At 49.8% G+C, this 115,343-nt stretch carries 97 protein-coding genes and 2 tRNA genes (2 of these 99 running past the window's edge); 61 read left to right on the top strand and 38 right to left on the bottom strand.

The window, feature by feature from the left end:
* From rlmE to groL, 23 genes are all read left to right on the top strand, one after another.
* Positions 1 to 467, top strand: partial view of a 23S rRNA (uridine(2552)-2'-O)-methyltransferase RlmE gene (gene rlmE / locus K7B67_RS16555; RefSeq protein ID WP_252176984.1) — the 3' portion only. 154 nt of this gene lie to the left of the window's left edge; only the last 467 of its 621 coding nucleotides appear in the window; its start codon lies beyond the left edge, outside the window; its stop codon occupies positions 465 to 467.
* Between the two features lie 297 nt (positions 468 to 764).
* Positions 765 to 2,732, top strand: coding sequence for an ATP-dependent zinc metalloprotease FtsH (gene ftsH, locus K7B67_RS16550; RefSeq protein ID WP_252180600.1), 1,968 nt, complete (start codon positions 765 to 767; stop codon positions 2,730 to 2,732).
* A gap of 445 nt (positions 2,733 to 3,177) precedes the next feature.
* Positions 3,178 to 4,131 carry a reverse transcriptase domain-containing protein gene (locus K7B67_RS16545; protein ID WP_252176983.1) on the top strand — a complete coding sequence of 318 codons (954 nt, stop codon included), beginning with the start codon at positions 3,178 to 3,180 and terminating at the stop codon, positions 4,129 to 4,131.
* Positions 4,124 to 5,479 carry an AAA family ATPase gene (locus K7B67_RS16540; protein WP_252176982.1) on the top strand — a complete coding sequence of 452 codons (1,356 nt, stop codon included), beginning with the start codon at positions 4,124 to 4,126 and terminating at the stop codon, positions 5,477 to 5,479. Before K7B67_RS16545 ends, K7B67_RS16540 begins: the two co-directional genes overlap by 8 nt.
* A 222-nt stretch (positions 5,480 to 5,701) precedes the next feature.
* The gene (locus K7B67_RS16535) at positions 5,702 to 6,166 is read left to right on the top strand and encodes a hypothetical protein (protein ID WP_252176981.1); all 465 of its coding nucleotides are present in this window, start codon (positions 5,702 to 5,704) and stop codon (positions 6,164 to 6,166) included.
* 909 nt (positions 6,167 to 7,075) lie between these two features.
* On the top strand, positions 7,076 to 7,918 hold the full coding sequence (folP, locus tag K7B67_RS16530) for a dihydropteroate synthase (protein WP_252176980.1): 843 nt from the start codon (positions 7,076 to 7,078) through the stop codon (positions 7,916 to 7,918).
* 296 nt (positions 7,919 to 8,214) lie between these two features.
* Positions 8,215 to 9,552, top strand: coding sequence for a phosphoglucosamine mutase (gene glmM, locus K7B67_RS16525; protein ID WP_252176979.1), 1,338 nt, complete (start codon positions 8,215 to 8,217; stop codon positions 9,550 to 9,552).
* 179 nt (positions 9,553 to 9,731) lie between these two features.
* Complete coding sequence (locus tag K7B67_RS16520) at positions 9,732 to 10,649, top strand: TAXI family TRAP transporter solute-binding subunit (protein ID WP_252176978.1); 918 nt, start codon at positions 9,732 to 9,734, stop codon at positions 10,647 to 10,649.
* A gap of 16 nt (positions 10,650 to 10,665) precedes the next feature.
* Entirely contained in the window at positions 10,666 to 12,546 is a 1,881-nt protein-coding gene (locus K7B67_RS16515; protein ID WP_252176977.1) for a TRAP transporter fused permease subunit, read from the top strand.
* Between the two features lie 109 nt (positions 12,547 to 12,655).
* On the top strand, positions 12,656 to 13,402 hold the full coding sequence (gene tpiA, locus K7B67_RS16510; RefSeq protein ID WP_252176976.1) for a triose-phosphate isomerase: 747 nt from the start codon (positions 12,656 to 12,658) through the stop codon (positions 13,400 to 13,402).
* Positions 13,403 to 13,404: 2 nt separating this feature from the next.
* The gene (gene secG, locus K7B67_RS16505) at positions 13,405 to 13,842 is read left to right on the top strand and encodes a preprotein translocase subunit SecG (protein WP_252176975.1); all 438 of its coding nucleotides are present in this window, start codon (positions 13,405 to 13,407) and stop codon (positions 13,840 to 13,842) included.
* 35 nt (positions 13,843 to 13,877) lie between these two features.
* Positions 13,878 to 13,964 (top strand) — tRNA-Leu (locus K7B67_RS16500).
* A 130-nt stretch (positions 13,965 to 14,094) separates the two neighbouring features.
* Positions 14,095 to 14,171 (top strand) — tRNA-Met (locus K7B67_RS16495).
* Between the two features lie 218 nt (positions 14,172 to 14,389).
* Positions 14,390 to 14,857 (top strand): ribosome maturation factor RimP, encoded by a 468-nt coding sequence (gene rimP / locus K7B67_RS16490; RefSeq protein ID WP_252176974.1) that lies wholly within the window; start codon positions 14,390 to 14,392, stop codon positions 14,855 to 14,857.
* Positions 14,858 to 15,028: 171 nt separating this feature from the next.
* Positions 15,029 to 16,522 carry a transcription termination factor NusA gene (nusA, locus tag K7B67_RS16485; RefSeq protein WP_252176973.1) on the top strand — a complete coding sequence of 498 codons (1,494 nt, stop codon included), beginning with the start codon at positions 15,029 to 15,031 and terminating at the stop codon, positions 16,520 to 16,522.
* Between the two features lie 26 nt (positions 16,523 to 16,548).
* Positions 16,549 to 19,128 (top strand): translation initiation factor IF-2, encoded by a 2,580-nt coding sequence (infB, locus tag K7B67_RS16480; RefSeq protein WP_252176972.1) that lies wholly within the window; start codon positions 16,549 to 16,551, stop codon positions 19,126 to 19,128.
* A gap of 90 nt (positions 19,129 to 19,218) precedes the next feature.
* Positions 19,219 to 19,605 (top strand): 30S ribosome-binding factor RbfA, encoded by a 387-nt coding sequence (gene rbfA, locus K7B67_RS16475; protein WP_252176971.1) that lies wholly within the window; start codon positions 19,219 to 19,221, stop codon positions 19,603 to 19,605.
* Positions 19,606 to 19,608: 3 nt separating this feature from the next.
* The gene (gene truB / locus K7B67_RS16470) at positions 19,609 to 20,553 is read left to right on the top strand and encodes a tRNA pseudouridine(55) synthase TruB (protein WP_252176970.1); all 945 of its coding nucleotides are present in this window, start codon (positions 19,609 to 19,611) and stop codon (positions 20,551 to 20,553) included.
* Positions 20,554 to 20,725: 172 nt separating this feature from the next.
* The gene (gene rpsO / locus K7B67_RS16465; protein ID WP_252176969.1) at positions 20,726 to 20,995 is read left to right on the top strand and encodes a 30S ribosomal protein S15; all 270 of its coding nucleotides are present in this window, start codon (positions 20,726 to 20,728) and stop codon (positions 20,993 to 20,995) included.
* Positions 20,996 to 21,496: 501 nt separating this feature from the next.
* Positions 21,497 to 23,596, top strand: a complete 2,100-nt coding sequence (pnp, locus tag K7B67_RS16460) for a polyribonucleotide nucleotidyltransferase (protein ID WP_252176968.1) — start codon at positions 21,497 to 21,499, stop codon at positions 23,594 to 23,596.
* Between the two features lie 167 nt (positions 23,597 to 23,763).
* Positions 23,764 to 24,231 (top strand): FxsA family protein, encoded by a 468-nt coding sequence (locus K7B67_RS16455; RefSeq protein WP_252176967.1) that lies wholly within the window; start codon positions 23,764 to 23,766, stop codon positions 24,229 to 24,231.
* Positions 24,232 to 24,365: 134 nt separating this feature from the next.
* Positions 24,366 to 24,659 carry a co-chaperone GroES gene (locus K7B67_RS16450; protein ID WP_252176966.1) on the top strand — a complete coding sequence of 98 codons (294 nt, stop codon included), beginning with the start codon at positions 24,366 to 24,368 and terminating at the stop codon, positions 24,657 to 24,659.
* Between the two features lie 55 nt (positions 24,660 to 24,714).
* Positions 24,715 to 26,361: a chaperonin GroEL gene (gene groL / locus K7B67_RS16445; RefSeq protein ID WP_252176965.1), complete on the top strand. Its 1,647-nt coding sequence runs from the start codon at positions 24,715 to 24,717 to the stop codon at positions 26,359 to 26,361.
* Positions 26,362 to 26,507: 146 nt separating this feature from the next.
* Here groL and rpoD read toward each other — a convergent pair whose 3' ends face one another.
* Together rpoD and dnaG are read right to left on the bottom strand one after the other, a co-directional pair.
* Positions 26,508 to 28,331 (bottom strand): RNA polymerase sigma factor RpoD, encoded by a 1,824-nt coding sequence (gene rpoD, locus K7B67_RS16440; RefSeq protein WP_252176964.1) that lies wholly within the window; start codon positions 28,329 to 28,331, stop codon positions 26,508 to 26,510.
* A 461-nt stretch (positions 28,332 to 28,792) separates the two neighbouring features.
* Positions 28,793 to 30,733, bottom strand: coding sequence for a DNA primase (gene dnaG, locus K7B67_RS16435; RefSeq protein WP_252176963.1), 1,941 nt, complete (start codon positions 30,731 to 30,733; stop codon positions 28,793 to 28,795).
* 135 nt (positions 30,734 to 30,868) lie between these two features.
* Here dnaG and K7B67_RS16430 point away from each other — a divergent pair, with 135 nt between their 5' ends.
* Positions 30,869 to 31,222 (top strand): helix-turn-helix domain-containing protein, encoded by a 354-nt coding sequence (locus K7B67_RS16430; protein ID WP_252176962.1) that lies wholly within the window; start codon positions 30,869 to 30,871, stop codon positions 31,220 to 31,222.
* Positions 31,223 to 31,443: 221 nt separating this feature from the next.
* Here the strand turns inward: K7B67_RS16430 and rpsU are convergent, their stop codons facing one another.
* The gene (gene rpsU, locus K7B67_RS16425) at positions 31,444 to 31,659 is read right to left on the bottom strand and encodes a 30S ribosomal protein S21 (RefSeq protein ID WP_034839300.1); all 216 of its coding nucleotides are present in this window, start codon (positions 31,657 to 31,659) and stop codon (positions 31,444 to 31,446) included.
* Positions 31,660 to 32,136: 477 nt separating this feature from the next.
* Between rpsU and tsaD the strand changes: the two genes are divergently transcribed.
* Genes tsaD through K7B67_RS16410 form a run of 3 tightly spaced genes read left to right on the top strand, consistent with a single transcriptional unit; the run spans position 32,137 to position 34,047 of the window.
* The gene (gene tsaD / locus K7B67_RS16420; protein WP_252176961.1) at positions 32,137 to 33,174 is read left to right on the top strand and encodes a tRNA (adenosine(37)-N6)-threonylcarbamoyltransferase complex transferase subunit TsaD; all 1,038 of its coding nucleotides are present in this window, start codon (positions 32,137 to 32,139) and stop codon (positions 33,172 to 33,174) included.
* A 13-nt stretch (positions 33,175 to 33,187) separates the two neighbouring features.
* Positions 33,188 to 33,553: a dihydroneopterin aldolase gene (gene folB / locus K7B67_RS16415; RefSeq protein WP_252176960.1), complete on the top strand. Its 366-nt coding sequence runs from the start codon at positions 33,188 to 33,190 to the stop codon at positions 33,551 to 33,553.
* Positions 33,550 to 34,047, top strand: a complete 498-nt coding sequence (locus K7B67_RS16410) for a 2-amino-4-hydroxy-6-hydroxymethyldihydropteridine diphosphokinase (RefSeq protein ID WP_252176959.1) — start codon at positions 33,550 to 33,552, stop codon at positions 34,045 to 34,047. The genes folB and K7B67_RS16410 overlap by 4 nt, the downstream gene beginning before the upstream one ends.
* A gap of 35 nt (positions 34,048 to 34,082) precedes the next feature.
* Here the strand turns inward: K7B67_RS16410 and K7B67_RS16405 are convergent, their stop codons facing one another.
* Positions 34,083 to 35,222 carry a hypothetical protein gene (locus tag K7B67_RS16405; protein WP_252176958.1) on the bottom strand — a complete coding sequence of 380 codons (1,140 nt, stop codon included), beginning with the start codon at positions 35,220 to 35,222 and terminating at the stop codon, positions 34,083 to 34,085.
* Between the two features lie 297 nt (positions 35,223 to 35,519).
* Between K7B67_RS16405 and putA the strand changes: the two genes are divergently transcribed.
* The 4 genes from putA to K7B67_RS16385 all read left to right on the top strand — a co-directional run bounded on the left by putA (position 35,520) and on the right by K7B67_RS16385 (position 42,275).
* Complete coding sequence (gene putA / locus K7B67_RS16400) at positions 35,520 to 38,690, top strand: bifunctional proline dehydrogenase/L-glutamate gamma-semialdehyde dehydrogenase PutA (RefSeq protein WP_252176957.1); 3,171 nt, start codon at positions 35,520 to 35,522, stop codon at positions 38,688 to 38,690.
* A 146-nt stretch (positions 38,691 to 38,836) separates the two neighbouring features.
* Entirely contained in the window at positions 38,837 to 40,339 is a 1,503-nt protein-coding gene (gene putP, locus K7B67_RS16395; protein ID WP_252176956.1) for a sodium/proline symporter PutP, read from the top strand.
* 679 nt (positions 40,340 to 41,018) lie between these two features.
* A complete protein-coding gene (gene ltrA, locus K7B67_RS16390) occupies positions 41,019 to 41,822 on the top strand; it encodes a group II intron reverse transcriptase/maturase (RefSeq protein WP_252176955.1) in 804 nt (267 codons plus the stop codon).
* A 51-nt stretch (positions 41,823 to 41,873) separates the two neighbouring features.
* On the top strand, positions 41,874 to 42,275 hold the full coding sequence (locus tag K7B67_RS16385) for a group II intron maturase-specific domain-containing protein (RefSeq protein WP_346658276.1): 402 nt from the start codon (positions 41,874 to 41,876) through the stop codon (positions 42,273 to 42,275).
* 190 nt (positions 42,276 to 42,465) lie between these two features.
* On the opposite strand, the gene K7B67_RS16380 is transcribed toward K7B67_RS16385, so the two are convergent.
* Together K7B67_RS16380 and K7B67_RS16375 are read right to left on the bottom strand one after the other, a co-directional pair.
* On the bottom strand, positions 42,466 to 43,893 hold the full coding sequence (locus K7B67_RS16380) for a hypothetical protein (protein WP_252176954.1): 1,428 nt from the start codon (positions 43,891 to 43,893) through the stop codon (positions 42,466 to 42,468).
* Positions 43,894 to 44,101: 208 nt separating this feature from the next.
* Positions 44,102 to 46,564 carry a glycogen/starch/alpha-glucan phosphorylase gene (locus K7B67_RS16375; protein ID WP_252176953.1) on the bottom strand — a complete coding sequence of 821 codons (2,463 nt, stop codon included), beginning with the start codon at positions 46,562 to 46,564 and terminating at the stop codon, positions 44,102 to 44,104.
* A gap of 299 nt (positions 46,565 to 46,863) precedes the next feature.
* Here K7B67_RS16375 and K7B67_RS16370 point away from each other — a divergent pair, with 299 nt between their 5' ends.
* From K7B67_RS16370 to K7B67_RS16355, 4 genes are all read left to right on the top strand, one after another.
* Positions 46,864 to 47,385 (top strand): hypothetical protein, encoded by a 522-nt coding sequence (locus K7B67_RS16370; protein WP_252176952.1) that lies wholly within the window; start codon positions 46,864 to 46,866, stop codon positions 47,383 to 47,385.
* Positions 47,386 to 47,479: 94 nt separating this feature from the next.
* Complete coding sequence (locus K7B67_RS16365; RefSeq protein ID WP_252176951.1) at positions 47,480 to 48,682, top strand: DEAD/DEAH box helicase; 1,203 nt, start codon at positions 47,480 to 47,482, stop codon at positions 48,680 to 48,682.
* Between the two features lie 91 nt (positions 48,683 to 48,773).
* Entirely contained in the window at positions 48,774 to 49,175 is a 402-nt protein-coding gene (locus K7B67_RS16360) for an SMI1/KNR4 family protein (RefSeq protein WP_252176950.1), read from the top strand.
* 91 nt (positions 49,176 to 49,266) lie between these two features.
* Entirely contained in the window at positions 49,267 to 50,256 is a 990-nt protein-coding gene (locus tag K7B67_RS16355) for a rhodanese-related sulfurtransferase (protein WP_252176949.1), read from the top strand.
* A gap of 45 nt (positions 50,257 to 50,301) precedes the next feature.
* Here K7B67_RS16355 and K7B67_RS16350 read toward each other — a convergent pair whose 3' ends face one another.
* The gene (locus K7B67_RS16350) at positions 50,302 to 50,760 is read right to left on the bottom strand and encodes an Lrp/AsnC family transcriptional regulator (protein ID WP_252176948.1); all 459 of its coding nucleotides are present in this window, start codon (positions 50,758 to 50,760) and stop codon (positions 50,302 to 50,304) included.
* A 147-nt stretch (positions 50,761 to 50,907) separates the two neighbouring features.
* On the opposite strand from K7B67_RS16350, the gene K7B67_RS16345 reads away from it, so the two are divergent.
* Positions 50,908 to 51,816 (top strand): DMT family transporter, encoded by a 909-nt coding sequence (locus tag K7B67_RS16345; RefSeq protein WP_252176947.1) that lies wholly within the window; start codon positions 50,908 to 50,910, stop codon positions 51,814 to 51,816.
* An 80-nt stretch (positions 51,817 to 51,896) separates the two neighbouring features.
* Here K7B67_RS16345 and slyD read toward each other — a convergent pair whose 3' ends face one another.
* Together slyD and K7B67_RS16335 are read right to left on the bottom strand one after the other, a co-directional pair.
* Positions 51,897 to 52,376, bottom strand: a complete 480-nt coding sequence (gene slyD, locus K7B67_RS16340; protein WP_252176946.1) for a peptidylprolyl isomerase — start codon at positions 52,374 to 52,376, stop codon at positions 51,897 to 51,899.
* Positions 52,377 to 52,449: 73 nt separating this feature from the next.
* Entirely contained in the window at positions 52,450 to 56,067 is a 3,618-nt protein-coding gene (locus K7B67_RS16335) for a hypothetical protein (protein WP_252176945.1), read from the bottom strand.
* 110 nt (positions 56,068 to 56,177) lie between these two features.
* Between K7B67_RS16335 and K7B67_RS16330 the strand changes: the two genes are divergently transcribed.
* The 3 genes from K7B67_RS16330 to K7B67_RS16320 all read left to right on the top strand — a co-directional run bounded on the left by K7B67_RS16330 (position 56,178) and on the right by K7B67_RS16320 (position 58,532).
* Positions 56,178 to 56,747 carry a DNA-3-methyladenine glycosylase I gene (locus tag K7B67_RS16330; RefSeq protein WP_252180598.1) on the top strand — a complete coding sequence of 190 codons (570 nt, stop codon included), beginning with the start codon at positions 56,178 to 56,180 and terminating at the stop codon, positions 56,745 to 56,747.
* 239 nt (positions 56,748 to 56,986) lie between these two features.
* Positions 56,987 to 57,406: a recombinase family protein gene (locus K7B67_RS16325; protein WP_252176944.1), complete on the top strand. Its 420-nt coding sequence runs from the start codon at positions 56,987 to 56,989 to the stop codon at positions 57,404 to 57,406.
* Positions 57,407 to 57,428: 22 nt separating this feature from the next.
* Positions 57,429 to 58,532, top strand: a complete 1,104-nt coding sequence (locus tag K7B67_RS16320) for an RNA-guided endonuclease TnpB family protein (RefSeq protein WP_252176943.1) — start codon at positions 57,429 to 57,431, stop codon at positions 58,530 to 58,532.
* Between the two features lie 99 nt (positions 58,533 to 58,631).
* Here K7B67_RS16320 and K7B67_RS16315 read toward each other — a convergent pair whose 3' ends face one another.
* The 3 genes from K7B67_RS16315 to K7B67_RS16305 form a co-directional block, all read right to left on the bottom strand.
* Positions 58,632 to 59,954: a hypothetical protein gene (locus K7B67_RS16315; RefSeq protein WP_252176942.1), complete on the bottom strand. Its 1,323-nt coding sequence runs from the start codon at positions 59,952 to 59,954 to the stop codon at positions 58,632 to 58,634.
* Positions 59,955 to 60,053: 99 nt separating this feature from the next.
* The gene (locus tag K7B67_RS16310; protein WP_252176941.1) at positions 60,054 to 61,325 is read right to left on the bottom strand and encodes a hypothetical protein; all 1,272 of its coding nucleotides are present in this window, start codon (positions 61,323 to 61,325) and stop codon (positions 60,054 to 60,056) included.
* 54 nt (positions 61,326 to 61,379) lie between these two features.
* A complete protein-coding gene (locus K7B67_RS16305; protein WP_252176940.1) occupies positions 61,380 to 62,171 on the bottom strand; it encodes an IS4 family transposase in 792 nt (263 codons plus the stop codon).
* 419 nt (positions 62,172 to 62,590) lie between these two features.
* Here K7B67_RS16305 and K7B67_RS16300 point away from each other — a divergent pair, with 419 nt between their 5' ends.
* Positions 62,591 to 64,006 (top strand): transposase, encoded by a 1,416-nt coding sequence (locus tag K7B67_RS16300; protein ID WP_252176939.1) that lies wholly within the window; start codon positions 62,591 to 62,593, stop codon positions 64,004 to 64,006.
* Positions 64,007 to 64,090: 84 nt separating this feature from the next.
* Here the strand turns inward: K7B67_RS16300 and K7B67_RS16295 are convergent, their stop codons facing one another.
* From K7B67_RS16295 to K7B67_RS16275, 5 genes are all read right to left on the bottom strand, one after another.
* A complete protein-coding gene (locus tag K7B67_RS16295) occupies positions 64,091 to 64,363 on the bottom strand; it encodes a BrnA antitoxin family protein (RefSeq protein WP_252176938.1) in 273 nt (90 codons plus the stop codon).
* The gene (locus K7B67_RS16290; RefSeq protein WP_252176937.1) at positions 64,350 to 64,652 is read right to left on the bottom strand and encodes a BrnT family toxin; all 303 of its coding nucleotides are present in this window, start codon (positions 64,650 to 64,652) and stop codon (positions 64,350 to 64,352) included. The genes K7B67_RS16295 and K7B67_RS16290 overlap by 14 nt, the downstream gene beginning before the upstream one ends.
* A gap of 160 nt (positions 64,653 to 64,812) precedes the next feature.
* Complete coding sequence (locus K7B67_RS16285) at positions 64,813 to 65,727, bottom strand: TIM44-like domain-containing protein (RefSeq protein WP_252176936.1); 915 nt, start codon at positions 65,725 to 65,727, stop codon at positions 64,813 to 64,815.
* Positions 65,728 to 66,007: 280 nt separating this feature from the next.
* Positions 66,008 to 66,424, bottom strand: coding sequence for an alternative ribosome rescue aminoacyl-tRNA hydrolase ArfB (gene arfB, locus K7B67_RS16280; RefSeq protein WP_252176935.1), 417 nt, complete (start codon positions 66,422 to 66,424; stop codon positions 66,008 to 66,010).
* Positions 66,425 to 66,429: 5 nt separating this feature from the next.
* A complete protein-coding gene (locus K7B67_RS16275) occupies positions 66,430 to 66,822 on the bottom strand; it encodes a DUF2288 domain-containing protein (RefSeq protein ID WP_252176934.1) in 393 nt (130 codons plus the stop codon).
* A 74-nt stretch (positions 66,823 to 66,896) separates the two neighbouring features.
* Here K7B67_RS16275 and K7B67_RS16270 point away from each other — a divergent pair, with 74 nt between their 5' ends.
* Positions 66,897 to 70,166 (top strand): DUF1388 domain-containing protein, encoded by a 3,270-nt coding sequence (locus tag K7B67_RS16270; RefSeq protein ID WP_252176933.1) that lies wholly within the window; start codon positions 66,897 to 66,899, stop codon positions 70,164 to 70,166.
* Here the strand turns inward: K7B67_RS16270 and K7B67_RS16265 are convergent, their stop codons facing one another.
* Together K7B67_RS16265 and K7B67_RS16260 are read right to left on the bottom strand one after the other, a co-directional pair.
* Positions 70,167 to 70,376 carry a hypothetical protein gene (locus tag K7B67_RS16265; protein WP_252176932.1) on the bottom strand — a complete coding sequence of 70 codons (210 nt, stop codon included), beginning with the start codon at positions 70,374 to 70,376 and terminating at the stop codon, positions 70,167 to 70,169.
* A 92-nt stretch (positions 70,377 to 70,468) separates the two neighbouring features.
* On the bottom strand, positions 70,469 to 71,638 hold the full coding sequence (locus tag K7B67_RS16260) for an alanine--glyoxylate aminotransferase family protein (protein WP_252176931.1): 1,170 nt from the start codon (positions 71,636 to 71,638) through the stop codon (positions 70,469 to 70,471).
* A gap of 197 nt (positions 71,639 to 71,835) precedes the next feature.
* Here K7B67_RS16260 and K7B67_RS16255 point away from each other — a divergent pair, with 197 nt between their 5' ends.
* Positions 71,836 to 72,375 (top strand): hypothetical protein, encoded by a 540-nt coding sequence (locus K7B67_RS16255; RefSeq protein ID WP_252176930.1) that lies wholly within the window; start codon positions 71,836 to 71,838, stop codon positions 72,373 to 72,375.
* A 201-nt stretch (positions 72,376 to 72,576) separates the two neighbouring features.
* Here the strand turns inward: K7B67_RS16255 and K7B67_RS16250 are convergent, their stop codons facing one another.
* Positions 72,577 to 73,008, bottom strand: a complete 432-nt coding sequence (locus tag K7B67_RS16250; protein ID WP_252176929.1) for a MarR family transcriptional regulator — start codon at positions 73,006 to 73,008, stop codon at positions 72,577 to 72,579.
* A 131-nt stretch (positions 73,009 to 73,139) separates the two neighbouring features.
* Between K7B67_RS16250 and K7B67_RS16245 the strand changes: the two genes are divergently transcribed.
* Complete coding sequence (locus tag K7B67_RS16245) at positions 73,140 to 73,562, top strand: organic hydroperoxide resistance protein (protein ID WP_252176928.1); 423 nt, start codon at positions 73,140 to 73,142, stop codon at positions 73,560 to 73,562.
* 22 nt (positions 73,563 to 73,584) lie between these two features.
* Here K7B67_RS16245 and K7B67_RS16240 read toward each other — a convergent pair whose 3' ends face one another.
* Positions 73,585 to 74,451 carry a hypothetical protein gene (locus tag K7B67_RS16240; RefSeq protein ID WP_252176927.1) on the bottom strand — a complete coding sequence of 289 codons (867 nt, stop codon included), beginning with the start codon at positions 74,449 to 74,451 and terminating at the stop codon, positions 73,585 to 73,587.
* Positions 74,452 to 75,040: 589 nt separating this feature from the next.
* Between K7B67_RS16240 and K7B67_RS16235 the strand changes: the two genes are divergently transcribed.
* Both K7B67_RS16235 and K7B67_RS16230 read left to right on the top strand, forming a co-directional pair.
* Complete coding sequence (locus K7B67_RS16235) at positions 75,041 to 77,005, top strand: F-box-like domain-containing protein (RefSeq protein ID WP_252176926.1); 1,965 nt, start codon at positions 75,041 to 75,043, stop codon at positions 77,003 to 77,005.
* A 110-nt stretch (positions 77,006 to 77,115) separates the two neighbouring features.
* A complete protein-coding gene (locus tag K7B67_RS16230; protein ID WP_252176925.1) occupies positions 77,116 to 77,685 on the top strand; it encodes a YceI family protein in 570 nt (189 codons plus the stop codon).
* A 34-nt stretch (positions 77,686 to 77,719) separates the two neighbouring features.
* Here the strand turns inward: K7B67_RS16230 and K7B67_RS16225 are convergent, their stop codons facing one another.
* Positions 77,720 to 79,465 carry a hypothetical protein gene (locus K7B67_RS16225; protein WP_252176924.1) on the bottom strand — a complete coding sequence of 582 codons (1,746 nt, stop codon included), beginning with the start codon at positions 79,463 to 79,465 and terminating at the stop codon, positions 77,720 to 77,722.
* A 355-nt stretch (positions 79,466 to 79,820) separates the two neighbouring features.
* Between K7B67_RS16225 and K7B67_RS16220 the strand changes: the two genes are divergently transcribed.
* Entirely contained in the window at positions 79,821 to 80,237 is a 417-nt protein-coding gene (locus K7B67_RS16220) for a response regulator (RefSeq protein ID WP_252176923.1), read from the top strand.
* 68 nt (positions 80,238 to 80,305) lie between these two features.
* Here the strand turns inward: K7B67_RS16220 and leuS are convergent, their stop codons facing one another.
* Positions 80,306 to 82,903 (bottom strand): leucine--tRNA ligase, encoded by a 2,598-nt coding sequence (gene leuS / locus K7B67_RS16215; RefSeq protein ID WP_252180597.1) that lies wholly within the window; start codon positions 82,901 to 82,903, stop codon positions 80,306 to 80,308.
* 230 nt (positions 82,904 to 83,133) lie between these two features.
* Here leuS and K7B67_RS16210 point away from each other — a divergent pair, with 230 nt between their 5' ends.
* From K7B67_RS16210 to hslU, 5 genes are all read left to right on the top strand, one after another.
* Positions 83,134 to 83,733 (top strand): SPOR domain-containing protein, encoded by a 600-nt coding sequence (locus K7B67_RS16210; protein ID WP_252176922.1) that lies wholly within the window; start codon positions 83,134 to 83,136, stop codon positions 83,731 to 83,733.
* A gap of 49 nt (positions 83,734 to 83,782) precedes the next feature.
* Positions 83,783 to 85,930, top strand: a complete 2,148-nt coding sequence (locus K7B67_RS16205; protein ID WP_252176921.1) for a S9 family peptidase — start codon at positions 83,783 to 83,785, stop codon at positions 85,928 to 85,930.
* 45 nt (positions 85,931 to 85,975) lie between these two features.
* Positions 85,976 to 86,629: an ankyrin repeat domain-containing protein gene (locus K7B67_RS16200; protein ID WP_252176920.1), complete on the top strand. Its 654-nt coding sequence runs from the start codon at positions 85,976 to 85,978 to the stop codon at positions 86,627 to 86,629.
* Positions 86,630 to 86,852: 223 nt separating this feature from the next.
* Positions 86,853 to 87,401: an ATP-dependent protease subunit HslV gene (gene hslV / locus K7B67_RS16195; RefSeq protein ID WP_252176919.1), complete on the top strand. Its 549-nt coding sequence runs from the start codon at positions 86,853 to 86,855 to the stop codon at positions 87,399 to 87,401.
* A gap of 97 nt (positions 87,402 to 87,498) precedes the next feature.
* On the top strand, positions 87,499 to 88,839 hold the full coding sequence (hslU, locus tag K7B67_RS16190) for an HslU--HslV peptidase ATPase subunit (RefSeq protein WP_252176918.1): 1,341 nt from the start codon (positions 87,499 to 87,501) through the stop codon (positions 88,837 to 88,839).
* Position 88,840: 1 nt separating this feature from the next.
* Here the strand turns inward: hslU and K7B67_RS16185 are convergent, their stop codons facing one another.
* Positions 88,841 to 89,992 (bottom strand): Wzz/FepE/Etk N-terminal domain-containing protein, encoded by a 1,152-nt coding sequence (locus K7B67_RS16185; RefSeq protein ID WP_252176917.1) that lies wholly within the window; start codon positions 89,990 to 89,992, stop codon positions 88,841 to 88,843.
* 183 nt (positions 89,993 to 90,175) lie between these two features.
* Here K7B67_RS16185 and K7B67_RS16180 point away from each other — a divergent pair, with 183 nt between their 5' ends.
* Positions 90,176 to 90,559: a DUF971 domain-containing protein gene (locus tag K7B67_RS16180; protein WP_252176916.1), complete on the top strand. Its 384-nt coding sequence runs from the start codon at positions 90,176 to 90,178 to the stop codon at positions 90,557 to 90,559.
* Here K7B67_RS16180 and K7B67_RS16175 read toward each other — a convergent pair.
* Complete coding sequence (locus K7B67_RS16175) at positions 90,552 to 91,052, bottom strand: hypothetical protein (protein ID WP_252176915.1); 501 nt, start codon at positions 91,050 to 91,052, stop codon at positions 90,552 to 90,554. The two genes, K7B67_RS16180 and K7B67_RS16175, sit on opposite strands and share 8 nt — an antisense overlap.
* 214 nt (positions 91,053 to 91,266) lie before the next feature.
* On the opposite strand from K7B67_RS16175, the gene adk reads away from it, so the two are divergent.
* The 4 genes from adk (at position 91,267) to K7B67_RS16155 (ending at position 94,321) form a co-directional block, all read left to right on the top strand.
* The gene (adk, locus tag K7B67_RS16170; RefSeq protein ID WP_252176914.1) at positions 91,267 to 91,911 is read left to right on the top strand and encodes an adenylate kinase; all 645 of its coding nucleotides are present in this window, start codon (positions 91,267 to 91,269) and stop codon (positions 91,909 to 91,911) included.
* A gap of 67 nt (positions 91,912 to 91,978) precedes the next feature.
* Positions 91,979 to 92,665: a tRNA (adenosine(37)-N6)-threonylcarbamoyltransferase complex dimerization subunit type 1 TsaB gene (gene tsaB, locus K7B67_RS16165; RefSeq protein ID WP_252176913.1), complete on the top strand. Its 687-nt coding sequence runs from the start codon at positions 91,979 to 91,981 to the stop codon at positions 92,663 to 92,665.
* Positions 92,666 to 92,691: 26 nt separating this feature from the next.
* A complete protein-coding gene (locus K7B67_RS16160) occupies positions 92,692 to 93,495 on the top strand; it encodes an undecaprenyl-diphosphate phosphatase (protein WP_252176912.1) in 804 nt (267 codons plus the stop codon).
* 34 nt (positions 93,496 to 93,529) lie between these two features.
* Positions 93,530 to 94,321, top strand: coding sequence for a class I SAM-dependent methyltransferase (locus K7B67_RS16155; RefSeq protein WP_252176911.1), 792 nt, complete (start codon positions 93,530 to 93,532; stop codon positions 94,319 to 94,321).
* A 72-nt stretch (positions 94,322 to 94,393) separates the two neighbouring features.
* On the opposite strand, the gene plsB is transcribed toward K7B67_RS16155, so the two are convergent.
* The 3 genes from plsB to dapE all read right to left on the bottom strand — a co-directional run bounded on the left by plsB (position 94,394) and on the right by dapE (position 98,569).
* Positions 94,394 to 96,874, bottom strand: coding sequence for a glycerol-3-phosphate 1-O-acyltransferase PlsB (gene plsB, locus K7B67_RS16150; protein ID WP_252176910.1), 2,481 nt, complete (start codon positions 96,872 to 96,874; stop codon positions 94,394 to 94,396).
* Between the two features lie 143 nt (positions 96,875 to 97,017).
* The gene (locus K7B67_RS16145; RefSeq protein WP_252176909.1) at positions 97,018 to 97,404 is read right to left on the bottom strand and encodes a hypothetical protein; all 387 of its coding nucleotides are present in this window, start codon (positions 97,402 to 97,404) and stop codon (positions 97,018 to 97,020) included.
* Between the two features lie 34 nt (positions 97,405 to 97,438).
* The gene (gene dapE, locus K7B67_RS16140; RefSeq protein WP_252176908.1) at positions 97,439 to 98,569 is read right to left on the bottom strand and encodes a succinyl-diaminopimelate desuccinylase; all 1,131 of its coding nucleotides are present in this window, start codon (positions 98,567 to 98,569) and stop codon (positions 97,439 to 97,441) included.
* 161 nt (positions 98,570 to 98,730) lie between these two features.
* Between dapE and K7B67_RS16135 the strand changes: the two genes are divergently transcribed.
* The gene (locus K7B67_RS16135) at positions 98,731 to 99,789 is read left to right on the top strand and encodes an extracellular solute-binding protein (protein WP_252176907.1); all 1,059 of its coding nucleotides are present in this window, start codon (positions 98,731 to 98,733) and stop codon (positions 99,787 to 99,789) included.
* Between the two features lie 305 nt (positions 99,790 to 100,094).
* Here the strand turns inward: K7B67_RS16135 and K7B67_RS16130 are convergent, their stop codons facing one another.
* Positions 100,095 to 101,321: a C2H2-type zinc finger protein gene (locus tag K7B67_RS16130; RefSeq protein WP_252176906.1), complete on the bottom strand. Its 1,227-nt coding sequence runs from the start codon at positions 101,319 to 101,321 to the stop codon at positions 100,095 to 100,097.
* 230 nt (positions 101,322 to 101,551) lie between these two features.
* On the opposite strand from K7B67_RS16130, the gene K7B67_RS16125 reads away from it, so the two are divergent.
* Positions 101,552 to 101,752: a type II toxin-antitoxin system RelE/ParE family toxin gene (locus tag K7B67_RS16125; protein ID WP_252176905.1), complete on the top strand. Its 201-nt coding sequence runs from the start codon at positions 101,552 to 101,554 to the stop codon at positions 101,750 to 101,752.
* Positions 101,745 to 102,047, top strand: a complete 303-nt coding sequence (locus K7B67_RS16120) for a DNA-binding transcriptional regulator (protein ID WP_252176904.1) — start codon at positions 101,745 to 101,747, stop codon at positions 102,045 to 102,047. Before K7B67_RS16125 ends, K7B67_RS16120 begins: the two co-directional genes overlap by 8 nt.
* 280 nt (positions 102,048 to 102,327) lie before the next feature.
* Here the strand turns inward: K7B67_RS16120 and nth are convergent, their stop codons facing one another.
* From nth to rsxA, 7 genes are all read right to left on the bottom strand, one after another.
* A complete protein-coding gene (gene nth, locus K7B67_RS16115) occupies positions 102,328 to 102,960 on the bottom strand; it encodes an endonuclease III (RefSeq protein ID WP_252176903.1) in 633 nt (210 codons plus the stop codon).
* The gene (locus K7B67_RS16110) at positions 102,957 to 103,718 is read right to left on the bottom strand and encodes an electron transport complex subunit E (protein ID WP_252176902.1); all 762 of its coding nucleotides are present in this window, start codon (positions 103,716 to 103,718) and stop codon (positions 102,957 to 102,959) included. The genes nth and K7B67_RS16110 overlap by 4 nt, the downstream gene beginning before the upstream one ends.
* On the bottom strand, positions 103,715 to 104,446 hold the full coding sequence (rsxG, locus tag K7B67_RS16105; RefSeq protein WP_252176901.1) for an electron transport complex subunit RsxG: 732 nt from the start codon (positions 104,444 to 104,446) through the stop codon (positions 103,715 to 103,717). Before rsxG ends, K7B67_RS16110 begins: the two co-directional genes overlap by 4 nt.
* A 71-nt stretch (positions 104,447 to 104,517) precedes the next feature.
* Positions 104,518 to 105,597, bottom strand: coding sequence for an electron transport complex subunit RsxD (gene rsxD, locus K7B67_RS16100; protein ID WP_252176900.1), 1,080 nt, complete (start codon positions 105,595 to 105,597; stop codon positions 104,518 to 104,520).
* Positions 105,594 to 107,678 (bottom strand): electron transport complex subunit RsxC, encoded by a 2,085-nt coding sequence (gene rsxC, locus K7B67_RS16095; RefSeq protein ID WP_252176899.1) that lies wholly within the window; start codon positions 107,676 to 107,678, stop codon positions 105,594 to 105,596. The genes rsxD and rsxC overlap by 4 nt, the downstream gene beginning before the upstream one ends.
* Positions 107,675 to 108,262 carry an electron transport complex subunit RsxB gene (rsxB, locus tag K7B67_RS16090; protein ID WP_252176898.1) on the bottom strand — a complete coding sequence of 196 codons (588 nt, stop codon included), beginning with the start codon at positions 108,260 to 108,262 and terminating at the stop codon, positions 107,675 to 107,677. The genes rsxC and rsxB overlap by 4 nt, the downstream gene beginning before the upstream one ends.
* Before the next feature lie 19 nt (positions 108,263 to 108,281).
* Positions 108,282 to 108,866, bottom strand: a complete 585-nt coding sequence (gene rsxA / locus K7B67_RS16085; RefSeq protein WP_252180596.1) for an electron transport complex subunit RsxA — start codon at positions 108,864 to 108,866, stop codon at positions 108,282 to 108,284.
* Between the two features lie 230 nt (positions 108,867 to 109,096).
* Here rsxA and dnaK point away from each other — a divergent pair, with 230 nt between their 5' ends.
* Both dnaK and ltrA (K7B67_RS16075) read left to right on the top strand, forming a co-directional pair.
* On the top strand, positions 109,097 to 111,157 hold the full coding sequence (dnaK, locus tag K7B67_RS16080) for a molecular chaperone DnaK (protein ID WP_252176897.1): 2,061 nt from the start codon (positions 109,097 to 109,099) through the stop codon (positions 111,155 to 111,157).
* A 519-nt stretch (positions 111,158 to 111,676) separates the two neighbouring features.
* On the top strand, positions 111,677 to 113,002 hold the full coding sequence (gene ltrA, locus K7B67_RS16075) for a group II intron reverse transcriptase/maturase (RefSeq protein WP_252176896.1): 1,326 nt from the start codon (positions 111,677 to 111,679) through the stop codon (positions 113,000 to 113,002).
* A gap of 142 nt (positions 113,003 to 113,144) precedes the next feature.
* On the opposite strand, the gene pgm is transcribed toward ltrA (K7B67_RS16075), so the two are convergent.
* Both pgm and tyrS read right to left on the bottom strand, forming a co-directional pair.
* Positions 113,145 to 114,782 (bottom strand): phosphoglucomutase (alpha-D-glucose-1,6-bisphosphate-dependent), encoded by a 1,638-nt coding sequence (pgm, locus tag K7B67_RS16070; RefSeq protein WP_252176895.1) that lies wholly within the window; start codon positions 114,780 to 114,782, stop codon positions 113,145 to 113,147.
* Positions 114,783 to 114,883: 101 nt separating this feature from the next.
* A protein-coding gene (gene tyrS / locus K7B67_RS16065) for a tyrosine--tRNA ligase (protein ID WP_252176894.1) crosses the window boundary here: on the bottom strand, positions 114,884 to 115,343 show its 3' portion. 848 nt of this gene lie beyond the right edge of the window; only the last 460 of its 1,308 coding nucleotides appear in the window; its start codon lies beyond the right edge, outside the window — the gene reads right to left on this strand; it ends in the stop codon at positions 114,884 to 114,886.

Raw genomic sequence — 115,343 nt, 5'->3', positions numbered from 1 at the left:
TGGTTGACCTGGGGGCGGCCCCTGGCGGCTGGTCTCAGGTAGCGATCGAAATGGTAGGGGATAGTGGTCGTGTAGTGGCCTCAGACATTCTTTCTATGAACCCCATTGCCGGGGTTGACTTCGTTCAGGGAGATTTTACTGAGGACGCTGTGCTGGAAAAAATCCTCAAAACCATCGGAAGTGACAAAGTTGACCTTGTAATTTCAGATATGGCCCCCAATATGAGTGGAACACTGGCCGTTGATCAGCCCAGGGCTATGTATCTGGCTGAACTGGCTCTGGATCTGGCCAGGCAAGTGCTGAAGAAAAACGGCTCTTTCCTGACCAAAACGTTTCAGGGCGAAGGGTATCAGGCGTTTCACAAGGACATGAAAACTTCATTCCAGAAAGTGATTACCCGCAAACCGGGCTCTTCAAGGGCACGGTCCAGGGAAGTTTTTCTGTTGGCCAGAAATTTTGTGTCCTGAGAACATTTTTAAAAACCGGGACGTTAAAATGTTTTGATCGTTCTTGACAAAGATTTGACAAAAAGTCAGATAACCCCGTAAAACCTTGTCGCAGTGCAGTTGCAGGCAAACCTGTCGGGATCATAGATGATTTCTATCTACCCAATAGCCCGCCGACGACTGTCACCCACTCTACCATTCGTGTATGGTAGAAGGTGCGAATTAACCATAAGAGAGAGCAGAGCCGGTAATTATGCCCTTTAACACCGTTCGCCACAGGCTTCAGTACGCTCAAGTGAGGGTAGCCCTTTGAATGATATGGCAAAAAACTTGATTTTGTGGGTCATCATTGCCCTGGTGCTGTTGACCGTATTCAAAAACTTCGATGGCATGCAGTCGTCTACCCAGAAGCTCAGTTATTCTGACTTCATCAGTGCGGTAGAAAATCGTCAGGTCAGCAAGGTCGTCATTGACGGGTTCACCATCACTGGACTCATGAGCAGCAGTGAGCGTTTTGAGACCAACCTGCCCCCGGCAGTGCCCGACAACCAGCTGATGGACGAGCTGTTGCGCGCTAACGTCCAAATTGAATCCAAACCGATTGAAAAACAAAGCATCTGGACACAGTTGCTGGTTGCCAGTTTCCCGATTCTGGTCATTCTTGCTGTCTTTATGTTCTTTATGCGACAGATGCAGGGCGGCGGCGGTGGCCGTGGTGGCCCGATGAGCTTTGGCAAGAGTAAAGCCAGGCTGCTGTCGGAAGATCAGATCAAGACCACTTTTGCTGATGTAGCGGGTGTTGAAGAAGCCAAGGAAGATGTACAGGAACTGGTGGACTTCCTGAAAGACCCCGGCAAGTTCCAGCGTCTGGGTGGTCGCATTCCCCGAGGCGTGCTGATGGTCGGTCCTCCGGGTACCGGTAAAACCCTGCTGGCCAAGGCTATTGCAGGTGAAGCCAAGGTGCCTTTCTTCACCATTTCTGGCTCCGACTTTGTTGAAATGTTTGTGGGTGTGGGTGCTTCCCGTGTCCGTGACATGTTCGAGCAAGCTAAAAAGCAGGCACCCTGCATTATCTTCATCGACGAGATTGATGCAGTAGGTCGTCACCGTGGTGCTGGCATGGGCGGTGGTCACGACGAGCGTGAGCAAACGCTTAACCAGCTGCTGGTAGAAATGGATGGCTTTGAAGCAAACGACGGCATTATTGTAATTGCAGCAACCAACCGTCCAGACGTACTGGACCCGGCGCTGCTCCGTCCTGGTCGTTTTGACCGTCAGGTAGTCGTTGGTCTGCCAGACATCCGTGGTCGTGAACAGATCCTGAAAGTTCACATGCGCAAGGTGCCCATTGCCGATGATGTTGAGCCAGCAGTGATCGCCCGTGGTACTCCGGGGTTCTCTGGTGCTGATCTTTCCAACCTGGTCAACGAAGCGGCATTATTCTCTGCCCGTGCCAACAAGCGCACAGTCGGTATGCACGAGTTTGACCTCGCCAAAGATAAAATCATGATGGGTGCTGAGCGCAAGTCCATGGTGATGAGCGAGAAAGAGAAGCGTAATACGGCTTATCACGAAGCTGGTCATGCCATTGTCGGTCGTCTGGTACCCGACCATGATCCGGTGTACAAGGTCAGTATTATTCCTCGTGGTCGTGCCCTGGGTGTCACCATGTTCTTACCTGAGGAAGATCGTTACAGTCAGAGCAAAGAAGCTCTGATGAGCCAGATTTGTTCACTCTTTGGTGGCCGCATCGCTGAAGAAATGACACTGGGTAAAGCGGGTGTTACCACCGGTGCTTCCAACGACATTCAGCGTGCCACCCAGATTGCCAGAAATATGGTGACCAAGTGGGGGTTGTCCGAGAAGCTGGGTCCTCTTCAGTACGATGACGAAGAAGGCGAAGTGTTCCTGGGCAAAAACTACGGCAGTGGTGGCGGACGCATGAATGTGTCTGGCGAAACCGCCAGAATGATCGACGAAGAAGTACGCGGTATTATTGACGAATGTTATGAAACCGCTGAGCGACTTCTCAGGGAAAACCGCGATAAGCTGGATCTGATGTCCGACGCCCTGATGCAGTACGAAACCATCGATACTGATCAGATTGATGACATCATGGAAGGCAAAAAGCCTCGTCCACCCAAGGAATCTTCCGGTTCCTCATCCAACGGTGATGGCGGTGCAGGTATCAAGGCGGAAGAGGCTCCTGAAGCGTCTGAGTCGAAAGGTACCGACAGCGATGATGAGAAGAAAGGACCTATCGGTGGGCCAGCTGGCGAACATTGATCCTTTCTTATGAAGTAAAAAAGGCAGGGTTTTTATCCTGCCTTTTTTGTATGGTTTGGAAAGAGGTTAAGTTTGTTGGGCTGGTTTGTGCTGAGTTAGGCTTTTTTTGAGGCAAAAAAATGACAGTAATGCATGGTGCTGCTGAAGATTGACCTCAAACAAGCGTTGAAGCTATACTTCACCCTACCAGTGACTAGGAGTAGCTCCAGTCGTAAAGCTGGTCCCTAGTGGCCTTCATGTTATTTCTTCCTACGACCCTCTTTTAGAGGGTTGATGGTTGAAAGTACTTTATATATTCTCCCTAGCTGGCCTGTTTTCTTATCTATTCTAACTGTTATCCCTATTATCTATCGCTTCTTTTTTCATTTTGTATATATCAATACTGATATGTTGTAGTTTATTGTTATTAGAGAGAGTACATTTTTGCATATTGTTGGGAGGTTGCGTGAGCAAAAGAACGCTAGAGCAGGCATTTAATGCGGTGTTTCACGAGAAAGAATCTTTCAATGACTTTTGTGTAATGAGTCAGAGTCAAGAGGTGCTGGCCTTTTCTGTAAATTCTCGGGACCTTGTTCGTCCGTCGGTAAGGCTCAAAAAGTATCTCAGATTTATTGATAAAGTTGTCCTGAGGTATCTCAAGAGAGCTGATGATGTTGTCCATTCATATATCAAAGGTAAAAGTGCCCTTACCGCTGTTCAGGCTCATGCAGGCAACTCTCATTTTTTTATAACGGATATTCAGGCTTTTTTCCCGAATATTACAAACGTCGATGTCAGAGAAATATTAACTAGAAATGAAGCTAATGTACCGATATCAGATATAAAAGAGTATATACCTCTGTTAGTTGGCATGATGACATGGCAGGGGGTTTTACCAGTAGGGTTTCCTACGTCGCCTCAATTAAGTAATGCTTTCTTATTAAATTTTGATCAGAAGTTGAGTCGTTATTGTGCTAGTAGGGGTTATATTTATACTCGATACTCTGACGATATTGTTATCTCAGCACAGGCTTTCGATGGTTTTGAACACTTATCTGAAACTATTCAGCTTCTACTGGATTCTGCTGCCTCACCGTTATTGATGTTGAATGATGATAAAACTCGTTTCACACATACAGGGAATAAAGTTAAAGTTTTAGGGCTTGTTGTGACTCAAGGAGGGAAAGTCACAATAGATTCTAAGTATAAAAGGCAGCTTGAAATATTATTGCACTTTTATGTGACTGATAGGAAACGTTTTAATCGAGTTTTAGGCGAGACGTTGACCGGAAAGGAACATTCTTTATTTGGTCTGTTACACTATGCCAGATCCATTGATCCGGAGTATCTGGAAAAATTACAAAGAAAATATGGTGCTTATGCCTTACGTTCTTTGATGGAGGATAAGTGGCATGGTTGATGTTGTTGTAATTCGAAAGATTAAAAGAGTCTCGGAGTTGCGAGTTAGTTTTGAGTTTCCTGACTCGAATATAATAGTTGTTACTGGAAAGAATGGCATAGGTAAAACAACTTTGGTTAAAGCATTTAAAGCTATCGTAAATCCAAAGGTTTTTGAAAATTCTACCGTGCATAAAGCAATATGTGAAGGAAGTGAAATTAAATTTGATTTAGATGGCTTTTCTCCCTTTTCTTATACCTATCAAAGTAAATTGGGTGTAATTGACACTAAAGATTTGCTCCCTGAAGAGGGGGCGATTTTAGCGGAGTTGCCTATTCCTGATGGACAAAGGTTTCAGCATTTTTCAGCAGTAGCAGCTCAGAACTCTGAAATATCTGTTCGTAATGCAGCTCAAGATTATGAGAGGGCGGAAGAGTTAATCAAGTTTCTTCATGAGGTATATGGAAAGGATAAGTTTGATGACCTTAAAATGATTAATATAGGGAAAAAGAATTATTATTTCATTCCTAAAGATGATGGTACGTATATACGTGAAGACCACTTAAGCTCTGGAGAGTATTTTCTTATCCAGATATTCAGACTTGTGACATCAAAGGCAAAGCTTATTATTGTTGATGAGTTGGATGTAGCTCTGGATGCTGCAGCACAGGTGAAATTATTCCGTGCTTTAAAGTCTTTGTTGCAACAACATGATTCACGTTTGATTGTTATTTCTCATTCGTTAGCTTTTATGAATACTGTTGATGATGGAGGGTTGTATTACCTTGAGAGTAACAATGATCAAGTGAGTTTGGAGCAGCGTTCATTTGGCTATATCAAAGCTGACCTATACGGATTTAGAGGGTTTGATCGTTACATCTTAACAGAAGATCCTATATTGGAAGGTTTTATAGAGTTTATTATCAGGCATTTCTCAATAATTCCTTATTATCAGCATAAAACGATTGGTGTGGGTGGTGCAAACCAGTTGAGAATGATTGTTGAAAAAAATGATAGTGATAAAATTTTTTCGGATTCTAAAAATGTTTTAGCTGTTGTGGATAGAGATGTGTTTTCTGAAGTGTGTAAAGGTTATAGTGGTGAGTCAAAAATACTTTATTCTCCTGTTCAGGATCTAGAGCTATTTATCTATGAGAATCGAGATAAGTTGTTTCCGGAAGTTGAGCTCCCTTCCTATAAGGAGTCGAGTCAGGCCAAGAAAGCTTCAAAATCGTATTGGAAATATTTGACGGTGGATAAAGGAGTAAATATCAATAAGTTATATCTGTTGATTGTTGAGCATAATGAAATAGAGACTCAACAGTTAGTCAACGAAATTGAGCTGTTTTTGAGTTTGGATGGTGCTTAGTATTTTTAAAAAGAAAATATAAACACCATACCATTTAGCAGGCCCTCGAAAATGCCTCACCGACCCGACCCGATGGATAGGTATTTCTCTGGTGAAGAGACCGGTGCCGCGGAAGGTGTTGTGGCACGAGACAAGTGGTTCATATAGCGATTCATAAATTCTCGGCTATTCTCTGTTATTACTTCGAATAATGATATTGAAAAAGTATGCAGAGAGACCTTAGTGCATTTTTATCGCTCATTAACAGCCTCCGTAGCGTTTGTCCTTTTACTATTGGCCACGCTGGCTACGCAGTTATGCTATTCCTCAACCATCATTGGCCAGCACAACCCTGATGGGCACAAGGTTCGGATTGAGGTTGATTTTCTCGATACCGGACAACTGACTGATGTTGATTTCTGGAATACTCTCCTCCAGCGTACCGCCATATTTTGCCCAGCCAGTGAAAGCCTTCAGTGGCAGCTGAGCTGTTTTAAGCAGTTTCTTGAGAGCACTGCTTTGAAGACAACACATGGTGGTGGCCTGAAGGCGGGTAATGGGGATGGAGAACCCTCCGGCAGGACACCAGACAAAGAATCAAAGAACGAAAATAACAACCCTCGAAAAGGGCAAAGGCCTGATCCTGAAGGTCAGGAGAGCAAAACACCGGGAGATCAGCAAGAAAGCTTGACATCCTCCCCGCCGTGAACGACGGGGATTCCTACAGCTAGACGGTCATGCCCGACCGCAGTGTATGCCTTACCCAATAGCGGCATACACCTTATTCGACAATCTGCTCTACCTTTCGGATTGTTAAGAAACACGGGCAGAAAGCGGAAGGTTTTTTACTTTTCCTGTCAGGTAGCGTAATCGCTAAAAACGCCTGACGGATAGTAAAATAGCACAAGGGGCTTGCTCTGCAAGCCGAGCTTTCATCCCCGACCTCAAAGTACGGGGTTTTACGCTCATTCGATAAAGTCATTGTGTGGACATTATCATAGGCGCTGCCTTGTGAAATTTGAGTGCTGCGATCTTTATTTCTCCTGCCATAGATGTCATAACGAGAGCGACAGGTGCGAAACTACAGACTCCATGGGTGCTGATGCAACGCACCTTAAATGTACTGTCTGTGAGTATGAAGGAGAGATTACGGAAGGCTCCCAGATATGCCCGGAATGCAATGAGCGAATGTCAGACTATTTCTGTGCAAAGTGTAAACTCTTCACCGGTACCGTGATGAACCCATTCCACTGTGATAAATGCGGTATTTGTCGGATACATGAGGATAAAAGCTATCATTGTGATGTTTGCAATATCTGCATGGATAAAGGATTAAAAGGTCATCACAAGTGCCGACCTGATTCAGGGCATGACGAGTGCGCCATCTGTCTGGAAGACGTCTTCAGCGGTTGCCAGATACTGCCCTGCTCCCACAAAGTTCATAATCAATGCGTTGATGCAATGATTGAAAACGGGGTAACAAGCTGCCCGGTGTGCAGGTATTCCTTCGAGTGAAAAGGTGAGTAGCACATCTCTGTGGCAGCCTTGACCTGAGATTGAACGTTGACTCAAATCAAAGAGAGTCTAAATAATTGGCCTCATTAGGTGTATGAAAAAATGAAGACATTAAATTGTGCCGGAAAAACTCTGACCTTTGACCGAACGCTGGTCATGGGCGTGTTGAACATAACTCCAGACTCCTTTTATGAAAGCAGTCGTTACCAGAATCTGGATCAGGTGCTGAGTACCGCTGAGCAAATGGTGCAGGATGGTGTCGATATTCTGGATGTGGGTGGTGAGTCCACAAGGCCGGGGGCAAACGGGGTCGTTACCTGTGAGCAGGAGCTGGAAAGGGTTGTGCCGGTTGTGGAGGTTTTGAAAAAGAACTTTGATCAGGTGATCTCTGTGGACACCAGTTCAGCTCTGGTTATTACTGAAGCCAGCAAAACCGGTGCCGGGATGATTAATGATGTGCGTGCCCTGATGAGACCGGGAGCTTTGGAGGCGGCAGCTGCCACTGATCTTCCTGTGGTGTTGATGCACTCACTGGTTGAACAGCCTGAACCGGATTTTGTGCCTCATTATGACGATGTAGCTAGTGAAGTGAATCAATACCTGCTTGAGCGTGTCAGGGCTTGCGAAGCGGCAGGTATTGCCAGAGATCGACTGATTCTTGATCCGGGATTCGGGGGCGGTATGTTCGGTAAAACGCCTGCTTATGATTTGCAGTTACTCAAGCACCTGGATCGTGTGCTTGGTCTGAACTTCCCGGTGCTGGCAGGCATGTCCAGAAAGTCATTTATTGGTGCCGTATTGAATAAGCCTGCTGAGCAGAGGTTGAGTGCCAGCCTTGCTGTCGCCACTCTGGCGGCTCAGGCTGGGGCTCACATTATTCGAGTTCATGATGTTGCTGAAACGGTGGATGCCGTTCGTATGGTGGATGCTGTCAGGAGTGCCTGAGAGGGTTGAGTCGCCTGCCCCGGTGCAGGAAGCCAGATAGAGGTCGCGAATGGGAATTATTGTTGTAGGCACAGGTGTGAAGGTTTTTGTCATTTGTAAGACAATCATTGCTATTAAGTCTGTATGACAGTCATGTCATAATTCAAAACATATCTTCAGTATTTTACGTTCTGCCGCATTGTTTCGATGAGGCGGAACATCGTCTGTTTTCACCTGTCACTCCTTTTTGTCTATCTATCTGAGAGTGCGGTCTGAGTGCCGGTTCAGGCACCGGACTATTGAATAAGGGTTAGTTTATGGGGCGCAAATTTTTCGGCACCGATGGTATTCGTGGCAAGGTGGGTGAGTTTCCTATTACTCCGGATTTTGTTCTCAAGCTGGGCTGGGCCGCTGGTAAGGTGCTGGCAGCAGAGGGTGAGGGTAAAGTCGTTATTGGTAAGGATACCCGTATCTCTGGCTATATGTTTGAGTCTGCCCTGGAGGCTGGGCTGTCCGCAGCGGGTATTGATGTGTGTTTGACCGGCCCTATGCCAACACCGGCTATTGCTTACCTGACCCGTACGTTTAATGGTCAGGCAGGCATTGTTATCAGTGCCTCGCATAATCCTTTTTACGACAATGGTATCAAGTTCTTTTCCGGCAATGGCAGCAAATTGCCAGATGATATTGAAGCCAAAATTGAAGCTCTGATGGAAGGTGAGATTGAGGTTGTTGATTCCGGTGAACTGGGCAAGGTGACCCGGTTGGATGATGCTTCCGGTCGTTATATCGAATATTGCAAAGCCAGTACGGCCTACCCCCTCGACCTGCGCGGTATGAATATTGTGATTGATGCTGGTCATGGCGCTACCTACCAGGTGGGGCCTGCTGTTTTCAGAGAGTTGGGTGCTAATGTTCACGCCATCGGAATCAACCCGAACGGTCTGAATATCAATGAAGGCTGTGGTTCTACCCAGCCTGACAAGCTGGCTGAAATCGTCAAAGAGCGTGGTGCTGACCTGGGCATCGCCTTTGATGGTGATGGTGATCGCGTCATCATGGTGGACGACAATGGTGAGATTGTTGACGGTGATGAGTTGCTGTTTGCGATCGCTTTAGATCGTCGTCAACATAATGAGCTCAAGGGTGGCGTAGTTGGCACCCTGATGACAAATCTGGGAATGGAGAAAGCGCTTGAAGCCTGCGATATTCCTTTTGCCCGTGCCAGGGTGGGTGACCGTTATGTCAATGAATTGCTGCTGAAGCATGATTGGCAGCTTGGTGGTGAGTCCTCCGGCCATATTATCTGTAGAGATGTGTCTACTACTGGTGACGGTATTGTCTCTGCATTGCAAGTTTTGAAGGCTGTAGTTCGTTCCGGAAAGAAACTGTCTGAGCTGCGTGGAGGAATGAGCAAGTACCCCCAGACTATGATTAATGTCCGAGTGAAAGAGAAAAAGGATACTGACAATGTGCCTGGCATTGTTGCTGCCGTGCAACAGTCTGAAACGGAATTGGCCGGTCGTGGTCGTGTGCTTTTAAGACCTTCCGGTACTGAGCCGGTTATTCGTGTTATGGTAGAAGGTGAGAACGCAGAGGAAGTGCGCGCTCATACTGAAAGACTGGCTAAGGTGGTTGAGCAGGAAATGTCCTGATTCTTATTTCTGAAAGCTGGCTGGATGGTTTCTGGTCAGCTTTCTACTTTTCTGAATGCCCTCTCTTAGATAAAATCTGAAACTTACGTATCAAATTTGTATGGAGCACTTTTTATCGCTCTCAGCGATAGAGGGCTTTTTGCAGAAAAAATATAAAAATAGTTTACAGGGGAAACATCATGCGTCTTGTTGCAGCCTTCTTTTTGCTGATCCTGCCTGCGCTCTCTTTTGCACAGAACTACTCCATTGGTACCGGTGGTCAAAGTGGTATTTATTATCCATTGGGTGGAGCGCTGGCAAAAGTTTGGTCTGATAAAGTTGATGGGGTCAATGTCAAAGCAGAAGTCACCGCGGCTTCTGTTGAAAATACCATCAAGGTTGTTCGTGGCGATATGCTGGCTGGCATAGCCATGGGGAATGTTGTTCTTGATGCTTATAAAGGTGAAGGTCAATTTCCCGCCAAGATGCCGGTGAAGGTTTTGTTTGCCCTGTATCCAAACCTGGTTCACGCTCTGACCCTTCAAAACTCAGACATTACTCGTCTGTCTGATCTTAAAGGCAAGCGGGTTTCCCTGGGGGCTCCGGGTTCCGGTACCGCCGTGACTTCTGCGGCACTGCTGAAAAGCGTCGGCATTGATCCTGAGGAGGATATCCGCGCCGTTTACCTGAATTACTCTGAAACCACCAATGCCCTGGCCAATGGTCAGGTTGATGCTGGCTTTATTGTCGGTGGTCAGGGAGTGGGTGCGGTGACTCAGGTGGCTTTGACTCACAAAATTCGTATCCTGCCGGTGTCTGAAAAAGAGCGTGAGAAGTTTATTGCTGAAAACCCTGCTTACAGCAGCTACACCATTCCGGGTGATGTCTACAACGGCGTAGACCCGGTTGATACCCTGAGTATCTGGAACGTATTGGTCGTTCATGCTGATATGTCTGAGGATATGGCCTTCAGTCTGACCAGGGCGGCTTTTGAAAATATGGATGATATTCGCAAGGTGGTCAAAGTGGCAGAAGCCACTACTAAAGCCAATGCCACTCGCCTTTCCGGTGTGCCTCTGCATCCGGGCGCCGAAAAATACCTGAATTCCATCCACTGAGTTTTCAGGCAGCCGAATGAATAAAGTCGTGATCAAAGTGCTGGGCTACCTGGTTCTGGTCTGTGCAGTACTTCTATCCGTATTTCAGATCTGGCAGGGGATTACCTCGACCATTTCTGCCACCTACTTCAGGCCGGTTCATCTGGCCTGGGTTATGGTGTTGATATTCCTTCATTATCCTCTATTAAAAAACGAAGAGAGTCGTTTTTTTGTGCCGCTCAGGTTGTTTGATCTGGTGCTGGCAGTAGCCACTGTGATGGCCGGTTTTCGAATCATTAACTTTGACTACAACGATATTAATTATCTCCTGTATGGCCTTTCTGATTATGACCTTTATGCCGGTGTCGTTTATGTAGTGCTGATGATGGAAGCCTGTCGTCGGGCGGTAGGCTGGGTAATGGTGTTTATTGCATTGTTATTCCTGGCTTATAGCGGTTTTGGCGATATGCTGCCAGGTGCTCTGGCCACCAAGAGTTACAGCATTCAGGAATGGGTGCAGTTTCAGATTTTTTCCAGTAATGGCGTGTTTGGTTCTGCGCTGGGAATTGCTGCAACCACTGTCTTTATCTTTGTTCTGTTTGGCGCCTTTCTTGAGGTAACGGGCGCAGGCAAGTTCTTTATTGACCTGGCTTTTGCTATTGCCGGTAAATACCGAGGAGGGCCAGCCAAGGCTGCGGTTATTGCTTCCGCTGGTCTGGGTTCTATTTCCGGATCAGCCATTGCCAATACGGTGACCACCGGCTCCATCACCATACCGATGATGAAAAAGCTGGGTTATAAGCCCGAGCAGGCTGCCGGAATCGAAGCCGCTGCCTCCACCGGTGGGCAAATCATGCCTCCTATTATGGGGGCGGGTGCTTTTGTTATGGCGCAGTTTACCGGTGTGCCCTACAGCGACATCATGATTGCCTCCATAGCACCGGCGCTGCTCTATTTCTTCTGTACACTGTTGTACGTTCATATCATGGCGTGCAAGCTGGAGTTGCCAACAGTCAGTCGAGCTGAGGCGGTGTGGGCTGTCATGAAACAGGGGGCTCACTTCCTTATTCCTCTGGTCTTGATTACTGCTCTGCTGATGATGGGATATTCACCTCTGCTGGTGGGAGTGGCCGGATGTGCGGCTATTCTGGTGGCGGCAGCACTAAGAATCCATAGTCGTATAGGTGTCAGAAAAATTATTGAAGGACTTAAATCAGGTGCACTACTGGCCCTGCCCATCTCTGTTGCCTGTGCGGCGGCAGGAATCATTGTTGGTGTCGTGGGGCAGACGGGTATTGGCTTGCAGTTCACGCAGTTCGTCATGGCGCTCTCAGGCGGGTATATGTTTACTGCGCTTATTCTGATCAGTCTTGTTGCGCTGGTGCTTGGAATGGGATTGCCTGTTACTGCTGCTTATATAGTACTTGCGGTAATGGCTGTACCTTTGTTGGGGGATTTTGGCTTGCCGTTGCTGACGTCCCATCTGATAGTGTTCTGGCTGTCTCAGACCTCTAATGTCACGCCTCCTATTGCTCTGGCAGCCTTTGCGGGTGCCGGCGTTGCTAATGCCAGTCCCATCAAGTCTTCAGTGGCAGCATTTAAACTGGCGGCGGGCTTATTCCTGATTCCGATTATGATGGCCTATACCGGTTTGATTAATACCGGGGAAGATTTTTCCGGTTTGCTGATGGCGGTTGTCCAGACGGTAGCCATCATCATTGCCATGGCGGTTGCCATCGAGGGCTATCTGATTAAAAGGTTAAGTCTGCCGGAAAGAGGGTTGGCCTTTGTTAGCTTTCCTGTTCTATTGTTCAATCCTGCGGGCTTTGGCTTTTTGGGGGTCTTGCTCATACTGGTGCTGCTGTTTATACAGTGGCGAGGAAGAGCAGGCGCAGTGAGACGCTCTCAGGCAGGTTAATTGATTTTTAGCAGTTCATGGAAAATTGCCAGATAAAGATGCCAGCACAGTTGTATAATAACGGCGCCTGGGTTAGTATGCCGACCTCGCGAATGTTGAGGTAAGCAGTATGCGTCAGCCACTAGTTGCCGGTAATTGGAAAATGAACGGATCTCTCGAGGAGAATCGTAAATTGCTGGATCAGCTTGTTTCCGGTCTGGATACCAAAGCTGAAGTGTTGGTTTGTCCGCCATCGGTTTATGCTCAGGGCGTTCGCGAGCAGTTGGCTGGTAGTGCTGTCAAGGTTGGCTTGCAGAACGTATCTGACAAGACTTCTGGTGCTTATACCGGCGAGGTTTCGCCTCTGATGGTTAAAGATCTCGGTATTGAATACGTGATCATTGGTCATTCTGAGCGTCGCTCTCTGTTTGGAGAGGGTGATGAGGAAGTTGCTGCGAAATTCTGTGCTCTGACTGATCAGGGTCTGGTGCCTGTCCTTTGTGTGGGCGAAACCCTGGAAGAGCGAGAAGCTGGCGACACCATGAAGGTGGTGGCAGCTCAGGTTGAAGCTGTGCTGCGGACTGCTGGTCCGGAGCGTTTGGCAAATTTTGTGATCGCTTATGAGCCTGTATGGGCTATTGGAACCGGGCTGACTGCAACGCCTGAGCAGGCGCAGGAAGTACACGCTGCGATTCGCAGCTTGCTGGCAGAGCATGATCAGGCTATGGCCGACAGAACTCGTATTCTGTACGGTGGTAGCATGAAAGCAGCTAACGCTGCAGACCTGATTGCTTTGCCGGATGTTGATGGCGGTCTTGTGGGGGGAGCCTCATTGATTGCTGAAGAGTTCCAGGCGATCTGTCGCGCTGCAGGATAGTGATGGAAACCATAATTCTTATTGTTCATGTTCTTGCCTCTGCTGCCGTAGTCGGTCTGATTTTGTTGCAGCAGGGCAAGGGTGCAGAAGCCGGTGCTAGTTTTGGGTCCGGTGCGTCACAAACAGTGTTTGGTAGTCAGGGTACTGGCAACTTTATGAGTCGCACGACAGCGATTCTGGCAACAGTGTTTTTTGTGACCAGTTTTGCCTTGGCTATGGTAGCCAGGCAGAAGGCAGACAGCATCGGTGAAGCCGGTGTGCCAGCTGTGATTGAAGAGTCTGTTCCGGCCGGTGATGCACCGATCGCTCCGCAGGCCGCTTCAGAAGCAGATGAAGCAGATTTAGAAAAGAGTGTCGAGAGCGACGCTCCTGTGATAGAATCACAACCCGTCGGAAGTGACGAGCAGAATAAAGAACCGTCTCTGCCTCCAGCCCAGTAAGGGTAAGCTTTAAGCAGGATGTAGTTGTGGTGTTTGCCCAGGTGGTGGAATTGGTAGACACGCCGTCTTGAGGGGGCGGTGGCCTAACGGTCGTGCGGGTTCAAGTCCCGCCCTGGGCACCAGATTGCCATTAGCTTTTTTGGTCAATGGAAGAAGGGTATTTGGTTGGGTTTTGTAGTGATTAAATGACGTGTCTGTAGTTACTGCTTGTGATGCAGGTTTTTAGCTGGCAGTATACAGAAACAGGTTTGATGCGGGGTGGAGCAGCCTGGTAGCTCGTCGGGCTCATAACCCGAAGGTCGTCAGTTCGAATCTGGCCCCCGCTACCAAATAATTAAACCCCATCATGGGGTTTTTTATTAGGTGCGTCAGAGTCTTTTTCGGGTTTGAGATGTCAGCCCGACTGGGTTCTGGGAGTTTGCTGAATTCATGCTTGAGAGCGTGTCTTTGGTCGGCTCGATAGTTGCGTCCAGCTGGAAAACTGGGTGCATGGAAGAGACAGGGCTTTTAAGCCCTTTTTTTGTTTTTGCAGACAGGTGTTTCCAACGTGGCAGGTAAGCAGTCGCAACTGGAAGCATTGATTGGACCTGTGGTTGAATCCCTTGGTTACCAGCTTTGGGGGATTGAGTTCAAACCTCAGGGCAGGCATTCAATGCTTCGCATTTATATTGATTCTCTGGATAAAGAAAAGGGAATCCAGCTGGATGACTGTGAAATCGTCAGTCGTCAGGTGAGTGGGGTTCTTGATGTAGAAGACCCCATCACAGAAGAATATACCCTTGAAGTCTCATCGCCCGGAGTGGACAGGCAGCTGTTTACACTTGAGCACTATGTTGCCTGGGCGGGTGCAGAGGTCAATGTCCGTTTGCGGGTGCCCTTTGAAGGGCGCCGCAAGTACAAGGGTATTGTAAAAGGGGTGGAAGACCAGGACGTGGTATTAGTGGTCGATGACCACGAACTGCTTCTTCCCATAGAGAGCATAGACAAGGCTCAGGTGATACCGAGATTCGACTAACTTCAGGCTCATAACTGGTAAAGGCCAGGTAAAAGATTGAGTACAAGGTTCAGGCCGGGTTATTAGCCGCTGTCTGCAACAAGCAGTTGATCGCAGACGGGGCCTTCCCGGTTAACGGCCAGGGAAGTGTTGATAAAGGCATGGACTGGTTCAGCATAGGCGAGGCAGAGCATGAGTAAAGAAATTCTGTTGGTCGTTGAGTCCGTTTCCAACGAGAAGGGCGTTCCACCCGAAGTGATCTTCGAGGCTATGGAGATTGCCCTGGCGACCGCGACTAAAAAACGTTACGAAACAGAAGTAGATATCCGGGTAGCGATTGACCGCAGCAGTGGTGAATACGATACCTTCCGTCGTTGGACCATAGTTGCGGACGAAGACTTCGAGTTTCCGGGCATGCACTTTACCCTGGATGAGGGTAAGGAAAAAGATGAGTCTCTGGAAATCGGTGGTGTCTGGGAAGAGCAGGTTGAGTCTGTCGTATTTGGCCGGATTGCGGCCCAGACTGCCAAGCAGGTCATTGTTCAGAAAGTGCGCGAAGCCGAGCGTGCCCAGATGGTTGAGCAGTATCGTGACAAGCTGGGCGACCTGATTAATGGCACCGTAAAGAAAACAACCCGTGACAGCATTATTGTTGACCTTGGTAACAATGCTGAAGCGGTCATGCGTAAGGACAGTGTGCTGCCTCGTGAGAACTTCCGTATGGGAAGTCATGTAAGGGCTCTGCTGCATGAGATTTCCATGGAAGGTCGTGGGCCGCAACTGATGCTGTCCCGAACTGCGCCCGAAATGCTGATTGAATTGTTCCGCATTGAAGTGCCGGAAATTGCTGAAGAGGTTCTGGAAATCAGGGCAGCGGCCCGTGATCCGGGCTCAAGGGCAAAGATCGCCGTTAAAACCAATGATGGCCGCATTGATCCGGTAGGTGCCTGCGTAGGTATGCGCGGTGCCCGTGTACAGGCGGTATCTGGCGAGCTGGGTAATGAGCGTATCGACATTGTTCTGTACGACGAAAACCCTGTTCAGTACGTGATTAATGCCATGCAGCCTGCGGAGGTTGCCTCCATCATCGTCGACGAAGATTCCGGCACCATGGATATCGCAGTCAGCGAAGATAATCTGGCCCAGGCCATTGGTCGTAGTGGTCAGAATGTTCGACTGGCCAGTGAACTGACTGGCTGGAAATTGAACGTTATGACAGAGTCTGAAGCCGCTGCCAAGCAGGAAAAGGAAGCGGACAAGTTTAAACAGAGTTTTATTGATCTGCTCGACATTGATGAAGAACTGGCGCAGCTGCTGGTCGACGAAGGATTCACCACGGTTGAAGAAATTGCCTATGTCCCTCTGGAAGAGATGGTGGCAATTGAAGGCATGGATGAAGAAATCGTAGAAGAGCTTCGCACTCGTGCGAAAGACAAGCTGCTGACTCAGGCCATCGCTCGAGAAGAAAAGTTAGATGGCGCACAGCCAGCTGAAGACCTTTTGACCATGGATGGCATGGATGAGGAACTGGCACTGGAGCTGGCCAGCCAGGGTGTCATTACTATGGAAGATCTGGCGGAGCAGTCCATTGACGACCTTCTCGAAATCGAAGGTATGGACGAAACGCGTGCGGGTGAATTGATTATGACGGCGCGTGCTCCCTGGTTCGACGAAGCTGGTAACTGAGCGGGCCACTGAGAGGAGAAGTGTTAATGGCAGAAGTAACCGTAGAACAACTCGCGAAGGTGGTCGGCGCTCCGGTCGAAAGGTTGTTGCAGCAGATGCAGGATGCAGGCCTGAAGCAAACCAAGGCTTCAGAAGCTGTATCGGATGCAGAAAAGAAGCAGTTGCTGGCTCACCTGAAAAGTATTCACGGTGATCACACAGGTACGGCAGAGCCTACCAGGATCACCCTCAAGCGCAAAACTGTCAGTCAGATGAAAGTCTCTGGCGGTGGTGGCGCTGGTAAGAAAAAAGTTGTCAACGTAGAAGTCCGCAAGAAGCGTACCTACGTCAAGAGCGAAAAACCTGAAGAACAGAAGCCGGAAGAAAAGCGGGGTCGTGGAGACTCGCGCCGCGATGGTGACCGTCCTCAGCGTCGTGATGGCGACCGTCCACAGCAGCGCCGCGATGGTGATCGTCCTCAGCAGCGTCGTGATGGCGATCGTCCGCCGCGTCGTGACGGTGATCGTCCGCCACGTCGCGATGGTGATCGTCCGGCTCGTCGTGACGGTGATCGTCCACCACGTCGTGATGGTGATCGTCCGGCCCGTCGTGACGCTCCGTCTGCTCCCAGCTTTGATCCGGCCGCTGCGCCAATGCCGGCTCCGGAAGGTGATAAGCGTGGTCGTAACCGCAAAGCCAAAGATCGTCGTGATGAGCCTCGTGAAGAGCGTGGTCGTCGTGGTGAGAAACGTGGCGGACGTAATGGCGGTCGTAAAGATGATCGTCGTGGTGGCCGTAAGGCAGCCCGGACTATCACGCCTGAATCTATGGCTGCACACGGCTTCACCAAGCCAACCGCTCCGGTAGTGCGTGAAGTCTCAATTCCTGAGACCATCACGGTGGCTGAACTGGCGCAGAAAATGGCAGTTAAAGCTGCTGATGTCATCAAGGCCATGTTCAAAATGGGCTCCATGGTGACCATCAATCAGGTGATCGATCAGGATACTGCGTCCATCGTGGTTGAAGAAATGGGTCACACCTTCAAGCTGGCTAAAGCGGACAGCATTGAAGACTCCCTGACTGAAGATCAGGAAGGTGCTGTAACCGAGTTTGAAGAGAAGTCACGTGCGCCGGTTGTGACGGTCATGGGTCACGTTGACCACGGTAAGACCTCTCTGCTGGACTATATCCGTAAGAGTCGTGTGCAGGCGGGTGAGGCCGGTGGTATTACCCAGCATATTGGTGCTTACCATGTGGATACACCGCGGGGTATGGTTTCCTTCCTGGATACTCCCGGACACGCGGCCTTTACCGCCATGCGTGCTCGTGGTGCCAAGGCCACTGATATCGTTATTCTGGTGGTTGCGGCTGACGACGGTGTTATGCCTCAGACCGAAGAGGCGGTTCAACATGCCAAGGCTGCCGGTGTGCCGGTGGTGGTTGCTGTGAACAAAATCGATAAGGAAGCTGCCGATCCTGATCGGGTGAAGAACGAACTGGCTGCAAGGGAAGTGATTCCTGAGGAGTGGGGTGGTGACACTCAGTTTATTCACGTATCCGCTCTGACCGGTCAGGGTATTGACGAGCTGCTGGAAGCAGTGCTGCTTCAGGCTGAAGTACTGGAACTGTCTGCCGCTGACGAAGGTCCGGCGAAAGGCGTGGTGGTTGAATCCCGTCTTGATAAAGGTCGTGGTCCTGTGGCTACGGTGCTGGTTCAGTCCGGTAACCTGCAACAGGGTGATAACATCCTGGTCGGTCAGCAGTACGGTCGTGTTCGTGCCATGCTGGATGAAGACGGTAAGGCGATCAAAGATGCCGGTCCTTCCATCCCGGTTGAAATCCTGGGTCTGGACGGTACGCCTGATGCCGGTGATGAGCTGATTGTGGTTAAGGATGAGCGCAAGGCTCGTGAAATCGCACTGTTCCGTCAGGGTAAATACCGTGAAGTCAAACTGGCTCGTCAGCAGGCGTCCAAGCTGGAAAATATCTTCTCCAGCATGGGTTCTGAAGAGAAGAAGACTCTCAATATCGTTCTGAAAGCAGACGTACGAGGTTCTCTGGAAGCGCTGACGACTTCTCTGGAAGAGCAGGGTAACGACGAAGTACAGGTTAAGGTTATTTCCGGCGGCGTAGGGGGCATCACTGAAACCGACGCTAACCTGGCTCTGGCTTCCAATGCCGTTATCGTTGGCTTCAACGTTCGTGCCGATGCCTCTGCCCGTAAGGTGATTGAGGCTGAAGAGCTGGATTTACGCTACTACAGCGTTATCTATGACATCATTGATGATGTCAAGAAGGCTCTGGGCGGTATGCTGGGCTCCGATACCCGTGAGCAGATCGTGGGTACTGCCGAAGTGCGTGATGTCTTCCGTTCACCGAAGTTCGGTGCAGTGGCTGGCTGTATGGTGATTGAAGGTACTGTTTACCGTAACGACCGTATCCGTGTACTGCGTGACAACGTGGTTATCTTCGAGGGCGAACTGGAATCCCTGCGTCGCTTCAAAGATGACGTACAGGATGTTCGCGAAGGCATGGAGTGTGGTATCGCGGTTAAGTCCTACAACGACGTTAAGCCAGGCGACAAGATCGAAGTGTACAAGACCGTTGAGGTCAAGCGTACGCTTTAATGAGTCCCGGTTGACCTGATCAGGTTCCCGGACAAGGAAGCCCGCACTGAGATTGCGGGCTTTCTCATATCAGCAGGATTGAATCCCCCAATGGCTAAAGAATACAGTCGAACCCAGCGGGTAGCGGATCAGATTCAGAAAGAACTGGCCCAGCTGATCCAGCTGGAAATGAAAGATCCCCGTTTAGGTATGGTCACCGTCAGTGCGGTAGAAGTTTCCCGCGATCTGGCTTTTGCCGATGTTTTTGTTTCCTTCCTGGGTGTAGACGACCAGGACAATGTTGATGAGAACCTCAAGGTTATGCAGAGTGCTGCCGGATTCCTGCGCAGCCAGCTGGCCCGTTCCATCAAGTTGCGTACCATTCCCCAGTTGCGTTTCCGTTATGACAACAGTCTGCGACGGGGTGCGTATATGAATGAGCTGATTGCAAAAGCTCGTTCTGGTGACAGTGATCATCAGGATGAGTCCAAGGAGTAATGGATGTCTAAGCGCAGACGTAGCCGTGGCCGCAGGGTCGACGGTATTGTGGTTGTGAATAAGCCCAAAGGCGCCAGTTCCAACGATGTTCTGCAACGTGTAAAGCGGCTTTATGGTGCTGCCAAGGCTGGTCATACCGGGAGTCTTGATCCTCTGGCCACGGGTGTTTTGCCGGTTTGTCTGGGCGAGGCTACCAAGTTTTCACAGTATCTGCTGGAGTCGGACAAGTCCTATAGAACGGAAGTCAAGCTGGGTATCCAGACGGAGACCGGTGACCGTGAAGGTGAAATAGTCGAGCAGCGTCCGGTAACCGTTACCCGTTCGGATGTCGAGGCTATCCTCGATCGTTTCCGTGGCGAGGTTGATCAGGTTCCCAGCATGTATTCAGCGTTGAAATACAACGGTGAGCCTCTCTATAAGCTGGCTCGTCAAGGCATTGTCGTAGAGCGTCCGACTCGTCGAATCACTATCTACCGTCTTGAGCTGCTGGATTTTGAAGGGGACAACCTGATTCTTGAGGTGGATTGCTCCAAGGGTACTTACATCCGTACCCTGGCTGAAGATATTGGTGCGGCTCTGGGGTGTCTGGGACACGTTGCTGAGCTCCACAGAATCAAGGCGGGCCCATATACTGAACACCAGTCTCATAGTTTGGAAGAGCTCGAAGAGATTCGTGATGGCGGTGGTCATAAGGCTCTGGATGAGCTGCTGCTGCCACTGGATACTTCCGTGAGTGACTGGCCTCAGATTCGTCTGGGGGCCGCCAGCAGCTATTACATCAGTCAAGGGCAGCCGGTTCAGGTGCCCCAGGCGCCTACCAGTGGTCATGTCCGTATCTATGGCCAGGAAGAGGTTGAAGGGCAGGAAGTGCTTCGATTCCTGGGCATTGGCGAGATTGATGAAGACGGTCGTGTTGCTCCCAGGCGACTGATCAGCTCTGGAAACTGAGGCAGACTTTCTGTTTCCAGTGCGCTGGCTCCAACAGGCTGGCTTCCGGCTGGAAGTTGGTGTTAGAATGCGCCACTTGGTTGGCAGCAGATGCTGTCACGATAGAATGGCTGGCTGTAAATATGCACGGTCGTGCCTGCTTATTAATGCATATTAACTGGAGTATCAAGCAATGGCTTTGACTGCTAAAAAGAAAGCAGAAATCATCAAGGAATTCGGTCGCACTGAAGGCGACAGCGGTAGCCCTGAAGTTCAGGTTGCTCTGCTGACTGCAAACATCGAAGGTTTGCAGGGTCACTTCAAGGCCAACCACAAGGATCACCACTCCCGTCGTGGTCTGATTCGTATGGTAAATCAGCGTCGTAACATGCTGAACTACCTGAAAGGCAAAGACGTTGAGCGTTACCGTTCCCTGATTGAGCGTCTGGGTCTGCGTCGCTGATAGCTTTAACGTTATCGACTTAGACACAGCAGCAAACTTTGAGTTGTACGGTTATGTTCAACTTGGGGTCAGGCAGAATGCATTGAACGGCTATGGTCTTGTAAATGCATTTCTGTGCAGTTAAAGCACCGCCGGCTTCCTTTGTGAGGCAGGCGGTGTTTTGCGTTGTTGGTCATGAGAAAAAGCAGCAGGGTGTTGCTGTTAAACCCTGAAATCTTTATTGCAATTGAGTGTATAATAAAGTTTGAATTTTTTCTTATGGTCAAAACAACCATAAAAACGACATTGTTTTTTCAGTTTTAAAGAGCGGGATTATTCCCCCTCTCGAGTATCTGGTTAGGTACTTACACGTCAGCACTCTGGTTGTCAGTAGAGGGTGCAATTCCAAGTCTGTCTGGGTAGGCAGGGTCTGTAGATTATCCAGAAGGTTTTGAATTGCATCTGTCACACCACTATGACCGGGTACTGTATTGGTTTATTCACACTTAATAGGAAAACGTTGTGAATCCGGTAATTAAAACATTTCAATTCGGTGACCAGACCATCACTCTGGAAACCGGTCGTGTCGCTCGTCAGGCTTCAGGTGCCGTCCTGGCCAAGATGGGTGATATTGCTATTCTGGCGACGGTTGTCGGTGCCAGACAGGCGAATGAAGGTCAGGATTTCTTCCCGCTTTCTGTTCACTATCAGGAAAAAACCTACGCTGCCGGTAAAATTCCCGGTGGTTTCCTGAAACGCGAATCCCGCCCAAGCGAGAAAGAAACCCTGACTTCCCGCTTGATTGACCGTCCTATCCGTCCTCTGTTCCCTAAAGGTTTCATGAACGAAGTACAGGTTGTCTGTACTGTTATGTCGACCGACAAGAAGAACGATCCGGACATTCTGGCCATGGTTGCTACCTCTGCCGCTTTGGCCATCTCCGGCATTCCTTTTGATGGTCCAATCGGTGCTGCTCGTGTCGGTTTCAACGAAGAGAAAGGGTATCTGCTGAACCCAAGCTATGAAGAACTGAAGACTTCTGAGCTGGACATGGTGGTAGCGGGTACCAACGACGCTGTTCTAATGGTTGAATCTGAAGCCCAGGAGCTGACAGAAGACGAGATGCTGGGAGCGGTTTTGTTTGCTCATCAGGAATACCAGTCCGTCATTCAGGCTGTTCAGGAGCTGGCGGCAGAAGCTGGTAAGGCTCGCTGGGAGTGGGAAGCGCCAGCTGAAAACATCGAGCTGAAAGAAAGGCTGGCGGCTTTTGAAGGCAGCATGCGTGAAGCTTACCAGATCACCATCAAGCAGGATCGTACTGCTGCCGTTAAAGCACTGCGTCAGGAAGTGCTGGCAGCGGTAGCTGGTGAAGACAGCCCATTCAATACTTCTGACGTTGAAAAAGCCTTCGGCAAGCTGGAGAAAAACGTTGTACGCGGCAATATTCTCAACGGTATGCCTCGTATAGACGGTCGTGACACCAAGACGGTTCGTAACATTGGTGTTGAAATCGGCGTTTTACAGAAGACTCATGGCTCTTCCCTGTTCACCCGTGGTGAAACCCAGGCTATTGTCACCACCACTCTGGGTACCACTCGCGACGCTCAGATCGTTGACAACCTGGAAGGTGAAGTCAAAGATCCATTCATGCTGCACTACAACTTCCCTTCTTACTCTGTAGGCGAGTGTGGTCGTATGGGAGCACCGGGTCGTCGTGAAATTGGTCATGGTCGTCTTGCCCGTCGTGGTGTGCAGGCGGTTCTGCCTACTCAGGAAGAATTTCCATATACCATCCGTGTGGTTTCCGAGATCACTGAATCCAACGGTTCCAGCTCCATGGCTTCGGTTTGTGGTTCTTCACTTGCCCTGATGGATGCCGGTGTGCCTCTGAAAGCACCTGTCGCCGGTATTGCCATGGGTCTGGTGAAAGAAGGTGAACAGTTCGCCGTTCTGACCGACATTCTGGGTGATGAAGATCATCTGGGTGACATGGACTTTAAAGTAGCGGGTACATCCGAAGGTATCACTGCCCTGCAGATGGATATCAAGATTGCCGGTATTACTGAAGAGATCATGGAGATTGCCCTGGAGCAGGCGATGCACGCCCGCCTGCACATCCTGGGTGAGATGAACAAAGTGATCAGTACTGCCCGCACGGAACTGAACCCGAATGCGCCCATGACCATGTCACTGAAAATTGATCCAGACAAGATTCGTGACGTGATCGGTAAAGGGGGCTCTACCATTCGCAGCATCTGCGATAAAACCGGTGCGTCTGTTGATATTGACGACAACGGTATGGTTCAGATCTTTGCTGAGAACAGTGAGAAAGCCAAGGCTGCCCACGATATGGTTTACGGTATCACCGCTGAAGCCGAGATTGGCAAAATCTACACCGGTGAAGTGACCCGGATCCTGGACTTCGGGGCGTTCGTCAGCGTACTGCCGGGTAAAGACGGCCTTGTGCACATTTCTCAAATCGTTAATGAGCGTGTTGAAAATGTGACTGACTACCTGAAAGTTGGCCAGACTGTTGATGTTGTGGTGCTGGATATAGACTCCCGTGGTCGTATCAAACTGAGCATGAAAGAAGTTGAGCGTGTGAGAGAGCAGCAGAGCTGATTTTAAGCGCTAGCTTTTTAGTAGAACAGGAGTCCAGTGGCTCCTGTTTTTTTATGGTGTGTCGAATATGGCTCTGATTTTGCGTGCAGGGTGGAGGCAGGCTCCTGGCCTTGAAGTTTCCGCAACTAACACCATATTAAGAAGTACCCTTGTCTATGGAGCCTTCTATGCGCTTCCCTTTTTGGATTTTCTTACTGCTCCCCGCCCTGGAACTGGTCGTGCTGATCAAGGTAGGGAGCTACATTGGCGCTCTTAATACACTGGCCCTGGTGATTCTGGGCATGGTGGCGGGTATGGCGATTATTCGCCGGCAGGGCTTTCGTACCATGCTTAAGGCCCGTGAGAAAATGACCCGTGGTGAAATGCCTGCGCTGGAATTGCTGGACGGTTTTATGACGGCCCTCGGTGGGCTGTTCCTGATGATTCCCGGCTTTATCACCGACTTTTTCGGGCTGGTTCTGCTTATTCCCCCGGTGCGCAAAGTGTTGTTGCGACGAATGATCAAAAGTGGTCGCTGGCAATCGTCATCCAAGACCTTTGAGGGCGAATACTACCGTGAGGACGTCGACAGCCAGCGAGGAATTCACCAGACCTTCGAAGGTGAGTTCAAGCGGGAAGATGAAAAAAAATCTTAGCCCCCCCTTGAAAAGACAAAAGCCACCCCTACTTACTTAACTACCGATAATTGGGTTCGGTTCTGACGATGCAAGTCAGGCCGTTAAGAGTTGATTGCTGATTTTTCGGCATAAACAGTTGGAGAGATACATCGATGAAAATCCGTCCGTTGCGTGATCGCGTGGTCGTTCGTCGTGAAGAAGAAACCACTACCTCTGCTGGCGGTATCGTGTTGCCAGGTTCTGCTACTGAAAAGCCAAACCAGGGCGTGGTCGTGGCTATCGGTGACGGCGTATTTTTGGACAATGGTGAAAAGCGTCCTGTCGGCGTGAGCGTCGGCGACAAAGTGATCTTTGGTAAGTACGCTGGTTCCGATACCGTGAAGATTGACGGTGAAGAGCTGATCATCGTATCCGAAAGCGAAATCTACGCTGTTCTGGAAGACTGATCCCGGAACTTCGATTTCATAACAACTGTTTTAAATTTCCAAAGGATTACCCATCATGGCAGCAAAGCAGGTTAAGTTCGGCGACGAAGCTCGCAAACAAATGCTGGAAGGCGTCAACATTCTGGCTGACGCAGTAAAGGCAACCCTGGGCCCAAAAGGCCGTAACGTTCTGTTGGAAAAGTCTTTCGGCGCTCCAACCATCACTAAAGATGGTGTTTCCGTAGCCAAGGAAATCGAGCTGTCTGACAAATTCCAGAACATGGGTGCCCAGCTGGTTAAGGAAGTCGCTTCCCAGGCTAACGACCAGGCGGGTGACGGTACCACTACAGCAACGGTTCTGGCTCAGTCCATTGTCAACGAAGGTCTGAAGTACGTTGCTGCCGGCATGAACCCAATGGACCTCAAGCGTGGCATCGACAAGGCAGTAGCGGCGGTTGTTGAACAGCTGAAAGCCATGTCCACGCCTTGCGAAGACAGCAAGTCCATCGCTCAGGTCGGTACTATCTCCGCAAACTCCGATGAGCTGGTCGGTCAGATTATCGCTGAAGCCATGGAGAAAGTAGGCAAAGAAGGCGTTATCACCGTTGAAGAAGGTTCCGGTCTGGAAAATGAACTGGACGTAGTAGAAGGTATGCAGTTCGACCGTGGCTACCTGTCTCCTTACTTCATCAACAACCAGGAAAGCATGTCTGCTGAACTGGAAACCCCGTTCGTCCTGCTGGTTGACAAAAAGATCTCCAACATCCGCGATCTGCTGCCAGTACTGGAAAACGTAGCCAAAGCTGGCAAGCCTCTGCTGATCATCGCTGAAGATGTTGAAGGCGAAGCGCTGGCCACTCTGGTGGTAAACAACATGCGTGGCATCGTTAAGGTTGCTGCGGTTAAGGCACCTGGTTTCGGTGATCGTCGCAAAGCCATGCTGCAAGACATCGCGATCCTGACCGGTGGTACTGTTATTTCTGAAGAAGTAGGTCTGTCCCTGGAAGCGGCTACCCTGGAAGACCTGGGTTCTGCCAAGCGCATCGCTATCACCAAGGAAGACACCACCATCGTCGATGGCGCTGGCAACCAGAAGGATATCGTTGCCCGTGTTGAGCAGATCCGCGCCGAGATCGAAAACTCTACTTCCGACTACGACAAGGAAAAACTGCAAGAGCGTGTAGCCAAGCTGGCTGGCGGTGTTGCTGTCGTTAAAGTGGGTGCTGCTACCGAAGTAGAAATGAAAGAGAAGAAGGCTCGTGTAGAAGACGCTCTGCACGCAACCCGCGCTGCTGTTGAAGAAGGCGTCGTTGCTGGTGGTGGTGTTGCACTGGTTCGCGCTCTGTCCAAAATCTCTGTTGAAACCGCCAACGCTGAGCAGAAAGCCGGTGTTGAGCTGATCCTGCGTGCCCTGGAAGGCCCAATCCGTCAGATCGCTTCCAACTCCGGTGACGAAGCTTCTGTTGTTGTTGACAAGGTTAAGTCTGGCGAAGGTAACTTCGGCTACAACGCTGCGACCGGTGAATACGGCGACATGATCGAAATGGGTATCCTGGATCCGGCTAAAGTAACTCGTTCTGCTCTGCAGGCGGCTGCTTCCGTTGCTGGTCTGATGATCACCACTGAAGCCATGGTTGCTGATGAGCCTGCCGAAGCTGCTGCTCCTGCTATGCCTGATATGGGCGGCATGGGTGGAATGGGTGGTATGGGCGGCATGATGTGATCACCCCCGTCTACTCCTGAGGTTTTGCCTCTCTCAAAAGGCTGCTCCTGTTTCAGGGGTGGCCTTTTTTAGTGCCAGGGGTTTTTCAGTCAAACAAAAAAAACCGTACATAAGTACGGTTTTTTTTGTTTGAGGCCTGGGGGCTACTACTCGTCCAGGAAGCTTCTCAGGTGATCTGAGCGCGTTGGGTGACGCAGTTTTCTTAGGGCCTTGGCTTCGATCTGACGGATACGTTCTCGGGTAACGTCGAACTGTTTACCCACCTCTTCCAGAGTGTGGTCGGTGTTCATGTCGATACCGAAACGCATACGCAGAACCTTCGCTTCACGGGCTGTCAGGCCTGACAGCACGTTGCGGGTAGATTCTTTCAGACCTGTGCCGGTGGCTCGATCGATAGGGGACTGAATGGTCGCATCTTCGATAAAATCACCGAGATGGGAGTCTTCGTCGTCGCCGATCGGTGTCTCCATGGAGATGGGCTCCTTGGAGATTTTCAGCACCTTGCGGATCTTGTCTTCAGGTATTTCCATACGAACGGCCAGTTCTTCAGGAGTCGGTTCACGACCCATCTCCTGAAGCATTTGCCTGGAAATACGGTTCAGCTTGTTGATGGTCTCAATCATGTGAACCGGAATACGGATGGTTCTGGCCTGGTCCGCGATGGAGCGGGTGATTGCCTGGCGAATCCACCAGGTAGCGTAGGTCGAGAACTTGTATCCGCGACGGTATTCGAACTTGTCTACCGCTTTCATCAAACCGATGTTACCTTCCTGGATCAGGTCCAGGAACTGTAGTCCACGGTTGGTGTACTTTTTGGCAATGGAAATAACCAGCCGCAGGTTGGCCTCAACCATTTCTTTCTTGGCGCGACGGGCACGGGCTTCGCCCAGGGACATTCTGCGATTAATGTCCTTGATCTGGACCAGTGTGCAGCCGAACTCATTTTCAATGGTGATCAGCTTCTTCTGGGCGCGAATAATTTCATCCCGGTATTTGTTGATGGTTTCAGCGTATCCGGCGCTGCCGGATGTGATGTCATCCATCCACTTCAGGTTGGTTTCGTTGCCCGGGAAGCTGCTCAGGAAAATCTTGCGAGGCATTTTTGCGCGGCGTACGCAAAATTGCATGATTGCGCGCTCATTGCCCCGGATGGTGTCCAGAGTATTTCTGATGCGGAAAACCAGCATGTCGAAAATACGGGGCACCAGTTTCAGGGGCATGAAGGCTTCGGTCAGCTCTTCCATTGCCGCTTTGGCTGCTTTGGAGCCAAAGTCGTGCTTTTCTAGAGTTTTCAGGACTTTTTCGTGGTTTGTGCGAAGAAGTCCGAAGCGCTCTTTGGCTTCTTCCGGGTCGAGACCCCCTGCGTCCCCCTCGTCATCGTCATCAGAGTCATCATCGTTAAAGTCTTCTTTGATGTTCTCATTAACAGGAGCGGGTGGGGCGATCGGTTCATCGGAATCAGGATCTATATAACCGCTGATCAGGTCGGTCAGGCGGCCTTCTTCTTCTACGATCCGATCGTATTCATCCAGAACAATCTGAACGGATCCGGGAAATTTGGCCAGGGCTGACATGACTTCACGCAGCCCTTCTTCAATGCGTTTGGCGATCTGGATTTCGCCTTCGCGAGTCAGCAGCTCAACCGTACCCATTTCACGCATGTACATACGTACCGGGTCAGTGGTTCGACCTGCTTCCTGTTCAACGGCTGCAAGAGCTGCTGCTGCTTCTTCGGCAGCAGCTTCATCGGTATCGGCTTCTGATAATAACAGGGTATCGGCGTCCGGCGCTGTTTCGTAGACAGTGATACCCATGTCATTGATCATGCGAATGATATCTTCAACCTGATCAGGATCGGAGATGTCTTCAGGAAGATGGTCATTTACCTCAGCGTAAGTCAGGTATCCCTGTTCCTTACCGCGAGAGATAAGCTCTTTCAGTCGGGATTGTTGTTGCGAGTTAGCTGACATATCAACCCTTTAACAGCGAAAGTGGAGTGCCGGACGAAAAAAACGTAAGCAGGCAATTATAGCTCAAAAACATGGGGGTTTCCATAAAAAAAGCGTGAAGCAGCACGCTTTCCTGGATCTGCACGATGTTTAGTGGATGAGGTGCCGGAAAAACGATCCATGAAAAACTACACATGGTGAGGGTCCCCTTCCGTGGCTTTTTACCGCGAAAGCATCTGCTCACAACAGGTGAGCCAATAAGATGCCTTCTTTGCTCATGGCTGTTTCAGGCCGGATTCGAAATCAGGTGTGTGGTTAATAACGGCTTTCCACATGGCACAGTGAAGTTCAAGTATATACCTAAAAATACGTGCGTCGCCATAAATAAAGCGATAAAAAACACTTTGTAAATAATTTTTTGGTAGCGGTAAATAAAGACTTCTGTCGTTCGCTTTGTGATTTTTTTTCAGGCGGTCAGGACGCTATTTTTTGGCAGCGGTGTTTGCGGGTTTAATGCCCAGTTTTTTCTTCTGTTTTTCCAGCAGGGCTTTCAAGACATCGCGTTGTGCCGAGTCTATCTGGTCTGGTTTTTTTTGTGAAAATGTCTGTTTCAGGGAGTGTGTTGCCTGCCTGTGCTCAAGTTCCTGGACTTTATCCCGGATTCGCTCTATCGCTTCGTGGAATTCCTGGTTGTTGGGCTGGTGTCCAAGTTGCAGTGATGCAATTTCCTGAAGTCGGCTGCCGTTGCGGGTGCCGTGCCATTGCGCAATCAGGGCGATGGTAGGGAGTTTTGGTTGTTCCTGAAGTGTTTTGATCAGGGCGATTAATAGTTGTGTATCCGGGTGTTCGTCGCCTTCCAGTTCATTGATCGCTTTGACATCGGTTGCCAGTTCAGGGTTGCAGAGCAGGTGGCGGATGGCATAAATGGAACGACCTACTTTTAATGGGGCGGGAGCGGGCTGTTCGTGGTTTTCTTTAAAAAAGGGTCTGCGCTCAAAACTGCGTGTCTGGGGTTGATGGCTTTGCACGACGTCGGGTTTGTAATGCGCATCCGGATAATAGTCGGCTTCAGCAGGTACAGAGTAATTGTCGTATGCAGGCTCGGCGACAGGTTCGGGTTCTCCCTTTTTGTTTAAGTAGCTTTCAAGAGTATCAGTATTTAGGCCAGTGATGTCTGACAGTTTCTGCATCAACATCTGTTTGAACAGGCCATCGGGGATTTTGTGCAGGTGAGGTTGTGCATCGGTGGCCAGTCGTGACCGTCCATCCATGGTATTCAGGTCGATACCGTCACTGAGCTCCTGGAACAAGAAGGTGTCGAGGCTAAGGGCGCCGGTTTTTATTCTTTCCAGAAAGGCATCCGCACCTTCCTGCCTGACCATGCTGTCCGGATCTTCTCCCTGGGGTAAAAACAGAAAGCGTGCCTGGTTGCCGTCTTTCATGTGGGCAAGGGTGGATTCAAGGGCTCGCCAGGCGGCACGTTTGCCTGCGTCATCGCCATCAAAGCAGAAGACAATTTCTGAGACGGTTTTAAACAGTCTCTGTATATGCTCCAGAGTCGTTGCTGTGCCCAGGGTGGCGACGGCGTTGTTGATGCCTTGTTGGGCCAGGGCAACCACATCCATATAGCCTTCCACGACAACAATGCGTTCAAGGTGGCGGTTGTGCTTTTTGGCTTCGTACAGTCCATACAATTCCCGTCCCTTGTGGAAAATGGGGGATTCGGGAGAGTTGAGGTATTTGGGTTTGGCGTCGCCCAGTACCCGGCCACCAAAAGCAATAATCCGTCCCCGGGTGTCATGGATAGGGAACATGATACGGTCGCGGAAACGGTCATAGCGACTTTTGGTTTCTTCTTTTTCTACCAGCATACCGGTCTTAACCAGTTGCTCTTCTTTTTCCTGATTCTCTGCCAGATGATTTTTAAGGTTGTCCCAGCCTGGTGGGGCGAAACCAATACCGAAGCGTTTGCAGGTTTGGCCGTCCAGTCCTCTCTGTTTCAGATACTGGATGGCTCTTGGTGCATCGGCAGCTTTAATGAGTTGTTCGTTGTAAAAGGCGTTGGCTTTGGTCATCAGCTCATAAAGCGGGCTGTGATCCGGGCCTCGTTTTTGGCTGTGTTGCTCCCTGGGCACTTCCAGTCCAACCAGACTGGCCAGAGAATCAACGGCTGTCGGGAAGTCCAGGTGGTCAAAGTCCATGACGAAGCCCAGAGCGTTACCACTGGCACCACAGCCAAAGCAATAGTAAAACTGCTTGTCGGGGCTGACGGTGAATGAGGGGGTTTTTTCCTGATGGAAGGGGCAGCAGGCGGAGTAGTTCCGACCCGTCTTCTTAAGCTTCACCCGGCTGTCGACAATATCCACGATATCCAGGCGGTTCAGCAGGTCGTCAATAAATGTCTGGGGGATGCGTCCGGCCATAAATGCCCATATATGCCTGTAAGTGTGAGCGCCAGTCATTGGGGTGACGAGACCGGTGCTTAGCAGTAGCCGGATTTTATCATTGTTGCTGGGCGGTTGTCAGTGGTTGTTGCTAACTTGTCTGGAGGTTACTGCATGAGGGTGTTGATTATGTACCATTATTCAGCCTGCGGGTTAGATAATATCTACCTTGCCAATGGCTTCCGTAAAACTAACTCGCCATCCGGTGAAGGTGTATCTATCCACAACATAGATGGCCTGCATGAAGCTATTGCCCGAGGGCTGATAAGTAAAGAAGCTCCACTGCGGGCTAAAGAATTTCGTTTTTTGAGAATTGAACTTGACCTCTCTCAAAAGGCACTGGGCAAGCTGCTGGATAAGTCTGACCAGGTGATTGCTAAGTGGGAGAAAGGAGCTAACGAAATTCCTGTGCAGGCAGACAGGGCATTAAGGGATTTATACATGGAATCTGTTGGAGAGGTGGCCTGACTTTTTCAGCCAGGATCTGTGATCTTTCTTCGTTACTGAGCCGGGAAGTTCTGAATAATGGCCGGTTTCAGTTTTTTCTGAACAATTAAATGTGCGCCCTGCAGACTCGAACAGATTGATGGCATCGCGGCGTTGCCAGGCCATCTTGTCGAGTGCTGCAAGGGCACGGGGGTCGTCAATCGACTTTGGCAGTCGGGGCGATTAAAACCGAAAATCCGGTCTTAATACAGACGCTCGCGACGACGCTGTTCGCGCTGCAGTTTCTTCAAATGACGCTTGACAGCGGCAGCAGCCTTACGCTTGCGAACGGAGGTAGGCTTTTCGTAGTGTTCACGACGACGTACTTCAGCCAGTACACCAGCCTTTTCGCAAGAGCGTTTGAAACGGCGCAGCGCTACATCAAACGGTTCATTTTCTTTAACTTTAACAGCAGGCATGCAGAGATCACCTTCCTATAAAAAATAGTGAGTACGTTAATAAAAGGTTTGCAGCCCGGCATTGTAACATCTGCTATTGGTAACACTTACTCCCACCGGACTCTCCATCAGAAAAGTCTGTCAGACAAGGGTGACCCGTTGAGCATTCACACTTCTCCCGGAGCTGGACTCCTGAATGGTGTGTGAAGAAGCTAATTTCCGACCCGCAAAGTCAGTCTAAACAAGAGTCAAGACTAGCCGCGTATTTTCAAGGGTGGGAATTTTATAGACTATTTTCAATAAATGCAAAAACCGACAGAATCCTTACTTTCACTTCTGAAGATTCACTCCTGAAAAAGTCTCTGGAGTGATGGTGTCTTGCATTTCCTGCCGAGACTGCTTTGCAGTATCATCCAATACCCCGCAAAAGTGGGTGAAGGTTCATGTTGTACGTTGGTTCTTATACCTTTTGATGAATACGGTAGTGGTTTCAAACAAATGATAGTGCTCGGGATTGAAACATCCTGCGATGAATCAGGCATTGCTCTTTATGACAGCCAGAAAGGTTTGCTGGCCGATGTTCTGTACAGCCAGATTGAAATGCACACCGAGTATGGTGGTGTGGTACCTGAACTGGCCTCCAGAGATCATATCCAGCGAGTTCTTCCCCTGATCAACCAGGTGCTGGAAAAAGCAGGCATGACCCGCAGACAGATTGATGCCGTAGCCTACACCAAGGGTCCGGGTCTGATTGGTGCCCTGATGGTAGGTGCCTGCATAGGGCGTTCCATGGCCTGGGCGCTGGGTGTTCCGGCAGTGGGTGTCCATCATATGGAAGGCCATTTACTGGCTCCCATGCTGGAAGAGAATCCGCCTGAATTTCCTTTTCTTGCCTTACTGGTGTCCGGTGGTCATACCCAGTTGGTACGGGTCGATGGTATTGGCCAATATCAATTGCTGGGTGAGTCCATAGACGATGCCGCCGGTGAGGCTTTCGATAAAGTGGCTGCGATGTTGGAGCTGGGTTATCCCGGTGGTCCCAAGGTCTCTAATCTCGCCCAGAAGGGAGCTGAAGGGCGCTTTCGTTTCCCGAGGCCGATGTGCGATCGCCCTGGTCTGGATTTCAGCTTCAGCGGTTTGAAAACCTTTACGCTCAATACTGTGGCTGCCTGCAAAAAAGAACGTGAGCTGACCGAGCAGGATCGAGCGGACATTGCCTGGGCTTTCGAAGATGCCGTGGTGGACACTCTGGCATTCAAATGCCGTCGGGCCCTGAGGCAGACCGGTTTGAAACAGCTGGTCATTGCCGGTGGCGTGAGTGCCAATCGCAGGCTGAGAAATCAGCTGGAAGCCATGGTGACAAAAGAGGGTGGTAGCCTTCGTTACGCCAGGGCTGAGTTTTGTACAGACAATGGCGCAATGATCGCCTACGCTGGTTGCCAGCGACTGCTTGCCGGTCAGACAGAGCCGCTCGAAGTGGCGCCCATGCCACGCTGGGACATGGAAACACTGGCCGCTGTTAACTTGAAGTCATAGGGTAGGAGGGGGAATGGATAAGGTTCGTATTGAGCGGCTGGAGACTCAGGCTGTCATTGGTGTTTACGAATTTGAGCACGATGGGCCCCAGCCTTTGATCATTGATTTAGAGCTGGAAACTGACTTTTCCCGGGCATTTCGTTCCGACGACCTGAACGACGCCCTGGATTACGATGCGATCAGTCAGGCCGTTCGTGCCTTTTGCGAAGCGTCCCGATACGCTTTGCTGGAAGCTCTGGCCGGTGGCATCATTCGATTAATTCAGGATGATTTCAAGGTTGACCGCGTCGGAGTGTTGATCCGCAAACCACAGGCATTGAAAGGTGCTGTAGCTTCCGTGTGGTGCCAGCGAACCAGAGAAGAGATGCGCCAGTCATGACGCTTTTTTACATTGGAATAGGCTCCAATGATGAGGCCGAAAAAAACTGTCGGCAAATGATTCAGGCGCTTCGCCAGCAGTTTGGTCGGGTATGGGTCAGCAGTCTGATTCAGACCTCCGCCGAAGGTGGTGCTGCGGCTAAGGAAAAAGCGGCTGATTACTATAATGCTGTCGCCTGCTTTGAGAGCGATGCGTCACCGGCGTCGATTAATGGCTGGTGCAAACGGATTGAAGATCAGTTGGGGCGAGTCAGGGGCAGCCTTAAATGCCGGGCTGACCTTGATATTCTGCAAGTGGTTGAGGATGTCCGCGCAGTGAGGATCAGCGCCATCGAGGAAGTTTACTATCGACCTCTGGTAGAACAGCTATGGAATTTTCAGAGGGGCGACCCCGTCAGTGTGTTTACAGATGCTGTAAATCTGGCGCTTGAGGCGGGTGTTAAGCTGGGTCATCAGCCTCGTCTCTTGCCTGAACTGGAGTTTGCAACGGCTTAGCTGTAGCCCCTGTTTGTTCAGGGGCTGGAAACAGCCTAACTGTGACAATCTAATTGTTCCTGCATTCGCAATACTCTCACTTTTCTCAGTTCCTGACCCACCGCTTTACCGGTAAACCCCTGGGCAACAATCCCTTTGGCGTTGATTGAAAGACAGAGTGCAAGCAGAGACTTGATCCTGCCCTGATGGCTTTCTGAGAGTGTTTTTCCTTGAGCTTTGGCAATACAACTGCTGGCTTTCAAAAAGTCTTCAAAGCGTTCTTTTCGCCTGAACGCATCGGTGTTTTCAAACAGTGTCAGCCACTGTTCCGCTGTCTTGTCTTCGGCGTGCTCAATTAAATAGCCGCTGTGCTGAAAAGTCAGGTTGGCCAGTTCTGAAAACTGGGAAGGCGCTTTCAGTCGTCTAACCAGTGCCGTGAGTAGATCTTTTGAGAAATTTTTTTCAGATGCAAAGGTGACTGCAAATCGTACGTCACAAGACGCCTTTTTAGCCGCGGCTGTTCGAAGTGCTTTTATGCCTGTGGAATCTTTCTCCAGAAAAGGAACCCATTCAGGCATAACGACGTTCATGGCGTGACAGGCCGAGAGTACTTCAAAATAGATTTCCGGGGCAGGTTCCGACAGGGCGCGCATGGTTTCCTGCCAGACCCGCTCTGGCACCAGGTAGGAAGCCTCACCCCTGTCAACCATAGAAGTCATCAATTCAAGAGTCTCCGAGGCCACCCTGAACCCCAGATGATAAAATCGGGCTGCAAACCGGGCCACACGCAGAATGCGCAAAGGGTCTTCTTGAAAGGCCGGGGAAACATGGCGCAGCAGTTTATCTTTGAGGTCGTTCTGGCCGCCATAGGGATCATAGACAGTGCCATGTTCATCCTCGGCCATGGCATTAATGGTCAGGTCTCTGCGAATTAGGTCTTCTTCCAGAGTGACATCGGGGGTTGTATGAAAAACAAAGCCACTGTAGCCGTGACCTGACTTTCTTTCAGTACGGGCCAGTGCGTACTCTTCTTTGGTGTCAGGGTGAAGGAAAACCGGGAAGTCTTGGCCAACAGGCTGAAAGCCTTGTCTGGTCATTTGCTCAGGGCTGCTGCCAACCACAACCCAGTCGTGATCTTTGACCGGAAGGTTCAGTAACTTGTCTCGAACGGCACCGCCGACCAGGAAAAACTTCATATCATCTCTGTCTATATCAATGAGTAAAATATCTTAACTGCGCAACAACGGTGTGAACAGTAAAATCGGTGCTTTGTGTCAACTCCTTATAGAAAGTACTGAAAATTTCTGTCCTGAACATCTGGGAATTCTGTTCAATTTTGTGCATGATTGCGAGCGGGTCAAAAGCCTTGGGCGGCTGATGATTCGCCTTAAGTGGAAGTGCCATCGCCATAGACATGAAAAATAAAGGCATTTCCCGATTAGATTGATCATAGGGTCAGGGACTACGTTTGCTGTAACCGGGGGAGACACCGTATGTTTGAGGCTAATGCCGTATTTAAGCCTGAATTCATCCAACAGAATCCAGCCAGACTTTGGGAGATGATCTCTCCGCAGTACAGTGTGGATGAGTCAGCCTTGTTGGCGCAGCTGGTCGATCTGGCCAGACCTGAGCCAAAGCAGCTGGCTGCTATAACCCAACGGGCTACCGACCTGGTCGAACAGGTTCGGGCCCGGGAAGATTCCATTCACATGATTGACTCCATGCTGCTGCAATACAGCCTGGATACCCGTGAAGGCATTCTGCTGATGTGTCTGGCAGAAGCCCTGATGAGAATTCCTGACTCTGAAACTGCCGACGCCCTGATTCGCGACAAGCTCAGTGTTGCTGAATGGGAAAAACACCTGAAACAAAGTGATTCACTGCTGGTCAATGCTTCCACCTGGGGTCTGATGCTGACTGGCAAAGTGGTGACATTGGACAAGTCTGAAGATCGCCGCCCGGGCAGTGTCATTGGTCGGCTGGTTAAAAAAATGGGTGAGCCCGTGATTCGTCAGGCCGTGAACCAGGCGATGAAAATTATGGGTGAGCATTTTGTCCTGGGTCGTACCATTGCCGAAGCCCTTAAGAATGGCCGCAAGCCAAGAGAGAAAGGCTACACCTATTCTTTTGATATGCTTGGTGAAGCGGCCCTGACCCACAAAGATGCAGAGAAATATCTGGCTTCCTACATGGTGGCGGTCAAGTCTGTTGGTCAGGAAACCGGTGGCAGCTATAAAGGCCCTCGTCCTACCGTTTCTATCAAACTGTCTGCCCTGCATCCCCGCTATGAAGTGGCCAATGAAGCCCGTGTTCTGAAAGAACTGCACGACAGTGTGCTGGAACTGATTCGTTCCGCCAGAAGTCTGAATGTGGGAATCACCATTGATGCCGAAGAACAGGATCGCCTTGAACTGTCCCTGAAACTGTTCGAGAAGCTCTACCGTCATCCTGACTGTCAGGGTTGGGGTGGTTTTGGACTGGTGGTTCAGTCCTACGGTAAAAGAGCGCTCCCCGTCCTTGCCTGGCTGGCGGCTCTGGCCAAAGAGCAGGGGGATGAAATTCCTGTGCGTTTGGTAAAAGGCGCCTACTGGGACAGTGAAATCAAACTGTGTCAGCAATCCGGATATTCCGGCTACCCGGTTTACACGCGCAAAGAAGCTACCGATGTCGCCTACCTGGTGTGTGCCCGTTTTCTGCTGAGTGATCCTGTTAAAGGGGCTATTTATCCCCAGTTTGCTTCCCACAATGCTCATACGGTTGCCAGCATCCTGAGCATGGCAGAACATCGCCATTATGAGTTCCAGCGTCTGCACGGAATGGGGGATGCCCTCTATAACACCGTGTTGGATCAGGAAAAATCAGACGTTCGCATTTATGCCCCCGTGGGCAGTCACAAAGATTTGCTGCCCTACCTGGTGCGCCGACTGCTGGAAAATGGCGCTAACTCATCGTTTGTTCATCGTCTGGTGGATGCCAAAACGCCTGTTGTCGATCTGGTTCATCATCCGGTCAGTGTGCTTGAGACACACCGTTCTCTGGCTAATGACCGAATTCCCCTACCGGTAGATATTTTTGGAGAGGACAGAGTTAATTCCATGGGTGTAAATATCGATATCGAGTCTCAGTGGCAGCCGTTTTCTGAATCGGTCCAAAGGTTTATGAGCCAAACATGGCACAAAGGCCCGGTGATTTCTGGTCAACAGGTGGAAACTGAAAAGGCAGTTGACGTGCAGTGTCCTTATCAGCTCAGCGAGCTGGCCGGTCGCTTGCATTATGCCGGAGAAAAAGAAGTGGACCAGGCTATTTCAGTGGCTCACAAAGCCTTTGATAGCTGGAATCAGACACCGGTAGAAACCCGTGCCCGCAGTCTGGAAAAGCTGGCAGACCTGCTGGAAGCCAACCTGGAAGAGCTGGTGGCGCTTTGCCACAAAGAAGCCGGTAAAACGATTCACGACAGTATTGATGAAGTGCGTGAGGCAGTGGACTTCTGTCGTTATTATGCCAATCAGGCGCGTGAGAAATTTGCTGCCCCTCAGCTTATGCCGGGACCCACCGGTGAATCCAATGAGCTTTACCTGACCGGTCGCGGTGTCTTCCTGTGCATTAGCCCCTGGAACTTCCCGCTGGCTATTTTCCTGGGGCAGGTGGTTGCCGCACTGGCCTGTGGCAACACGGTGGTGGCCAAGCCTGCCGAACAAACCACGCTTATTGCCGCACGCGCTGTTGAGATGATGCTGGAAGCCGGAGTGCCAGCCGATGTGATTCAGCTGGTACCGGGTGAAGGTAAAGATATTGGTCATCAGTTGACCGCAGACCCTCGTATTGCCGGTGTTGCTTTCACCGGTTCAACCCAGACAGCCAGGCTGATAAACCAGACTCTGGCGGCACGTGAGGGGGCGATTATACCTCTGATCGCCGAGACCGGTGGCCAGAATGCCATGATTGTAGACTCCACGGCTCTGCCTGAGCAGGTTGTTAATGACGTTGTTCAGTCTGCTTTCGCCAGCGCCGGGCAGCGCTGTTCTGCCCTGCGGGTGCTCTACGTTCAGGAAGACATTGCCGATCGTATTGAAGACTTGCTGGTCGGTGCGATGGCAGAACTGAAAGTGGGTCATCCAGCCCTGCACGAAACCGACCTTGGCCCTGTGATCAGTGAAGTGGCCCAGCAAGGACTACAGGCTCACGTCGATCGCATGAAGCGGGAAGCTCGCCTGATTGCAGAAGTGAAGCTGGGCGCCCAATGCAATGAAGGTTATTTTGTTGCGCCAGTGGCCTTTGAGATCGAAGGCATCAGCCAACTGGAAAAAGAACAGTTTGGCCCCATTCTTCATGTGATTCGTTACAAGGCTTCTGAACTGGATAAAGTGATCCAGGAAATCAACGGCACAGGTTACGGCCTGACGCTGGGGGTACACAGCCGTAACGAAGCGACCTCAACTTACATTGAGCAAAGCCTGAAAGTGGGTAATGCCTACATTAACCGCAATCAGATTGGTGCGGTTGTGGGGGTTCAGCCATTTGGTGGCCAGGGGCTCTCCGGTACTGGTCCAAAAGCTGGTGGACCTCATTACCTGTATCGCTTTGCCACTGAACGTACCCGCACCATCAATACGACGGCTGTCGGTGGTAATGCCACGCTGTTGTCTCTGGGTGCTGGTCACTGATCGTTTTTGCCTGTTCCTTATGGTTGTAGGGGGCAGGCTTTTGTTTTTTTAAACATTAAAAGCTTGCTTGAGTCTTTTTTGAAATGGTCAGGGTAAATTTTTGTCTGACAGCACTCAGGACAAGTTATGCACAATGGAAAAAAATAATGATTACAAATACCTTTGCGACACTCATGACGTTTGTCGTATATCTCGGCATGATGCTGACCATAGGTCTCTGGGCCTGGAAGCGGACTTCGGACTCTGAAGATTATTTTCTGGGTGGTCGTAGCTTGGGGCCCTGGCCTGCCGCCCTGAGTGCAGGTGCTTCTGATATGAGTGGCTGGCTGCTGCTGGGTTTACCGGGTTATGCCTTTGCTTCAGGGGTTGAAGCTTTCTGGTTGGCGGGTGGTCTGCTGGTGGGCACCTGGTTGAACTGGTTACTGATGGCCCGTCGTCTACGTGTCTACAGCGCCGCTTCCGGAAATGCCCTTACCCTGCCGGAGTTCTTCACTAATCGCTTTCGTGATACTTCCAGGGTGCTGCAGGTGGTTTCGGCGTTTTTTATTCTGCTGTTCTTCCTGTTCTACACAAGCTCTGGTCTGGTGGCCGGTGGCAAGCTGTTCGAAACTGTATTCGGTCTGGATTATACCTGGGCCGTCATCATCGGGGCACTCTGTGTGATTTCTTACACTTTGTTCGGGGGCTTTCTGGCTGTTTCCTGGACAGACCTGGTTCAGGGTCTCTTGATGGCTGCGGCTATGGTGATTGTACCGGTCATTGCTTTGCAAACCGGAAACTCGGATGCCTCACTGTTTGAACAGTTGAGTGCCCACAACCCTGAACTGTTGAATCCGTTTACCACGTCTGAAGGTGAAGCTTTGGGATGGATGGCGATTGTTTCTCTGGTGGCCTGGGGGCTGGGGTATTTTGGTCAACCACATATTCTGGCTCGTTTTGCCGGTATCCGTTCCGAACAGGATGTACCTAAAGCCCGTCGTATAGCGGTGAGCTGGAGTGCTATTTCCATGTTGGGTGCCATTATGGTGGGGCTGATCGGCCTGCTTTACATCAATGGCACGAATCTGTCCCTGGGCGATGGTGAAACGATCTTTATGGTACTGGTCAACGCCCTGTTCCATCCGGTCGTTGCCGGTATTCTGCTGGCGGCTATTCTGGCTGCGATCATGAGTACTGCTGACTCTCAGCTGTTGGTATCTTCTTCTGCGTTGGCAGAAGATTTCTACAAGGCGGTGATTCGCAAGCAGGCTGACCAGAAAGAGGTGTTGATGGTCGGTCGTCTGGCGGTCGTTCTTATCGCTCTGGTCGCCCTTGCTCTGGCTACGTCACCCGATAGTTCTGTTCTGGGTCTGGTTTCTTATGCCTGGGCCGGGTTTGGTGCTGCCTTTGGTCCTGCCCTGATCATGAGTCTGTACTGGAAACGGATGAACCGTAATGGTGCTCTGGCAGGGATTATTGTCGGTGGTGTCACTGTTGTACTGTGGAAGCAGGTGTCGGGGGGGATTTTTGATCTTTATGAGATTGTGCCGGGCATGTTGTTTGCCTTCGTTGCTATTGTGGTTGCCAGTCTGATGTCCGGCGAACCTGAAGCGGAGATCGTTGATGAGTTTGATGATGTAGAAAAAGCTCTGGTACATGGTTGTAGTTGATGGGTTCTCTCTATTAACGGCACCTAAGCTCCGTTCACCCTGAGCGCCTTTCGACTCCGCTCAGGATGAACGTAGATTGTTCACATCAAACTCATTGAAGTGACGTACCAGTTTGTTAGGTGAGGTATGCATTCCCACGCGAAGCGGTGTGCCACGAGAGCAGAGTCGGTCTGCTCGTAACTGCAATTGAGATGAAGGAGGGCCCTTCGGTGGCGGCTTCTGGAAGCGACCACCAAACCACTGTGAGCTGCGCTGATTAAGAGTCAGGGTGGTGAGCGTCACAGAAAAGGCGCAACTAGATTGCGTCAGGTGTGAAACCTGAAGATGAACGCAAGTGAACCAATGATGACGTGTCGTAAGTGGGTTCAGTGACATCAAAAGTGGGGTCGCGCTTTAGCTCCATGATTAGCTCAGGGGATATCCAGTTACTGCCTGAGTGATGTCCGGCGTAAAGTTGGCATGAGCAGGTTTCAGGCTCTTTTGCGGAACGTGGGAACCTGTCGTCCTGGTGTTAAGGAAGCCAGCCAAGCTGATGAACAGCAAGGCTTTGAGTACCAATACAGGGCACAGGGGCGGATCAGCTCGTAGTAGTGTTGAAGCTTCTGTAATGGAAGTGGAGCCAAGGGGCTGACTTATCCAGTGGAAGGAATGGATCAACCAAATTAGTTGGGATGAGTCTATGACTGAAGCAAAACCGTTCACAATTTCTAAAGGGCTTGTTTGGCAAGCCTGGCTGAGAGTGAAAGCCAATAAGGGAGCTGCTGGTATTGATGGTCAGTCTCTGGCTGACTTTGAAAATAATTTAGGCGGTAACCTGTACAAGCTATGGAACAGGATGTCATCGGGTAGCTACTTTCCTCCCCCCGTCATGCGTGCAGCCATCAACAAGAAAGATGGAGGTACGAGACTGCTGGGAGTGCCGACAGTAGCGGATCGCGTAGCCCAAACTGTGGTAAAGCTGATACTGGAGCCGTTAGTGGAACCTGTTTTCCATCAAGACTCCTATGGCTACAGGCCGAATCGTTCAGCGCATCAGGCGTTGGCGGTGGCTAGAAATCGCTGCTGGCAAAGAGAATGGGTGATTGATCTGGATATCAAAGGGTTCTTTGACAATCTGGATCATACGCTCATGATGCGAGCAGTGGAGCATCACATCAAGGAACCTTGGGTATTATTGTATATAAAACGTTGGCTGGAAGCTCCAATTCTAAATAGAGAAGGACAGCGGGTCGAGCGGCTGGCGGGTGTGGGCACCCCACAAGGTGGGGTTATCAGTCCACTACTGGCTAATTTGTTCATGCATTATGCGTTTGATCACTGGCTGGAAAGGCACATGCCTGAGGTCAGTTTTGAGCGTTATGCCGATGATGCACTGATTCACTGCCGCAGTGAACAGGAAGCCAGATCAGTGTTGGAAGCAGTAAGAAGTCGCTTATCCGACTGTGGTCTTACATTGCATCCAATCAAGACAAAACTGGTTTAATGCAAAGCATCAGGCAGACCAGAGAAGCATGAACATACCTCGTTTGACTTTCTGGGATATACCTTCCGGGCAAGAATAGCTCGTAGTCGACATGGTAACTACTTTGCTGGATTCCTTCCTGCGATAAGCAAAGCCTCGGCACAGCATATCCGGGATACGATAAAAGCACTGGAGATTCCAAAGAAACGATCACTGTATTCACTTCCTGAATTAGCAAAGCTGATTAACCCTTGCGTACAGGGTTGGATCAATTACTTTGGGAAGTTCTACCCTTCAGAAATGAAGAGAGTTCTTCACTATGTGGAAGAAACATTGATTCGTTGGGCAATGGGCAAATACAAGAAATTGAGGAGACGCAAATTGCGTGCGGCTCGTTGTTTGGGTCGCGTAGCGCAAAGAGCTCCTACGTTAATGGCACACTGGCGTATTGGCTGTGTGTCAGCGGTTGGATAAGAAGAGCCGGATGAAGGGAGACTTTCAAGTCCGGATCTGTGAGCGCCTGAGGGGGAAGTTCCCTCGGGCGACTCGACTGGGAACGAGGGGGGGGGGAAATACCTCCCCTCTGGATCGGATAGAGGGGAGGTTGAATGAGTTTTCTGGCCTTTAAGCCATTTTCCAGATTCTTACCTTTTGACTCAGCCTGTTAGTCCATGACCAGAATTTCAAAGGTCTTGGAATCAACTAAAGCGTGGGACTCACCGGAGGGTGTTGCAAATGAGGCTTTACAGACTTTGACTTTGACTTTGACTTCGTCTTTGACTTTGTCCTCCTCAAAATACTTGCCGAAGGTTTCGAAATCGTTATTCATAAAACGGCAAAAGTATTGCGGTACCTTACTTATTTTATTGTCAGAATCTGAAACGCTGTAACCTGCTATAACAGCTTTGTCAGGCAGGTCATCCTCAAAAGCCTGCCAACTAACATATCCGTCAATCACAGGTCTCAGGTAATCAGAAGCAATACTGCCATCCTGATTGGTAGCGACGTAGCCACTTTTTCCGCTGGTACCAATATATGCGCAATACTTATCAGGCCCCTGTCCCGCCAGTGAGCCCAGGATAAATTCTTTGTAAGGCTTTTTGGGGGAGCAAAAGTATTGCTGAACTTCAAGATTGGTTCCTCTTGCGCTTTCTTCCGTTGTTGATGCTTGCCATGCAACAGGAGACCGGGATGGCTGGGGTTTTTGTCGTACAGGGACAAAGTGGGGTGTTTCGAGATTGCCGCTTGGTAAGTCAGTCCCAGCTGTCAGGCCTGTGCATCCATACTCGCTTTTATGAGTCCCATCGCTATACCATTGGATTCCGGGGCTGGCATCGTTTTTACACAAAGTTTCATGACGCAGGCTTCCGGACAATCGTACTGTCGATGCAAAGGGTACCGGACGCTTGATCTCTTCCCGAAATTGGTAGGAGACACTGCCATAACTAACATTGATCTGATAATACTCTTTGTCAGTGACCAGAATGTCTCTGGGTAGTAGATTTTCATCCCCCAAAGATTGCAGGAACAAATCTGTATTTAGACTGGATAAAAGACATCCGCTGAAATTATCAGGTGTGTTGGCCAGCATACCAACCAAGGTACCCGGAGTACCCGTTTCGTTGTCCATCATGATCTTGACTCGACAGAATCCAGTCAGTTGCTGATCATTGCAGCGGTTCTTTTTGGTTAAAGGTGCTGGCAGTGGAGAGATACAGTCTTGGGTTGCATACCCGTAGGGGTAAGCCGGATTATAGGCCGTGTTTAATGGAAATAGTGCCGGTTGGGGGCCGTTCTCCTTCTCCTCACCATCAAGAAAAGTCGCCCTGGCCCAAAGAAGCGTCAGCTTTTTCTTGGAGTCAGTGTAGTTATCTTCACTGACCTTGAAAGGAACCAGATTGTACTGATCGTTGATTGCTTTCGTAGAATGCCCGGGAATATCTTCGCCCTCGAACGACACGCTGGAGTCGCCGCTGCTGACATCAAGGTCCGTAAGCCCTACCAAGTCTTGTTCCTCGGTAAGAGCAACTCCATTGCGGATGAAGACAATAGATAACACCAGTACGGTTAGAACCACTAAAACTCGTTTCATACTTAAGCTCCTCGACCATGGTTACGTTAAAAACCGGCCAAAAACTTGCCTGTAACACTTTTCAGAACTTGGAGTATAGTGGTTATTTTAATAGTAAATAGCGTATAAACGATCTATAAAACTGATTCTTATGACGTTTGTCGTGTATCGAAAGAGCAGCCTCCCCTCTGGACCGACCAGAAGGGAGGTTGAATGAGTTTTTTAGCTTTTAAACCATGTTCCAGATGGTCTTACCGTAGTCCTGAATGGATCGGTCAGATGAAAACTTGCCCATGGAAGCTGAGTTGATGATCGCCTTTTGCCACCAGAGTTCTGGTTTTTTCCAGGTCTCAACAATACGATCATGGGCGTCACTGTAGGCTTGGTAATCCGCCAGTGTCAGGAAGTAATCCCCCTGATCCAGCAGGGCTTCAACCAGAGGTCTGAAGGCCTCTGGTTCTTCGGGAGAAAGGTCTCCGGAATCCAGCCAGTCAATGACACTGCGCAACTCATCAGAACTGTGGTAGACGTCCCTGGGGTTATAGCCACGGTGGCGAAGCTCTGACACCTGTTCAACCGTCAGGCCGAAAATAAAGATATTATCGTCGCCTACTTCTTCGGCAATCTCGACATTAGCGCCATCAAGCGTCCCCACGGTCAGGGCGCCGTTGAGAGCAAACTTCATGTTACCGGTGCCGGATGCTTCAAATCCGGCCGTGGATATCTGCTCAGAAACATCCGCCGCAGGGATAATTTTTTCTGCCAGGCTGACGCGATAATTGGGCAGGAAAACCACCTTCAGCTTATCTTTGATGCGGCGATCATTATTCACACGTTCAGCCACCCGGTTAATGGCATGAATAATGGTTTTTGCCACTTTGTAGCCGGGTGCCGCCTTGGCAGCAAAAATAAACACCCGCTGGGGTACGTCCTGGTCCGGGTTATCCAGCAACCGACGGTACAGCGCCATGATATGAAGCAGATTCATTTGCTGACGCTTGTATTCGTGAAGGCGCTTGATCTGAACGTCAAAAATGGCATCGGGACTCACATCCACATCGCAGAGTTCCTTGATAACGGCTGCCAGCTGCTTTTTATTATCGTGTTTGATGGCCGCAAAACGCTTCTGGAACGCCGGATCATCGGCATGAGCCTTCAGAGCATCGAGCTTATACAGGTCTTTTCGCCAGTCACCTTTGACGGTTTCATCAATCAGCGCAGCCAGTTCCGGGTTGCAATAATCCAGCCACCGTCTGGGAGTGACACCGTTGGTGACATTGACGATTTTATCAGGCCAGATTTGGTGGAATTCGGGGAACAGCTTTTCCTGAACCAGTCTTGAGTGCAAAGCAGCCACGCCATTGACTTTATGGCTACCGATGACTGACAGGAATGCCATGCGCACCATCTGGTCATCCCCCGCACGGTCCGGCTCTTCGATAATGGACAGGCGACGTTTCATATGGTCATCACCCGGCCAGACCGCCTCGACTTCAGAATTCAGGAAGTGGTAGTTGATCATGTGAATGATCTGCATGTGACGGGGCAGCACTTTGGTAATCAGACTCTGAGGCCACTTTTCCAGGGCTTCTGGCAACAAGGTGTGATTGGTGTAGGCAAACACTTCACGGGTGATAGCCAGCGCCCGGTTGAAGACAAAGTCTTCTTCGTCCATAAGAATGCGCATGAACTCTGCCACCGCGATGGCAGGGTGGGTGTCATTCAGCTGAATGGCTACCTTGTCGGCAATGTGATCCAGGCTCTCACTGTTTTCACGCTTGTAGCGATGGATCAGGTCCGCCAGTGAACAGGCGACAAAGAAATACTGCTGGATCAGGCGCAGCTCTTTACCCGCAGGATGATTATCGTTGGGGTAGAGCACCTGACTGATGTTTTCGGCGCTGATTTCCTGTGAACGGGAGTCCTGATAACGACCGGCATCAAAACTGTTCAGGTCAAAACCGTGAGCGGCACGGCTTTCCCAGAGGCGCAGGGTGTTAACGGTGTCGGTGCCATAACCGGTGACAGGAACATCCCAGGGCATCCCCAACATTTCCTGGGCATCTTCCCAGACCGCTTTACCCGCATGTTCCCTGACGGTGCCATAGAGTTTGATATGCTGCTTGCGCTTGGGTCTCTCAATGCCCCAGGGGAAACTGTCTTCACGCCAGGTGTCGGGGGTTTCTACCTGTTTGCCTCCGGCAAAGCTCTGGCGAAAGAGACCAAATCGATAGTTGATGCCATAACCCATGGCAGGGATATCAAGAGTGGTCATGGAATCCATAAAGCAGGCCGCCAGTCTGCCCAGCCCGCCATTGCCCAGTGACGGGTCAGACTCATACTCAAGAATATCAACCAGAGGTACTCCCAGGTTGGCCATGGCTTCTTCTGTCTGCCTGAAGATTCCCAGGTTATGAAGATTGTTGCCCAGCAGACGACCCACCAGGAACTCCAGCGACAGGTAGTAAATACGACGGGCTTTGCCTTCACGCTCTTTCTTGCGTGTGGCCCGGATTCGTTGCAGATCCATCTCGCGGACTACCAGGCTCAGAGCTTCCCAATACTCCGCAGGCCCGGATTCATCGAACTCAACACCCAGTGATTGATGAAGATGTCGGACTACCCGCCGGGCAATCTCTTCACTGTCCACAACGGGCATTGCATCATTTTGCCCAGCCTTGTTTGCGCTCATGTTTTTTCACCTGCATTTTTAACCGTGAACAACGTTTAGCGGTGAGCAGCGATCAACTATTTTGCTGCTCGTGGCCGTCGGTTTAACCAAACGTGATGACATGACCTGTGGATAATTATACTTCTGATTTCCGGTCACTCTGGTTTAGTTGTAAATTATTCTCCGTCGGCCCCGTGGTGAAAAGGCATTGCGTCCTGTAAACGATTACATCTCTGAACTTTCCCCCACGCTCCCTGTCCAACGGTGCAAGCCATTAAAAAAAGGCTATTAAAAAAATTGGACAAGGGAGTAACAAAGGAATGAAGAATTTACTGAACGGTGCTTTATTTAGCGCATTTATTTGTCTGGCCAGCTTTGCCAGTGCTGAAAACCTCTGCGACCTGCCCGCAGGTAGCTACTCAGGTATGTCGAGCATCACTTTTGACCGCTCCAGCGGCAAGGTGGAGCAGTTTCAGATGGAGCTGAAAGTCAGCCAGAACAACAGCAGCTCTGGCATTATCAAACTGTTTGAGCTGGATATGGACTCATCAGGGGCTCTCCATCATAAACTGGTCAAAAATGAGTACTTCACACTGAATGGTTGTAGCTCTGATGCCACCTTCAAGCTGAAAGGCCCTGAGCTCGACGGTGTTGTCAAAGTGATGAATATTAATCGGAGCCTGGGAGAGATCACCCTGACGGGCGCCATTAATACCTATGAAGAAGGTCTGTACGGCATGGCTCAATGGCTTTATGACACGGCCGGGGAGATGGTCGGAGCCGAAGGTTACTACGAGATGGAGTTCCGAAAACTGCCAGTTCGGTTGCGCAAGCACTTCTGAGCTCCAATAGCATTGGGTAAACCCCAATGCACAGGGCATCAGAACTGCTGTAAAATACCCGACCCATTTTCATGTCTTAGAGGTCTACAGATCAATGACTGACTTTTCATCCCTTGGTTTGTGTGAACCTCTACTTCAGGCTGTCACTGAACAGGGTTATCAAAAAGCCTCCCCGATTCAGGCCAAAGCCATCCCTATGGTGCTGACCGGTCGCGATGTTATGGCATCAGCCCAGACCGGAACCGGTAAAACCGCGAGCTTCACCCTGCCGATGCTGCACCGTCTGTCAGAGATGCGAACGCTTAAAAATCATCCTGTCCGTGCCTTGATTCTGGTACCAACCCGAGAGCTGGCTGTGCAGGTTGGCGAGAGTGTGGTTCGCTATGGTGCACAGCTCTCTCTTCGCTCCGCGGTGGTATACGGCGGTGTTGATCTAGAGCCCCAGGTCACAGCGTTACGGGATGGTGTGGATGTCCTGACGGCAACACCAGGCCGACTGCTGGATTTGATTCGAAAACAACATTTGACCCTGAACCACCTGAAAATTCTGGTTCTGGATGAAGCCGACAGAATGCTGGATCTTGGTTTCAAGGCCGAGCTGGATCAGATTCTTGAGGCTCTGCCTGCCAAACGTCAGAACCTGCTTTTCTCTGCCACCTTCTCCAAAGAGATCAAGACCCTGGCTCATGAGTTTCAGCGTCATCCGGTCAAAATTGAAATAGAGAACCCCAACTCCGCTGCCAACACGGTCAGGCAGTCGGTCTATCCTGTGGATCAGCAGGATAAACCAGAAATTCTCAGTTACATCATTGAAGGGGGAAAGTGGGAGCAGGCGCTGGTGTTCGTTCGCACTAAAAAGGCCGCTGAAAAAGTCGCAGACCTGCTCTCTGACGAAGGTATCAGCGCCACCGCCCTGCACAGTGACAAAAGTCAGCACGCTCGCAGCAGAACGCTCATTGAGTTTCAGGCAGGTGCCTACCGGGTTCTGGTGGCCACCGATGTTGCCTCCAGGGGGCTGGACCTCGATCAGTTGCCACTGGTTGTCAACTACGACCTGCCGAAAGTGCCCCAGGATTATGTGCATCGTATTGGTCGGACTGGTCGTGCTGGCAGCCCCGGGCGAGCCATCTCCCTGATGAACCCGGAAGAGAAAAAACCGCTGGAAGCCATTCGTAAGCTTATTAAAAAGCCTCTGAAGGTTGAGCCGGTTCCCTATTTTGAGGACGGTGTTAACGTGACTCTGAGTGACCAGGCGCCCGTCAAAAAGTCTGGCAGACCGCGCAAAGGTCGCAGATAATCGGGAACTCCGGCTCGATTGAGCTTGCTAACAGCCGCTGGATTGCCCGGGGGCTTTGCTACCGTCACAGTGCCAGTAACAGGTTATCGCTATGGAAGATGTTATTGATGAACTCCGGGAAAGTGCCGTCGAGGTTCCTACGCCACTGGAGCTTCCTGACGAAGATGAGGTTATCGAAGCGCAAGAGCAGCTGCTGATTCCTATCCCCTCCGAGCTTCGGGAATTTTTATTGCAGGTCAGTGATGTTGTTTATGGCTCCATAGAGCCCGTGACCATTAAAGATCCTCATTCTCATACCTATTTGCCCGAGGTGGCCGCCATCGCCTGGGATCAGGGTATGCCCAGGGACCTACTGCCGATCTGTGAGCATAATGGCGATGTTTATTGCGTGTCTGCAGAAGGTGAGGTGGGGCTGTGGGCAGCCGGTGAGCTCTCAGAAGCCACCTGGCCTTCGGTCTGGCACTGGGCCAAAGATGTCTGGCTGAATAGTTAGCGGCTCTTTGTTATGCTCACCTGGTCTGATTTCTGACCAGAAAATAATACACTGCACCGGATTTACGCTCCGGCCAGCAACAGGATTTTATATGTCAATCGTCGTTTGTGCGCTCTATAAATTTGTCACTCTGGATAATTTTGAAGCCATTAAGCCCAGGCTTCTGAAAGTGATGGAAGATAATCAGGTTCATGGCACTCTGCTGCTTGCCCGGGAAGGCATTAATGGCACCGTTGCCGGTACCCGCGAAGCGATTGACCAGCTTCTGGCCTGGCTGAAAAGCGACCCTCGTCTCGCTGAACTTGAGTACAAAACATCCCATACTGAAGCGATGCCTTTCAAGCGCACCAAAGTCAAACTGAAGAAAGAAATCGTCACCATGGGAGTGGAAGGTATTGATCCCAATCATGTGGTCGGCACCTACGTCGATGCCCGATCATGGAACGATTTAATCAAGGATCCGGATGTCCTGGTGGTCGATACCCGGAATGACTATGAAGTGCAGGTAGGCTCCTTCAAAAATGCGGTCAATCCCAATACCAAAACGTTCAGGGAGTTTCCCCAGTACGTTAAGGATCACCTCAATCCCCAGCAGCACAAGAAAGTGGCTATGTTCTGCACCGGTGGCATCCGCTGCGAAAAGTCGACCGCTTATTTGAAAGAGCAGGGCTTTGAAGAAGTGTTCCACTTAAAAGGCGGGATTCTGAAATATCTGGAAGAAGTGCCGCAGGAAGAGTCCACCTGGGAAGGCGAATGCTTTGTTTTTGATGACCGTGTCACTGTTAATCATCAGCTTGAAAAAGGCCAGTACGATCAGTGCAACGCCTGTCGTCTACCTATTACAGAGCAGGATCGGCTCAGTGAACATTTTGAACAGGGCGTCAGTTGCCCTCACTGTTATGACAGCCACACCCCGGATCAGAAGCAACGTTTTCGCGAACGTGAACACCAGATTCAGCTGGCAAGACAACGAGGAGAAGCCCACCTGGGCGGTGAAGTCGGCAAGACGGTATTGAATCGAAGAAAAGCCAAACAGGTGGTTCGTGAACAGCAACGGCTTCAGGCAATTGCAAAGCAGTAATCGATATGTTAAAAGCCTGACTTCCGCTGGAGCGGGCTTTGACCATCAACCCAACGGCAGATACGTGGTATTTTTCAGCTTTTCCATGGCGAAGGAAGAGGTCACCTCGCTGAGCCCGGTGACGCTGTTTACCAACCGTTTGTAGAATACGTCGAAGGCGGCCATATCCCTGACCATTACTTTCATCATGTAGTCGTACTCTCCCGCCATCCGGAAGAATTCAACGACTTCGACAAAACCACTGACCTGGGAGACAAAAGCTTCATACCATTCATTGCTGTGATTACGGGTTTTGATATTAACGAAAGCCGTGAGCTGTAGCCCCAGTTTATCGCTATCCAGCAGGGCTACCCGCTGAGTGATGTAGCCTTCTTCTTCCAGCCTTTTTAAGCGCTTCCAGCAGGGTGAAACCGTCAACCCGACCTTGTCGGCAATATCGGCCACTGGCGTGGAGGCGTCGCGCTGGAGGCAGTCCAGAATCAGTTTATCTTTTTTATCGAGCATAATGGAGAATTATTTTCCTAAAAATTGCTTAAATCATGGCAACTTTGACAACATTTTTCCAGTTGCAGTATATAAACTTTTTTCATCAGAGTTAGTTAATAGTAAAAACTGCTTTTCAGGCTATGAACGTATTACGAGGATGTTAGCATGAGCACAAAAACCCGGGTCAGCCTTTTATTTATGACTGTCTGCTTCATTTGGGGTACGACGTGGCTGGCTATGGCGCTGGCGGTTGCTACCATTCCACCCATTATCGCTACAGGGATTCGTTTTGCCGTAGCAGCCCCCCTGATTATCTTACTGGCCAGAGTGAAAGGCGTTACGATCTGGTTTCCAAGGGACAAGGGGTTGGAATTTATCCTGATCAGTTTGTTTTACTTTGCCATCCCCTTCACGCTGATGATTTTTGGTGAGCAATATATTTCATCAGGGCTGGCTTCTATCATTTTTGCCAATATGCCGGTTGCGGTTCTGGTGCTTTCGGTATTACTTCATCGCCAGAGGGTAGCGATACATCAGCTGGTGGGTCTGATCATAGCCCTGGGCAGTCTGGTGACGATTATTGGTAACCAAATGTCGGTCAGCAGTAATGGCAGCCTGATCGGTGTGGTTGCACTGGTGGTCGCTGTGTGTATGCATGCCCTGGTTTACACCAATGTCCAGAGTCGTTGCGAGGGTATTCATGTCCTGACCTACAATGCCCTTCCCTGTCTGATGGCATCGGTACTGCTGATCATTACCGGTTATTTTATGGAAGCGCCGGATATCAGCAACTTCTCAGCGCTTTCACTCAGCGCCGTGATCTATCTGGGTTCGGTCGCAGGAATTGGCGGCATTATGGCTTACTTTCAGCTGAACAAACTGGCCAGCCCATTTCAGGCTTCCATTTGCTTCCTGATTTTTCCGATGATTGCACTCTTCCTGGACAGTGTGTATTACGGAAGAATGCTCAGCCATGAGTCTATGGTTCTGACGGTGTTCCTGTTGCTTGGTGTCCTGTTGACAAAGTTGCCCGAAGGTAGTTTTCGAAACATAATCTCCTTTAAAAGAAGCTGACGCTGTTTACCGGCGCTTTTTACCGGCGCTTTTTACAGGGCATAAAAAAACCGGGATTGACCCGGTTTTTTTATGATGAGTCAGTGCTCGTGATCATCAGGCCCATGCACATGACCATGTTCCAGCTCTTCTTCAGTGGCCTCGCGCACTTCAACCACTTCAACAGCAAAGTTCAGATCTTCACCGGCCAGCTGATGGTTGGCATCAATCACCACTTCATCACCTTCAATGGCAGTAATCGTGACAATGCGTGGGCCGATCGCGGTATCGGCATGAAACTGCATACCCACTTCTACCTCGTGTTCACCAAACTGGGCACGGGGAATGGGTTGTACCAGGCTTTCATCGTATTCGCCGTAGGCCTCAGCCGCTTCCACAGAGACTTCCAGTTTGTCTCCCGCCGCTTTTCCTTCCAGAGCACTTTCCAGACCAGCGACAATATTACCCTCACCATGCAGGTAGGCCAGGGGATCATGACCTTCAGAACTGTCCAGAACTTCGCCTTCGTGATTTTTCAGGGTGTAATGGATCAGTGCGACTTTTTTGTCAGTAATTTTCATCGATTGAAAATCTCTGGATTAAATGAATGGACAGGATACCTGTCTGCCTGAAAAACAGACAGTTCTTTTTCTGTTAAGAGCCCCCGAGGGCTGACTGTGCCAGTTCAAGGTGCAGCAACGCCCTGGCTTCCCCTCCCTGGCTGGCCTGTTGCAACAGTTGAACTGCTCTGGCGGGGTTGGAGACCTTGCCTTCAACACCATAAAGGTAACGTATACCCAATTGGTAGAGTTCTTCCGGCGTGGCGTCGTGTATGCCTTGATGTTTAATCCGTTTTTCCAGGGCATGAATATTTTTTTCAACTTCGGCAGTTGGGTGAATGAAGATCTTGCCACTGTTTTCAATTCTATTAAGCAGAATGGTTTTTGCTATTCGTCCTCTGACGTCTTCTCCTTGTGCAGCTATTTGTGCAGCTATTTGCTCAAGCCGGTTCAGGGCTTTATAGAAAGCAGAAGGTTGATGATCACAGGTCAACAAATCACCTGCTTCAGCCAGTAACGTGTAAGGCTCCTGCTCGTCACAGAGTTGCTTTTGCAGCTCCACAGCTGCCGGGTATTGTTTCCTGGCAGCCACCGATAACCTGTGCGCCGACTCAATGATCCAATGCTCTTTATCCTCCTCGCTCATCTCATTCGGCCCGATGGCATGGAGCCAGTCTCTTAAAACGACACTTGCATGGTAATTCAGTCTGGGGTCTTCTGGCTTTTTGTTGAGTGCCTGAGCTATAACCTCGTAAGCTTCTCCAGCCAGTCCTGCCTGCGCGGCGGAAAGTGCCAGGGCTACGGGATCAATCTGCGAACGGTAGGGCGGTTTCAGCAAGGCTTCAGCCAGAGGACGGGTGACAGGCCATTGCAGGCTCCTGAATAGCAGGATTCCCCGACCTGCTGTATCTGGATATTTAAACAGCAATCCGGCTAATGTTTTCAGATAACTGAGGGCCAGTTTATCCCCAGCCCTTGACCTTTCTATCCAGGGTTGCAGCTGTAAAGTTTTCAGCAGTCGCACAGCCCGTTCAGGTCCGGCCTCTTGACAATAGGACGCCAGCGTTGACAGAGCCTGCAGGTCACCTGCATTGACCTTATGTATAAAGTCTCTGTCGTCTGCTACAACACCTCGCCAATGGATACCGGTATGGTGATGCAGCAAAACCGGTAGAGAGAGTTTTTCGCCCTGAACTGCCTCTTGCGGTGCTTTTATAATCGGAATGGGGTAACTCAAAGGGCCAATACCCAGCGACATACAAAGCTGTCCATCGGTCACGTTCATGCCTTTGAAGGAAACCCATCCGGCGGCACCGATAAGACCGCTTCTGAACCACTGATCCCATGACGACCATTGTGTCCATGCCGATTTATCGACCTCCTTTTCGTCCAGGTCGTAGGAGATAAACTCGGCTGTTTTTGGATCCACCAGACCATTGTCAACCTTCACTTTGATCGAAGCTTTCAACTTTCTGCTTTTCAGAAAACCTGTGGGTATATTTTGGCGAGTGGCCTCGGGAAGCTGCTCGAAATCCCTGATAAGGTCATCACCACTGACAAAAACATCATTGAGATAAACATATCCGGAACCCTGCTCGTCCAGCTCTGTGGTCAGATTGCCAATCTTGATAGAACTGGCCTTAACGTTATCGATACTGAGATGTCCCGGAGTGACTTCTGTGATCGCTACAGGTTGCCTTAAATCCCCTTCTTTGAACTTGGCAGTGGCGATCTCAAACTGATCCAGAGTCACATTGCCTGCTGCCGGAACAGAGAACTTGCTGGCCCGGCTCTGGACGACCACCTGTCCCTCACCAGAGAGACGTGTTTTACCCACACCAATCTTGAGTTCAGTGTCCTCTTCACCACTGGCTTTGAGGTGGGCAGAGAGCTTCTGCACCTGCCCGCTCAGATTTCCGGGCAACTCAATTCGGGTATCACCCCAATGAATCGAAGAAGGCTGGCCATCGGTATCAACCGTTAGCCCACCGGTTTCTATATCAGTTTGCACCTGACCGTGGTGAAAGGCTCTTGAAACCTTTAAATCTTCACCTCTGACATCGGCGTGGCAATCAATGCTGTTGCTGGAACCGGCTCCAAACTTTTGATTAAGCCCCAACCTGACTGAAAACGTTTCGGCACGACCACTAAAATCGGTTTTGTCTCCGGCCAGGTTGCCCTCTATTTGCACCTTATCCAGATCCATTCGCACCTGCGCCATTCCGCTATTTCTTAACTCCAGATGGCCCGCATTGGCTTCCAGACGGGTATTTTCAGTCAGCTTTTGAACATCTTCGTCTTTTGATGCAGGCACATTCATCTTCAGATTAAAGTCGCTGACTCTGGCCCTGAGGCCGGTGGACTGTTTTTCCAGTTCAGAGATCCAGTCAAAATCCTCCTCTCTGCCAGAGGAAGAGGGTAGCAGGCTCATGGGCTTCAGCTTTTTCTTGCGGGCAGTATCATAGAGGGCAGCTGAAGCCCCTTCCGAATCCATGTCCAGAGCATTCGCTTTAACGGTCAGCGTTTTTTCCGTGCCTCCTGTTCTGCCCGCAACAGGTTTGAGTTCGTTGCTCATGTGAAGCCCTTCCACCCTGGCCAGCGGAGGCTGGCCTTTTCTGGCCACTTCAAGATCATGAACGGTCAGGTCAAATGGCTGCTCAAGCATAGCAAGCATCGTACTGAGGCTGTCTTTTAGAGTGGGATTAAAGCTCCCTGTGATCGTAGCCAGAGTGCCAGAATCCGGTTCATCCAGAGACGCTTTTATTTTTCCTATGGAGACCCCTGCGCGGTTGAGTTGGAAGAACTGACCTTTCTGCCTGCGAGTACGATGGAGTGCCTTTAAAAAGCCTGTGATGCCTTTTCCCCTGATGTAGGCATTTATTCCTGGTGCGATTCTGCCCTGAATACTGGCTTCCATATCCTTGATGTCAATATCCATCTTAAGGGGAGGCTGACCGGGTGCACTGAAATCAATAGAACCCTTAACATCCAGAGTGATTTTAGGGTAAGTCTGACCCGTACCCGAATCCAACAGCTCCACCCTGTGGACTCTTAACTCAACATTCCTCAAAGTGGCTTTGCCACCCCCCAGCATCAGTCCGTCAAGATGAACGGTGTGCTCCTGTATTGCGCCTTTATGCAATGCTTTGAGCGATCGCAACAGTTTAAAATAACTTCGAATCTCATGATCTCTGGCTGCTCTTGCCTGTTTTTTTGCTTTACGCAACTGCATCTGCTGTCTTTTCAGAACCCGGCGTTCATCGAGGGTTTTCCTGCCCGGCTTATTGCGAATTGCCTCTGTGACTCTCTTTAATTGTTTGTTCAATTGCCTGACGACAGCTGCCCTTCGAAAACTGACTTTTGACCGAACTTTTTTGAAGTCCAATACCCAGATGATGACTGAAGCCAACAGTCGCTCAAACACGCTTGATTTGATGTTGGGGCGGGCGGTTACATCCGATGTTGCGGGTGCGGTCTGCGGGTCATCAATCTGAATTAGCGGTTGGGCACTGACCATTCTGGGGTTCCGGGAATCCAGACTCCGGGGAGTCCTGTGCTGCCCTTCTTCCGGGGACGTTAATCTTTCCTGCCCATCGACAACCGAAATATCCCGAAAGCCTGATGAAACCGAGGTTTTTGATGAAGGCTCATCCGGCAGGCGAGGAGGTACAGGTGGCAAAACAGGGCCGGATGATGACGCTCTGGATGGCATGACTTCGTTCCGTGAAGTTGCTACTGTTTCAGCTTAGCCAAAATCAATGCTGGCAGGCCAATAGTGCCATTGACCTGTCCACTATTACTTTATCTTTTCCCACAATAACAATGGGAGCCACTCTTTTGACAGATCAACGATGCGGCTGGTGCACAGATGACCCGGACTACATTCGATACCATGATGAAGAGTGGGGCGTTCCCTGCCACGACGATCAGAAGCTGTTTGAATTTCTGATTCTGGAAGGGGCCCAGGCTGGCCTTAGCTGGATCACCCTGCTTAAACGCCGGGAGGGTTACCGCAATGCCTTTGCAGATTTTGATCCTGAAGCGGTTGCCCAATTTACTGAACAAGATGTAGAAAGGCTGCTTCAGGATAAGGGGATTGTCAGAAACCGGTTAAAAGTGAACAGTGCCATCAACAATGCCCGGGCTTTTCTAAAGGTGCAGGAAGAGTTTGGCAGCTTTGATCGGTACATCTGGTCCTTTGTTAATCACACTCCGATCCGGAATCAGTGGCAAACGCTGTCTGAAGTGCCTGTCACTACCCCGGAGTCCGATGCTATGAGTAAAGACCTGAAAAAAAGGGGGTTTTCATTTGTAGGCAGTATTATTTGTTATGCCTATATGCAGGCTGTGGGGATGGTGAATGATCATTTGGTGAGTTGTCTGTCGTATTAAAATATGGCTCTTGTGTCAGTCAAATAAAATTGCAACAATCGCAAAATCAATTACGCTAGACACAAGATAAATCATTATAAAGGTGAATTTATCTTGTGGGTTTCAACTACAAAGCTAGCCAAGATTGAAGGCGTAACCAGCCAAACCATAAGGCGCAAGATCGAAAGCGGTCACTACGAAAAAGTTAAACAAACCAGTGGTGGTCACTTTCGCATATTCATTAACCAGCAAAGGAAGATATGCTACGCAAGAGCAGTTCTGGAAAGCAAAAATCCAGCATTGAAATGCAAAAGCGTATCTTACTCAAAGAGCACCTTGATGCAGAATTTATCAGCGACATTGCCAGTGCTTTCAACTTTAAGAGAAAAGGACTGCAAACCATTCTGGAATCAGCGGTGTGCGGAAATCCAACCCATATTGTGGTTGCCACAAAAGATCGCCTTGCCCGATCAGGGTTTGAACTCATCAAATGGCTTGTTGAATTATCGGGAGGACACATCGAGGTTTTGGATGACCCGGATAACGCCAGTGAGTCATTCGACACCCAAGAGCTTATCGGTTTCATTACCTCATTCTGCAATAGCCACTACGGGAAGCGATCTGCTAAAAGACGCAAAGATAATAGCGTCAAAAAAGATCAGGTTTTACCCAGAGAATGAGCAAGCCTATCACGATGCCCTGATGCTCTATCGCAGGTCGTACAACCTTGCTGTTGAGCGTTTCCGTAACGATGACTATAAAGATGCCAGCGGAAAACTCATCAACATGCGACCTGCCATTAAAGCTCAAGTGAAGCAAGAGCACAAAGAAAGTGGCAGGGCTTATAACTCGATTGTTTCTGATAACGGAACACTGGAGGCAGCGACTAAATTCAAAGCGGTCTGCGAGCACAACAAGAAGCTCAAGGGAGCTAAAGAGGGCTTTGCAGAAATCCATTTCAAAAGCCGCAAAGGTAGCAGGCACTCATTCTCTATTGACCGTTTCCCAAAGGGATTAAATCCCTGCGTAGACGCTCTTGGCAAGATTCACCTGACAGAAGATGTGCCAGCAGAAGCGATGGGTAAATCTTGTGTCATAACCTACGACAAAGGTCGCTGGTTCGTTCAGGTTCAACAACATATTGAGCTAAATCCCGAAATCCAAGGGAAGGTTAGATGCGTTGGAGTTGACCCCGGAGTTCGCACCTTTGCCACTTGCTACAGCGAAAAAGAGGCGTTGATAGCGGGTGATAACGTTGCAAAAACAAAGCTGTTCCCACTGATGAAACAAGTGGACAGCTTGGTCAGTCAAAAGCAAAAAATCCTGAACACGCAGAAGGGCGTTGAGTTCCCCGATATGCCCCAGTGGGCAAGAGATCGGATTACTCATTTCAACAGGGAAATTGACCGGCTGAAATGCAAAAAGGATGACATTGTTCTTGATCTGCATAACCGGCTGGCGTTCGAGCTGGTGTCGAACTACGACGTTGTATTTTTGCCAACCTTTGAGACAAGAGGTATGGTCACACGCAAAAATAAGAAGGTTCGCACCATACGCCGTAACACCTGCCGCCAGATGCTTGACCTCAACCACTACCAATTCAAAAAGCGGCTTAAGTGGTACGCAAAAAAGTATGGAAAGCATGTGGTTGATTGCAACGAAGCCTATACATCCAAGACTCGATCATGGAACGGGACCATTGACGAAAAATTAGGTTCTTCCAAAGTTATTAAGGGAGAAGGTTTCACCGTTGATCGTGACATCAACGGTGCCAGAAATGTCTTTCTTAAGTGTTTGACAAGGTAGCTTGAGCCTTAGCCATAACAGCGAGTGTTGCGCTCGTTGCGGTTTTAATCAAGAGTTGAAGCATAAAGCGCTTCAACCGACACTGAGCTGGAAGATGGATCATTCTTTACCACCCTTCTTCCTTTTTCGGTTATATGGCGGCTGGTCATACGCTTTTCTTTTGGTTCTCTGGCCGGTAGGCAGGTGGCTCTGTTTGTGCCTTTTCAGACTGCTCGCCCGATCGGTGCTGTAGTTGCAGCCCTCATGGTCACACCGGCGCGCCTTGGTTCTCTGGTCGGTAGGCAGGTGGCTCTGTTTGTGCCTTTTCAGATTGCTCGCCCGATCGGTGCTGTAGTTGCAGCCCTCATGGTCACACCGGCGCACCTTGGCTCTCTGGTCGGCAGGCAGGTGGGTCTGTTTGTGCTTTTTCAGACTGTCCCTCAAGTCGGTTTTGTAGTTGCAGCCCTCATGGTCACACTGGTGCAGCCAGGTTCTCTGGTTGGCAGGTAGATGGGTCTTTTTGTGCGTTTTCAGATAGCCCACATGGTCGGTGCTGTAGTCACAGCCTTCATGGTCACACTGGTGCGGCCAGGTTCTCTGGTCGGCAGGCAGGTGGGTCTGTTTGTGCTTTTTCAGATCGCCCTTGTAGTCGGTTTTGTAGTTGCAGTCCTCATGGTCACACCGGTGCACTTTGGGTCTCTGGTCGGCGGGCAGGTGGGTCTGTTTGTGCTTTTTCAGACTGCCCTTGAAGTCGGTTTTGTAGTTGCAGCCCTCATGGTCACACTGGTGCACCTTGAGTCTCTGGTCAGCAGGCAGGTGGATCCATTTGTGCTTTTTCAGATCTTTCGTGTAGTCAGTGCTGTAGTTGCAGCCCTCGTGGTTACACTGATACACCTTAAGTCTTTTTGGTCTCTGGTCGGCAGGCAGATGGGTCTGTTTGTGTAACTCAGTGGCTATTTCACTGTCTGAAATGGATTCCTGATTCATCATTTTTAGTCTCAGGGTCGCACAATACTCACTGATTTCGTTTAATGCCCGAAAAGGATCACCTGTCGTGTTTACACACTGAACATCCGTTTCGGTATCAGTTTCGTCTTCTTCAGAACTGCTGTTGCTGTTTTGATCAGAGGCGCCGTTGTCTTCACTGTCACTGTCTTCGCTGTCACTGTCTTCGCTATCGGCAATATCATCAGAGATTGCCCGGCTGTAAGTCTTGGTTTCGACGCCAGAGTCTGGAGAAAAGCAATAGCGAGTGTCTGGCTTTAAGAGGATGGGATCATCGAAGCAAACCCTTGGCATGTCTAAGTGGTACCGTTCAATAAGCGCCTTGCCGTCAGTCAGAGCGAAGAGCAAAGACAATCTGTTTTCCTGAGCGTGGCCTTTAGAGCAGTGTACAGAAAAAGCAATGGCCAGAGTTAAAATCAATGGTTTTTTGGATAGCAAAGTCTGGCTTCCCAGTTGTTGAACTGTTTATTAGAAATTCAGGTTAGTAAAAATCTGGAAAGAGGCTGGAGGTTTCTTTGATATAGGTTGTGAGGTGGATCATTCTTTATCACCCTTCTTTCTTTTCTTGTTAGATGGCGGCATACCATACGCTTTCCTTTTGGGTCTCTTGAGTCTCTCGTCGGCAGGCAGGTGGGTCTGTTTGTGCCTTTGCAGATGGCTTTTGTAGCCGGTGCTGTAGTTGCAGCCCTCATGGTCACACTGGTGCACCTTAGGTTTCTTGGGTTTCTGGTTGGCAGGCAGGTGGGTCTGTTTGTGCCTTTGCAGGTGGTTTTTGTAGCCAGTGCTGTAGTTGCAGCCCTCATGGTCACACTGGTGCACCTTGAGTCTCTGGTCAGCAGGCAGGTGGATCTGTTTGTGCCTTGTCAGACTGCCCCTGTAGCTGGTTCTGTAGTTGCAGCTCTCATGGTCACACTGGTGCACCTTGGGTCTCATGGGTCTCTGGTCAGCAGGCAGGTGGGTCTGTTTGTGATGTTTCAGATTGCCTGTCCAGTGGGTGCCGTAGTTGCAGCCCTCATGGTCACACCGGTGCATCTTGAGTCTTCTGGGTCTCTGGTGGGGCGGCAGGTGGATCTTTTTGTGTCTTTTCAGACTGCTGCTGTGGTCGGTTTTGAAGTCGCAGCCCTGATGGTCACACTGGTGCACCTCGGTTTTCTTGTATCTCTGGTCGGCAGGCGGGTGAGTCGCCTCTGACCCAGTGGCTATTTCACTGTCTGAAGTGGACTCCTCATTAATCCTTTTCAGTTTCAGAGTCGCACAATACTGACTGAATTCTTTTAATGCTTGAAAAGGGTCCGGTGTCGTGTTTACACACTGGACATCCGTTTCGGTACCAGTTTCGTCTTCTTCAGGACTGCTGTCGCTGTTTTCATCAGAGGTGCTTCTGTCTTCACTGCCACTGTCTTCGCTGTCACTGTCTTCGCTGTCACTGTCTTCGCTGTCACTGTCTTCGCTGTCACTGTCTTCGCTGTCACTGTCTTCGCTGTCACTGTCTTCGCTGTCACTGTCTTCGCTGTCACTGTCTTCGCTGTCACTGTCTTCGCTGTCGGCACTATCATCAGAGGTTGCCCGGCTGTAAGTCTTGGCTTTGACGCCAGAGTCAGGAGAAAAGCAATAGCGAGTGTCTGGCTTTAAGAGGATGTCATCATCGAAGCAAAGCCGTGGCATGTCGAAGCGGTACCATTCAATAAGCGCCTTGCCAACAGCCAGAGTGAAGAGCAAAGACAACCTGTTTTCCTGAGCGTGGCCATTGGAGCAGTGCACAGAAAAAGCAATGCCCAGGGTCAAAATCAATGGTTTTTTGGATAGCAAGTCCTGAGTTCCCAGTTGATGAACTATTTATTGGAAAATCAGGTTAGTCAAAATTCAGGGAAATGTTAGAGGTTTCTTTGCCGTGAAAATGCACGCTTTATGGAGCTCTTCAATACGCCAACGCAACGCATAAAATCTCAGAACTGTACGACAGTCTTCAAGTGTTTCCACTGACTCTGAAGTCAATAAAATCCAGCGCAACCGATCCTCAGTGTCATTATTGATTTCTTCCGCAATCAGAATGTTGACAGTTATTGGAGCCAAACGCCCACCCGGTCTTTGGGGTGATTGAATCGTAACGGTTTTCTTCTTCACTTCCAGAGTTGCTTTGCGTGCTTTACGTGCACTTTGCCCTCCACGCTGAGGCACTTTAATCGTATAAGTTCCCAAGGCTGGCTCTTCCGACAGGGCATCAAAAAGAAGTTGGTCATGGTCAATCAAAATTCGGTTTTGTGTTGCCCTGACAACAAACCTCTGGTCGTGAGTCAGCTTGTACTGGATATATTCATAAACATCCGCTTCACGATCGCAGACACTAACTACCTTGGTCATTTGGGCACCCAATCTGTGCTTGATGTTTTCAGAAGACTGCTGCCATTTAAAACTTTCTTTTTCTTCGTAAGGTCGCTGTTTACGGGCGCTCCGCTTGCCAGCTTCATTTCCAATAAGTCGATAGGCACCCTCAACCACTGCAAGGTCGCCTTCACACGAGGAGGCTAAAGATGAGCCCGTGTGGGCAGCTAGTTCAATGGCTACACGGGTTAGTCTCTTTGTACGACGTTTATCACCTAATTCTGCGCACTCGAAAGTACGTTCAGCCCATTGTTGAGGAGGTAGTGGAAGCATGATCTTGACTCATCTCAGAGAGGATAAGCCAAGTATAGAATTTGTGACTAAGAGACAGCCTTCAGGGGCGGGTCTAGCCAGCGCAAGGCGTTAGCCTTGCTGTGACAGTCGCTTAGAAGTTTTAACAGACTTTTCTGAAGGCGGTGTTCTCTGGCTTTCTCCAGAAGTGTTTCCCCCATAACATCGGCTTTATGCGCTCCCAGTATTCATGCCTTAATGTATAAGACGACTTTCCCTTTGGCTTGCCTACCATTTCCCTGCTGAACTCGTTTCTACGGTATTTAGTAACAAATACTAGATGTACGTTATTCCTAAATACACATGATCTACCCGATCTCCATTCGTACATAAAAACCTCATATTTGACAGATATTTCTAGCCAGACTAGCATGAAGCCATTCAATTCAACAGGTTATGTAATGCTGCAAGGTATCCGACTCAAAGCCAATCCAACAGATCAGCAAAAGTTGGTTCTGTCTCAGTGGATGGGTTGCGCTCGGTTTATCTGGAATGCGAAATGTGATGAACATCGCTATTACAGCACTTACGCAAAAAAATACTGCCCCATAGGTACGTATGCTCCTATTGACACAAAGGCAGCCCAATTCAAAAGCGAAGAGTTATCACCCTGGTTATCCGATTGTCCCAGTCAGATAATCAGAAACTCGGCTACCAACTGGTATAAGACCTACCAAAAACACATTAATGGCCAGTGCGGTAAGCCAAAGAAAAAGCCAAAATCCGACAAGGGCAGCATTTATCTCACCAATGAAGTGTTCCGGTTCGATATCTGTGAAGATGGTGTAACCCGTCTTTTCATTGGTACAAAGACCAACAATATTGGTTATTTGTCGTTTAAAACTCATCGCCCATTCAACGAACCAAAATCCATTTACATTAGAAAAGAAGCTGGTCAGTACTCCGTTTCTTTCTGTTATGACGATGGGTCAGAAGAACCAGCAACGGAAAAAGAGCATTTGGAATACCTTAAAGGTGCTTCCAAAGAGTGGCTGGAAGAGCATGTTATTGGCGTCGATCGAGGTGTTGTCATACCTGTTCATACTGGCGTTAAGCCTTACGACTTTACAGAAAACCAGACAAAGAGCATGGATAAGCGCCAGCGATACCTAAAGAGGTTTCAGCGCCGTTTGTCTCGCCAAACCAAAGGCTCTAACCGTCGTCAGAAAACAAAGAACAGGATTAGCAGGCAGCACAAGAAAGTAGCCAGCATTCGGCAAGATTTCTGCCACCAGACCAGCCGTAAAATGGTCGATAGCAAGGCCAGAGTCATTGTTTTCGAGGATCTGAAAACCTCAAAAATGACCCGCAGGCCAAAAGCAAAAAAAGATCAAAACGGAAAGTTCATCTCCAACAAGGCGAAACAAAAAGCCGGACTGAACAAAGCCATTCTCAACGTAGGATGGCACTTCCTGGAAACCTACACCCGATATAAAGCAGCAAGAGCAGGCAAAGCAGTCTTCAAAGTGCCTGCACCCTTTACGAGTCAAGAGTGTGCTGATTGCGGTCACACTCACCCCGACAACCGCAAGACACAAGAACGGTTTCTTTGTGGTCAATGTGGACACTTTGACAACGCTGACAGAAACGCCAGCATCGTAATCAAGAAACGAGCAATTAAGTTTTTCATGGACTCTGGAACGGAGTTGGTTGGCAAAGGAATTCCTGTGCTGACTAAAGGACGTGGAGCGAAATGTAAGTCGGAAAAGGGCAAGCCCTCTTCCGCAGCTCGCAGTGAAACGTCAAAAAAGAAAAGAACGGTAACTACTCCGGTAGCTTGCTTAGTATTGGAAGCTCGCTCCTTTAGGGGCGAGTAGTTCACTGCCGCCAGTTACAGGGTCTCCTTCGTCACTCTGGTACTTGGAAAGCAGGATGCTGCCCATCGGAGCGAATCTCATTTGTCAGTTAGCTCCAAATTCCTCGACTGCCCTTGAAAGCCAAACTTTCATAAGGGATTGATAAGGCACATCCCTTTTGTTGGCTTCCACCTTAATTGACTCTAACAAACTTTGTGGCAACCTCAATGAGATTGATTTTGTTGACGGTTTCAGGTTTGGGAATGTTACAGGGACGGCTTTGCTAAGTTCGAAGTATTCGCTTGAATCATGACTGTCCCAGAATTCCCGTTCTTCCTTTTCGTTTTTAAACTTAGGAACCTTTTTAAGATTGTTCATCGTAAAATTTCCTCTCTTTTTTGTGCATATCTCTCGCAGAAATTACACGTATTTTTTGTCCAGAATCTCTTACTGTGAACGTTACATGCAACTTACGACCATCGTCAGTTTTACCGTAAGCGTGATATCTGCATTTCAAAGAGCTATGCTTTTCGTCTGACAAAAGCAAAATAGGCTTATTGAAAAAAACCTGTTCCGCTTCATATTGGCTAACATTATGTTTTTCTTGGTTTTTTTTGGAATTACCAGTGTCCCAGTCGAAGCCAACGATCCCAGCAATATTAATCATATTTGTATATTGCTTTGATATACATTCATTATCAAGTCGTTGACATCCTCCCCGTCGTTTACGGCGGGGAGGAATGTTGACTTGTCGGGGTCGCCTGGACGGGGTCGCCCAGACCGATGAGGGCTTTCGCCAGTAAAGTTCACACCCCTCCCTGCTTCGATCAGGCTTCAATACCCACAATCAGCCAGGGCGCATTGGGCTCCTTGAGACTGCGCTGCAGGTGCCAGATATCCGTAATATCTTCTTCAACCCCTTCAACGGTATCACGGTACTTACCGGTGAAACGCACGCTGATCTCGGCGACGGTGTCATTGTAATCCGCTCTGCCCAACTCGGCGTCTACAAACATCACCTCGGTATGCTGATCACCATCCAGAGCAGCTCTTTCTGCTTTTAACTGTAAGAACAGTTCAGGGTCCAGATACTCGCGTATGGTGTCCAGGTCGTTTTTGTTCCAGGCTTCCTGAAGGGTTCGGTAATGGTCCCTGGCGCCATTCATGAAAGCACTCAGGTTGAAGCCCTCGGGTATATTCATGGGGACATCACTGGTTCCAAAACCGGTTTGAGGCAGGGTTGTCTGGGCAGCCTGGCCGAAGTTATCGTCTTGCTGTTCTCTGTTCTGACCAAACAGTTGACCTAATGAAGGGGATGGCTGATTCTGCTCTGGGGTGAAATGAGCCGAGTTGCTCCCATGACCCGCTGCCATGGCTTTGGCACGATTCATACTGCGGAATACCTTGAAGAGCACAAAAGCCAGTAAAGCAAGAATCAGAATATCCATCATCTGCAGACCACTGAATGCACCACCGAACAGAGAAGCAATCAATCCACCTGCCAGCAGGCCACCTAACAGTCCACCCAACATGCCCTTGCGGGAACTTTGAGCCGCTGTCTGCTTGCTGCCCTGCTGAGGAGCCGTCGCAGGCTGCTTGGGAGCAGAAGCCGTGTTATGGGAGCGGCCAAAGCTCTTGCCACCCCCAAACTTTTTAGCGTCGGCCACCGGGACGTTAAAGACGAAGCTGAAGGCCATAATAATGGCCATAAAAGAAGCAAATCGTTTTATCATTAATCTCATGTCTCTTGTTGCCAGTACCTGTGAACCTTCATCCTATGGTGAGTCAGATTTATTGCAAGTCATTGCATAAAAAACGGGATAAATTAATTAAATAAATCAGGTCTCAATTCATTCAGCCCGAGTGACTCTTGCTCTTTCTCCACGTAGGCTGAGTGCCAATCGAGCTGTTTTACCAGATCCGTTGTTTGGCTCATTTTTTCGATCACACCGGTCAATTGCCTTGGAGCCCCCCGATGGCGATAAAGTTCCGCTTGCAATGCGCAGATGTTCTTCAGGGAACTCACCAGCCCTTGACCTGACCTCTCAGTGCTTTGGTCTTGCCCCGCTGATGCTTTCGATCCATGCGTTTTTCCTGTGAAGAACGGGTAGGTTTGGTGGCTTTTCTTTTTTTGGCAACCGCCGTCGCTTTTTGAATTAGGCCCAGTAAGCGATTCAGGGCATCCTCACGATTTTTCTCCTGAGTCCTGAACGACTGCGCCTTGATGACAATGATACCTTCGGCAGTAATCCGCTGGTCACTGAAAGCCAATAGCCGTTCTTTATAGAACTCAGGAAGGGAAGAAGCCCTGATATCAAACCTCAAATGGACAGCCGAAGAGACTTTATTAACGTTCTGTCCACCAGCCCCCTGGGCACGGATAAAATTAAACTCAATTTCATCGGAGGGAATGGTAACGGCGTTGGAAATCTTCAGCATATTACTCAGTTTCTATCCTGAACGAGCACCCATGGACGCACGACTACCGCCCATAAATCTGACTTTTGCTCATGCCAGTTTCTGGCCTGATCATCACTGACGGGCCCTAGTTTCCTGTCATTCAACCAGGCTTCTACTGTCGTTTTATCATCAATGGAGATACTGTGCGCGACAGCAACAATATCCAGATCCGGAGCCACCGCCAGCAGGTGACCGGAAGCAAAGTAGCGCTGAAGGTCTTCCCAGGCAATTTTTGCGGTTTCCAGGTTGAGTTTGGCCTTGTTCAGCTCATTGGGGTCTACGGAATCACTCATAGATAATCTGTCTGATAAACGGTAATAAAGGCAAAGACTACCACATCCCACCCAGAGTCTCTTGGGTCGGGGATGATTTTCCATTTATTGAACCAAATCAACCTTTGCAGGTCTATCAGCTTGGAGTTCTCAAAAACAAGTGATTAATGGAATAAATTATGTTGCCACGGATGCCCAGTGCTACTCCCTTGACTCCCCTGAACGTATCCAGTGGGGCTGATCCGCATACAAAACCTTCTTCCCTTGCGGCCACTGTGGGTTTGAGCAAAACAACAACTCAATCAGAAGGACCTTCTGGTCGCTCCTTACAGCGGCGACACATCGCTGCCAATCCTGACCAGCGTCGTGAATGGATATCCCGTGTTCGGGATGCATTAGGTAATATTGATATTCCGTATGACTGTAAAATGTTGCGAGAACTGGTAGAAAAGGCTCATCGTGATCTTAAAAAGATGAGTCAGAACCATTCTGGGAAGAATGAAAAATTCCAACCGCAGTTCTTACAAAAGCTCATGAATTGTCTTGTCGTGAGTCCTAAGCTTCCTGAAAATATTTCCGTTCTGCAAACTCTGGCTGATTTAGGGCTGGGATTTGAGAGTGAGTTGATGGACTTTAAAATACGGATACCACCTCAATTATTAAAACAACTTTTAGATAACACCCCCCATGAAACTGTGCTGAAAATTCTTGGCGAACTCGCCAAAACAATGATGTTTCATGCTGATCCGGGCTTTATGGAAATATTGGTACAATACCTGGACCGGGGGCAGCTACAGCAGGCTGCCCGAGAACTTTTGAGTGAGCTGGCAAGAGATTACCCTTTTCTAAGGGAGTTCAATGTATCTCTGCGACTGTCTGATGGTTCAGCACCGTATCTCATAAAAGCTATTTTCGAATCGCCAGGCATCAGGCGCGGCAACCCTCAGGCGTGTCAGCAGACAGTCACTACTGCGATAGCTTCGGATTTTTTTAGATTGCAGCTTTGTTTGCTGGAAGTGAATATGCAAAGGCATGAAAAGCTGATTCTGGAAGGACTGGAAAAACTGGATGATACCGAGCGGGAACAGCTGCTGGCATGCAGCTTTATATTAGGCCAGTGGGAACTGTTTAAGCGGTTGCCGACTGGCTCCTTGCCAACCATTCTTAATCAGACGTTTGATAATGGTGGTAATATTCTGCACCTTATGGTGACAGCCCTTCCAAACGTGGACTTTTACAGAAGTGTTTGCAGTGACACCTACCTGAATGCTCATACCCCCCGCTATGACCAGTTGTTTCAGTATCTACCCGCTGAGGCTCTTTCACCCGCTGAGGCTCTTTCACCCGCTGAGGCTCTTTCACCCGCTGAGGCTCTTTCACCCGCTGAGGCTCTTTCACCCGCTGAGGCTCTAGCCAACCAACGGGACAACAGCGGTGCCACACCACTGCTGCTGTTATACCGTCATCACCGCCCGCAATTGGCATCAGTGGCCCTATCCAAAGCGGAAGACCGTCAACTGGCCAGAGCCCGTCGCAGTGCGCTGATCAAGCTAACCACTGCCGATCATCTTATTGAGTGTATGCAGGATCATTTAGGAGGGAAATTCCCTTTGAATGTGAACTGGTTTTTTGAATTCCTGCAACTTTTTAAATCCCTGCCGCCCTCTGCTTTTAAAGCGGTCAGCTTACATCCTGCTCAGTGTCCATACGCCAGACAACTAAGACATAAACCCTTGCCCCGTGCAGCGGAGTTACTTCAGCCTGTGATCAACTACTTTGAGGATCACCCTGATGCTTTGCGGGATGAACAGCAAGCATTGGCATTAATGCGATTAATTCATCAGAACGGGCTGCCGGTTGAATATTCTGCTCAGGTGCTCCGGGTTGTCACTCCGGGTATGCAGAAAAAACTTGTTGAGTATCTGACAGCAACACCTGATGATCGCGAGTCACTGTTTATTGAGCGGTGCTACGACCTGTCATATATGGGGGCACATTACTATCCATGGCATCTGATTGGGCTTGGGGTGGGTGGTGGCTGTGCACCTGATCCAGACCGGTTTTATTGCGAACGCTTTCGCCATGAGGTGGCTGAATTTGACAGGAAACATCCAAAAGAGACGGTTCCGGAAATCTCCAGGCTTTGGGAAGCCGAGTTAATCAACAGCAAGAATGTTATTACGTACGGCCGCAGTCTGGCTTTTCCTTGCTCAGAAGTACCTCAAGGCTACCGCCGTTTCAAGTTCCTGAAACATCAACAGGGCTCCACAGAAGACTGGCATGATTTTATCCGGGAGCAGCCACAACTGGATTTTTTTCGAACCCATAAGGATGCTCTGGGCCTTCAAAGCGCACTGCTGAAACCACGGGGCATCTATCGTCTGACCCATGCTCTGGATAAGCTGAAAGCCTGTGGATTAGCTGAAAAAAAACTGACAGCCATTGCCCTGGAGCCTGATGGTTCGGCACTGCTGCAAGTATTTGATGATGAAAAAAATACCCGCCTGTATCACCGCTACCCCTACGAAACTAAAGATGATACAGGGCTCTCAATGCAGGCATCGTTTCATGGCCTCAGGCTGTTTGCAACCGATGCAGGTCTGCTCTGGCAACGCAATTTTCAGGCACCGGACACATTAAGCTCATTTCATAATGCTGCGGATGGCAGGGCCTGGGTGCCGACCCCTTTTTTTGGATTTCAGGGGGTTCCCGGCACGATGGGAGAGTGGAGCGGCCAGGATTATCCAAACATAGCACCTGCCCCGGTGGGGATGAGAGACTGGGCTGATATCCGCTCATTTACCGAACAAACGCACTCCGGTTTTGGTATGAGCAGATCCTATTTAACAAGCCATTGTGAGCGGCAGGGTGAATTGCGGATTACTGAACTTGGGAAAGCCTTTTATGGGCTGGTGATTAACTGGTTGAGGGTTCGCCATGACACCGACAATCTGGATTTTAAAAACGCCGTGCAGATGCAGGAGTTGCAGGAAGAACTGGTGACGATAGCCGCTGATTTGTTTGGTAGTGCCTATAAAATGGGTACGGAGGCGATGAAAGCAAAAATACGTCAGGAGTTCCCGGCAGAGTCCCTGAGCCGGGCTGCCCTTGAATGTGGTTATTGGTGTGACCCGACATTCCGTTACGTAGAGGATATCAAATCAGGCCGTTTTCCTGACCAGATTTATCCGGATCATCCCATTGGAAGCTTTAACCGTTACTACTTGCCCCCAAAGGTAGGAAACTTCACCGACCGGGGATTTTTGCGCTCATCCAGAGCCAAAGGGCCAAACCTGGGTGCTGACACTGGCACCCTGCCACTGGCCCATCTGGATAGCCTGTTCTGGTTTGCCCTGTGTTCAGGGTGGCTCCTGACTCACAATCCAGAAGAAGACGGGCAGCCTGCAAGCGCAGCACCCAGCATCAGCCAGCGGACGAAGGAAACCTGATTACTGCTGTATTTTTTCTTTAAAGTCGTAATAAACACCTTCCAACCCACCTCTTTTTCCTACCTCAAAGCCAAACCAGGCTTTGTTGGCAAAGCGGGGGTAGTCCGCTTTGACGTAGGCATAATCCTGACCAATAGCCATTTCAAAATTTCGGGACAGGCCGACGATCACAACCAGAGCCAGAAAGATTATTGCCAGAAGTTTGTACATGCTTTATACCCTAATGAATTTGTTTCACCGATATTAGCAGAAGGATTTTTCAGGTTTGGAATTCTCTTTGTGGATAAAGGAAATCCACGCCTTCAATTCCGTGAGCGATAAAATACCAGAGCAGCGGCCGCACCGTTTTTATCAGAACCCAGCACCGCCTGCAGAGCACCCAGACAACCCAGAACATGAGTCTGATCGGCGCTGCAGCCCATCAGGCCGATCCGCCAGACCTTGCCAGCCAGATCGCCAAGACCGGCACCGATCTCCAGATTGTACTTTGCCAGCAGTTCACTTCTTACCTGAGCGTCGTCGATGCCGTCGGGAATCCTGACTGCATTCAGCTGGCTCAGGCGTTCATCTTCAGGAACCACCAGTTCCAGCCCCATGGCTTCCAGACCGGTTGCCAGCGCCTGATGGTGAAACTTGTGGCGGCTCCAGGCGTTTTCGATACCTTCTTCCTGCAGAATAACCAGTGCCTCATGCAGGGCGTACATGGCATTAACCGGTGCAGTATGGTGATAAGCCCGTTTAGCGCCTTTGCCCCAGTAACCCATGATCAGGTTCATATCCAGGAACCAGCTCTGAACTTTGTGTTTGCGGCTGGCAATTTTCTCCACGGCTTTTTCACTGAAGCTCACCGGGGAAATACCCGGTACGCAGGAAAGACACTTCTGGGTGCCCGAATAAATGGCATCAATGCCCCAGGCATCCACTTCCAGCTCAGAGCCAGCCAATGAGGTGACGGCATCAACGATCGTCAGGCAGCCATGCTCTTTGGCTAAACGACAGAGTGCTTCTGCATCAGAGCGGGCACCGGTGGAGGTTTCGGCATGAACGAAGGCCAGGATTTTGCTGTCCGGGTGAGCTTGCAACGCTTTTTCAACGTCAGCCACATCAACAGCACGGCCCCACTCACCCTGAACAACGACGGGTTCACCGCCAGCACGCTCAACGTTTTCCTTCATACGGCCACCAAAGACACCGTTGATGCATACCAGTACTTTGTCGCCTGGTTCCACCAGATTGACAAAGCAGGCTTCCATACCCGCAGATCCGGGTGCGGAGATAGGCAGTGTCAGGGCGTTGCGGGTTCTGAAGGCGTACTGAAGCAGTTCTTTAACTTCATCCATCATGCGCACAAACGCAGGATCAAGATGGCCGATGGTGGGGCGGGACAGGGCCTCTGTAATTCGAGGATAAACATCTGAAGGACCAGGGCCCATCAGGATTCGTTTGGGTGGGTGGAATGATTGAATGGTCATGTTTTGTTCTGCTGTTATTGACCGTTTGGTCAGGTTGATGACAAAGGACTTTTATGTATTACACCTTTTAGCCGCAAGTAGCAATGTTATTTAAATGGTCGCATAAGCAGGTTTCTGGGCGTATGGCTGCCTTAGCGTTTTGCTTTCTTTAAATCAGTGACTACATTGTAGCGAGGCAGATTCAAAGGTGGTTTATTGTGAAGTCTAAATATTTGCTCTTGGCTCTAGTGCTGTCCTTTTGTGCAAATGACTCTTTTGCAGACGTTCTACAAGTGGCAAGACAGTTTCTGTCTTTATATGACGCCGTGTCTGAAAAAATACATAAGGATCGCGAAAAATATGATTGTTTTTTAGAACGTTCCGGGGACTCTGGAGTTGAAGGACGAATTGAAGTGATTCGTATGATGCACGCAACTATGTTGAGTAAACGACAGCCCCATCCCACTGAGCCATTAGCCGTTTATTTGAAGGAGATTAGTAAACATCCAATAGCCAGTGCTACTCCAAGTGATTGTCTTGCCGCAATGGACGCATCTGGAAAGACTGATTCTGTTCTGCACATGTTTAAAACTTTTAAGGAATATGAAAACCCGGAAAATGTATTAAAAGCGGTGTTGCTAGGAACTTTAGAAGCTTTAAATACAGACCCTTTTTTTGCGAATATGTGCAGTGAGCTGAACCTTTCAGAAGAGTACCAGAGTGCTTTAGGAAAGATTGCTGAACTGGCCGGAACTTGAAAACACACTGAGTAGCATACCTCCAACGGTGGCTGAGCCAGACGTGTTTGCCATCGATAAAAAATCAGAAAGCCCAGGTGGATACTGAGCTGAGTACTGGCTGTGGTGAGTGTGCTTTAGATTGTCACAGTCGTGCGATTTCGTTGGTTAAGAAAGCACCGCACAGGAACAAGCACAAACAGGAGTAGCACTCCTGTTGGACTATTCCAGCTCACCCATTAATTTTTCGCAGAGTCGTTTTAACTCCATAGCCTCATCAAACTTCAGGTTGACCTTGCACCGCAAGGAAGAAGGCACCGAAAGCGCTTTTTCCTTTAATTTTTTCCCGGACCCTGTTAGGGAAATGACTCGGACTCTCTCATCAACCTGACTTTTGGTTCGAGTCAGAACCCCTTTGCTTTCCAGTCGTTTCAGCAACGGCGTCAGAGTGCCTGTATCTAAAAACAACCTGTGGCCAAGATCCTTAACGGGTATCGAATCTCTCTCCCAAAGCACCATCATGACGAGGTATTGCGGATAGGTTAAATCGATTTTCTTCAAAATCGGACGATAGAGCCGAGTCATGGCATTCGACGCACTGTAAAGTGGAAAACACACCTGATTTTCAAGTCGAAGCATATCGTCATCATTCATGTCGTTACTCGAATTATTCATTGTTGGCACTGAACCTAAACTCCTGTAAATATATTGTGCACAATATGTTTGACACGAGCAACGCCAGTTAATATATTTATATTGCGCACAACTTAAATGCAGGTGAAAAAATGACAGCTCTATACAAAACTTCAGCAACAGCCACTGCAGGTCGTAATGGACATGTGGTTTCTGATGACAACTTATTAAGCGTGGATCTCAGTTATCCAAAAGCCATGGGTGGTTCCGGAAAGGCAACCAACCCGGAACAACTCTTCGCAGCAGGTTATGCGGCCTGCTTTTCAAACGCCATACTCCACGTAGCAAAGCAAGCAGAAAAAAACGTGGTAGAGGCTCCAGTGACTGCTTTTGTCGATCTGGTTTCAAACGACAATGGCGGCTTTGCACTGGAGGTTAAACTGGAAGCGACTCTGGATTTGCCAGAAGACAGTGCTCTTGAACTAGTACGAACAGCACATACTATTTGTCCTTACTCCAATGCCACCAGAGGCAACATTGACGTCGCCGTTTACGCCAACGGGCATAAAATATGATGCGGCACTACTTAACGACAGTCTAAAACTCCCCCATCATCCCCTTGAGATGAAAGCGCCCGATATCCAGTTCCGGTGTCCAGAAATCCACATCATGGAGGTATTCCATCTTGGCGTTGAGCTTTTCAAGATCGGCTTTGCTGGCCCGGGAATGGAACAGAGGGTCATTTACCTGTCGGACAATGCAGTCAGCATAGGCTTGGTAAGTATCAGACTTATCTTCTTCGGGAAGTCTCAGGGCCTGTTCCAGATCACGATAGGTTCCGATAAAGTCACCATCAAGCAGTTTTTCACTGGCTTGTTCACGGAAAAAGGCGGTGGTCACAGGGATGGCAAAAAGCGCCAGGTCTTTTGACCAGATATGTTTCAGCCTGAGGGCTTCAAGTTGACGCATCATGGTCTTAAGGGGAACCTGATTTTCAAGTTCATGGTTAAGCAAACCCAGCCAGGAACCTATTTCAAGCTCATCAACGGCCTCGGTAAATTCATGGGGGGCGTCCCCGAAGGCGTTGAACTGCTCTATGGCTTTAATGGCTGCAACAAAGCTTCCGTTGTTGTAATGAATGACCACTCCAATAAAAGCGGCCTTGCCAGCAATCTTCAGCTTCTTTTTACCCTTGGGTTCTTCACTCCAGCGAATAAGGGAGTCGTGAAGAGCCGGATTATTAGCGCGAATATAATCCAGCTCCTGATTAATCTGTTCGGGGGTGTATTCATTGACCATCATGAAGCAGAAAAGAGAATTCAGCAGCTCGGTCTGACCTTGGGCCACGGCACTCTTGAGTTTCTGGCTGAGTTCGGCGCGGGTCATTTTGTCTGATAAACCAGGGTAAGGGCTATTAGTGTTTTTTGACATAATGTTATCAATCGCTTCAGCTGCTTTATCCATAGTCTCATCCGGTCTGTTTCACCCTGAAACAAGGCTCTGTTTTGCTGGGGATGTGGCTTATATCGGCCACTTTTCCGGTATCTGAGTGCAGCCTGTCAGTTTATGCCTGTTGATTCAGTGAGTTATCCCATGAACTTTTTCTTTGGGAATCTGTCAAATCGGTAGTTTCAGATGTTTAAAACTCGACAACGTATAAATCATTCGCTTAAAGGAATAAGAGTATGGATCCCAAGCTAACTAAGGAAAGTATCGGTGCGGCTTTCGAATTGCGGTCTTATGGTGGTGAGTGCAGTGAGCCTACTTATTTGGTACAGGCTAGTATAGAGAGCTCTTCCCGTTGTTTTGACAGCAGGTCAGTCAAGATTGAAGATTTTAGAGAGTGTACAGTAACCTTTACCAGCCCTGAGACCTGTTACATTTTTAGAGCGCAGAAGGGTCTCGTCCGGTATAAAGTACGCCCTATCGACGTTAAGTCTCTATTCCCTCCGGAGCCAGATGCTCAGAATCAAAACACAAGCACTGACAATCCCTCTACCGTAGACAAACACCTTGAGGATCATAATGACGCACCGCTGGAGGAGTCTTAAAGATGGCTATCCCACCTCCACCTGCTGGCCAAACCGGCAATTATAGTACTCCGGCTGCCATGACCCATGATCCGTCAGAAAACTGCACCAGCAATGGTGTTGCGGTTGTTCCTGATCAGGATGTCTCTCCACTCCTGAAACTGCCAAGAGAAACTGTAAGCCATATTGTGGGTTATTTATCGCTGAGAGATATCATGGCGGTGGGAGCAACCTGCAGGTATTTAAATGGCGTAGCCGCATCGGTTCTGACTGACAAGATCAAGCAATGGTTTAAACAGTTTGAGCCATCGCAACAGCAGCAATTCATACAGATCGCCAAAAATATCGGTAAACATCAATTGAGAGCCTGGCTGATGCAGTTTACCCGGAATCAAGAACTGATCAGCCGTCTCTGTCGCCAGTCGGACAGCGAAGAGGCAGACGGCTCTGAGGCCCGGAGTCAGGAAAAGATACCCTTGTTCCCTCAAGAGCTGTTTTACCGGGTGGGTCTTCTGATGATTGACAGTCCGGCTTTGCACCCGGTTTTGGTAGCAGACATTAAGTGTCAGTCTTATGACGTCCATACAGCCACACTCAGCCACGATGCCAGCTATCTGGCGACCAACTGTTATCGCGATTGCAATGCAAGAATTCATGTTCTGGCAGGGAAGAACTTTGGTTGCCTGGAGATCCCTATTCCCCATAAAGGCTGGCTCAGGCAAGCCACCCTCAGCCCTGATAACCGTCATATACTGAGCTACTGTGCCTGGCGGATGGTAAAAATCACCAGCCTTATTAGTGATAGCTGCTGGGCAGAACAGTTCTCTAATTCCTATGAAGACGATATCAGATCAACCTCTTTCAGCCCCGACAGCTGCCATGTAGTGACGGCTTGTGGCAAAAATGCGTACATCTATTCAGCAGACCAGGCGGGTTGCTGGGCACCAACCGGCAGAATTGCCCATGACGGGTATATGTGTTCAGCAGAGTTCAGCCCCGATAGCAGCATGGTAGTGACCGCCAGTGATTACACCATCAAGATCGATGTGCGTGCAGCTAATGGCGAATGGTTGCCAATAGCCGCCCTGCAACATAGTAACGAAGTCATCTCTGCCAAGTTCAGCCCGGATAACAAGCATATCCTCACCATCAGCAGGAATCAGAATGGTGAATATGGTCAAACCGCAACGATTTTCAGTGTTAACCCCGATGGTCGCTGGACAAAAAAAGTTGAAATTGCCCACTCCGACAGAATCTGCTTAGCCGACTTCAGCCCCAACAGCCGTCATGCAGTGACGGCCAGTCGCGATCACACTGGCGCTATCTGCAGTTTTGATCCCAACAATAACCTCTGGCAGAGAAATGGGGACATTCGACACACCGACCGGGTTACTGCTGTCAGATTTAGCCCCAACAGTCTCGCGATAATAAGCGCCAGTGATGATCACTCGGCGAAAGTCTACGGGTTTGATGCAGACCAAAAGAGCTGGTCAGAGCGACTGACCATTAATCAAGATGAGCTCAGTTCTGTTCTGTTCAGTGCTGATAATCGCCATATTTTGACACTGTCCAGAAACGACATATCTGAACCCGACAAAGATTGCAAAGCTATTATTATCTCTCGTGACGCCGATGGTAAGTGGCGGGCAAACAAGATTATTAGGTCAAAAAGCGGAGTTTATTCAGGCCAGTTCAACCACGATGGCTCCCATGTAGCGATCATTGATTGTGAAGGCAAGGTCCTGGTCCTTGGTTGTGGGACGGATGGTGAATGGCACCGTAAAGCTGTCCTGAAACACTCATATTCCCTCAAATCAGCAGAATTCAGCGCCAACAGCAGCCATCTCGTCACCATTAGCCATAAAGGTAAGCGGATTAAAGTCTGGCGCCTGTGTGGGGTGGAGCCAGCTCCTGCACCCAGTACCGATGATAATCTTTCATCGTCGTCTATATTATCGCCGTCTTTACGCGAAAATGCTCGCAGGTAAATGGTTAGACTGGCTGTCTGAATGGCTGAAAAGCTCGGTACTGATTTGTATACTGGAGGAGAAAGCCTTGAGCTTTCACCCTGTACCGATTCATTTTAAGAGAAAAAAAGATGAAAAAATTTCTGCTATTCCTGCCATTACTCGTGGTTTGCGGACTCAGTAAAGCGGCGCAGTATGAATTAAACCGGGACATCTCAAGAGTGTCGTTCGCTACGGTGAAGTTACAGTACGTTATTGAGCCAGCGACAATATCCTCTCTAACGGGCAGTATTAATGAAACCGGTCAGTTAACTCTGGATATTCCCATCTCTGGCATTGACACCGGAATTGGCATAAGAAATGAACGCTTGCAGCAGCTATTTTTCCAATCGGAGCTATTTCCCAGCGTTAAGGTCTCTGCACAAATTTCTAACTCTTTATTAGCTTCTGACACAGTAGTTCAACAGCTGACGGTTCCGGCAAAAGTAACCCTGCATGGTCAGACACAAGCGTTGGAATTTTCAGTCAATGTGGTAAAAAGCGGAAAGCTGTTGTCGGTAGCCAGTGCCAAGCCGGTTATCGTTCGAGCTTCACAATTTGGTATTCCAGCTAAAAATCTGACAGAACTGGCTAAAACCGTGGGTCAGATCCCGATTTCTGACGCCGTTCCTGTTTATTTCTCATTAGTGTTCTCAAAATAATACAGATGCACTTGAAAAGCTGGGCAGACTATTTTCAATCAGGTTGCTGGATATTTTGATTGGCCAGCTCCTGATATTTAGACATGATTTTTTCCAGGCTTTTCTTTTCGGTGTCGATAGTGGCCTGAACACTTTTTGGGACCTTGTTCATATTGATCTGGCTCATTTCACTTAACAGCCCTTTTGCCATATTGTTCAAATCTACCAGTTGCTCGGCTGTTAGTGTTGGCTTGTTCTTGTTGTCAGTGTCCAGCTTGTTGCCAGTGTCCAGCTTGTTGCCAGTGTCCTGCTTTTTGGTGTCCAGAAGGCGCAGCTCGGCAAATTTGTCGGTGACGGGGTGAGCTGATTTTAGCCAGGGTGTGCAATGGTCGAGGGTGTATTTAAAGCTGTTCACCCGGGCTACCTTGAAGACACCCTGGCCATGGGTTTTTTCGGTAATGCTTTCCAGGGGCACCTTACCAAAAGGTGTGTCGTCTATACGTACCTTGTATTTAGCTTCCGTTTTGTTCTTCAGGTCATCCAGCAATGACGTGTAATTCTGGTATTCCTGCCGGGATATATCATCCAGTTGCTGATTCAGCCATTGGGAGACTTCTTTACCTGAGTTGGGCTCAAGATCCTTCAGGCTCATGGGGTCAAGATGTCCGTGCTCTGACAGAGGTAACATCATCTGGCTGACAGCTGCCATTCTCACGTTTCTGCCAAGCTGATGTTGATCAAAGAAACGATAAAAACCAGTGAGGCGTTCACCCTTCTGGAAAGCAATATCTTCCAGTCTGTTCCTGAGTTCTTTCCGGGTATTTGAGGCACTGCTTTTTTTACTGAAGAGTGACGCGCCAGGCACATCATGCTTGAACCATTTTTTATCGATGCCCTTATTTTCAGAAGCCCCCGTCAGAGCCATGGCTCTGAAATAACGGCTGAAAAACTTTGGCATTTGCTCTTTCCAGGGCGTGTCCTTGCGCTGTGCGAGACTTTTGGACATATATTTTGCCGGTGCATCCAGTGCCGCTTGCCTTTTTTTCCTGGGCCTGATTGGTCGAGAAATTTCACTGATGTGGGTAGTTGGTTCTGTCTCGATCTTTTCCGAAGGTGTGACGGGTGTTTTTGGCACATTCGCAGGCTCTGTACTTTTTGCAGTGGGGGCGGCATTGCCGGGCAGTGAACTGGTGCGCTCAGGTGGCTTTGGAGAGGATTTTTTAGCAGTTCTTTCCGAGGGGGCTTGATTCAGAAGTCTTGCGGCCTCTGTTCCCAGTTTTCGGTAAAAATGTTTCTGTAGGTCTTTTATTGCAGCGGGATCGTTTGCAATTTCCGGGCTTCCCAGTTTTCTGGCTGCGTCCCTGAGGGCTTCCTGTACTTCGGAGAAGGCATCGTCTCCTTCAACACAGGAGCTGGGTTTAAAAGTAGCTATCAGGTCCCGGTATTCTGCCTTTTGGTCCGATGCCGATGATATTTTGGCCAGATGATGATCAAGAAGATTGTTGGTCGCCTCCTTTATAGCAGCAGCCCGCGGCGATGTGTTTGTTGGCGATGTGTTTGTTAAAGGTGTTGCGGGTTTGCTGGTGGATCGATTGGTCAATGATTTTGCTTTTTGCTCGCTAATGGCTTTTTGCTCGCTAATGGCTTTTTGCTCGCTAATGGCTTTTTGCTCGCTAATGGCTTTTTGCTCGCTAACGGCTTTTTGCTGCGGCTTAGTGGGTACTTGCGGTGCAGTTCTTCGGGGCTGGGAAGGTGTCTTTGGGGGGATCACCCGAACGCCCCGTTCACGGATGGATCGCATTTTGGGATTCGTCTGATCCTCAGGAGGGAGCATTTGATTGACGACCTTACTTAACTTCCTGACCCTGCCATTCTTAGAAACCTTGTCGGCTCCCCCAGCCTGAATCCATTGTGGCCCTTGACCTGAGGTTTTGTCGATCGAGCTCATACTGTCCCTGTATGCTGTTTTTTCATTGTTCCCTAAGAATAGTAGAAGCAACCAGCAGAGCTATTGGTCACTTCAGGTTTCATTACTTTGGTTGCATCTTTAATCCATTTCTCCACTTCAGCAGTAGGTGTGTAGCAGGTGCATTCATGCAATCTTTGGGCTAACCGCTAACCTTAAGGTAGGGTGATTATTTTAAACAGGTTAAATCATGGACGTTTCTCAAATCGCTGAATCTGGTGTGCTGGATAACAAGAAAGTGCTGGTGGCTGAAGATAATCCCGCCAATCAGCTGGTGCTGAAAAAGCTGCTCAAAAAAGTCAATCTTGTGCCGGTCTTTGCAGAAAATGGTCAGGAAGCTCTTGACCAGTACAAGAGCGATCCGGGTAGCTGGGATTTGATTTTGATGGACTGTGAAATGCCCGTTATGGACGGGTACTCTGCTACCGAAGCGATCCGTCAGTTTGAACAGGAAGCCGGAGTGGAAAAGCAGGCCATTATCGGTCTTAGTGCTCATGCTATTGATGAGTTGAAAAACAAAGCTTTGTCCAAGGGAATGGATGACTACTTAACCAAGCCTATTGAACGTGACAGTCTCTTTAAAACTCTGGTCGATTACCTCAGTTGAATGAAATCCCATAGTAAAAAGGCCAGCATTTTTGCTGGCCTTTTTAATAGGAGCCCGACACCAGGCGATCAGTTGGCAACAATGTTAACCAGTTTTCCCGGTACTACAATCACCTTGCGAACGGTCTTCCCTTCAGTGAACTTGCTCACGTTTTCCTGTTCAAGGGCCAGCTTTTCAATCGCCTCTTTATCCATGCTGGCTGGAACATCCAGTTTTGCACGAACCTTGCCGTTGACCTGAACCACCAGGGTGATGGCGTCTTTTTCCAGGGCCGACTCATCCACGGACGGCCAGCCAGTCTGAACCACAGGTTCGGCATGACCCAGGGCATTCCAGACGCTGTGCATGGCGTGGGGGGCAATAGGTGCCAGCATCAGAGTGGAGGCTTCCAGGGCTTCACGAAGAACGGCGCGGCCCTGGTCACTGGTGTCCTTGAATCTGGCAATCGCGTTGTTCAATTCCATGATGGCTGCAATAGCGGTATTGAATGTCAGGCGACGTTCGCAGTCATCGGAAACCTTTTTGATGGTTTCGTGAGTTTTACGACGCAGGTCTTTTTGTTCCTTGCTCAAAGATTTGCCATCCAGAGCCGGTACATCACCGGAAGCGACGTGTTCGGAAACCTGTTTCCAGAAACGACGCAGGAAGCGGTGAGCCCCTTCAACAGCACTTTCAGACCATTCCAGGGTCTGCTCGGGAGGCGCAGCAAACATGGTGTAGAGACGAATGGTGTCGGCACCGTATTTGTCGATCAGCTCCTGTGGGTCAATACCGTTGTTTTTGGATTTGGACATTTTGCTCATGCCCGCGTGCTCAACGGCTTCCCCGGTTTCTTTCAGAGTGGCTTTGACCAGTCGACCTTTGTCGTCCAGTTCGAAGTCTACATCGTTCGGTGCAATCCAGTGCTTCAGGCCTTTTTCGTCCAGCGTGTAAAAGGTATCCGCCAGAACCATGCCTTGACACAGCAATTTTTTAAAAGGCTCGTCACTGTCGACCAGGCCCGCATCACGTAACAGCTTGTGGAAGAAACGGGAGTAGAGCAGGTGCATAACGGCATGTTCAATACCGCCAATGTACTGATCAACGGGCAGCCAGTAGTTGGCAGCTGCCGGATTTAGCATTTGCTCGTCGGTCTGAGGAGAGCAGTAGCGGGCGTAGTACCAGCTGGATTCCATGAAGGTATCGAAGGTATCGGTTTCACGGGTTGCTGCCTGACCGTTATGAGTGGTTTTAGCCCACTCAGGATCGGCTTTGATCGGTGACTGAACGCCGTCCATCTCAACCTCTTCTGGCAGCAGTACCGGCAGATCTTCAGGAGGGACAGTGACTTCAGTGCCGTCTTCCAGGTAGCGCATGGGAATCGGAGCGCCCCAGTAACGCTGACGGCTCACACCCCAGTCACGCAGACGGTAGTTAACCTGCTTTTCACCTTTGCCCTGGGCAATCAGTTGGTCAGCAATGGCATTGAAGGCTTCCTGAGAGGTCAGGCCGTCAAATTCCCCGGAATGGATCAGTCTGCCTTTTTCAGTGAACGCCGCTTTGGACAGATCACACTCTTCGCCATTTGCAGGCTCAATGACTTGTTCGACAGGCAGTTTAAAACGGGTAGCAAATTCGTAGTCGCGCTGATCGTGACCGGGCACGGCCATCACAGCGCCGGTGCCATAATCCATCAGTACGAAGTTGGCAGCCCAGACCGGTACTTCCTTACCTGTTATCGGGTGAATGGCGCGAATGCCGGTATCGACACCCAGTTTTTCCATGGTGGCCATTTCTGCTTCGGTGACACCCTGGGACTTGCATTCTTCAATGAAGGTCGCCAGCCCGGGGTTGTTTGCAGCTGCGGCTTTGGCAATGGGATGCTCGGCAGCAACGCCCACGTAAGTCACACCCATCAGCGTGTCCGGGCGAGTGGTGTAGATCTGGAATGCTTCGGGTGAGCCTTCAGCGGGGTTAGCCACTTCGAAGGTCATCTGGACACCTTCAGAGCGACCAATCCAGTTACGCTGCATGGCTTTAACCTGTTCGGGCCAGTCTTCCAGCTGATCCAGGTCTGCCAGCAGTTCATCAGCATAAGCGGTGATTTTGACAAACCACTGGGGCAGTTCTTTACGCTCCACCAGGGTGTCGCAACGCCAGCAACGGCCATCCTCTACCTGTTCGTTGGCCAGCACGGTAGCGTCGTTAGGGCACCAGTTTACAGAGGACATCTTCTTGTAGACCAGACCCTTTTCATACAGCTGGGTGAAGAACCACTGTTCCCATTTGTAGTAGTCCGGTTTGCAGGTGGCCAGCTCACGGTTCCAGTCATAACCAAAGCCAAGACGCTTCAGCTGACCCTTCATGTAGTCAATGTTCTCGTAAGTCCATGGGGCTGGAGCCGTTTTGTGTTTGATAGCGGCGTTTTCTGCCGGTAGACCGAAGGCGTCCCAACCCATAGGTTGCAGAACGTTTTTGCCCTGCATACGTTGATAGCGGGAAACCACGTCGCCAATGGTGTAGTTGCGAACGTGGCCCATGTGCAGTCGGCCGCTGGGGTAGGGGAACATAGACAGGCAGTAGTATTTTTCCTTGCCGGCCTCTTCAGTGACAGCAAAACTGTCGTTCTCTTCCCAGTACTTCTGGGCTTCTGTTTCAATCTTATGCGGCTGGTAATGCGCTTCCATCATGGGGCTTTTCGAGAATCTGGATTTAAAGGGGTTGGTGCTCAGTATAACCTGCGAAGCATACATCAGTGATGGCTATGGGGGTAGCGTTTGTCTTCCCTAATATGAAATGAGTCCACTTATTGAGATTAGCCACCATTTCCAGGCAGGGGTTGTGACGGCATGGTAACAAAGAATATCCGTGGTAATATGATTCCGTTCGTGAAAATCTTCTTTTTGAAAAGGATGTTATGAGCACCCGTACCCCACCCAAAAGAGGCGCCAGCAAGGCCGCTTCGAAAAAGAAACCCAAACAACGCTCGAAACTGCCGGGCTGGATGTGGCTGGTAACCGGTTTTGCGGCTGGCTTTTTTGTCGCTTTCCTGATCAAGCTGACACCGGCTCCTGTTGCTGTTAATGCTTCTGCGCAGAGTGCTGAAGCGGCTCCCTCCGATAAGGAAAGTCCGGAGCCAATCTTTGATTTTTATACCGTACTGCCCGAGCAGGAAGTAATTCTGCCTGAGCCCGTTGAACGTCAGTCGCCATCTAAAGAAACGGTTCGTGAAAAAACGGCCTCAACATCCGGGTCTCAAGTGCAAACAGCCACTAAGCCCGGTGTGAAGTATTTGTTACAGGCGGGTTCATTCCGAAGTGCCAAAGATGCCGACCGCCTGAAGGCTCAGTTGCTCCTGGCAGGACAGGAACCCAGAGTCGTCAAGGTAACCGTTGGGGCAGGGGAGTTGTGGCACCGGGTTCAGCTGGGGCCTTTTGAAACGTCAGAGAGTATTGATCAGGCAAAGCAGGTGCTGGCTGATTTCAAGATTGATGGTCTGTTACTAAAAATGAAATAACTGGATGCATTGTTATTCTCGAATGATAAGCAGCCATGGGTGAAGAACAATGAATCAGGAGATAAGTATGAAAGCGCCGGTAGCACCAAAGGTAGCTCATGAAATCGTTCAACATGGTGTCACGAGGATGGATGACTACCATTGGCTGAGAGATAAAAACTGGCAGAAGTTTATCGCCGGTGATCTGGATTTTGATAACCCGGCGGTTCTTGACTACATCCAGTCTGAAAATGCCTATAAAGATGAATGGATGAAAGATTACAAGGATGTTGAAGAAACCCTTTACGGTGAAGTCCTATCCCGTATCAAGGAAGATGATGAGTCCTGGCCGGTCAAGGAAGGTGGTTTTTTCTATTACTCAAGAGAAGAAAAAGGCAAGGACTACTCGATTCTCTGTCGCAGGCGGGGCTCAAGGGACGCCGTCGAAGAAGTCTACTTTGACATAAACAAGGAAGCCGAAGGCAAAGAGCTTTATATTTTCGGTGCTTCAGGCACTAACCTTCAGCAGACTCATTTTGCCTACAGCTTCAATCTGACCGGTTCAATGGAAAGGACTGTCCGGGTGCGGGATCTCGAGACGGGGCAGGATCTGGATTGGGAGTTTGCCAACAGCACCGGCTCTTTTCTCTGGCACGACAATGAGCATTTATACATTGTTGAGCGGGATGAGTCAGGCCGTGGCCGTGATGTTTATAAAGTCAACATCCATAAAGGTACGGCTGAAAAACAGTTAATCTTTTCCAAGCCGGAAGAATACGACAGCATGTTTTTATCGTTATCCCGAACCAATGATCGTGAGTATTTCATGATTCATCTGGACAGTGGTTCGACGCATGTCGTGTATGTGGCTGGGCGGGACTCTGATCAGTTTGAAAAGTTTGCCGTGGGTGAAAATGATGTCTCTTTCTCTCTGGAGCATTACAAGGGCGATTTCTACATTCTGACCAATCAGGGTGGAGCCAACGACTTCAAAGTCATGAAGTGTCCAGCAGCTCCTGAAATGACTGTAGCTCAGGATAAGTGGGGTCAGGAAAAGTGGACTCAGGAAAAGTGGGCTCAGGAAAACTGGCAGTTGTTTATCCCGGAACAGAAAGACCTGTGCCTGAGCAGTATTCATTTCTATAGCCATTTTCTGATCATTGAACGCAAAAATAACCAGAAAGTGCTGGATGAAGTGGCGGTGATGGATATGGATTCCGGAACCCTTTCAACTCTCTCAATGCCGGATGAGGCTTACTGTCTGGATTTTTATGGCGACTGGGATCATCAGGCAACCGTCGTCAGGCTCGATTATGATTCACCCATATCGCCCAACACAGTGTTTGAGCTGAATTTGGAAAATGGCGCTCTGACAGAAGTTTATCGCAAGGAGGTTCCCAACTTTAATGCCTCGCTTTATGAAGTAAAGAGAGAGTTCGCCCTGGCCCGGGACGGTGAGCAGGTGCCAATGACCATTATCCATAAAAAAGGAACGAAGCTGGATGCTGGCAACAAGGCTATGGTGTATGCCTACGGTTCTTACGGCTATGGTATGTCGGCAGGTTTTTCGTCGCCTAAATTCAGCCTGATTGATCGCGGTTTTGTCTATGCCATTGCTCATATCAGGGGTGGCGATGACAAAGGGTATAACTGGTATCTCAATGGCAAAATGCAGCACAAAATGAATACGTTTAACGATTTCATTGATTGCTGTGAGCATCTGGTTCAACGTGGCTATTCAGCTAAAGGCCAGATTGCGATTAATGGCGGCAGTGCAGGGGGATTGCTGATGGGAGCTGTCACTAACATGAGGCCCGATCTGTTTGGCTGTGTTGTGGCCGATGTGGCTTTTGTCGATGTGATCAATACCATCAGTGATGCATCTTTGCCCCTGACAGCGCCGGAATGGGAAGAGTGGGGCAACCCGATAACGAGCAAGGCGGACTTTGATTACATCTCTGGCTATTCGCCCTATGACAATGTGGAAGCCAAGGACTATCCGGCCATGCTCTACAACTCGGGGATATCCGACGAGCAGGTCACTTACTGGGAGCCGACCAAAATGGTGGCCAAACTCAGGGCGCTGAAAACCGATGATAACCCCCTGATTCTCAATATGAAAATGCATGCAGGCCACGCCGGTGCCAGCAAGCGTTACGAATGGATAGAGGATACCGCGTTTGATTATGCCTTTATTCTGAAGTGCTTTGACAAGTAGTAATAACGTGCAGGATAAACAGCGACGTATCGTAGGGGGGAAACGATGAGAATATCATTTGCGTTAGTCATGTTGCTGGCTAGCCTGCCAGCGTTAGCCACCGACTGCAGCGATTTTTTTCAAAGAGTGTCGTCTGGCAATATCGCCAGTTTAAACGCCTTTGAGAACCCACAGCAGTGCATCAATGTATTGTCCAGCAATGGCAAAACTGCCGTGTATATCGCGACAGAAAATGATGATCCAGCAATGATTTCCTGGCTCGTCAAACGCGGAGCAGATCTTAATCAGCGCTCTCGCTACGATGACATCAACTACACCCCTTTTCTAATGGCAGGAGCTAAAGGCAAAAACAAAGCCTTGGTTGAGCTGCTAAAGCACGATATCAATTTTGAACTGACCAACTACTACGGTGGGACCGCTTTGATCCCAGCTGCCGAAAAAGGTTACCTGGAGACAGTGAAAATATTGGTTGAGGATGGTCGCGTCGATATTAATCACATTAACAATCTTGGCTGGACAGCGTTAATGGAAGTGGCGGTTTTGGGTAAAGATACAGAAAGCTATCAGATGATCGTCAAAGAGCTTTTAAAGCATGGTGCTGATGCCAATATCAGGGACAGCCAAGGGGTAAGTGCATTACAACACGCTAAGAGTCGTGGTTTAACTAACGTAGCTGAAATTCTAAAAAAAGCAGGCTAAACCCCAACCAAAAAGCTGGCGTGAAGCCAGCTTTTTGGTTAAGGCATGGTCTGGGCATTGGTGGAGATTGATGTAAGCCAGTACCTGGGCAAGGCTTAAAGCCCTGTTACCATCGTGGACGCCAATGCCGTATGAAAAGTTTTTCCCTGCCGCCCCCTTGATAATTCTGTCTCCTCCCCAATATTAAGTGACGAATCAAGCAAAATGCCAAAAGGAGCCCACCTTGGAACAGTATCGTGGCACCACCATTCTGTCCGTTCGTCGAAACGATAGCGTGGTCGTAGGCGGTGATGGTCAGGTTTCACTGGGTAACGCCGTCATCAAAGGCAACGCCCATAAGGTGCGTCGCCTGTTTAAGGGTAAAGTGATCGCAGGCTTTGCCGGTGGTACAGCCGACGCCTTTACTCTTTTCGAGCGTTTTGAAGCCCAGTTGGAAAAGCATCATGGACGGTTGGAAAAGGCCGCCGTCGAACTGGCCAAAGAATGGCGTACTGACAGAACATTACAGCGTCTGGAAGCTATGTTGATTGTGGCCGATGCCAAAGCCTCTCTGGTCATTACCGGCAATGGTGACGTAATGGTCACTGACGATGGTATTCTGGCCATTGGCTCGGGCGGGTTCTTTGCCCAGTCTGCTGCCAAGGCGCTTTATCAGAATACCGACCTGGGCGCGCGAGATATCGTTGAGAAAAGTCTGGAAATAGCCGCAGATGTCTGTGTCTATACCAACCAGAACCGGGTTATCGAAGAAATCAAGATTGAGCAGTCCTGACCAGGGGTTGTATAGCAGAATTCGGTCATTATCGAGCTTCCTGCGGACAGCGTTTAAATGGTGAGTTTACTGATCTTTCGTTTACAGAGTTTGTGACATGTCAAATATGACCCCTCGTGAAATCGTTCACGAACTGAATAAACATATTATTGGCCAGGATGATGCCAAGCGTGCCGTAGCCATTGCTCTTCGCAACCGCTGGCGCCGTATGCAGCTGGATGAAGAGCTGCGAAATGAAATTACCCCCAAGAATATTCTGATGATTGGTCCTACCGGTGTCGGTAAGACCGAGGTGGCCCGTCGTCTGGCCAAGCTGGCCAATGCGCCGTTTATCAAGGTTGAGGCAACCAAGTTTACAGAAGTGGGTTATGTCGGCCGGGACGTAGAGTCTATCGTCAGGGATCTGGTGGATGCAGCGATAAAAATGCTGCGTGAGCAGGAAGTTGAGAGAGTAAAAGATCGTGCTCTTGACGCAACAGAAGAGCGGATACTGGACGCATTGCTGCCTCCACCTCGCTCTTTCTCGGAAGAGTCGGCAAAGTCTCAGGATAATACCACCCGCCAGGTGTTCCGCAAAAAACTGCGTGAAGGCCAGCTGGATGACAAAGAGATCGAGATCGATGTGCGCGAAGCCGCCATGGGTGTAGAAATTATGGCGCCTCCTGGCATGGAGGAAATGACCAGCCAGCTGCAGAGTATGTTCTCAAACCTGAATGCCGGAAAGCAGAAAAAGCGCAAGCTGAAAGTCAAGGATGCTTTAAAACTGGTTCAGGACGAAGAAGCTGCAAAACTGGTCAATGAGGACGAACTCAAAGCCAAAGCGATTGAGTCGGTTGAACAGAATGGCATTGTCTTTATCGATGAAATTGACAAGGTGGCCAAGCGTTCCACCGGCAGCAATGCTGATGTTTCCCGTGAAGGCGTGCAACGGGATTTGTTGCCACTGATCGAAGGCTGCACTGTTTCCACCAAGTACGGCATGATCAAAACAGACCACATTCTGTTTATGGCTTCCGGTGCCTTCCATCTTGCCAAGCCATCGGATCTGATTCCAGAACTGCAGGGTCGTTTACCGATTCGTGTTGAGTTGAAAGCACTGACCACGAAAGACTTTGTTCGCATTCTGACTGAGCCAAATGCTTCCCTGACAGAACAGTATCAAGCCCTGATGAAGACAGAAGAGCTCAATATCGCTTTTTCAGAGGATGGTATTGCCCGTATTGCCGAAGTGGCCTGGACGGTCAATGAGAACACCGAAAATATCGGTGCCCGTCGTCTGCACACCGTGATGGAACGTTTGCTGGAAGAAGTCTCCTACGGTGCAGCGGACCTCTCTCTGGAATACAGAGAAGCACCGCTGCTGATTGATGCTGCTTATGTTAACGAGCATCTGGGTGAACTGGTTCAGGACGAAGATCTGAGTCGCTATATTCTCTGATCTACTGGCCGGCCATCACCTGTGGGTTGTGGTCGGCAGCCTGTTGTCTCTCTTTTCTGTTTTTGAGTGCTATTCTGATCAGGGCAAGGAAGACACCGGCCATCAGGCCCAGCATAAACCCTAGAACAACGATCAGCTTTTTATTGGGTTTAGAGGGTGAGGCGGGCACGACCGCAGCTTGCTCTATTTTGGCCGGGGTGATGGTAGCAAAGTCCGGGTTCAGTTTTTCTAACTGTTCTAGCTGGTAGACACGACTGGCCACACCCCTTATGTAAGGCTTGTCTGCGCTATTGTCTGCATCGGGCCTGCTGTAAAAGCGATACTTCTCAGTTCTGTTGTCGATTGCATCGATTCTTGACTTCAGAAGTTTCTCACCCAATAAATAACTGGCGCTATCAAGCAGGGTTGCGTTTACTTCATTCGTCCGAAGCTCAGTAATCCCGGCAGCTTGAGCTTGGGCTAGTGCTTCTTTCAGTTCAGTCTGGCGCAGCCTGTTGTTGGATATGAAGTTGGACTCCAAATGGTTAATCTGACTTTTTAGTTGTATTTTCTTTATATTCACCTGTGCTTGAAAGTTTTCATACAGACTCGTTACGAACTGATTGTGAGCGTAAGGCAAAAGAATTTCATTGATGATCGATGCTGATTCTTCAGGGCTTGAAGCGCTGTATTGAATATTCGTTCGATTATCATTCTTGTCTTTTGCAATGGATAAGTTATTAGAGAACGCCTGGTATTGAGCTGCAAGCGTTTTTTGATCGGGTGTTGAGGTCTCATCAGGAGTTGCAAGGGATGAGTTCTCGAATGCATAACGTCTTGCAGCAGGGCTGGTCAAATACTTCAGATACAGCTGATAGGCTGCGCTGGTAGAAAGGTATTCAGAGCTATTACCTTCGCTGTGTGACGCAATAAAGGAAGCATTACTGTTCCAGACGGCAATATCAGCAGAAGAAGGTTCATTTAAAACGGCTTCAGTCGTATAGCTTGCAGGAAGCTTAAAGGCTGCAATCACAGCAATGACGGTGGCTATTGCAGTTATCGCTATAATCAGCCATTTCTGGGCAAACAGTTTCTCGGTAAGCTCAAAAAGATCAATTTCATCGTCAGGATAAGGGACGTGGTATAGGTGGTTCTGGGTCTGTAGGTTGTTCATACCTGAGATAAAATCCTTAGGTGTATTTATTGGTTAGGAATTACCTCTCCATTATCCTGAATAAAAGCGTTAATGTCTCCTGTGATTTTATGCGGACAAGTCAGGCAGGCACTTGGTATTTTATTGGTTTTAGGTAGACTCCCCCTGAGCCTGTCGTTTTAAGACGAAATAGAGATGTTCAGTATGCAGCAAAAAATCCCCGAAGCTTTGAACTTTCACAAGCAATCCCAGCAGCTGGAGTTGAAGTACAGCACGGGCGAGACGTATCAGCTCAGTAGTGAGATGCTTCGTGTCCACAGTCCTTCTGCCGAGGTCAGGGGGCATGGTAATCCGATACTGCAAACGGGTAAAAAGCGGGTTCAGGTCACCGGTATAGAAAGAGTGGGCCAGTATGCCATTAAAATTCAATTTAGTGATGGTCATGACAGCGGCATTTACGACTGGGGTTATCTCTACGATTTATGCGTAAACCAGGGACAGTACTGGGAAACCTATCTGGAGCAGCTCCACCAGGCGGGCGGAAGCCGGGAGCCAGATGTTGATGTGGTTAAACTGATGATTAATTGAATAACCTGGCTCTGGGTTTCCACAGAAAAACCGCTTTATCCCAGGGGCATTCATAAAGCTGCATCATGGTTTTTTCATTATGAGTCATGACGATCTGATAAGTGATTGATTCTCTCTGGGGTTTGCTGGTCAGGATAACGGTGGCCGGTCTGCTCATCAGAACAGGGGTTCCACCCAGGTTATGAGTTCTTTGGTAAAGCATATTCATGATAGTGAGGATGCTGCCATCGGCAGGGTCGTAGGAGAAATTTTCGTTAAATGAAACTCTGTAAGTGCGCTTGTCAGCGGGCAGGTCGCTGATGTTTCTGCTGAGTTGGCATTCACTCAGGTCAACATAGCCAGAAGGGGGGCGGTTGTTTTTCACCGCAGACAGTAACCAGCGATGGCCCTTGATTTTAGCGTTAGGGAGTGCCTGAGTGTTGATTGGCAGAACCATGGCCACCAGGGCCATAGTCATTATGATCAGTGTCTTTGTTCTATGTGGCCTTGTCATATCTGCTGCTCTTCACAATGGATATTCTGATGACTGTATCGGCCAATGGCTGCGGAAATTTTATTCACCCGCTTTATCCTGATGATGGGTGCATACCGGTTAGAATTTTCCTGTATCAACTTGTAACCAAGGGGCTCTCTGTATATCCTTTCTGCCTTTTAAATTCGTCATAATGAGGCTCAAGCAGTGAGCCTTGTCAGGCAGGAGTCTGTTCATGAGAGTGATTCTGTTGGGTGCCCCGGGTGCCGGCAAAGGTACGCAAGCCCAGTTCATCATGGAAGAGTTTGGTATTCCCCAGATCTCTACCGGCGACATGCTGCGAGCAGCGATCAAGGATGGCACAGAGTTGGGCCTGAAAGTAAAAGCGGTGATGGATTCCGGGTCCCTGGTCTCAGATGAAATCATCATTGAACTGGTTAAAGAACGTATTGCCAAAGACGACTGCGACAAAGGTTTCCTGTTTGATGGTTTCCCCAGAACCATCCCTCAGGCTGAAGCCCTTCGTGATGCCGGTGTCGCCATTGATCACGTGATCGAAATAGCGGTTGAAGATGAAGAAATTGTTCAGCGCATGGCAGGAAGGCGTGTTCATCCGGATAGTGGCCGTACCTATCACGTTGTCTACAACCCGCCCAAGGTTGAAGGTAAAGATGATGTAACCGGTGAAGACCTGATTCAGCGTGATGACGATGCTGAGGAAACCGTTCGTAAGCGTCTGGGGGTTTACCATGACCAGACGGCCCCTCTGGTCAGCTTCTACAAGGCAGCTGAAGGTCAGACTCGCTATACCCGGGTAGAAGGTGTTGGCAGTGTTGATGAGATCAAGGGCAAAGTGATCAGCGCCCTGAAGCCTGCCTGATAAACCTTGGCCTGATAAACCTTGCTGTCTGGCTGCATGCAATACCCCCATCTAAAGAGATACATTGATGAAAATCCTGGCTCTTGATAGCGCCACAGAAGCCTGTTCAGTGGCATTGAATCTGGAGGGTGAGATTGTTGAGCATTTTCAGCTGTTACCCAGAAGGCACAGCCGTGAGCTTTTGGGAATGGTCGACAATCTATTGCAAAAGCAGGGCATCAGCCGGTTTGATCTGGATGCTCTGGCCTTTGGCCGTGGACCCGGTGCTTTTACCGGTCTCAGGATAGCGGCTGCCATGGTGCAGGGGCTGGCCTTTGCCATCGAAAAACCGGTTGTTGAGGTGTCAACGTTAAGAGCACTGGCGCAGGAAGGTTTTAGAGAGCATCAGGCAAACGCTGTACTGGCGGCGATTGATGCCCGCATGGGAGAAGTTTACTGGGGAGCCTTCAGGGAACAAGATGGGCTGATGCAACCTGTGATGGAAGAGCAGGTTGTTGCCCCCGAGAAGGTTGTCCTGCCTGGTGGAGTGTTTGGTGGAGAGCAGAGCTGGCTGGGAATGGGAACTGGTTGGCAGTTCGAAGACCAGCTGGCAGCAAAAGTGGTGAAATGTTATCCCGAGGCTTATCCCAGGGCGGCAGATATTGCCATTCTGGCGGCGGCTGATTTTAACCAGGGGCTGGCCGTATCGGCTGAACAGGCTAGACCTGTCTATCTCAGGGATAAAGTGGCTCTTAAGAAAAGTGAACGATCATAAAACTCGTTTGTAAGGGGGATGCTATCGTGGATAGCTTTCAGGTAATCGTTCTTGCCCTGTTGCAGGGGCTGACAGAATTTCTACCGATTTCCAGTTCGGGTCATTTGATATTGCCCGCACAGTTGTTGGGCTGGACGGATCAGGGGCTGGCCTTTGATGTGGCAGTTCATATTGGCACATTGATAGCGGTTGTAGGGTATTTTCGTCATGACCTGATCAGAATTGCTGTGGACTGGCTGGGCTCTCTGGCGGGTAAAGGCTCAACGGTGAACAGCCGTCTGGGTTGGTACCTGATTTTTGCAACCTTGCCAGCGGTGTTGTTTGGTTTCGCCCTGAAGTCTATGGGTCTGGATGAGGCGATGCGCAGTATTGCAGTGATTGCAGGGACTACCCTGATTTTCGGTGCTCTCCTTGGTTGGGCTGACTATAAGGGCAAAAAAATACAGCCTATTGAAAAGTTGAACTTCCGTCAGGCCATGATCATTGGCTTTGCCCAGGCCATCGCCCTGATCCCGGGAACCTCCCGGTCAGGCATTACCATGACTGCGGGTCTTATGCTCGGTTTGACCCGTGAGGCAGCGGCTCGCTTTTCATTTCTACTGTCCATTCCGGTGATACTGGGAGCCGGGCTGCTTCTGACACTGGACCTTGTAAAATCAACCGAGCCGGTTGACTGGGGCGTACTCTTCTCTGGTGCTTTGGTAGCAGGCGTCAGTGCCTGGTTCTGTATGCATTTTTTCCTGTCATTTATCAATCGAATCGGCTTGATGCCCTTTGTGATCTACCGCTTTATTCTCGGCGCAGTATTGATTGCTGTGATGGTGTTTTGACTTACTGACTTAAACTGTTGTGAGCAAAAAGCGAATGGCCTGTTCAGTCGTAGTACAAAATGATCCGGACCCTGATAAGCAGGCTTATCTTGATACGCTTCTTTGTTCAATGGCTGGAGCTTCTGCCATTGAACATCCAGCTGACTGTCGGGAAGGTTATCTTATTCTGGGCTTTGAAAAGGATCATCTCTCCCTGAAGCGGGCGGGTGGCAAAGAAAAGCCCATCAGTGTTGACTTCGTAGGTGGAAAAGCAGGCCATAGAAGAAAGTTTGGTGGCGGTAAAGGTCAGGATATAGCCAAAGCCGTGGGTTTGAATAAAGGCGCTAAACCTCATGTGCTGGATGCCACCGGAGGGCTGGGTCGGGATGCGTTTGTGCTGGCCTCGCTGGGTTGCAGGGTGACTATCATCGAACGCTCTCCTGTCATTGCCGCTCTGCTGGAAGACGGTATCAGAAGAGCGATGGCAGATCTGGAAGTCTCAGAGATTGCCGGACGTATGCAGCTGATCAAAGAAGACAGTCGTCGTTCTATGGAATCAAGCCTGTCCGCCGGAAAACAGTTTGATGTGGTTTATCTCGACCCCATGTTTCCGCACAAGGAGAAATCGGCACAAGTCAAAAAGGAAATGAAAATCTTTCAGGAGCTATTGTCAGCTGATTCTGATGCCGATGAGCTGCTTGAGCCTGCCCTGAAACTGGCCCGATACCGGGTTGTGATCAAAAGGCCCCGGCTGGCTCCGGAGCTGGGTAATGCTTCGCCTACCTACAAACTGGAGGGGAAGGCTTGCAGGTATGATATTCATGCTTTGAAAGCGTTTGAGTGTTAACGGTGTCATCTTTTCCTCGTTCTCACGCAGGAGCGTGGGAACGAGGGGGTTGTACGAATAGGATGTGCTGAGTTAATGCTCCTCAATAGGAGCAGGCTGCGTACTGGTGGTTTGCAGTATGCTGTGGCGGACTTCGCTGGTCAGCACCTTAAAGGCTTCATCGGCGACCATTTTCACTTCATCGCCAAAGTTGAGCTTGTTGGTCTGGGTGATTTCTACCACATTATTAAGCCGTAATTGTTCGATAAAGTTTTTGAACAGAGTCTTGTCAAAAAACTCAGGGGCATTTAATCCGTGGATAATCGACAACCTCTGTGCCAGGTCCCGGCTCTGGTTTTCCAGGGTTTCCTGCTCAATGTTGCCACTGTCATTGCTGATCAGCAGACTGATGACCATAAAGAAACGCTCAAGCGTCTGTGCTATGGCGCGGGAAAGTGCTGTCAGTGTAACAAACTGTACTGAGCTGTACTCAGGTTGGCGGTAATAGCCTTCACGGTCACTGATAATCAGGCCTTCACTCTCCAATGTCTCCAGCCATTGAGCAACTACTTTCAGGAAGCCTCGCTCACTCCATTTGAGAAAGAGCTCAGATTTCAGGTAAGGGTACAGGATGGAGCAAACCCGGAAGATTTCCCTCTGGGTCATGGCGCTGTTGTTAATAAACAGGCAGCTGAGCAGGGAAGGTACGGCAAACATATGCAGCACGTTATTCCGGTAATAGGTCATCTTGACCGCTGTCTTTTCGTCAAGACTGTAAACATCCCCCAGGGAATCGCTGAATTTATTGAGCACATCCAGGTTCTCTACATGGCGGATGACGCTGTGGCCATCCATATCGGTAATGACCGTTTTGTCACTGTAGGGAGATTTTTTGAGGAGTCGCTGGTAAGTCTCTATCAGCAGTATCAGCTCCTGTTCACCCAAAGCATGACGCGGTGTTGAAAGCAGGGCCATAGACACCAGGTTAACCGGGTTGATCACGGCTGCTGAGTTGATCTCGCTGGCAATATTAAAAGCCAGCGTGTTAGTGGCTTTCTTTAGCCACTCTGGTTTAAAGCCTTCAGCGGGTTCCTGCTGCCACTGAGGTGCTTCTTTATCCAGGAATTCACCCATGCAGATGGGATTGCCAAAGTTGATCCAGGCTTTGCCAAACTGATTCTTCAGGGCTGCCAGTGTGCGAACGACGTCCAGCGGGGACTCTTTTTTCTTGCTCTTACCTCGCAGCTCACCCATGTAGGTGCTGACTTCCAGCAATTTCTCATAACCGATATAAACCGGCACAAACAGTACCGGCTTACGGTTATCTTTCAGGTAGCTTCTCAGGCTGATGGAGAGCATACCGGTTTTCGGGGTCAGGGTTCGACCGGTTCTGGAGCGACCACCCTCAACAAAATATTCAATGGGGAATCCACGACTGGACAGGGTATACATGTATTCATGGAAGACGGCGCTGTAGAGAGGATTGCCTCTAAAGGTTCTTCTCATAAAGAAAGCGCCACCCTTGCGCAGGATAGTGCCGACGACGGGCATATTCAGGTTGATACCAGCGGCAATATGGGGAGGTGTCAGTCCCTCATAGTAAAGGGCATAGGAAAGCAGCAGGTAGTCGATATGGCTGCGGTGGCAGGGTACATAAACAATACTGTGTTTCTGGGAAAGCGCCTTGATCGGTTCAATGTTATTGATCGACAGGCCATCGTAGAGTTTGTTCCAGAACCAGGTCAGCAGAATGTCCAGGAATCTGAGCACCGGATAAGAGTAGTCAGAAGCGATCTCGTTGGCGTACTGCCGGGCCTTGTTCTCGGCCTCGACCAGAGTGATCTCCCGGGCCGCGGCCTCGGCCTCTATGGCTTTGCGAATCTGTGGCGTATGGATCAGGCCATTGACCAGTATCCTTCGGTGAGAGAGGTCAGGACCAATGACAGACTCTCTGAGCTGACGAAAGTGTACCCTGAGAATCCGACCCACTTTGCGGAGGGTGCGGGGATGTTCCTGGCCTTCGTCCACCATGTCTCTGAGGGACATGGCGGGATTAAAGTGAACCAGGGTTTGCCTGCCATGCAGCAGAATGGCCATAAACTTGCTGAAGCGGCCCCCAAGGCTGAAGTTCCAGTCAAGCAGGAGTTTCAGGGCAGACTGTTCTTTATCTGGAGCCCGTCCCCAGAAAATACTGACCGGCACCAGCTGCACGTCCTGGTCAGGATGCGCCTCGGTTTCCCTGAGCAGGTTTGCCAGTGTATCGGCGGTTTCCGGGTGCTCGCGCTGAAGCAGAACCCCCCGCTGCTGAGTCAGATAAAAATAAGCCTGGTCACCGCTCTTGCGATCCTTGTGAATAAACGCATAGGGTCTTGGTAGACCGGCTTTTCGACACTCGTGCTCAACCACCATCAAATCAGACAGGGAGCGGTTACGAAGGACATAGCAGACAGGCTTGTCTGGCTGAATCTCAAGGCTTTCTGCAGTGTTGTTATGAACCGTTGTTCTAACCCAGGTGAATAACAGCTTTCTCAAGCTATGAAACAAAAAGCGACTGAGAGTATTGGGTTTGTGCATGGGGCTGGCCGCGGCCTGAAATCAAGAGGGTAAATGGCTATCGGTGGATTCTAGCTTGAATCGAGGCTGCGGCGCAAAGAGGAAAGTGTATATTTCTCAGATTAAGGTTCTCAGATTAAGAGCGTGCCCATCAGGGTTTGTTCTTAAAGAGCATTAGGCCAGGAGACTGTGCTCTCTTCGCCTGATTCCGTAAGCTGCCACCATTCATCCATATCTTCACCGTCTGACCAGGGGGCGGCATTGGCCCTTACCCGGCATTTGGCAAACTGGTTCAGGCTTCTGGCGCAGGCCATATCATCACGCCAGGGGGTCTTGTTGGTTTTGAACCAGATGCTGGTCCAGACCTTGCCAACCGCTCCCTCAACAACCATGACCGGCGCTGAAGCTTGCTGGCCATGTGCCAGAAAGTCGTGGACTTTGTTACCGCTGCCCAGGACTTCCACGGTATCAAAATGAGCCTTGAGCCATTTCCGGATCATGTCCAGGCTCAGGTCTTTGGCATAAATTTCCAGATCTTCAACGTTATTCATAAAAGGCTATTGTCTTATAAAATGGAGTATGAGTTTACGTCAGTAGTCGTGTCAGGATACCCTGGTAAATCCGGCTGAGATCGTCAAGGTCACTGGCTCTGATGCATTCATTCACTTTATGGATGGTGGCATTGACCGGTCCCAGCTCAACCACCTGGGCACCGGTTGGCGCGATAAACCGGCCATCAGAAGTACCGCCAGAGGTGGATAGCTCAGAATCGATGCCAGTTTCAGCTTTGATGGATGCTTTGGCGGCATTAACCAGTATGCCGGGGCGGGTCAGGAATGGCTGGCCGCTGACATGCCATTCAAGATCATATTGAAGGTGATGCCGATCCAGAATGGCCAGCACTCTTTCCTGAAGTACCTTATCCGTGACTTCAGGAGAGAAGCGGAAGTTAAAGTTGACTTCGCAGCGACCGGGAATCACATTGCTGGCACCTTCTCCGGCATGAATATGCCAGATCTGGAAACTGGTGGGTGGGAAGAATTCATTGCCCTGATCCCATTCTTCGCCGGTCAATTCTGATAGCGCCAGTGCCACTTCATGAACCGGGTTTCTGGCCAGGTGCGGGTAGGCAACATGCCCCTGGATGCCATGTATCACCAGCTGGCCGTGCATTGAACCACGGCGTCCGTTCTTGATGATATCGCCCACCTGATGGGTGCTGGAGGGTTCACCGACGATACACCAGTCTATCTTTTCGTGACGAGCCTCCAGGTGTTCAATGACTTTTACGGTGCCATGCCTGGCCGGGCCTTCTTCATCGCTGGTGATCAGGAAAGCAATCGAGCCTTTATGGTCAGGGTTGTCGGCAACAAAAGCCTCGCAGGCCGTGACCATGGCGGCCAGGCTGCCTTTCATATCGGCTGCCCCCCGTCCCTGCAACATACCGTTTTCATCGACAAAAGGAGAAAAGGGAGGGTTATCCCACTGTTCCACAGAACCGGTGGGAACAACGTCGGTATGACCGGCAAAGGCCAGCACCGGAGCAGAGTCTCCCCTGCGCAGCCAGATGTTTTCCACTTCACCAAACCGCAATTTCTCTACTTTGAAGCCCAAGGGTTCCAGACGGCTGATCATCAGGTCCTGACAGCCTTCATCTTCAGGGGTGATGGAGGGACGCTGAATCAGATTTATGGCGAGTTCAATGGTAGGGGTCATGTGTGGTTTGTCTGTTCTATTGTTTGCAGTTTTTACACTTTGAAAGAGGAGTGTATCACTTAAATTGCCTGAGGATGGAACGTGGAACTCGCAAATTATGAATAGTGTCTATACTGACGTTCCCAACTACCAGTAAACATACAGATTTTATGATTACTTCAATGCCTACTTTATCTGACTGCTTGAAATGGACCCGTAGAGAGTATCGGAACTTCAGGCAGCTTAATATACGACAACGTGACTTTGGAAAAGTCTGTTGCTCGACATTTTTCTCTCTGGCTCTGATACTTCTCAGTCCGGTTGCTTTGTCAGACACGCTGAAAATTGCGGTTGCATCCAACTTTTACCCGACAGCCATGGAGTTGAAAAAGGCCTTTAACAAACTCCATCCGGATATTGAGGTTACGCTTGTCAAAGGCGCAAGTGACGACTTGTTTGAGCGTATTATGGGTGGCGAGAAGTTTGATGTCTTTCTCAGCGCCGATGAAACCCACCCGGCTACGCTGGAACGGGTGGACAAAGCCAAACCGAAATCACGGCAAACCTATGCGTTTGGTCGGCTTGCGTTTTTGCACAAGATGGGTAACCAGACCGAAGATCATGGTCACAGTCATGGAAAAGAGACTATCACAGTGAAGGAGCTGGGTGACTTTATTGACAAGCATCGTCAGGAAGTTTACATCCCGGATCCCAAGGACTCTCCCTATGGCAAGAGGGCGGAGGATTTGCTTGAAGCTGCGGGGTTGTTCTATCCCCTCAATGCAACGGGGAATATCAAGATCGAAGACAGTGCCCATGATGTCTGGAGCAACAGCGTAAACAAAACAGACGTATTTGCCCTGCTCCCGGCCTCATTAGTGTTTCATGAAGAAGATGATCACTCCAGAGATTCACATGACGTAGACCACCCTTATCCCAAAGATGATGAGGTGTCACTGTTACATGACAACGATTTTCATCGCCTCAGGCAGGAGATGGTGATACTCAATGACTCTGACAGCGTCAAAGCAGCTGAAACCTTTGCAACGTTTATGCTGTCACCCGCCACTCAGGCCTATATTGGGGATCATGGTTACTACCCTGCGAGTTACTCAGAGTGCCCGCTTAACACCACGTCCGCTGGCAGTTATTTTTCAGCGATTCCTTATGCTGGTGTTCTGTCTGCTATCACTTCTGCAGCTATTGCCGCCTGGATTAACAGAGGTTATTGCCGTTTCTAAAGCGTTCTGCGCCCACAAAGTCCGTCCAGAACTTGTCAAAATGTGATGCCATCATTTTTCGGCAAGTCCAGGACGGACGGGGTAAGTAGTCGATAGCGGTTTTCTAGGAGCCTGACCGAGAATGGCGCCCGTAGCGAGGACGGCAGAAAATTGAGGATAAAAATTCGGTTTTGTGAGGAGAATAGCTAGCTATTTGACGAACAAAAGCGGATTTTTAGACCAATTTGCTGTCGCCGCAGTAGGGCAGCTATTCTCGGTCAGGCTCCTAGGGTCGGAAATTTCCTTGAGGTAGGTTGGGAGGCAGATCATTCTTTGTCACCCTTCTTTCTTTTCTGGTTAGATGGCCGCTGGTCAGACGCTTTTCTCTTGAGCCTCTGGTCGGCAGGCGGGTGGGTCTGTTTGTGCGTTTTTAGATTACTTGCCCGGTCGGTGCTGTAGTCGCAGCCCTCATAGTCACACTGGTGCGCCTTAATTCTCTGGTCGATAGGCAGGTGGATCTGTTTGTGCCTTTTCAGATTGCCCGCCTGGTTGGAACTGTAGTCACAACCCTCATGGTCACAGTGGTGCACCTTGAGTCTCTGGTCGGCAGGCAGGTGGGTCTGTTTGTGTGTTTTCAGATTGCCTTTCAGGTCGGTTCTGTAGTTGCAGTCTTTATAGTCACACTGTTGCACCTTGGGTCTCTGGTCGGCAGGCAGGTGGGTCTGTTTGTGCGTTTTCAGATTGCCCGACTGGTTGGAACTGTAGTCGCAATCCTCATGGTCACAGCGGTGCACCTCGGGTCTCTGGTCGGCAGGCAGGTGGGTCTGTTTGTGCCTTTTCAGACTGCTCCTGAAGTCGGTTCTGTAGTTGCAGCCCTCATGATCACACTGGTGCACTTTGGGTCTTATGGGTCTCTGGTCGGCAGGCAGATGGATCTGTTTGTGTCTGTTCAGGCTGCCCCTGTGGTCGGTGCTGTAATTGCAGCCCTCATGGTCACACTGGTGCACCTTGTATCTTTTGGGTCTCTGGTCGATAGGCAGGTGACTCTGTTTGTGCCTTTTCAGATGGTTCGCCTGGTCGGTGCTGCAAGCAGTTGAGGTGGCTATTTCACTGTCTGTAGTGGACTCCTGATCAATCATTTTCAGTCTCAGGGTCGCACAAACTTCACTGATTTCGTTTAATGCTCGAAAAGGATCAGGTGTCGTGTTTACCCACTGAACAACCGTTTCGGTATCAGTTTCGTCTTCTTCAGAGCGGTTGTCGCTTTCATCACAGGTGTTGCTGTCTTCGGTGCCAGAACCCTCATCAGAGGGTGCCTGACTGTAAGCTGTAAACTCGACGTCAGGGGCAGCAGAAAAGCAATAGCGAGTGTCAGGCTTTAAGAAAACCTCAATAAAGGGCTTTGGGGTACTGATAAGCGCCTTGCCGACAGCCAGAGCGAAGAGTAAAGACACATGACTTTTCTGAGCATGGCTTTTCTGAGCATGGCCATGAGGGTAATGCACCGAAAAGGTGATGACCAAGGTCAAAATCAATGGTTTTTTGGATAGCAAGGCCTGGCTTCCCAGTCGTTAAAATGTTTATTGGAAAATCAGGTTAGTCCAAATCTGGAGAGAGGTCGGTGGTTTCTTTGCCGTGAAAATGCCCGAACTCAGGGCACGGTCTTTATTGTTGGTTCGGAGTCCGCATCCTAATCAACCTTGAGATAAAATTGCTTTTCAGTTCATGAAAAGATTGTCTGAATGTCATACTTTTTATTTCGTACATGTACGGATGTAAATGCTTGACTTACGTACATCTCATTTTACGTATGGGCGAACGTGCTTTTTTTATTTTTGGTTTTGTAAAAAATAGACAGAACAACATTAACCCGAAAGAGGCGAAGGCCATCAAATTATTAGTCAGGGAATTTCTTGGATATACAGATGATGACCTGAAAAAAGCACTGGAAGCTGGAGAATTAGTGGAGATTTCCTATGAGTGATTTACTGGATGCAATGCATGAAACCGCCAAGGGCTTGTATGACGCTGGCATTATGAATGCCACGACCATGCACAAGTTCGATGCACTATGTTTACCACCAGTAGAGGCGTTGGCTCCAACGCAGATTAAGCGTTTGCGCCTTAAATACAAAGTGAGCCAGTCTGTCTTTGCAGCATTTTTGAATGTTAGCCCGTCCACCGTGCAGAAATGGGAAACGGGTCAAAAGCGCCCTGATGGACCGTCGCTTAAATTATTGGATCTTGTCAAAAACAAAGGGCTTTCTATTTTGGTATGACCAGAACAGCTCACGATTTAACAATAGCGTCTGCTGCGCCGGTCAAGGACCTGTCGATGACGGTAGAATCGTACTACTTTTGAGCGTTGAGAAGGAGATCATTTTCAATCTGGAATGGCTAATCACCAACCCAATCGGGGCAACCTCCCGATCTGGGTGGTGAAAGGCAGTTACAAAGCCATTTTTAACTTATTATTAATTCTGCCGTAGACGGCATTCGTGATTTGCAAAGAAAAAAAGCTCAATCGAGACCCTGTATGGGATTGAAAGGATTTTTTACTTATTTTTCTTTGGAAGAGAATTCACACAAGTCTTCAATAATACAGCTGCCACACTGAGGTTTTCTGGCCTTGCAGACGTAGCGACCATGCAGGATGAGCCAGTGATGGGCATCCAGAAGGAATTCTTTAGGAATCAGTCTGACCAGCCTTTTTTCTACTTCCAGAACATTCTTGCCCGGAGCAATGCCAGTGCGATTGGAAACCCGGAATATATGAGTATCCACAGCCATGGCGGGCTGTTTGAATGCGGTGTTTAGTACCACGTTTGCGGTCTTTCTGCCAACCCCGGGCAGGGCTTCCAGAGCTTCACGGGTATCCGGGACTTCGCCGTTATGTTCTTCCAGCAGCATTTTACAGGTTTTGATGACATTCTCGGCTTTGGCGTTGAACAGGCCAATGGTCTTGATGTATTCCTTGAGGCCTTCTACCCCCAGATCAAAAATGGCGCGGGGTGTATTGGCTACCGGGAATAATTTATCCGTTGCCTTGTTAACGCCAACATCCGTTGCCTGGGCTGAAAGAATCACGGCGATTAACAGCTCAAAGGATGAGGAGTAATTCAGTTCCGTTGTCGGGTTAGGGTTCTGGTCCCGCAACCGGGTAAAAATCTGGGTTCTTTTTTCTTTATTCATCGGATATTACCAGTTACTCGAACACGCTTACTGCCAACCTCTGATAACGGCTCTTGAGCCTTTCGGGCTTCTTCCTGCTTTTTGTCGATGACATTTTTGATAGCAATAAGAAAACCCATGAAGACAAAGGCTCCGGGAGGAAGGATGGCGAACAGAAACTGTTTGTAGTCCTGGAAAACGACAATGGTCCAGTTTTGGGCGACAGGGCCCAGCAGTAGATCCATACCCGAGAAGAGAGTTCCCTGACCAACCAATTCCCGAAGTGCTCCCAACAGCAGCAATATGGCAGCAAAGCCCGCGCCCATCATAAAGCCATCGAAAGCGGCGGGAATCACCGGCTGTTTAGAGGCATAGGCATCTGCACGCCCTAAAATGATGCAGTTGGTAACAATCAGGGGAATGAAAATGCCGAGTATCTTATACAGCTCATAGGTATAAGCCTGCATCAACAATTCTATGCAGGTGGTAAAAGAGGCAATGACCATAACAAACACCGGGAGGCGAATTGCATCAGTGACCTGGTGTCGGATCAGGGACACAGCGATGTTCGAGCCCATAACAACCAGCATGGTGGCAATGCCAAGTCCCAGGGCGTTAACCACACTGCTGGAGACCCCCAGCAGAGGGCAAAGGCCCAGCAGTTGAACCAGGGCCGGGTTGTTGTCCCAGAGCCCGTTCCAGGCAATTCTGGCGGCAGATTGATCGGCAAATAATGATTTTTTCTGCAGCGTTGAATCAGTAACAACATCATCCGTCATGGTTCTGCTCCTTTTTCTGCTCCTTTTTCATCCCGTCTGGCGGCTTCACCCTGTTTAAAGAGCGTTTGCCTGTGGGAGTCAAAATAGTTCAGGGTTCGATAAACGGAACCTACAACGGCCCTGGGGGTTATCGTGGCCCCGGTAAACTGGTCAAACTGTCCGCCTTCCTTCTTGACGCCCCAATCTTCAGGGGCTGGGTCCAGAAGCGACTTACCCCGGAATTGTAAAATCCAGTCAGACACTTTGGTGTCTATTTTATCACCGAGTCCGGGTGTTTCTTTGTGTTGGATTGCTCTGACTCCAGCCAGTGTTCCATCGGCGTAAATACCCACCAGCAACTCGATTTTTCCAGCATAGCCGTCGGGCGCTATGGCGGGGAGAATGACAGCAATCGGCTTGCCATCCTCGAAAGCGACATAGCCATACTTGTCGGTAGAGGTTGCCAGTAAGTCATTGGCCGGGATGGTAATTCGAGCATCCAGAATGTTGTTGTCGTGTGTCTTGTCCGGAAGAATTTCTTTCAGGGCCCTGGCTTCAAAAGCTCGCACCTGGGCATGAATCTTCTGTTCTGTAAAAACAAACGTCAGAGCAATAAGGCCTACCGTGAGAATGGCAAACACACCCAGTGTCAGACTGTTGCGCACGATACTGCTGGCCAGATCGGTAGCAGGTTTCTTCTGCTTAGACGACGGTTCTGGCTCATTTTGATTTTCTTTAACTATGGGCATTCGTCAATCACTCATTTCGCATCTCATTCACTCAGGGCTGCTTTTTGTCGCTCAGGGCTGCTTTCTGTCGCTCAGGGCTGCTTTCTGTCGCTCAGGGCTGTTGGCAGCCCCTTGTTTGGCTTCTTATGACCATAGGTTCTGGGCTGGGTGTAGTAATCAATCATCGGGGCTGCCATATTCATTAACAGTGTCGCGAAGGCGACAGCGTCCGGATAGCCACCCCAGACACGAATAACGTAGACAAGAGTCCCGATACCAGCGCCAAAGATCAGCCTGCCCTTGTTACTGGTAGCACTGCTGACGGGGTCGGTAATAATGAAAAAAGCGCCCAGCATGGTGGCACCGCTGAATAGGTGAAACAGTGGCGAACCGTGGCTGCCTGATCCGGTTCCGCCCCAGAACAGGGTAGACATCACCAGTATGGCGGCTAACATGCCTAAAGGCGCGTGCCAGGTGAAAACCTTTTTGTAGATCAGGAAAAGGCCACCCAGCAGATAGGCAAGGTTGATCCAGAGCCATCCCCGACCGGCAAAATATTGCAGGGCCGGATTGTCTGACCAAAGCTCTTTCATGGTCAGGGAGGTATTCTCCCGAACAATGTCCAGCGGCGTTGCCATACTGATGGCGTCAACATTAATGGGTTGGCCGAACAGTGGGAAAATGGTGCAAAGGGCATCGCTGAAGCTTTTTACAGCCGTGTGGCCTTCTGTCCCTGCCGGGGGCAACCATTGTGTCATTTCCTGTGGGAAAGAAATCAGCAGCAGTACATACCCCAGCATGGCCGGGTTGAATGGATTGTTACCCAGCCCGCCATAGAGCTGCTTGCCAATAATAATGGCAAAGGAGGTCCCAATCAGGGTTAGCCACCATGGTGAGAGAGGAGGCAGTGCCAGAGCCAGCAACACGGCGGTGACAATGGCGGAAGCGTCAGAGAGGTAAAAGTTAATGGGGCGTCGTCGTATTTTTAGTACCAGAGCTTCTGAGCCCAGTGCAATCAGTACACACCAGACCAAGTTGATCAATGTTCCCCAGCCAAAAAAGACTGTCTGCATGGCCAGACCCGGCACGGCTGCCAGTAGCACCCATTTCATGATCTGCTGCGTGCTGTTGGGGCTGCGGGCATGGGGGGATGTCTGCCTTACCAGGGTCATCGTAAATTCCGACTGTTGATCAAATGAGCATTAACCGGCTGTTGCCAGAGTTCTTCCGGATTCTTTTCAGATTGCAGTTGTTCGAGCTTTTTACGACACTCGTCTACAGCATCTTTCAGGCTCAGGGTTTCCGAGCTGCCTTCTTCAAGTGCCTTGGCTAAAGCTCTTTCCGCTTTTTTCAATGCTGCTTTAGCCATAGCCGTTTCTATCTTCAGCTTTTTGGCAGCATTGTCATCAAGGGATTTTTCTACTTTTACCGACGGCTGTTGTATGCTTTTAACCGCCGCAGCGTCAAAATCTTTTTGCAGTTTGGCTACCTGATTTTCCAGCATGTTGATATCAGCATTTAGCTTGTCAATGTCGCCTTCTCCCTGCTCTTGAGCCCTGGTGAGGGCTCTGCGGGTTTTCTTCAACTGAGCATTGGCCAGTGATAATTGGATCTTGAGCTCTTTCTGATCAGCAGACAGGGTTGTTTTTGCCGGTTTGCCAGTGGCTGAGCCCGCAGCCGCTTTTTTCTTGGCCCTGGCCCTTTCGATAGCTGCCTGAACGGGATCCGGGGCAGCAGCTGAATCCTTATCGCCTGATGCGGCCTTCCCGGCTTTCAACCTGGCAGCACGTTCGGCATTAGCCTTGCGTTTGGCTTCTTTTTCAGCCTGCTCTCGTGCCAGACGAGCCTGACGGTTTTCGTAGCGAACTTTCGAGCGCTCTGCTTTAGCGTGTTTGGCTTCCTGAGCCCGAATAGCACTCTTGGAGGCGCGGTAGTATTGAACCAGTGGAATACTGCTGGGACAGACATAGGAGCAGGCACCGCACTCAATACAGTCAAACAGGTTGTGATGCTGCAACTGCTCATGATTTTCTGACTTCCCGTGCCAGTAGAGTTGTTGAGGCAGCAAAGACGACGGGCAGGCTTCAGCACACAGGCCACAGCGAATACAGGCCTGGGCGGGCATTGCCGGAGGAAACTCCTCCCGGGTTCCGGCAATCAGGCAGTTGCTGGTTTTGGTCACAGGGGTGTCCAGCTCATCCAGTGTGAAACCCATCATTGGGCCACCCAAAATCAGGGTTTCCAGTTGTTGATTATTGACCCCTGCACAGGAGAGCAGGTGTCTGGCAGGTGTGCCTATCAGAACGTCAAAATTACCCGGGCTGGACAGTGCTTCGCCAGTCAGGGTGGTGATTCTGGATATCAGGGGTTTGCCATGGTGAACCGCCTCATAGACGGCCACTGCTGTGCCAACGTTCTGAACCGTGAAGCCCAGGTCAGCAGACAGTTTTCCTGAGGGAACCTCAAGACCTGTCAGTATTTGAATCATCTGCTTGGAACCACCGGAAGGGTATTTGGTGGGAAAGACAATCACTTTCATCCGGTGGCCGTTGTTGCTCTGGGCGACGGCGTTTTTAACGGCTTTAATGGCTTCTGGCTTATTGTCTTCAATGCCGATCAGGCAGCGTTCTGCCTTGAGAAGGTGTAGCAAAATCTCGGCACCGGCCACCATGGCGTCGGCACGTTCTCGCATAAGCATGTCATCCGCCGTAATATACGGCTCACACTCAGCGCCATTAAGAATCAGTGTGTGTACCGGACTTCTTGGCGACATTTTCACCGCCGTTGGGAAGCCTGCACCTCCCATACCCGCAATGCCCGACTGGCGGATATGTTCAACCAGTTCTGCTGGCGCCACCGACGGGTAATCCCTGACAGGCTGGAGCTCACACCATTGATCTTTTCCGTCAGGAATTAATGTAATGCATTGGTCGTGCATTCCCGAGGGATGGGGCACCGCTTCTGAGCCGATTGCAGAAACAGTGCCGGAGGTGGGAGCGTGAACAGGCACGCTGACAAAGCCTGTTGCTTTGGCAATCATTTGCCCTTTCAGCACCGTATCGCCAACAGCAACAATAGGGCGTGCAGGGGCGCCTGCATGTTGCGACAAGGGCAGAATAAACTGCTCTGGCATTGGCACTGGCCTGATCGGCGTGCTGGTGGACTGGTGCTTGTTTTCCTCGGGATACACACCACCCGTTAACGGCCAGACTCTATGTTTGAACTCAGTGATGTCTTTGAGAGGCAGGTTCATACCGCTTGTCCTCTCATATCAGTGGCTATCAGGCCAGGTTCTGCTTCCTTGGAGGGCAATGTCCAGCTCCAGGTACGGGGGGTGGTTGCGATGGCGACCATATCTATGCAGTCAACAGGACAGGGCTCGACACAGAGGTCACAGCCGGTGCATTCATCTTTCATTACCGTGTGCATTTGTTTGGCAGCGCCGAGAATGGCATCGACCGGGCAAGCCTGTAGACATTTAGTGCAACCAATGCACTCATCTTCCCGGATGTAGGCAACCATCGGGGGTTTTTCGGCACCGTGCTCCTGGTCTAATGGCTCAGGCTCTACATCCAAAAGATCGGCCAGGGCATTGATGGTGGACTGACCACCGGGAGGACAACGGTTGATGGATTCACCACTGACAATCGCTTCTGCGTAGGGACGACAGCCGGGAAAACCGCACTGACCGCATTGAGTCTGGGGTAATAATTCATTCACCTGATCAACAATCGGATTGCCTTCCACCTTGAAGCGGACGCTGGCAAAACCCAGTATGGCACCAAAAACAAGGGCCAGGGCAAGCAGGGCAATAATGGCGAAAATGACGATTTCCATAATCCTTGAGCGATCTCCCCTACAGCTTGATCAGGCCGCTGAAGCCCATAAAAGCCAGTGACATCAGGCCGGCACTGACCATTCCGATGGCGGCCCCCCTGAAAGGAGCGGGAACATCAGCAGCGGCAATACGCTCACGCATGGCTGAGAACAAAACCAGCACCAGTGAAAAACCGGCAGCCGCGCCAAAACCGTAGGTAGCAGAATCAACCAGTGAACTGTTTAAGCGATTACTGTTCAGCAGGGCAACACCCAGAACAGCGCAGTTACTGGTAATCAGAGGCAGGAATACGCCAAGCACACGGTGCAGCAGAGGGCTGACTTTTCTGACCACCATCTCGGTAAACTGAACCACCACCGCGATGACAAGAATAAAAGCAATGGTTTTCAGGAATTCCAGACCCAGGGGGATCAGCAGGTACTGATACGTCAGGTAGCTACAGATCGAGGCCAGAGTCAGTACAAAGGTGGTGGCCAGCGACATTCCCATGGCTGACTCCAGTTTGTTGGAAACGCCCATAAATGGACAGAGGCCCAGAAACTGTACCAGTACAAAGTTGTTGACCAGAATGGCACTGATCATAATCAGTACCAGTTCGCTCATCTGTTCCATTGTGACGTTACCGGGAGTGTGTTCAGGGGGCAGGCTGGCTGTGGGCTGCCCTGTATTTCATGGCGAAAGCTGCGGGATTATAGCGGGCTTGAAGCATGGATGCATCGTGGAAATCCATAAGGGGGGTCGGTTTCTATTTGAAAGTCCGGAATTTGAAAATCTGGAGATAGTGGCCTAGCTTTCGGATCACCTTGATTAAACAGGTCAAAAAGGTGTTGGTCATGCTGGAGTGGCGTTTTATTCAACTGTCATTAGTTAAGACCCTGGTATTGCCTGTCCTGATACTATTCACATCTATCCATGCAGAAGCCAGTGAGGAGAAAGGGGTCATTATCGGTATTGACCTCGGAACCACCTACTCCTGTGTTGGGGTTCGCCGGTCCGGACGAACGGAAATTATTGCCAATGATCAGGGCAATAGAATAACGCCATCCGTTGTCGGCTGGACACCAGAAAATGAGCGCCTTGTCGGAGACGCGGCCAAGAACCAGGCGACCAGCAACCCGGAACTTACGGTGTTTGATGTCAAGCGCATTATCGGTCGTAACTTTGATGATCCGCAATTACAGTCAGATATGAAGTATTTCCCCTTCAAGGTTGTCAATGTTAACGGTCAGCCGAAAGTGGAAATGACGACCCTTCAGGAACATTTTTCATTTACCCCGGAAGAGTTGAGCGCCATGGTGCTGGGTAAAATGAAAGCAATAGCGGAGGATTATCTTGGCGAGAAAGTGACTCGAGCCGTTGTCACTGTGCCAGCCTATTTCAATGACGCCCAGCGTCAGGCCACCAAAGATGCTGGCAGGATAGCTGGATTGACGGTTGAGCGTATCATCAATGAACCCACCGCAGCAGCACTGGCTTACGGTTTGGACACAAGGCTTAAGAGTGAAGAAAATGTCCTGGTGTTTGATCTGGGTGGTGGCACCTTCGATGTTTCAATACTGACGATTGATGGCGGTGTCTTTGAGGTACTGTCTACTGCTGGCGATACTCACCTGGGAGGGGAGGACTTTGACCAGCGGCTGGTTGAGCACTTTCGAAAAATCGCCAAACGAAAATACGGTCTTGACCTGACGGGTAACAAACGGGCGCTGCTGAAATTACGCCGGGAGGTGGAGAAGGCCAAGCGTGCTTTGTCATCATCCCATAAAGCCCGGGTTGAAATTGAGTCACTGGCGGATGAAAAGGACTTCAACGAGTCACTGTCAAGGTCGAAGTTTGAAGAGATCAATATTGACCTGTTCCGAAAAACACTGGCTTCTGTAAAGAAGGCTCTGCATGATGCCGATCTTCAGCGCGAGGATATCAATGAGATTATTCTGGTTGGAGGTTCTACCCGTATCCCAAAAGTTCGGCAGCTGTTAAGTGAGTATTTCAATGGCAAAACGTTAAATCATAGTATCAACCCGGACGAGGCTGTTGCCTATGGTGCAGCTATTCAGGGGGCTGTGCTCAGTGGCGATAAGTCCACCAGTGATGTGCTTCTGCTTGATGTCATCCCTCTTTCCCTGGGAATTGAGACAGTGGGTGGGGTTTTCGCAAAAGTACTGACCCGTAACACGGTGATCCCCACTAAGAGAAAGCAGGTATTCAGCACCGCCGCTGATCGACAGGAGACGGTGACGATTAAAGTCTTCGAAGGGGAGCGCCCCATGACCAAAGACAATCATCTGCTGGGTACCTTTGATCTTACCGGTATCCCGCCCGCTCCCAGGGGTGTCCCTCAGATAGACGTGACTTTCTCCGTAGACGAGAACAGCATATTGACGGTGAAAGCCGAAGAAAAGTCCAGTGGCAGTAACAATATCGTTATTAACAAAGATACGGGGCGGTTGAGCGAAGCGGACATTGAAAGAATGGTTCAGGATGCTGAGAAATTCGCGGAGCAGGATCAGCTGGCACAGAAAAAAGTTGAGGCCCGTAACAAGCTGGAAGCTTTTGTTTATTCGCAACGCGCTCAATTAGAGGATGACAGTAAAGGCTGGGTCAAAAACCTCTCTACCGAAGACAAGAGTCTTCTGACTAATACCATTGAAGAGTCCATTTCCTGGCTTGAAGGCAATCCTGAGGCCAGCACAGAACAGTTGCTGGAAAAATATCAGGAGGTCATCAAGGTTGTTCAGTCAATAGCTGCCAGAGCGGGCACTTCAGCGGGTGCAGAGGGTGCAGAGGGTTCAGAGGGTGCAGAGGGTGCAGAGGATGAAAGGGATGCAGAAGATGCAGAAGATGAAGAGGATGAAGAAGATGAAGAAGATACAGGGAATAGAGATGAGCTTTGACTAGTGCCCCCAAGTTCTGATGTCCGTCCACCCCCTCGTTCCCACGCTCCAGCGTGGGAATGCGTACGTGTGCCGAGCATGTCACACAGCTTGGGGGTGAAAGTCCCCTGTCCAGCCAGATGAGGGCGAAGGACTAGTGAAGCACAAGGTTTGTATCGTGAGGTGCAGGCTGAAGGCAGTGTGGAGCAAAACCGCGAGCCGACGAACAGAAATCAGATATGAGGCTGTTTGCGTGAGGACGAGTCAGCGTATGATGACGAAGTCCATACTCATCCGGACATTCAGGCAGTAGATCTGGCGGTTGTGCGGCGAAGGCGGTGTGACTTACCTCGGGAGGTCTGTGTGGTGTCTGATATTTCGGACTGAGGTCATCGTAAGGTGACTTGACCGCCACACAGAAGTCAGCAGATGGCATAGTAGCTGGCGTATGTCAGTGAAGGCCTGAACGGTACAGAGTGGTGAGTAGTTTCTGTTATTCGATACACTGGACGCAGACAAATCCAGCAAACACTGGAACTCATGCCAAGTGGTCACGGCGGAACCGGAGGCTGCAAGGCTATGAGAGCTGAGGTCGTGTCGGTATCACAGGATTACGAAAGCCCGGCGGGTGGTACTAGACTGATGGAGCGTATCGCCAACCCCAATAATTTAACAAGAGCCTTTCAGCGAGTTAAACGCAATAAAGGCGCAGCAGGGATCGACCGTATGACAGTGGAAGGGTTGTACACCCATCTACAAGAACATGGTCATGAACTGCGACAATGTCTTTTGCAGGGAGAATGGCGTCCTGCTCCCGTAAGGCGAGTACTGATTCCCAAACCGGACGGAGGAGAAAGGCAGTTGGGTATACCAATCGCCTTAGACCGAATGGTGCAGCAAGCGATACAGCAAGTATTGCAGGCCGAGTGGGAACTAAGGTTCTCATCTTTCAGTTACGGGTTCAGGCCGAACCGGTCAGCTCATCAGGCGATTAATCAGGCTCAGTCGTATATCCGAGAAGGATATAACTGGGTTGTGGACATTGACCTGTCGAAATTCTTCGATCGGGTTAACCATGATCGACTGATGGCAAAACTGGCAGTTCACACAGATGACAAGGATGTATTACGTTTAATTCGACGATTCCTACAGTCCGGAGTGATGGAGAACGGGCTGGTAAAACCGCAGACGGAAGGAGTGCCTCAGGGAGGGCCGCTCTCACCTGTGTTGTCTAACATCGTACTGGATGAACTCGATAAAGAGTTAGAAAAGCGTGATTTACGATTTGTACGTTACGCTGATGACTGTCGGGTGTTTGTGCGAAGCAAGAAAGCAGGCGAGAGAGTGATGGCAAGTTTGACTCGTTACATCGAAAGTAAGCTGAAGCTGAAAGTCAACGTTGCGAAAAGTGCAGTTGACAAGGCATGGAGGCGGGCGTTCCTGGGATACAGCTTTACCAGAGATGGCAGGAAGAAGCTGGCAGATAAAACCTGCAAGCGGTTCAGGGACAAGGTCAAACAACTAACCCGCAAAGGCGGGCGGTCACTGGAGCAGAGATTGGAGTCTCTGAATCGCTATTTACGGGGCTGGAAGAACTACTTTCGAGAAGTTGAAACCCGTTCGGAGTTTGAAAACTTTGACTGCTGGATCAGGCGACGATTGAGAAGTTTGCTCTGGTATCAATGGAAGAAAAGTCCGAAGCGATATGCGGAGCTAAGAAGGCGAGGAGTCAGTGAAGAGCTGACGAGGCAGACAGTAGGATCGAGCAAAGGGTACTGGCGGATAAGCCGGAGTCCTGCGCTGCACTTAGCATTGCCGAATAGTTGGTTCGATGAATTAGGTTTGATTAGATTATTGGCTGCTTAACTGACCGAAACGCCCAGTACGGACCCGTATGCTGGGTGTTGTGGGAGGAGCGTAGCTGTGAGGCTACGCCCTATCCCGATCTCACCCAACAAACCAGTACGTCACTTCAATGAGTTTGAAGTGACGTACTGGTTTAAGCGGACTAACTGGCAGCAAAAACCTCAGAAACCATCGCTTTCGCTTCTTCCTGAATTTGCCTGAGGTGGTCAGAGCCAACAAAACTTTCGGTATAGATTTTATAAACCGCTTCAGTGCCAGACGGTCTGGCGGCAAACCAGCCTTTTTCAGTAACGACCTTGAGGCCACCGATAGCGGCACCGTTTGCCGGAGCGTGGGTTAATTTGGCAATAATGGGATCACCCGCCAGAGCGTTGGCTTTAACCATGGCAGGACTCATGGCCGACAGAACTTTCTTCTGCTCATCAGAGGCCGGAGCCTGCAATCGCTCATAAACCGGGGCGCCATACTTTTTGGTCATTTCCTGGTAATGCTCACCCGGATCTTTGCCTGTCACCGCAATGATTTCAGCGGCAAGAAGCGCCATGATGAAGCCGTCTTTGTCTGTACACCAGGTCGTTCCATCACGGCGCAGGAAAGCGGCCCCGGCACTTTCTTCCCCACCAAAGGCCAGCTCACCTGAAGCCAGGCCATCGACAAACCATTTGAATCCGACCGGCACTTCAGCCACTTCCCGGCCCAACCCTTTTGCGACATGATCAATCATGGCGCTGGATACCAGCGTCTTGCCAATTTTGGCATGGGGTGGCCAGTGCTTGCGGTGCTGGTACAGGTAATTGATCGCCACCGCCAGATAATGATTAGGGTTCAGCAAACCATGTTGACGAGTCACGATACCGTGGCGGTCAAAATCAGGATCGTTACCAACCGCAACATCAAACCGATCTTTCAGTTCGATCAGACCGGCCATGGAGCAGGCAGAAGAACAATCCATACGGATCTTGCCGTCTTTGTCGACGTGCATAAAGGAGAAAGTAGGATCAACCTTCTTGTTGACCAGTTCAATATCGAGCCCGTAACGTCTGGCAATGGGCTCCCAGTAATGAAGGCCGGAACCACCCAGGGGGTCGACCCCTATCTTGATCCCTGCCTTGCCAATAGCCTCCATATCAATGACATTTTCCAGATCATCAACATAAGGCGTGACGTAATCGTATTCAGTGATAAAACCGGATGCCATTGCCTCACTGAATGAGAACTGTTTAACACCTTTCAGACCCTGGGCAATCAATTGGTTGGCCTGATCCTGAACCCAATGGGTTACTTTAGCTCCGGCTGGACCTCCGTGGGGAGGGTTGTATTTGAAACCACCGTCCTCAGGTGGATTATGGGAAGGTGTTATGACAATACCATCCGCCCTGTCCTGGTGGTTCCGGTTATAGGAGACGATGGCATGGGAAATCACAGGCGTCGGTGTATAACCTCTGCCTTCCTGAATGCGAACCTTGACACCGTTGGCGGCCAGTACCTGAACGGTACTGATCAACGCAGGTTCTGACAGGGCATGGGTATCCATGCCAACAAACATAGGCCCGGTAATGTTATGTTCGCGACGGTATGCGCAGATAGCCTGCGTGATAGCAAGGATATGGGCTTCGTTGAAAGTGGCCTTAATAGAAGTCCCCCGGTGTCCTGAAGTACCAAACTGGACTCGCTGTGAGGGATTCAACGGATCGGGTTGAATAGTGAAATAATCGCTGACCAGACGGGGAATATTGGTCAGCATGTCGTCTGTGGCGACTTTACCGGCTTGAGGATGCATGGAGAATTCCAGGGTGAGGAGACTGAAGCGTGAGGCAAAAATGACTCCAGATCAAAACACAGAAGGCTCTGAAATCAACAGAGCCTCCCACCATTGAGTACTTAGATTACTTCAAACAGGAAGTGGTTTTTCTTGCCCAGTTTCACCAGAAAGAAACGACTGTACATGGCATTTTCTTCGGCAAAGCACTCAGGCAAGTTCATGTTGTCGGCTGCGCCACGGGCGGTACCATTGAAGAATACTGCGTTACGCCCCAGGGCATCTTTTACCTGCTTACCAGTTTTCACCATGCCCACTTCTGCGAATAATTGAGTCATGGGGTTGCCTTCCAGCTTATCGCGCTGGATGGTGGCACTGGGCAGCCCATCCAGTTTCAGTTGCTCAAGATCGGTTTCGGACAAACGGTTAATCTCTCCTGAGAACAAAGCTTCAGTAATGCGCTCTGCTGCCAGCAGGCCTTCTTCACCATGCACCAGACGGGTGACTTCTTTAGCAAGAACCTGCTGCGCCTGTGGACGGCCTTCGCGGGCTTCGTCTTCCTGCCTGATGGCTTCAATCTCT

Source organism: Endozoicomonas sp. 4G (assembly GCF_023822025.1).
GTDB lineage: Bacteria > Pseudomonadota > Gammaproteobacteria > Pseudomonadales > Endozoicomonadaceae > Endozoicomonas_A.
Note: the sequence above shows the minus strand (reverse complement) of the source record. Positions and strands in the feature narration are given on the sequence as shown.

Coding starts and splice junctions, on each gene's coding strand:
- ftsH (WP_252180600.1), top strand. CDS start 765: ATGGCAAAAAACTTGATTTTGTGGGTCATCATTGCCCTGGTGCTGTTG.
- K7B67_RS16540 (WP_252176982.1), top strand. CDS start 4,124: ATGGTTGATGTTGTTGTAATTCGAAAGATTAAAAGAGTCTCGGAGTTG.
- folP (WP_252176980.1), top strand. CDS start 7,076: ATGAAGACATTAAATTGTGCCGGAAAAACTCTGACCTTTGACCGAACG.
- glmM (WP_252176979.1), top strand. CDS start 8,215: ATGGGGCGCAAATTTTTCGGCACCGATGGTATTCGTGGCAAGGTGGGT.
- K7B67_RS16520 (WP_252176978.1), top strand. CDS start 9,732: ATGCGTCTTGTTGCAGCCTTCTTTTTGCTGATCCTGCCTGCGCTCTCT.
- K7B67_RS16515 (WP_252176977.1), top strand. CDS start 10,666: ATGAATAAAGTCGTGATCAAAGTGCTGGGCTACCTGGTTCTGGTCTGT.
- tpiA (WP_252176976.1), top strand. CDS start 12,656: ATGCGTCAGCCACTAGTTGCCGGTAATTGGAAAATGAACGGATCTCTC.
- secG (WP_252176975.1), top strand. CDS start 13,405: ATGGAAACCATAATTCTTATTGTTCATGTTCTTGCCTCTGCTGCCGTA.
- nusA (WP_252176973.1), top strand. CDS start 15,029: ATGAGTAAAGAAATTCTGTTGGTCGTTGAGTCCGTTTCCAACGAGAAG.
- infB (WP_252176972.1), top strand. CDS start 16,549: ATGGCAGAAGTAACCGTAGAACAACTCGCGAAGGTGGTCGGCGCTCCG.
- rbfA (WP_252176971.1), top strand. CDS start 19,219: ATGGCTAAAGAATACAGTCGAACCCAGCGGGTAGCGGATCAGATTCAG.
- truB (WP_252176970.1), top strand. CDS start 19,609: ATGTCTAAGCGCAGACGTAGCCGTGGCCGCAGGGTCGACGGTATTGTG.
- rpsO (WP_252176969.1), top strand. CDS start 20,726: ATGGCTTTGACTGCTAAAAAGAAAGCAGAAATCATCAAGGAATTCGGT.
- K7B67_RS16455 (WP_252176967.1), top strand. CDS start 23,764: ATGCGCTTCCCTTTTTGGATTTTCTTACTGCTCCCCGCCCTGGAACTG.
- K7B67_RS16450 (WP_252176966.1), top strand. CDS start 24,366: ATGAAAATCCGTCCGTTGCGTGATCGCGTGGTCGTTCGTCGTGAAGAA.
- groL (WP_252176965.1), top strand. CDS start 24,715: ATGGCAGCAAAGCAGGTTAAGTTCGGCGACGAAGCTCGCAAACAAATG.
- rpoD (WP_252176964.1), bottom strand. CDS start 28,331: ATGTCAGCTAACTCGCAACAACAATCCCGACTGAAAGAGCTTATCTCT.
- dnaG (WP_252176963.1), bottom strand. CDS start 30,733: ATGGCCGGACGCATCCCCCAGACATTTATTGACGACCTGCTGAACCGC.
- K7B67_RS16430 (WP_252176962.1), top strand. CDS start 30,869: ATGAGGGTGTTGATTATGTACCATTATTCAGCCTGCGGGTTAGATAAT.
- rpsU (WP_034839300.1), bottom strand. CDS start 31,659: ATGCCTGCTGTTAAAGTTAAAGAAAATGAACCGTTTGATGTAGCGCTG.
- tsaD (WP_252176961.1), top strand. CDS start 32,137: ATGATAGTGCTCGGGATTGAAACATCCTGCGATGAATCAGGCATTGCT.
- folB (WP_252176960.1), top strand. CDS start 33,188: ATGGATAAGGTTCGTATTGAGCGGCTGGAGACTCAGGCTGTCATTGGT.
- K7B67_RS16410 (WP_252176959.1), top strand. CDS start 33,550: ATGACGCTTTTTTACATTGGAATAGGCTCCAATGATGAGGCCGAAAAA.
- K7B67_RS16405 (WP_252176958.1), bottom strand. CDS start 35,222: ATGAAGTTTTTCCTGGTCGGCGGTGCCGTTCGAGACAAGTTACTGAAC.
- putA (WP_252176957.1), top strand. CDS start 35,520: ATGTTTGAGGCTAATGCCGTATTTAAGCCTGAATTCATCCAACAGAAT.
- putP (WP_252176956.1), top strand. CDS start 38,837: ATGATTACAAATACCTTTGCGACACTCATGACGTTTGTCGTATATCTC.
- ltrA (WP_252176955.1), top strand. CDS start 41,019: ATGACTGAAGCAAAACCGTTCACAATTTCTAAAGGGCTTGTTTGGCAA.
- K7B67_RS16380 (WP_252176954.1), bottom strand. CDS start 43,893: ATGAAACGAGTTTTAGTGGTTCTAACCGTACTGGTGTTATCTATTGTC.
- K7B67_RS16375 (WP_252176953.1), bottom strand. CDS start 46,564: ATGAGCGCAAACAAGGCTGGGCAAAATGATGCAATGCCCGTTGTGGAC.
- K7B67_RS16370 (WP_252176952.1), top strand. CDS start 46,864: ATGAAGAATTTACTGAACGGTGCTTTATTTAGCGCATTTATTTGTCTG.
- K7B67_RS16365 (WP_252176951.1), top strand. CDS start 47,480: ATGACTGACTTTTCATCCCTTGGTTTGTGTGAACCTCTACTTCAGGCT.
- K7B67_RS16360 (WP_252176950.1), top strand. CDS start 48,774: ATGGAAGATGTTATTGATGAACTCCGGGAAAGTGCCGTCGAGGTTCCT.
- K7B67_RS16355 (WP_252176949.1), top strand. CDS start 49,267: ATGTCAATCGTCGTTTGTGCGCTCTATAAATTTGTCACTCTGGATAAT.
- K7B67_RS16350 (WP_252176948.1), bottom strand. CDS start 50,760: ATGCTCGATAAAAAAGATAAACTGATTCTGGACTGCCTCCAGCGCGAC.
- K7B67_RS16345 (WP_252176947.1), top strand. CDS start 50,908: ATGAGCACAAAAACCCGGGTCAGCCTTTTATTTATGACTGTCTGCTTC.
- slyD (WP_252176946.1), bottom strand. CDS start 52,376: ATGAAAATTACTGACAAAAAAGTCGCACTGATCCATTACACCCTGAAA.
- K7B67_RS16335 (WP_252176945.1), bottom strand. CDS start 56,067: ATGCCATCCAGAGCGTCATCATCCGGCCCTGTTTTGCCACCTGTACCT.
- K7B67_RS16330 (WP_252180598.1), top strand. CDS start 56,178: ATGGGAGCCACTCTTTTGACAGATCAACGATGCGGCTGGTGCACAGAT.
- K7B67_RS16325 (WP_252176944.1), top strand. CDS start 56,987: ATGCTACGCAAGAGCAGTTCTGGAAAGCAAAAATCCAGCATTGAAATG.
- K7B67_RS16320 (WP_252176943.1), top strand. CDS start 57,429: ATGCTCTATCGCAGGTCGTACAACCTTGCTGTTGAGCGTTTCCGTAAC.
- K7B67_RS16305 (WP_252176940.1), bottom strand. CDS start 62,171: ATGCTTCCACTACCTCCTCAACAATGGGCTGAACGTACTTTCGAGTGC.
- K7B67_RS16300 (WP_252176939.1), top strand. CDS start 62,591: ATGCTGCAAGGTATCCGACTCAAAGCCAATCCAACAGATCAGCAAAAG.
- K7B67_RS16295 (WP_252176938.1), bottom strand. CDS start 64,363: ATGAACAATCTTAAAAAGGTTCCTAAGTTTAAAAACGAAAAGGAAGAA.
- K7B67_RS16290 (WP_252176937.1), bottom strand. CDS start 64,652: ATGATTAATATTGCTGGGATCGTTGGCTTCGACTGGGACACTGGTAAT.
- K7B67_RS16285 (WP_252176936.1), bottom strand. CDS start 65,727: ATGAGATTAATGATAAAACGATTTGCTTCTTTTATGGCCATTATTATG.
- arfB (WP_252176935.1), bottom strand. CDS start 66,424: ATGCTGAAGATTTCCAACGCCGTTACCATTCCCTCCGATGAAATTGAG.
- K7B67_RS16275 (WP_252176934.1), bottom strand. CDS start 66,822: ATGGAAAATCATCCCCGACCCAAGAGACTCTGGGTGGGATGTGGTAGT.
- K7B67_RS16270 (WP_252176933.1), top strand. CDS start 66,897: ATGTTGCCACGGATGCCCAGTGCTACTCCCTTGACTCCCCTGAACGTA.
- K7B67_RS16265 (WP_252176932.1), bottom strand. CDS start 70,376: ATGTACAAACTTCTGGCAATAATCTTTCTGGCTCTGGTTGTGATCGTC.
- K7B67_RS16260 (WP_252176931.1), bottom strand. CDS start 71,638: ATGACCATTCAATCATTCCACCCACCCAAACGAATCCTGATGGGCCCT.
- K7B67_RS16250 (WP_252176929.1), bottom strand. CDS start 73,008: ATGAATGATGACGATATGCTTCGACTTGAAAATCAGGTGTGTTTTCCA.
- K7B67_RS16245 (WP_252176928.1), top strand. CDS start 73,140: ATGACAGCTCTATACAAAACTTCAGCAACAGCCACTGCAGGTCGTAAT.
- K7B67_RS16240 (WP_252176927.1), bottom strand. CDS start 74,451: ATGGATAAAGCAGCTGAAGCGATTGATAACATTATGTCAAAAAACACT.
- K7B67_RS16235 (WP_252176926.1), top strand. CDS start 75,041: ATGGCTATCCCACCTCCACCTGCTGGCCAAACCGGCAATTATAGTACT.
- K7B67_RS16230 (WP_252176925.1), top strand. CDS start 77,116: ATGAAAAAATTTCTGCTATTCCTGCCATTACTCGTGGTTTGCGGACTC.
- K7B67_RS16225 (WP_252176924.1), bottom strand. CDS start 79,465: ATGCGATCCATCCGTGAACGGGGCGTTCGGGTGATCCCCCCAAAGACA.
- K7B67_RS16220 (WP_252176923.1), top strand. CDS start 79,821: ATGGACGTTTCTCAAATCGCTGAATCTGGTGTGCTGGATAACAAGAAA.
- leuS (WP_252180597.1), bottom strand. CDS start 82,903: ATGGAAGCGCATTACCAGCCGCATAAGATTGAAACAGAAGCCCAGAAG.
- K7B67_RS16210 (WP_252176922.1), top strand. CDS start 83,134: ATGAGCACCCGTACCCCACCCAAAAGAGGCGCCAGCAAGGCCGCTTCG.
- K7B67_RS16205 (WP_252176921.1), top strand. CDS start 83,783: ATGAATCAGGAGATAAGTATGAAAGCGCCGGTAGCACCAAAGGTAGCT.
- K7B67_RS16200 (WP_252176920.1), top strand. CDS start 85,976: ATGAGAATATCATTTGCGTTAGTCATGTTGCTGGCTAGCCTGCCAGCG.
- hslU (WP_252176918.1), top strand. CDS start 87,499: ATGTCAAATATGACCCCTCGTGAAATCGTTCACGAACTGAATAAACAT.
- K7B67_RS16185 (WP_252176917.1), bottom strand. CDS start 89,992: ATGAACAACCTACAGACCCAGAACCACCTATACCACGTCCCTTATCCT.
- K7B67_RS16180 (WP_252176916.1), top strand. CDS start 90,176: ATGCAGCAAAAAATCCCCGAAGCTTTGAACTTTCACAAGCAATCCCAG.
- K7B67_RS16175 (WP_252176915.1), bottom strand. CDS start 91,052: ATGACAAGGCCACATAGAACAAAGACACTGATCATAATGACTATGGCC.
- adk (WP_252176914.1), top strand. CDS start 91,267: ATGAGAGTGATTCTGTTGGGTGCCCCGGGTGCCGGCAAAGGTACGCAA.
- tsaB (WP_252176913.1), top strand. CDS start 91,979: ATGAAAATCCTGGCTCTTGATAGCGCCACAGAAGCCTGTTCAGTGGCA.
- K7B67_RS16155 (WP_252176911.1), top strand. CDS start 93,530: ATGGCCTGTTCAGTCGTAGTACAAAATGATCCGGACCCTGATAAGCAG.
- plsB (WP_252176910.1), bottom strand. CDS start 96,874: ATGCACAAACCCAATACTCTCAGTCGCTTTTTGTTTCATAGCTTGAGA.
- K7B67_RS16145 (WP_252176909.1), bottom strand. CDS start 97,404: ATGAATAACGTTGAAGATCTGGAAATTTATGCCAAAGACCTGAGCCTG.
- dapE (WP_252176908.1), bottom strand. CDS start 98,569: ATGACCCCTACCATTGAACTCGCCATAAATCTGATTCAGCGTCCCTCC.
- K7B67_RS16135 (WP_252176907.1), top strand. CDS start 98,731: ATGCCTACTTTATCTGACTGCTTGAAATGGACCCGTAGAGAGTATCGG.
- K7B67_RS16120 (WP_252176904.1), top strand. CDS start 101,745: ATGAGTGATTTACTGGATGCAATGCATGAAACCGCCAAGGGCTTGTAT.
- nth (WP_252176903.1), bottom strand. CDS start 102,960: ATGAATAAAGAAAAAAGAACCCAGATTTTTACCCGGTTGCGGGACCAG.
- K7B67_RS16110 (WP_252176902.1), bottom strand. CDS start 103,718: ATGACGGATGATGTTGTTACTGATTCAACGCTGCAGAAAAAATCATTA.
- rsxG (WP_252176901.1), bottom strand. CDS start 104,446: ATGCCCATAGTTAAAGAAAATCAAAATGAGCCAGAACCGTCGTCTAAG.
- rsxD (WP_252176900.1), bottom strand. CDS start 105,597: ATGACCCTGGTAAGGCAGACATCCCCCCATGCCCGCAGCCCCAACAGC.
- rsxC (WP_252176899.1), bottom strand. CDS start 107,678: ATGAACCTGCCTCTCAAAGACATCACTGAGTTCAAACATAGAGTCTGG.
- rsxB (WP_252176898.1), bottom strand. CDS start 108,262: ATGGAAATCGTCATTTTCGCCATTATTGCCCTGCTTGCCCTGGCCCTT.
- rsxA (WP_252180596.1), bottom strand. CDS start 108,866: ATGAGCGAACTGGTACTGATTATGATCAGTGCCATTCTGGTCAACAAC.
- dnaK (WP_252176897.1), top strand. CDS start 109,097: ATGCTGGAGTGGCGTTTTATTCAACTGTCATTAGTTAAGACCCTGGTA.
- ltrA (WP_252176896.1), top strand. CDS start 111,677: ATGCCAAGTGGTCACGGCGGAACCGGAGGCTGCAAGGCTATGAGAGCT.
- pgm (WP_252176895.1), bottom strand. CDS start 114,782: ATGCATCCTCAAGCCGGTAAAGTCGCCACAGACGACATGCTGACCAAT.